Genomic DNA, 114,740 nt, shown 5'->3' with positions numbered 1-114,740 from the left:
GCTGCCCGTCTACCAGCCGATGATCGCCCAGACCGGCGCGTTGCCGCCGGCGGGGGAGCAGGACCGCCGGTCGGCGGAGATGAAATGGGACGGCATGCGCAGTCTGCTCTACATCGAGGACGGCCGCGTGCGGCTGCAGTCCCGCAACGGCGCCGACGTCACCAGCGGGTTCTCCGAGCTGCAGATGCTCGCCGGGCGTTTCTCTGTTCAGCGTCGGCCGAGGCCCAGGTGGCGGGCGATGCGGCTCATCAGCTGGGACATCTTGGACGGGAAGGCGTCGGGTGCGGGGACGCCGATGGGTCGGACCCGGCCGTTGTGGATGGCGCTGATCTTCCAGCCTGTGGGGGTGCGGACCAAGACGATGGTCTGCCGGGACAGGCGGCGCTTGGGCAGCTTGCTGCGCCAGGGCATCAGGACCGAGGCGGTTCCGTAGACGATGGCCACTTCCGGGGTGATGTAGCGGATCGACTCCAGGTCGCCGACCAAGGTTGAGCCGGCCAGGACTCCGCGGAAGAGCAGGTCGTGGTTGTGCTGGTGCTGCCGGCGGCCGCGGGCGATGGTGCCGTCGTAGGAGATGTAGTCGGAGTCGTCGGTGAACAGCGCGCCGAAGGCGTGGGCATCGTTGTCGGTCCAGGCCTGCTTGAATGCCCGGAAGAGGTTCTTGATCTGGGTGTCGTCGGTAGTGAGGGTGGTGGTGTTCATGGGGACTCCTTCGAGGTATCGTTGATTTGACGAACGAAAATTACGATACCAGAAAGATTCGAATGTCGAAAGATTCGCTTCTCCGGGAGATCGCCATGCTCCTGCGGCAGCTGCAGCAAAGCTTCGACGCCTTCGACGAGGCTGCCGCCGCCCGGCTCGGCCTCAACCGCACCGACCTGCGCTGCCTTGACATCGTGCTGGGCGAGGGTCCGCTGCCCGCCGGACAGCTCAGCAGCGCGCTGAGGCTCAGTCCGGCGGCCACCACCACCGTCATCGACCGGCTGGAACGAGCCGGGCTGGTCGCGCGCACCCGTGACCCCGGCAACCGCCGCCTCGTCCTGGTCGCCTCGACCGAAACCGCCCGGGCGGCAGAGGAACAACTCTTCGCCCCGCTCGGCCAGGCCGGCGCTCAGGCGCTGAGCTTTTACACCCACGACCAGCTCACCGTCATCCAGGACTTCCTCCAGACCGTCCTGCGCGTCCAGGAAGAACAGACCACCCGGGTCGCAGCACTGCCCTGACAGGCTCTGGACGCCCGTGAACAACCGATCACGCGTGCGCCAGCCGTGATGCCCACGGGCCAGAATTCCAGGGTTTTGGGCGCTTCCCAGGCGGTCAGTTGCCGCTCAGAGTCGGTTTCCTGCTGGCTCTTGGCGAGGCGCTCCGGGGGACCGAACCCACCCTCGCGATGGCCGAACACGCCCTGGCCTCAGCACTTGCCGCGCACCCGCTCCGCATCGGCATCCTTCGACGACCGCACCTACATCCGACTGGAACGGACGCCCGCATACACGGCTACGACACGCCATGCGGGCCGGGATGACTCACCCGCACCATCTCCCCGTCGTTGAGCAGTTCCCCGAGCAGGGTCGTCGTGTGGCTGACCTTCGGCGTCGAGGATCTCGACATCCAGCGCATCGGCCTTGCATGCGATCGTGTCAACGCAGCGGTCGGCCCCCACGTCCGCCCGTACACCTCGGCGATGGCCCAGGTGTTCGTCGCGACGAGGGCGCTCGCGGTCATCTCACCCGGCCGGGCCGGGTCGCGCGTAGGGTGATGGAGTGATCTACTCGGCCGGAGGCGCGCTCAAGCGGTAGCGGGAGTGCTGCTCGTAGCCGCCGCCGGCTGCTCGGCTCCCGCAGCGGAGCACCGCAAGGCACCGGCCTCGCGGGCGTCGCTGTCCTTACCCGCGATGGCACCCGCGACGCCCTCCCCGGTGCCGCATGTCTCCTCCTGGCAGCCTCCGCCCGTCGATCCCTCCGACGGGCGCTCCGCCGTACTGACCGTGGGGTTCGCGCGGATGCGTGGGCAGCGGGTCGCGGTGATCGGGGGAAGGGACGGGCAGGTGCGGCTGTGGTCGGTGCCGAGCCTGGAGCCGGTGGGTGAGCCCTTCGACGGGGTCGAGTCAGTGGTGGTCGAGCGGAACGGGCGTTCGGCGCTCTTCGTCATCGGCAAGGATGTCGGGCGGCTGTGGGATCTCGACACCAGGCGGGAACTGCTCCGGATCAAGGGGCCGGTCAGTGCGGTGACGGCCGATCGGGAGCGGATGTACGTCGGGGATCGGGCGGGCCGGGTGACGATCTGGGATCTCGTCGGCCTGCGTGAGCTCGGGCGGCTGACGGGTGATCCGGGGCGGCCGGTCACCGCGCTGACGGTGGCCGAGGAAGTGCTGAGCGTCGGGGTCGGCAACTTCGGTGACGAACCCGGAGGAGTCGACCTGTGGGATGTCGCCGCTCGTCGCAAGATCGGAGAGTTCGGGGCGCGCGAGGAGGCGGAGAGTTTCAATCCGCTTCAGGCTGCTGTGGTGAGCGGTCGCGCGGTGCTGTTCGGAAGCTCGATGTACGGCCTGCGCAGTTGGGATCTCCACACGCGACGTGAGCGCTCCGAGCCGCTGAAGAACCTGGGCAAGGCGATCGCCGGCCTGGGGGTTCCCGTCCTTCACGGTGGCAGGTGACGTGCTGGTGACCGGGCAGTCCATCGGTTCGCCGATCGAACTGCGTGACCCGGCGACCGGCCTGGTCACCGCGACGCTGACCGGTGCGACCTCGTCGACGGTCACCGCGCTCGCCGCGCGGGGGTGGCTGCTGTTGAGCGGCGAGCGGGACGGCACGGTTCGGCTCTGGGATCTCTTCGAACGTCGCGAGCTGGCCGGTTCCTAGCGTCACGGGTGCCGAGGATCGATCCGTGCAAGGCGCGGGCCCGACGGCTATGCGCTGGAGCACCTCGCACCACCGATCGGCTGATCGACTGCCGGCTCTGTCCAGCCGTCGCCGTTCACGGGGCCGGCATCAGGGTGAGGACGACACCACCGCGGCCACCTCCCCGACCGCATGGCGATCTACACGAACACCGCGCCGGATCTGCGTCTCGGCGAACGTGATGCCCACCACCGCCACGTCCACCAGAACCTGGCCCGGCCCGGCCACCGGGACCGGCGCCTCACCCGGCTCCAGCACCTCCGGGCCACCGAACCGCGTCACTCTGGCCACTCGCATGGTTCTTCTCCTCTGATCAGCAAGCAATGCGGCCATCCTGCAACCTCAGGTCGCCTTGAGGGAGGTCAAACGTCAGCCGAAGCGGCGGCCTCGCGCGGCCAGGTGGAGCACCAGCGCACCCGCATTCCAGGCGTCATCGACCCCCCGATGCTCGGTGCCCTCGAAGGAAAGGCCGGCCAGCCGGAACGCCTCAGGACGATCAGGTCCGTGCGAGAGCCCGTAGGCCTCGGCGAAGCTCTGCTTGGCGTTGGTGTGGCAAGCCCCGAAGGGATACGGGACGCCGGTGGCGGAGCACTGCTCGGTGAACTGCCGGCGATCGAAGTCACCCCAGCTCGCCCACGGTCTGGCCCCCGCGTCGTGGACATCGGCCAGAAGAGCGCACGCCTCGGCGAAGGACAACCCTTGGTCCACCTCGGGCTGTGTGAGACCGGTCAACTCGGTGCAGTAGCCGCTGACCGTCGACCGCTCCGGCCGGACGAGGATCCGGTGCCGAGCCGCCCGCGCCCGAGCAGCGAGGTCCACCACGCACAGCCCGACCTCGATGATCTCTGTGCACTGCCCGGGCGGAACGACGCGCCCAGGCCAGCAGGTCGCTTCGACATCAACGACATTCAGCAACATCAGCCCTCCAAAGCGCCACGACCTCCGGCAGATAGAAGACCAAGCGCTCCTTGGAACTCAGTTGCGGATGGCAGCCTTCAAGCTGGTACGGCAGACGTCGGCGACCCCTCCGTGCCCCGGGAAATCCTTGAGCGCCCAGTCGGCGCCTGCCTGGGATTGCCCGCACGCGTCGTACCGTGATCATCGGTGACACCCAACGCCCGCTCGGTGGCGGCCCGGCCGAATCCAGGTAGTCCAGCCACGCGGCACGGGCCGGATGGGTCCCGGTCGCAGGCGAGGAGGAAGACGGGCTCAAGGTCGAACCCTGTGCCATTCACGGGCGTCTACAAGAACATGACGCACGCGACGTGCGCCTTCTGCTGGGCGGGCGCGGACGAGGTGCGGGAAGCCGCCACGAAGGCTTTCGCGGTCCAGGTTCTCGATGCGATGGCCAGAGGTCTCGCGTCTGCCGTACGTCAGCGTGACGGGCGCGGCTGGTTCCGGAGGAGCGCAGCGGTGCGTAGGTGGTGTGCGCTGGCCGGGCTTCTGCTGGTCGCGGGGTGTGCGGTGCGAGCGCCGTTATGCGGGCCCTGCGTCGCCGCGAATGAGGTGAGGATCACCGCGTCCGCCGAGGTCATGGAGCGTGGGCGGTTGTTCGAGGTCTGTGTCGATATCCACCCCTGCCAGACGCAGGCGGATGCCCGGGAGATCTATCTGCCGCATTCCGGTACTTACGCGGAACACGCGAAGTGGACGGGGACCGGGGCACGAGTCAGGGTGTTGGGGGCTGGCGGGGTCGTTGTGGGGATGGGGCGGGGCGTATTCGAGTTGGTCGAGTCGTCGCCCGGCTCGTGTGAGTGTCCCCGGAACGTGGCGCGGGTCCAGGTGGTCAGTAGGTGAAGGTCCAGCCGGGCTGTCACTCGAAGGGGGCCTTCACAGCGTCCTTCAAGGGGAGGCCACCAGGGAGCTGATGGAAGCCTCAGCGGTTGGCTGAGTGGGCGACGACCCTAGACCCGCTCGCCGGTGAGGCGGGCCGGAGCCGAAGTAGCGGACGATCACGCACTCGAACGGCACGGCCAGGTCCTCGATGCGCGTGCCGGCCTCGAGATATTCCGCCAGCGGTCGTTTTAAGCCGTGCTTGCGAGGCGAGCGCGGAGCGCAGCCGTACGTTGCTGGGTCAGGATGTCCAGAGCTCCCGCTTTCAGACGCGCGCCGCATCGTGTCGCGTCAGAAACGGGCCAGGAGGTCCACGGCCTGAGGCCCAGATCCAGTGCGCCATGGCCTGCCTCCCGGTTGTGCCACCCGCTGTTGACTCTGTCGAAGCCGTGCCAGATGGCCAGGAGTGTTCAGCACATTCGCCGGACGTCTCGTTCCAGGAGAAGGGGGCGGCCGGGGCAGAGAACCGGGAGGTGCCCCACCCGATCCCCTGCCTCGGCCGGGTCATCGCCCGGGCGGCTCATGGCGGCGGGACGTCGGCCGCCAGCACAGCGGGGTCAGCGCTGGTCTTCCAGGCTGGGTAGACGCTGGTCGGGGCAGGCGGTGCCGAGGTCGGTGAGTGCCTGCTGTTCGGCGGGGTCGATGGTGAGCTCCCAGCGGATCTTGATCGCGGTCCACTCAGCGGCATACCGGCAGCGTGCCGTCTCATGTGGGGGCTGCCAGGTGGCGGGGTCCTGGTCGGCCTTGGAGCGGTTGCTCCTGGCTGTCACGGCGACCAGGTGCCAGGAGTCGTCCAGGTCGTTGGCGTACTCCTCGCGTCGTGCTGGGGTCCATGCGTGGGCGCCGGAGTCGTAGGCTTCGGCCAAGGGCACGAGATGGTCGGCGTCCAATCCGGCGGCGTCGTAGACGGTCGTGTCGTCGTAGTAGCTGTACCAGCTCCCGCCGATCAGGCGGCACCGGTCGATCACCGTCGGCGCGACGACGGCTTCCTCCAGGAGCACTCGTAGCGGGTGTTGCAGCCGTCGCGGTCGGCATCGGTCCAGTGCTTGAACGAGGTGCGCTGGTAGCCCTCGCGCCGCTCGGCCGCCACCGGCAGCGTGGCGACGGCCTCGGCCAGCAGGAGACTCTCGGCGGCGTGGGCGGCCGGGTCCGGGGAGGTCGTCGCGGCGGCGGGGAACGTGGCTGCGACGACGAGGGTGGTGGTCAGGAGGGCCGTGGTGGCCAGGGCGGTACGGCTGCGGGACATCTGCGCTCCACTCGAACGACTACGAAGAGAGATGGTCAGTCACTCACCGTATTCACTCTGGCTCTTCTGCGCCTCTCACGCCACAGCGACAACATCGCCCCCACCAGCGACAAGTCGGCGCAGGTCACGAGGGGTGACCGAAGTCGATCTGCGACCGTGCCCGGGAGCTGACGAGCGCCCCGCAGGAGAAGACCGCGCTGGCGGAGATGCTGGACGCCTGCTGACCACCGACCGCTGACCTCCCCAGGCCGCCCGTCTCCCTTCCTGCAGCGGGAACAGCACCGCTCTCGGCTTTCTTGACCTGTTGCGGGCTTTACCGGCTCGGCACGCGGGGGATCGCCGGGCCATGCCGCTGCCCGTCTACCAGCCGATGATCGCCCAGACCGGCGCGTTGCCGCCGGTAGGTGAGCAGGATCGCTGGTCGGCGGAGATGAAAGGGGACGGCATGCGCAGTCTGCTCTACATCGAGGACGGCCGCGTGCGGCTGCAGTCCCGCAACGGCGCCGACGTCACCAGCGGGTTCCCCGAGCTGCAGATGCTCGCCGGCGCCGTCGGCGAGCACGCCCTGGTCCTGGACGGCGAACTGGTGGCCTTCGACGAGCAGGAGCGCGTCTCGTTCGGCGCACTGCAGCCGCGCATGCACCTGCGGCGACCGGCGCGCGTGGCCGAGCTGGTCCGCACCGTCCCGGTCACCGTCATGCTCTTCGACGTCCTGCACGTCAACGCGGCCAGCACCATCCGCCTGCCGTACACCGAGCGGCGCGCCCTGCTGGAGAGCATCGTGCCGCCCGGCCCTCGCCGGCAGGTGCCGGTCTACTTCGAAGACCACGCCGAACACGCCTTGGACCTCAGCAGCCGGCTCGGCCTGGAGGGCGTGGTGGGCAAGCGGCTCGACTCGGCCTATCTGCCGGGGCGCCGCTCCAGCCTGTGGCGCAAGATCAAGCACTTCCAGGCCCGGGAGGTGGTGATCGTCGGGTGGCGGCCCGGCGGCGGCCGCCGCTCCGGCCGCGTCGGCTCCCTGCTGCTCGGCGCACCGGACGAGCGCGGGCGCCTGGTGTACGTGGGGCACGTCGGCACGGGCTTCACCGACGCCATGCTGCGCGACCTGACCCAGCGACTGAAGCCGCTGGAGCAGCCCGAGCCCGCGTTCACCGGCGCGGTGCCGCGCGAACACGCCCGCGACGCGCACTGGGTGAGCCCGCACCTCGTCGGCGAGGTGCGCTTCGCCGAATGGACCGGCGACCGGCGGCTGCGTCACCCTTCGTGGCGAGGCCTCCGGCCCGACAAGGCGGTGGCGGACATCGCCCCGCTGAGACGCGAGCAGGCCAGCTGACAGTCCGAGGCGCCCCTGCCAGCTGATGATCGTGGTCGTGAACGGCGTGCCTTCTGCGTTGCGTCGTCGAGGGCATGCGTACCGGACAGGGCCCAGGGCTTGGGGGTATTCTCAGTCTTCAGCAGGCTTGTGTGGGAGGGGGTGGACGTGGTGCACAGCTCAGCAGCCGCTTCCGACAGGCAGCCGTCGCTTCCCCAGGTGATCCTGTCCCGGCTGACGGATCCCGCGCAGCGCAGCGCCTTCCTCGGCGACTACGAGGGCGCGCTCAAGCTGGCCGTCGACCCGAGCCGTTACGCACTCCTGGAGCAGGTCCTGCACGAGTGGGACCTGCGTTCGCGCGCCTACCAGCGGCCGGGGTACTGGCAGGCCGTGGCCGACGCCGGCCGGGCAGAGCAGCCGCAGACGTCGCTGGATGATCTCGTGCCAGGCTGGCGCGACGCCGCCGGCCGCCGGTAGAGGGCGCCTGCTTCGTGAACGTCACGCTCGCCGAGCGCGCCATGGCCCAGTTCCACGAACTCCCTGCCGCCGTGCAGGCTGTGTTCGTGGAACGCATCGTCGACTTCCTCGAACGCCCCTGGGACGCCGCCTACGCTCCGCACCACGGTGCGGAGTATCGGCACCTGTTCTTCGGCGAGGCCGGGATGGCCACCGTCCGCGTGCAGGAGGCCGAGAAGAGCCTCACCGTCGTCGACATCCTCTGGGCCGGGTAACTGCCGCGAAAGCGACGGCGACCGTCCGGATGCCGGCCGGCCAGAACCTATTTCGTCAGGCCGCACCACGTCAGCGTGCTGCGCAAGCTCTGGCCGCCGCTGAGGCCGGACTCCTCCCGCGGCTGCGAGAGGTAGGCGGACAAACGGCTCCACGCGGGAGGTGTAGCTCGCAAACTCGCGATCAGGGTGGACCGCTCGCGGTGCGGAGAAGCTCAGGCGTACGCCTTCACCACGCCGTTGATGAAGTCGGTCAGCGAGGCCATGCCGAGAACGGTCCGCCAGCGCTACGCCGCCCCCTCGGTGGTTACACTGTGTGACTGAGTTGACGGGTGGCGAGTCGACGAGGGGCATCGCCACCGGCGCGCTCTCGCGGGCCTCGACCCCTCCCAAGTCCAGGGAACCGAGGCCCGCTTCGCGGGTGACAGCCAGCCGTCCTGGGGCAGATGGCACCGAGCGGACGTGGCAGCGGACGCCGATCATGGGTCGAAGGACTGCCCGCCGTCCGCGGTCCGCTGTTTCGGCCCGTCAGGCTCGTGGACGTGCTCGGAGGTGCCTGGGAGCGGCGCCCGGCCTGTATCGGGCGCTGACGCCGCCCACCGACCAGCGACGGCGCTATCTCGCAATCTTCGCCCGGCTGTGCAAGCAGGAATCCACTCCATGCAACCATCATCGCCTTCGCCTCGCCGATGAGTAGGTCGATCGTGGTTCTCACTGGCGGAAGTACTTGAGCCAGTGGGCGGACTTCGGGTGCACGGCCACGCCGGATGATGTCCATGGACGCGCCGACCTCGTCATATTGCTGGATCTTGCCCCTGATGCCCCGAGGCTGTGGTTGGTTATGGGGCAATGGCGCGTCGGAGGAGTTGGAGGCACCGATCGGCTTGATCGCTGTCGCTGCTGGCCACAGCAATGCCGTTGGCCAGTGTGAGCAGGTCGGAGACATCGAGATCGGCATCCACGGTGCCGCGGCTTTGGGCGTGTGTCAGCAACGTGGATGCGGTCGTGTGCATCGCCTTGTGCCAGTGATCAAACAGTGCCGAGCGCTGCCCACCCTGATCGTTGGGGATGGCCAACGCCAGCTCGCGTTTTGCGGCCACGTGCGCGATGAAGGCTCGCAGCCAGTCGAAGAGCGCGGCAGCGGGCGATTCATTTTTGAGTAGTGTCTCGCCCTGGCTGCAGAGCGCAGTCACCTCGTCGGCGTAGACGGCGATGATCAGCTCTCGGCGCGTCGGGAAATGCCGATACATCGTGGCGTTGCCGATCCCGGCCCGGCGGGCGATGTCATCGAGAGGCGCGTCGGCGCCACGCTCGCGGAAGACCTCCCTGGCGGTGGCCAGCAGCCGCTCGTAGTTGCGCTGAGCGTCGGCCCGGCGAGGTCGCTGTGGCAGCCCTTGGTCTGGCGCGGGGCTGTCAGCGGCCGATGGCATAGCTCTCCTTGCTAATCGGGGACATCCTCGGTTACGGTACCGGAAATGTAAGCGGGGAGGTCCCCGGTTATGAGCGCGGCGTGATGAAGGAGGCATCGCATGTCAGAGCGGACGAACGCTGCTACGTCGGTCGCCAATGCGGCTGAGGTCCACCGGCGGGTTGGCGAGTTGTTCAGCGTGGGCCGGCGTGAGGAGGCGCTGGCGCTCATCGATCCGGACGTCATCGACCACCGCGGAGGCGCGTCGGGTGATCACAAGGGGGTGGCGGCCTGGAAACAACGGTGGGAAGACACGGATGACAGCATCCAGGCGACGGTGGAGCACAACGTTGCTTCCGGCGAATTCTCCGTCAACCGCTACACCGTTCGTGGCACTCACCCGGCGTCGGGGCGACGTTATGAGGTCACCTGTATCGACATGGTCCGCGTGCGGGACGGCAAGATCGTTGAACACTGGGCTCTGCTCGACTCGGCCGCTATGCAGCACCAGTTGGGCCTTGGTGAGGACGCCTGATAGCAACCGTTTCTCAGCGGAGACATCCCGTCAGTGCTCTGGCGCCCATCCCAGGCGGGTACGCATCTACACGCTGAACTTACACCTGCTGGAACTCGATCCAGTTCGCGAACTCGCACGCGAGGTGCCAGCGGTGGCCTGACACCATGCGGTTGGCCACGTTCTTCGGGAACTCCACCGTGTTCCAGGTCTCGAAGCCGCCTTCCGGCAGGTTCCGGAACTGGTGGCGCACACCGCCGATCGGGAGTCCGGCCTCGGTGCGCGCCACGCCGGCGATCTGGATCGGGTAGTCGACGGAGGCGGGCGTCACCAGCGAGGAGAGGTCCTTGTAGTCGATGAAGAACTCGCTGGGCAGCGGCGAGCCGCCGGTGGTCTCGACGACCTTCTGACGGCCTCGATCGTCTTCGCCGATGAAGTAGTGATCAGGGCAAGCTGCCAGCATCGCGTCCGAATCGACGAGAGCGGACTCGGCGTTGAACCACTCGGCGAACTCCTCGGCGCTGCCACGGGGAACCCGTACCTTGATTGAGCTCTGGACGCGGGCCCCCTTGGCGGCACGGGCGGCGAGCGAGCCGACCAGATTGCCGAGACGGACCTTGCCCGCCACTCGCCGCTGGACCTCCACAGGTCCGAGTGATCGCTTGAGGTCGAACAGGCGGGTGCGCAGCGTATCGACGTCGCCCTCACGCTCGGAAGGTGCGACGCCGAGGAACTTGAGCACCTTCTTGGCCCGGCCGAGCTCCCACGCGAGCACCTGCTCGCGCGAGACGTCACGCCCATCAATCGTGGTGATCAGGGTCAGATGCTGGGCCATGTCTCGTCCTCTCGCCGTATACCACTCACACTAACGCAGGTTTTCCTGCATTAACAGCGATAGGATCGCCCCATGACTGGGCTCAAAGATCCGCCGCGAGGCACCCGTCCCGGCGGCCGGAGCGCACGCATCCGCGAGGCCGTCCTCGGTACGACTCTGCGGATGCTGGAGACCAGGCCGTTACCGGAACTCACCGTCAAAGAGATCGCCACGGCCGCAGGGGTCGCCGACACCACGATCTACCGCCGGTGGGGCACGCTGTCAGGTTTGATCTCCGCCGCGGTATCCGAGTTCGCCCTCGCGGAGAACCCCATCCCGGACACGGGCTCACTCGAAGACGACCTCACCCAGCTCCTGGTGAACGTGGCCGGGCTCATCGAACGCCCCTCGGTGCGACGCATCTTCCGTGTCACCATGGCGCTGGACAATGAGGACGCCGCCGACGCCCGCCGGCACTTCTGGGAGACCCGCTTCGCCGCGGGTGCCACCATCATCGATCGTGCGATCGAGCGGGGCGAGATCCTTCCCCTGACGGATCCGATCGAGGTGATCGAGGCACTCGTCGGCACCGCCTACGTCCGGGCGTTCCTCTTGGAGCGACCCATGACCGATGCCGTCGTTCGCGAATCGGTTCAGACGGCACTACGCATCGCTCGCCGCGCGCTCTGACCGCCGGTGCCGCTCAGCCGCCCCACCAGACGAAACGTCACGGTAGGACGGTCGATCTACTCCGCTGTCGGGATTTTCGTTCCGATGCTCGTCATTCCCCAAAGCGCAAAGAAGAGCCGATAGCACCACACCCTCTTGGTCTCGGACTCCCGAAGCTACGGCAGCCCGAGGCCTTCTTACTGCCACCCCATCGTCAGCGGTCGTGCGGTGCCCGCTGATCTGCGTTCGTTGCGGGCGGTGAGGGTGAGCAGCTCGCTGATGCGGCAGCCGGTGTCGAGCAGCGTCGCGATGGTCGCCTGCGTCCTCGGGACGCCACAACGGTTCCATCTGGATTTCCGCGCCGACGACCTCGATGCGTTGGAGGAGCTGGCGCTGGAACAAGCCGGACCATCAGCCCGGCGGGGGACGCTGGCGGGTACTCCTGAATCCGGCTGGCCACCCCTTCTGCCTGACGTCTTCTTGGCATCACCGGCGTAACAAGCCCCCGGTCAGACACAGTAGCGCTCATGGCGTGGTCGGGCGGTTCGTCAGCTGCTGGCCTCCTCGGAGGAGGCCTGGCGTCGGATGTGCTGGTCACAGCCACTCGTTGTTTGCCGCTACGAGGACGGTTGCCTCGGAGCGGACCGCGAGTTCGTCGTACCTCGTGGCCACAGCCCGATGCCTCTTGAGGCGGTTGATGCCGCACTCGACCGCATGCCGAGCCTTGGAGCCCTGCGGGTCGAACTTCGGCGACGGTCGCCGAGGGAGCCGCGCTTCTTGCGGTTGCGGGCCTGGTCGGTCTTGACCGGACAACGGTGGCTGAGTACCGCGCCGGATGCCTGCCGCACGATCGCCCGGATGGCAGCCTGCGCGTCGTCGCAGAAGTGCGGTCGGTCACCCAGAAGACCGTTGCCGGACGGAGCCGCGAGAGCCTGTGCAGGCGTGGCCTCATGGGCGAGGGCCGGAGGCCGCCCGACTAATCGCTCGGGCAACGGCGATCACGGCAGGGCGTACGGCGGTGGAGTCAGTGCTGTGTGACGGCGCGACCACGGCCAGAGCGGCGCCAACCTTGCCCCTCGCCGTGTAGATCGGCGCTGCAACCGCCGTCATGGGTTCCGGGTGCGGGCGAGAGACGATTGCGATTCCCTCCCGGCGGATGGCGGCCAGGCGTACCCGTAGGTCGGCCGCTGAAAGGAGTATCTGTTCAGGCTCCAAAAGCAGCTCTTCTTGGAGTATCCGCTGCTGAACCTCGGCCGGGGCATGCGCGAGCAGCACCAGTCCGACTCCGGTGGCGTGAAGCGGAAGACGACCCCCGACGCGGTACATGACCCGCCCGGCCAGGCGGGCCGAGAGCCGCTCCACCAAGACCGCCTCCCGCTCGTCGCGGACAGCCAAAAGCACATGCTGACGGGTGGCGTGATGCAGGTCCTCCATGTAAGGCAGCGCGACGGCGCGCAGGCCGTGCCCGCGGGGCGCCAGCGAGGCGAGCTCCAACAGACGCAGCCCCACGACGAACTCGCCCCGTTCAGTGCGCTCCAGCGCCCCCAGTTCCACAAGTTTGCGCGCCAGTCGCAACGCGCTCGACTTGGGCAAGCCTGCCCGCGTGCTGAGCGCGGCGAGCGAGAGGGAGCGCTCAGCGGCGTCGAACGCGCCGAGCAAGCGGAAGGCGCGATCCAGTACAGGCTCCCCGCGTCCTGGGGGCATGGCAGCTCCGGCTCGTCAGCACTGTCCACCCAACGTGCCATTGAATGGCATCAGCACTGTAGCCCCGTGGACGCCGGACGCACCATGGCGGGCATGACCAGAGCGGTAGTGGTCGCCGGCGGTGGTCCTTCGGGACTGGCCGCCGCGGCCGAACTCGCATTACACGGAATCGACTGCGTGGTCATCGAGCCACGCATCGACATCTCCCATACAAGGCCCCGCGCCAAGACGACCAATGTCCGGACGATGGAGCACCTGCGCCGGTGGGGGGCAGCGGAGGCGTTGCGCGCCGCTGCCCCGCTGCCGGTGGCATGGTCGCAACGAGTCACGTTCTGTCACTCGCTGGCGGGGCCACGGGTGACCGACTTCGACGGTGCCTTCGGCCTGACCGTCGGGCGCGACGACCGCTTCGCCGAGGCCGGGCAGCAGGTGCCACAGCCGGTGATCGAGCAGGTCCTGCGCGACCATGTCGACAAGCAGCCCAGCGTGGAGCTCCGGCTGGGTCACCGGGTCACCGGACTGCGGCGGCGGGCGAACGCCGTCACCGTGTACGCGGTGGACGACACGGGCTCGCCGTACGAGCTGGAGGCCCGATACCTGCTCGGCTGCGACGGCGCGTGGAGCGTGGTCCGTGAGCGGATCGGGGTGCAATACACGGGCCGGTCTGACTCACGGCCCAACTTCAACGTCGTCTTCCGCGCTCCCACCCTGGACACCTCGTTGGGCCCGGCCGTTCAGTACTGGGCGGTCGGCGGTAAACACCCGGGTGTGATCGGTCGCCTCGACCTGGCCGGTACCTGGTGGGCGATCTTTCCCGGGGTGGACCCGGCCTACGGCGAGGGGCACGCCGCCGAGCTGATCGCCGACATCGTTGGCGGACCGGTGGAGCATGAACTGCTCGCCTCGGATCCGTGGACGGCGCGCATGCTGGTGGCCGAGCGCTTCCGGGACGGGCGCGTCTTCCTGGTAGGTGAAAGCGCCCACCTCAACCCGCCGTGGGGTGGTCACGGCTACAACACCTGCGTGGGCGACGCGGTCAACATCGCCTGGAAGATCGCCGCCGTGGAACAGGGCTGGGCCGGCTCGGACCTGCTGGCCAGCTACGAGCCCGAGCGGCGCGCAGTGGTCGAGCAAACCGTGGCCACCGCCGAGTCCAACATGCGGCATCTCGCCGGCGATCTGGCCGCAGATCCGGATGCGATCCAGGAGGCCAAGCGCGCTGAGTTCCACAGTCTTGGGCTGGTGTTGGGCTACACCTACGCAGGCTCGCCTGTCATTCAGCAGACGGCTGGCGAGGTGAAGGCAGGAGATGTGAGTACCTATCTTCCCTCTGATCAGCCGGGCTCACGGCTGCCGCATGCATGGCTCGCGGACGGATCCTCGCTGTATGACCGGCTCGGGAAGGGGTTCACGCTGATCGGGCCGCGACACAGCGAGGACCTCGCCGAGCGTGCGCGCCGGCTGGGCATGCCGCTGCAGGTGCTCCAGCAGGAGCGAGAAGACTTCCTGCTGGTACGGCCCGACCAGCACATCGCTTGGCGTGCCGACGACCCGGCCGAGATCGATCTCGCCCTCACCATAGGAAGGACTGACCGTTGAAAATCGCGAACCTCTCCGGGCGGCTGGTGCTGGTGCATCAGGGCCGGGCGGTGGATGTGGCCGAGGCCAGCGCTGGCCGTTTCGGCCCTGATCCGCAGTCCGTCTACGCGCGCTGGGCCGAGTTCCGGTCCTGGGCCGCGACCGTCGACCTGCCAGGGAAGTCGTTCGACCCCAGGGATCTGGGGGCGCCGGCGCCGGCTCCAAGGCAGGTCTTCGCCATCGGCCTCAACTATCGTGAGCACGCCGCCGAATCCGGCTATCAGGTGCCCGACACGTTGCCGCCGGTCTTCGCCAAGTTCTCCAGCGCCCTCACCGGCCCGATCAGCACGGTGGAGCTGCCGCCGGGCGGCCACACCGACTGGGAGGTGGAGCTGGTCGTGGTGATGGGCAGCCGCGCCCACCATGCCGTGCCCTCGTGGGAGCACGTCGCCGGCCTCACCGCCGGGCAGGACCTGTCCGAGCGGATCACGCAGATGAGCGGCCCGGCCCCGCAGTTCGGGCTTGGCAAGTCCTTCCCCGGCTTCGCCCCGACCGGGCCGTGGCTGGTGACGCCCGACGAGTTCAACGATCCGGACGATCTGGAGCTGAGCTGCTCGGTCAACGGCGAGCAGCTTCAGAAGGGCCGTACGCGCGATCTGATCTTCTCGGTTCCGGTCCTGGTGGCCAAGCTGTCGGCCATCGTGCCGCTGCTGCCCGGCGATCTGATCTTCACCGGCACGCCGGCGGGCGTGGGCGTCGGCCGCACCCCGCAGCGGTTCCTCGCACCCGGCGACGAGCTGGTTTCGTGGATCGAGGGAATCGGGGAACTGCGCCAGACCTTCGTCCAAGGAGGCGCATGATGGCGCTACATCGGCTCAGCTCCCTGGTCATAGGCGTGCCCAACGTCGAGGAGACGCGCGCCTACTACGCGGAGTTCGGGCTGCGGCCCGAGCCGGACGGGTGGTTCGCCACCACCGACGGCGGACGGCAGTTGCGCATCGTGCACTCGCCCTGGCGCAGGTTGGTCGAGATGCGGGTCGCAGTGGATTCTCCGGACGATCTGGCCGCCGCGGCGGCACGGCTGAAGGTCGCCGTCCAGGGGCAGGAACTGCGCGTGGTGGAGCCGGTCACCGGCACGCGGGCCGTGCTGGCCGTCGAACCCCGCATCCAGCAGCCGGAAAGGACGGCGACCCAGTACAACGGGCCGGGCAGGTACGAGCGGGTGGGTGCGCGAGCACCCGGGATCCTGCGGGATCAGCCCGTGACGCCGCGCAAGCTGGGGCACGTAGTCCTCGGCACGACCGACCTGGCCGTGACGATGGGGTTCTTCCGTGATGGCCTGGGCTTCAAGGTGAGCGACCACATCAAAGACGCGGGCGCGTTCCTGCGCTGCTCAATCGACCATCACAACCTGCTCGTCCTCAAGGCTCCGGTGAGCTTCCTGCACCACACCTCGTGGCAGGTGGATGACATCGACGAGGTGGGCAGGGGCGCGATGCGCATGTTGGAGGATCACCCTGAGCGTCATGTCTGGGGCTTGGGTCGCCATCATGCGGGATCCAACTTCTTCTGGTACCTCAAGGACCCGGCGGGCAACTTCAGCGAGTACTACTCCGACCTGGACTGCATCCCGGAGGAGCAGGTGTGGACTCCGGAGACGCTGGAGGGGGCAAAGGGCCTGTTCAACTGGGGCCCGCCGCCCCCGCCCAGCTTCCTGAGCCCGGAGGACCTGGGCGCGCTCATGACAGGCGCGCACGCCCCACGGCAATAGCACTCACGGCAGCAGGACGATCTTGCCCACGAAGCGCCCGGCGTCGAGCGCTTCGTGGGCCTTGACCGCCTCGCTGAGCGGGAATCGCGCCGCCACCACCGGCGTGATCTTTCCCTCGGCAACGAATCGCAGGCACATCTGCTGCTCGCGGCGGGTGGCGGCCCGGGTGCCGAGGATGTCCAGATGCTTGCGGAAGATCTCGCCGATCTCCAGCTCCGCTGTCCGCCCGCCCATCACCGCAGCCAGCACGATGCGCCCGCCCATCCGGGCCGCCTTCACCGCGAGCGGGACCATGGGGCCGCCGACGTTGTCCAGCACCACGTCGACGCCGCCGGGGACCAGCTCGTGGATCTGCTCAGCCACCGCCGGGTCGCGGTAGTTGAGCACCAGGTCGGCACCGGCCGCCAGCACCGCGTCGTACTTGTCCTCGGAGCCGGTCAGCCCGATGATCGGCCCGGCGCCGGCCAGGCGGGCCAGCTGCAGCGACGCCGTACCCATGCCGCCGGAGGCGCCGGTCACCAGTACCGAGTCTCCGGGTTGTACCCGTGCGCGGGCGTTGACCATGTGCAAGACGGTTCCGTAGGACCACAGCGAGCAGGCGAGGATGTCGAAGTCGACGTGCGAAGGGGCGTGCAGCACGCCATGGGCCGGGGCCACGACATACTCGGCGTAGCCGCCGAACTTCTGGTGGCCGGGCAGTTGGGTGTCCAGGCAAAGGTTGTCCTCGCCGCGCAGGCACGCCGCACACCGGCCGCAGGCCGGACAGGTCATGACCACGACCCTGTCGCCTTCGGCGAAGGCGGTCACGCCGGGGCCCACCGCGGCCACCTCACCGGAGGCCTCCCGGCCGAGCTGGAACGGCATGAGCAGCTGTGGCGTGCCGGGGCGTGGACGGATGATGCCCTTGCGGTAGCCGGCGTCGAACCAGTTCACGGAGGTCGCTCGGACGCGGATCAGGACTTCGCCGGGCCCGGGCTCGGGTACGGGCACCTGCTCGACGCTCAGTACGTCGGGGCCGCCGTGCTCATGGATGCGGACTGCGGTCATCGTCTGTTGCATTCCGGAAGGACACCACAGCCAGTCCTGAAATTCAATACGATGTTCTGTATGACGGGACGATATCGTGATCGAAACTCCACCGCAGACCGAGCGCTGGACATCCTGGCGCTCTTCAGCGATGACCGCCTGGTGCTTGGCGGCCAGGAGGTCGCTGAGCAGCTGGGGGTGGCCCGCTCGACCGCCTATCGCTACCTGCAGAGCCTGGCGGCCTCCGGGTTTGTGGAGGAGGCCAGGCCCGCCGGCTACCGGCTCGGACCGCAGGTCTTCGAACTGGCCAGACTCGCCCGCAAGGGTCTGGGGTTGTCGGAGGTGGCCCGGCCGGTGATGGAGGAGTTGTGCGCGAGCGTTGGTGAGACGGTGCTGCTGACCCGGCGAGCAGGCAGCGCGGTGATCTGCCTGGAGCGAGAGGAGAGCGATCACCCGGTCCGGCTGTCCTACGAACGCGGGCATGTGCTGCCGATCAACGCCGGCGCAGCGGCCTTGGCCTTGCTGGCGTGGTTGCCCGAGGCCGAGATCGACGATCTCGCGACGCACAGCGGGCTGCCGCGCTTCACCGGCGCCACCGTCACCGAGCCGCTCGCCTTGCGTGAGCGACTGGCCGCGATCCGGGCCGCCGGCGTCGCGGTGACCCGCGGGGAACTGGATCCGGACGTGCTCGGTGTGGCCGCGCCCGTCCGGAACGAGCGCGCAGAAGTGATCGCCGCGGTGAGCATCGCGGCCCTGTCGCACCGGGTGCCAGATGAGCGGCTGCCAGGCATCACGGAGGCGGTCTGCGATGCGGCCGAACGGATCAGCCGCAACCTCATCGTGGTCACCGCCTGACCCTTGTGAGTTCTATTTTTCGGGACTACAGTCCCGCAAAATAGGAGGCTCACATGAAGAAGATCGTTCTAGTCGTGATGGTGGCTCTCGCAACAGCCGGCTGCTCGGGCCCCGAGCAGCGTGGAGATCCAGCCGCCGCTCAGGCGGCCCAACAGCGCCTGGCCACCCACCCCACCCTGAAGACTCTGGTCGAGGGCGCGAAAAGGGAGGGCGCGCTCAACCTGAACTGGGGCCTGCACGCCCGCCCCAACAGCGACTACCTCTTCGATGCCTTCAAGCAGGCTTACGGCCTGAACGACTTGAAGATCACCGTCACGCCGGTACAGAACTTCAACGCCAACGCCGCCAAGCTCCTTCAGGAAACCAAGGCGGGCGCGCCGGCCAGCAGTGACGCACTGCTGGCCTCCTCCGAGGTCATGTACCGCACCGGCGCGGGCAGCGACGCCCTGGCCGCGGTCGACTGGGAGCAGATCGCCCCCTGGGCGAAGGGCGCGGTCACCTCCGATCGCAAGGCGGTGGCGCTGCTCACCCAGTTCGGCGAGTTCACCTACCACACCAATCTCATCAAGCCGGAAGAGCTGCCCAAGACACCGCAGGACCTGCTCAAGCTCGGCAAACCCATCGCCAGCACCCCGTTCGCCTCCGGCTTCGCCCAGCTCGGCGGCCTGGACAAGGCGGGCATCCGCACCTACCTCGGCCAGTTCAAGCCCGCCGGACTCATCGGCTGCGCGGAGCTCAACCGGGTGGCCTCCGGCGAGTTCGCCGGACTGTGGATGTCGTGCGGCAAGCATCTGGCCGACGTCTTCAAGGACACCGGCGCCCCGCTGGAGACCACGGTCCTGTCCAACCCGACCTCCGCCTCGTTCTACTACATGGGCCTTCCCAAGAACGCCGCGCACCCCAACGCCGCCAAGCTCTGGATCACCTGGCTCGTCACGCCCGAGGCGCAGAAGCTGCTGTTCGAGCACGAGAAGGCCGACAACGCCCGTCTCCCCGGCAGTGGCACCGCCAAGCAGATCGCCGAGTACGAGGCCAAGGGCATCACATTCACCCACGCCACCTATGACTACGTCGGCCAGAACCCCGCGCTCTACGACACCGCGTTCAAGGACGAGCTGGTCAAGCTCCTGACCGCCCGATGAGGAAGCTGGCCGCAGGCATCGCCTTGCCGGCACTGGCCGTGCTCGGACTGCTGGCCCTGGTGGTGTTCCTGTCCTTCCGGGTGCACGGCGCGCCGTACGAGGAGGCCACGCTTGTGAACTACACCGCGCTGCTGGCCGACCCCGCGGTCGGCGGCGTGATCGTCAACACGCTGGTCTACCTGGCCATCACCCTCGTCGTCGCGCTGGTGCTCGGGACGGCGCTCGCGCTGCTGGTCGAGCGCACCGACTTCGGCCACTCCCGCCTGATCAACACCGCGATGATGGTGCGCGTCCTGATCCCCGGCTTCTTCACCGCGATGGGCTGGATCTTCCTGCTGCACCCCAGGATCGGCGCGCTCAACCAGCTGCTCGGCACCTCGGCGGACATCACCTCGCTGGCCGGTATGGGGCTGGTGGAGGGCCTGGGGCTGTCCGCGCTGGTCTTCATCATGGTCTCGGGCGGCCTGCGCGCGCTGGACGGCTCGCTGGAGGAGGCGGCCCGAGCCTCCGGCGCCGGCCCCTGGACGGTCCTGCGCCGGGTGACCCTGCCCCTGATCCGGCCAGGCCTGATGGGCGCCGCGTTGTTCACCGCGACGATCGCGCTGTCGGCGCTGGACATCCCGCTCATCATGGGGCTGTCGAATCGGATCTACGTCTTCAGCTCCTACCTGTACGTGGCCGCCAACCCCACTGACAACGTCGTCGAGCACGGCATCCCGGCGGCGTTCAGCGTGATCATGATCTTGGTGGCCGTGGGGTTGAGCGCCTGGTACACCCGCACGCTCAAGGCGGGCCGCAAGTACCAGGTCGTGACCGGCAAGGGCTACCGCCCGCAGAAGATCAAACTGGGCCGGTGGCGATGGGCGGCCTGGCTGCTCGTCGCCGGGTATTTCCTGTGGTCGGCCATCCTGCCGATGCTGATGGTGATCTGGGTGTCGCTCATGCCGTACGTGCAGGTGCCGTCCGCCGCGGCGTTGCAGCAGATCTCGCTCGCCAACTACACCAACCTCGACTGGGACCTGGTGCTGCGTGGCCTGCGTACCTCTCTGCTGCTCGTGGCGCTGGTGCCGACGCTGGCCGTACTGCTCAGCCTGGCCTTCTCCTTCGTCGTGGTCCGCTCCCGGCTGCGGTGGCGGCACGCCTTCGACTTCGTGGCGTTCCTGCCTCAGGCCGTACCGCACACGATCTTCGCGTTCGCCGCCGTGGTCGCCAGTCTCTACCTGGCCCAGGACCTGTATGGCACGCTCTCCCTGCTGGTCGTGGTGATGGCGTTGATGCACGTGTCGTTCGGCACCCGCATGTTCAACGCCGGGCTGCTGCAGATCCACACCGAGCTGGAGGAGGCGGCCGCCATGTCCGGCGCCGCCACCTGGGAAGCGGTACGCCGGGTGACGCTGCCGCTGCTCAAACCGGTCGTCACCTACACGTGGCTGTGGCTGGCGCTGCTGAGCCTGCGTGACCTGACCGTGCCGAGCCTGGTGGGCGGGCAGGACACGGTGACGCTCTCGGTCGCCTCCTGGACGCTGTATAACACCGCCCAGGTCGGCGCCTCCTCCGCGCTGACGCTGCTGACGATTGTCTTCATGGTGCCGCTGGTCGGGCTCTTCCTGGCCTTCAACAAGCGAGAGGTGACGCTATGACACCGCTGGCCGTGTCGGGCCTGCGCAAGGCCTACGGCGATTTCCAGGCCGTCGACGGGGTGGGCTTCGAGGTCCGGGAGGGTGAGCTGTACACCCTGCTTGGGCCCTCGGGCTGCGGCAAGACCACCACCTTGCGTGCCGTGGCGGGGCTGGAGGAGCCTGACTCCGGGAAGATCTTCATCGACGGGACCGACGTGACCACCGTGCCGCCCAACAAGCGGGATATTGGGATGGTGTTCCAGAGCTACGGCATCTGGCCGCACATGAGCGTCTTCGACAACGCGGCCTTCCCATTGCAGGTGGCGCGCCTGCCCAAGCGGGAGATCGCCGAGCGGGTGGAGCGGGTGCTGGCCGCCGTCCACCTCACCGGCACCGAGGGCAGGATGGGCACCCAGCTGTCCGGCGGTCAGCAGCAGCGGCTGGCGCTGGCCCGTGCTCTGGTACGCCGGCCCAAGCTGCTCCTGCTCGACGAGCCGCTGTCCAATCTTGACGCCAAGCTACGTCAGGCCATGCGAGCCGAGTTGTCGATGCTGCAGAAGGAACTGGGCATCACTGCGCTCTACGTGACGCACGACCAAGCCGAGGCGTTGAGCCTGTCGAGCCGCATCGCCGTCATGTCGGGCGGACGCATCGTGCAGGAGGGCCCGCCGCGCGAGATCTATCAGCGGCCCGCCTCGCGTTTCGTTGCCGACTTCGTCGGCACCACGAACCTGCTGCCTGGCATGGTCGTCGCCGGCGCGCGGGTGCGCACCGGGGCGGGTGAGCTGACGGCCACCTCGTGCGAGATCCCGGCGGGCCGGCAGGTGCTGGTGGTCATCCGCCCCGAGTCGGTGCTGCTGCGCCTGGAGGCGACGGCGGGTCTGATCGAGGGCGAGCTGGAGCGGGTCATGTTCGTCGGCGAGTGCGTGGAGTGCCACGTGCGGGTCGGCGACGCCTCGTGGATCGTCCGGCAGTCGCCTGACCTGGCGGCGTCGCCCGGGGACAAGGTCTGGCTGGAGGTCCCGCCGGCCGCTGTCTCGGTGCTCGACGCCGCCTGATCTGCTACTGGACCGGCTGATAGGCCGGTCCCTCGTCGGCCAGCAACCGCTCGGCCTCGGCGTAGATCTCCTCAGGAGACTGGTCGAGGTTGAGCGACTTGCGGAACGGCTGGCGTACCTCCCGCTCGATGCGCAGGTACACCTCGTTGCGGTTGCCCTCGGGATCGAAGAAGTAGATCCCGAAGGCGTTGCCGTGCGTCACCTCCTGCTGCACGTCGATGCCCTCCGCACGGAACCGGTGGTGGAAGGCGACGAGGTCGTCCAGCGACGCCACCCGCCAGGAGATCTGGTGCTGCTGCTTGTCGCCGATGGCCGCAGTGCGGCCCACCTGCAGCACGAACTCGTGGTGCTCCTCCTCCGGCCGCGCGCTGAAGAAGACGATGCCCAGCTCGTCGTCGGAGTCGGTGACGGTCAGGCCCAGCAGTCGCTCGTAGAAGTCGCGCATCGTCGGCAGGTCGTAGACCCACAGCCCTGTGTGACCCAGCCCAGTGATCGCCATCAAGTTACCCTTCTGTTCTATCTTTCAGGATATGCCTCCTGTATTTTGAGACTATGTCATTCGGTTTCACTCCAGGCAAGGTGCTCTGTGTCGGGCTCAACTACCGCGAGCACGTCGACGAGACGGGACGCGAGTTGCCGGCGTATCCGGTCTGGTTCACCAAGTTCCCCTCCGCGCTGATCGGCCACGAAGAGGACATCCTGCTGCCGCCCGAATCGCGGCAGGTGGACTACGAGGCCGAACTGGCCGTGGTCATCGGCGAGCCCGGCCGGCGCATCTCCCGGGCCGACGCCCTCGGCCACGTGCTCGGCTACACCGTCGCCAACGACGTCACGATGCGCGACTACCAGTACAAGACCCACCAATGGCTGCAGGGCAAGGCGTGGGATCGCTCGACGCCCCTCGGCCCCGAACTGGTGACCGGCGTCGACCCCCACACGCTGGACATCTCCCTGCGGCTCAACGGCGAGACCATGCAGGCGTCGAACACCTCGATGCTCATCTTCGACATCCCCACACTGATCAGCCTGGCCTCGGAGTTCACCCGGCTGGAGCCCGGCGACGTCATCCTCACCGGCACCCCTGGCGGCGTCGGTTTCCGCCGCGACCCGCAGGTCTTCCTCGCCGACGGTGACGTGGTGGAAGTCGAGGTAGAGGGTGTGGGTATCCTCCGCAACACCGTGCGGAAGGAGACCCCGTGAAGATCCTCAGCCCCGGTGGCAACTGGATGACCGTGGCCGGCGAGCTGGCCCTGGGCCTGGCCGAGCTGCTGCCCCCGGGCGCCACGGTCGCCACCGTCACCGGGCACGCGCCGGCCGGCCTCGCCTGGCAGGGGCCCCGCCTGGTCGCCGAGGGCCGCTACGAGCTGGCCATCACCACCCCCGCCTGGCATCTGACGCTGCAGGACCTCCCGCTGGCCTGCCTGGCCGCCTTCCCCCATGACGACCAGCTCGCCTTCGCCGTGCGCAAGGAGCTGGGGATCGATAGCCTCAGCCAGGTCAAGGGCCTGAAGGTGTCCATGCCAGGTCCTGGACACCCCACCCACTGGGCGGTCGAGCGTGTCCTGTCCCAGTACGGTGTCGCCATCGACGATCTCGAGCTGCTGCGCGATCGGCCCGCCTCGCTGCACGCATCCGACCTGCCGCCGGTCGACCCCGGGTTCGACGCGGTCTTCGACGAGGCGCTGATGACGATGCGTTGGAAGAACCTCACGCAGCAGTACGACCTCACGTTCCTGCCGCTGGATGCCGACGTGCTCGACACCTGCCGCGACATGGGCATGACGCCCGGGGTGCTGCGCGCCGGCCGGCTGCGGGGAGTCGAGCGGGACGTACCCACTGTCGACTTCTCCGGCTGGTACCTCTACTGCGCCCGCGACCTGCCCGACGAGCTCGCCTACGCCGCAGTTCGTGCCCTCGACGAGCGCAAGGAGGCGATCAGCGCGCGCTTCCCGATGCCGCTCCCGCCGCTGACCGGCCCCATCGACCTGCCCGGTGACACGCCGCTCCCGCTCCACCCCGGCGCGCGGGCCTACTACGCAGAAAAGGGTTACCTGTGATCGAGGAACACATCCACACCTTCCCCTTCGACCGGCCGCCGCGAGTGCTGCACCGGCAGGAGGAACTGCTGCTCGCTGACCCGCTGCCCAGACCGGGCCGTACCTTCGACTTCCCGCTCATCGAGGCGGTCCACTTCGACCCGGTCTACCTGCCCGGCCCGTTCGGCCCGCCGCGCGGCGTCTACGAAAGCGACTTCATCCGCGTCGAGTGGCAGACCATGAACAACCGGCAGGGCTTCTACCACCGCAACTGCGACGTGGACGAGATGTCCTATCAGGTATGCGGCGAGCGCACGTTGATCACCGAGCTGGGCAGCGTCGAGCACAGGGCGGGCGACTTCTCCCGCATCCCGGTCAGCGTCGCCCACGACAACTACGGGCGGGAGGACATCCACCTGCTCTTCTACATCCCCGCTCCCGTCGAGGAACTGGGCGAGAAGGTTCGCCGCTCCCAGGCGCTGTTCCCGCCTTTCCCCGGCTGGGAGCCGGTGATCACCAATGAGCTGACCACCGAGTGCCTCGGCGGCCGGGTCGAGCACCACATCGTCATGGCGCCCACCGACGAGAAGGTGCTGCTCGAACAGGTGCACCGCGACAGTGACCGCATCCGCGTCCAGCGAGCCGAGCAGACCTCCTGGCTCTACCGCTCCAAGGAGACCCTGCTGGGCAAGGCGGTTGTGGAGTCCTCCGACGGGCTCGTCTACACCCGCAACCGCGACGCCGACGAGATCCACTACCAGATCAGCGGACACCGCACCCTGGTCACCCAGCGCGGCGTACTGGAGCTGGAACCGGGCGACTTCGTCCGCATCCCCGTCGGCGTCGCCTTCACCAGCATCCACGACGACCGCAACGAGTACCTCCGGCTGGCCTCCTCCCGGGCCATCCCGCAGGTGGCCAAGTCCACCAAACAGGGGGTCAAGGGATTCAGCCGGTGATCGCGCAGGTCGTGGCGGCGAGCCGGGCCCTGGCCGCCGCCGGCCAGGGCGACATGGTCTGGGGTCACGTCGCCGTCCGCGATCCTGACGGTCGGGGTGTATGGATCAAGGCGCCGGGCTGGGGGCTGGAAGAGGTCACCGAGGATCGCGTGCAACTCGTCTCCTACGACGGGCAGGCAGCCACGTCGGCCAAACCGCACGTCGAGGTGCACATCCACCTGGAGATCATGCGGGCCAGGCCCGACGTCGCCTGCTCGGTGCACACCCACGCCGAGTCGGCGGTCGCGTTCGCCGCGCTCGGAACCCCGCTGCTACCCCTCTCGCACGACGGTGCGCTCTTCGGCGGCCTCGACGTCCCGCGCTTCGAGCGGACCGGCGGGCTCGTCAAGACGCCGGAGCTGGGTGCCGCGCTGTCCACGACTCTCGGTGACGCGCCGGCCGCGCTGATGCCCCGGCACGGGCTGGTGGCGGCGGGAGAAAGCATCGCCGCCGCGGTCATGCACGCCGTCCTACTGGAGCGAGCCTGCCGGGCCCAGCTCGCGGCGATGGCCGCCGGCCAGGTGCGTGACCACTCCGACGCCGGTGAAGCGCGCGCCAAGCAGGCCGAATGCTGGCCCGAAGCTCAGCTGGAGGCCGGCTATCAATACTTGCTCAGAAAGGCACAACGATCATGACATGGACTGAAGCGCCAACCGGCATGCGCCTCTACACGGCCGAGCCGTCCGCCCCCGCGACTCGGGCGGTCATCGTGCTACAGGAGGCCTTCGGCGTCAACGACCACATCCAGGACATCGCCCGGCGCTTCGCGGCCCGTGGCTTCCTGGCCCTGGCGCCGGACCTGTTCCACCGCAGCGGCGTCCGGGAACTGGCCTACGACCAGCACGCCGAGGCCATGCCGCTGATCGGCGCAATCGGGCCGGACCAGATCGTGGACGACGTGCACGCGACGCTGGACGTGCTGCGAAAGCGCGGGATACCGGCGCAGCGCGTCGCGGTGGTGGGGTTCTGCTTCGGCGGGCGAGCCGCGTTCACGGCGGCCACGGCCACTGCCGATCTGGGCGCGGCGGTGGTCTTCTACGGCCCCGGCATCGCGGCCGGGCCGCACGCCGTCCTGGACCGGGCAGGCTCGATCGCTGCGCCGCTGCTGCTGCACGTCGGCGCGGACGACCCCACCATCCCCGCCGACCAGGTCGAGGCCATCGAGTCCGCGCTCATCGAGGTGGGCGCTGACTTCGAGCAGCACGTCTATTTCGAGGCAGGGCACGCCTTCGCCTGTGACGCGCGGCCCCACATGTACCGCGCCGGGCCCGCGGCCTCCGCATGGGAGCGCACCTGGGCCTTTCTCGACAAGCACCTGCCGGCATGACGGCTCAGCCTCCCGTCCTGGTGGTCGGTGCGGGACCAGTCGGGCTGACCATGGCCCACCTTCTGGCCGCGCGAGGCGTGGCGGTCCTGCTGGTCGAGCAGAACGCCACGACCAGCGCCGAGGCCAAAGCCATCAGCCTGGACGACGAGTCGCTGCGTACCATGCAGATGGCCGGCCTGGACCAGGCGGTGCTGGAGATCGTCGTACCCGGCACCGGGACCCGCTACTTCGGGCGGAAGGGCCAGATGCTGTTCCACGCGCGGGGCCCGCAGCCTTACCGGCTGGGCTTTCCGTTCAAGAACCAGTTCGCCCAGCCGGAGCTCGAACGGGTCCTGCTGCAGGCGCTGAAGAACCGGCCTGAGGTAGAGGTGCGTTTCGGCACCGCGCTCGTCGGCCTGCGCGAAGGCGAGACGACGATAGCCGAGCTCGACTCCGGCGAGGTGGAGGTGAGTTGGGTGCTCGGCTGCGACGGTGGACGCAGCACGGTTCGTGAACTCAAGAAGATCGACATGACCGGGACCAGCCATCGCGAGGTCTGGCTGGTGGCCGACACCACCGGAGACCACCACAGCGAGCGGTACGGCATGCACCTCGGCATGCCGGACCGGCCCACGGTGATCGTGCCAGGGCGCGATGGGCGGTGCCGCTACGAGTTCCGGCTGCGGGAGGGAGAGGCGGCGGCTGGCGAACGGCCGGAGTTCGGCCTGATCCAGCAGCTGATCGCGCCCTATCGCGACATCACCGCCGCAGAGGTTGAACGGGCGGTCACGTATACCTTCAACGCGGTCATCGCCGACCGTTGGCGGGACGGGCGGTGCCTGCTGCTCGGGGACGCGGCCCACATGATGCCACCCTTCGCCGGTCAAGGGCTCAATTCGGGCGTCAGGGACGCCGCGAACCTCGCCTGGAAACTCGCCGAGGTCTGGCATGGCCGCTGCGAGGAGCGACTGCTGGACACCTACGAGGCCGAGCGCCGTCCGCACGCCACAGCGATCGTTGCCTTCTCCGAACGGCTCGGGCGCGTGGTCATGACCAGCAGCAGGCTGCGGGCCATGACCAGAGACCTTCTCGTCCGAGTCGCGCGCCTGACCGGGCCAGGGCGCCGCTACCTGGAAGAGATGCGCTTTAGGCCGCGGACCGTCCACCGCGAGGGGGTCGTGCTCGGGCAGGGGGGACTCGTGGGAACCCAGCTGCCGCAACCGCTCGTCCTGGTACCTCCCGGGCTGCGGCCGGTCCTGCTGGATGAGGCGCTGGGAGAGGGATTCGCGCTGCTCGGCGTGGACGTGGATGCCGTCGACTGGGCACGTACGACGGAGCTGGCGCGGGTCCGACGCATCGACGTGGTGCTCGGCGATCGGCTTCCTCGGCCCCTTTCCGAGCGGCAGGCGATCGCCGACGCCGACGGCCGGCTCGAGGCGGCACTCGGCGCGGCGCGTGGCCGCTTCGTCCTGGTCAAACCGGACCGCTACGTCGCCGCGGTGTTCACCGCAGCCGACGCTGGGTCAGCGGCCCAACTCCTGCGCGCCTTCATCAGGCCGACTCCAGCCGTGTGACCCTCGCTGATAGCTCCTCGGCCGCCTTGCCGACGCGTTGTGCCAGGCCGGAGACCTCGGAGTCCGGAACCCGATGGGACAGCGCGGCTATGCTGATCGCCGCCACCGGTGCCGGCCCGGTGCCGAACACCGGGGCGGCGATGCCCAGCACGTCCGGATCCAGTTCTCCCCGCGAGGCGGCGTAGCCTTGCGCGCGGATGGCCGACAGCCGAGCCCGAAGATCCTCAGGATCGGCGACGGTCGCCTCAGTGAAGCGGCTGAGGGGTTGGCTCAAGACTTGTTCGATCACGTCAGAGGGGGCCCAGGCGAGCAGGGCGAGCGCCGCAGCGCCCGCATTGACGGGCAGGATCTGGCCGCGTTCGTAGGACAAGCGGAGCACCTGGTTGGCATCCTGCCGCTCCAAGCAGGAGACCGCCGTGCCGGTGAGGCGGGTCAGCAGAACCGGGTAGCCGCTTGCCTGTGCCAGCTCGCGCATGATCGGGCGGGCCAGCTCTGACAGCCCCATGCCCTTGCGGGCCAGCCGGGCGAGATCCAGGACGCGGGGGCCCAGCCGGAAGCCGGATCCGCCTTCGTTCTCCTCCAGGAAGCCCATCCCAGTCAGGCTCTGCAGGTAGCGGTAGGCGGTGGACCGGGAGACGCCGAGATGCTCGGCCACCCGCGCGGCGGGCAGCACCAGCGTGTCGTCGTCGAAGAGGAGCAGGATGTCCAGCGCCCGGTCGGCGGTGGAGTTGCGGCTGCGGTATCCCGAGGCGGTGTCCGGCACGATGCGAGCCTACCGATCATTGACTTGTACCGTGGTGCGGCATATCTTGCTCGCATCAGGCTAGAAGCGTATCGTTTTTTGGCTCCCTGATCCTGCCATTCAGGACCTCTAGCGTGCTTTCGTTCGCTGTGGCTGCCCGCAACCCCAAGGACTGTGATGAAGGAAATCGGAATCGGGATGGTGGGATACGCCTTCATGGGGCGTGTGCACTCCCAGGCGTGGCGCAACGTCAGCGCCTTCTTCGACCTGCCGCTCACCCCCGCGATGCGGGCGATCTGCGGCCGCGACGTCGAGGCGACGGGAGCTGCGGCACAGCGCCTGGGATGGGCGTCGGCCGAGACCGACTGGCGCCGCCTGATCGAGCGCGACGACATCGATGTCATCGACATCTGCGCACCCGGTGATCTGCACGCAGAGGTCGCCATCGCCGCCCTGGCAGCAGGCAAGCACGTGCTCTGCGAAAAGCCTCTGGCCAACACAGTGGAAGAGGCCGAGGCCATGGCAGCGGCGGCCGCCAAGTCCACGGCGAAGAGCATGGTCGCTTTCAACTACAGACGTGTCCCCGCGGTGGCGCTGGCCCGAGCGGTGATCGCCGAGGGCAGGCTGGGGCAGATCCGCCACGTACGCGCCCAATACCTGCAGGACTGGATCGTCGACCCGGACTTCCCCCTGGTCTGGCGACTGCAGAAGGACAAGGCCGGCTCCGGCGCGCTCGGCGACATCGGAGCGCACATCATCGACACCGCACAATTCCTCATCGGTCAAGACGTTGTCGGTGTGACAGGGCTGACCGAGACGTTCATCAAGGAACGCCCACGCCCGGACGGTCAGGCCATGGAGCCGGTGACCGTCGATGACGCCGCGCTCTTCGTCGGACGCTTCGAGGGCGGTGCTCTGGGTTCGTTCGAAGCCACCCGGATGGCCACCGGCCGCAAGAACTCGCTGCGCATCGAGGTCAACGGATCTCAGGGCAGCCTGTACTTCGACTTCGAGGCGATGAACGAACTGTGGTGCACAGCTGAGCGGGGTGGATTCGAGCGAGTCCTGGTGACCGAACCGCATCACCCCTATGTCGGCGCGTGGTGGCCTCCCGGCCATGGCCTCGGCTACGAGCACACCTTCGTTCACGAGGTCAAGGACTTCCTGGAGGCGATCGCCACCGGCGCCGACCCGCAGCCGTCCTTCGAGGACGGCCTGCGCGTGCAACGGGTCCTGGCGGCAGTCGAACAGAGCCACGGCCACTACGTGGGGATCTGAGAGGCGATCGGTGCCTCCCGCCAGCAACTGCCGCCCTGTCGGCGTCGGGATTGTCGGTTCGGGCCCAGGGGCCGCCGCCGTACACCTACCCACCCTCGCCCGGCTGGGCGAGGTGGCCCGCATCGTCCACATCGCTGATCGCAGCGGAGAGGGAAGCCGAGCCCTTGCCCAGCGTGTCGGTGCCCGCTCTTCGACCGGCCTGTCAGGGGTACTCGCCGATCCCGAGGCAGAGGTCGTGGTCCTGTGCACCCCGCCAGCGCAGCATGCCGCACAGATCCGCCGCTGCGTGACCGCGGGCAAGCGAGCAATCCTTTGCGAGAAGCCCCTGGCCGAGACGACCGCGGACGCCGTACACGCGGTCACGGCATGCCGTGAGGCTGGTGTCGCCCTGGTCGTCGGCACCCATCACGCGTTCGACCCATCGTGGAGCAGGGTGCGTGATCGACTGGCCGGCCACCGGCTCCGATCGGTCGTCGTCACAGCGAGCCTGCCACCCAATGATCGCTACCACGACGTGGTGACGGAAGGGGTCGCACTCCCAGACCGTGGTCGACCCCGAAGCAGTGAAGATCGTGCCGGTCAGGCGGCGGCGCTCAGGCGCCTGGTGCTGGGGCTAGGTATTCATGACGTGCCGCTGCTGCGGGCCTTGGCTCCCGGCCGCCTGCGGGTGGAGTACGCGCGTCTGCTCAGCCCGCTCGGGTACGCCCTCGGCTACCGGGCCGGCGACGTCTTGGTGGCGTTGACCGTCGTGATGACGACCGGCGGTGCGGATGCGTTGTGGCACCTGCGGGCGGTCGCCGGACATGAGCGGGTGGACCTGATGTTTCCACCCGCCTTCGTCAGTGCGGGGGCCGCGGTGGCGCGCATCAGGACGCCGGAGAGCGAGTACCGATTGCCCCGTTCCCCGGTCGACGGTTACCTGGCTGAGTGGCAGGCGCTCCTGGCCCGCCTGGATGGCGACGAGGTGACGGACTACGATTCGATCCTCCATGACGCGCGCTACGGCATCGAGCTCGCTGACGCGGCTGCGGCCCACCTTCTGGGCACGATCCCACGATGAGCAGGATTGCGATCTTCAGCGAAGTTTCGGCCTACACGGCGAGCCAGCTGCCGCAGACCACCGTCGCTGCGGTCGAGCAGCGGGACGCGGTCGCCGTCATTTGCGGGCAGAGCGGATGGGTCAAACGCGCGGCAGACGCCCTCACCGCGGGCGCATGTGCGCTGGTGGTCGCGGCACCGCAGTACGCCCCGCCACAGGAGGTGGCGCGCCTGATCGAGACGGCCGGAAAGCGGCCTGTCGTGCTGGACCGCCCCCGTCTCCCGGCAGATGTCGCCGACGCTGCTCGCCCGCCCACTCCCCACGCGGTCGTCATCGATGCCGGTGGCCCGGCCGCAACGCTGTCGTCCGTCGCCGCCGATGCCGCCGGCTGGGGGCGCACTCTCGCCGGAGAGCTGGTGATGAGGCAGACCTCGATGAGCCTCCACGCTCTCGTCGCCCTGTGCGAGTCGCGCACCGGCGTCGCGGTGACGCTCGCGGTGTCCGCGATGGAGGGCCCGGTCTTCCTTGACGGGCACGCGCTGCACGCGACTCGGACCCGCGTCACGGCCGACGAACTGGACGATACGGTCGTGTTGCGTTGGGAGGACCGTCACGGTGTGCGGGAGCAACCGCGGGTGTTCGAGACGGCTGCCCGGCGCTCCCTGCGGCGGGTCGTCGACGCCCTACGTTCGGCTGTCGAGGTCCACGATCTGCCGGAACTCCTGCACGATGTGCTGCTCGCGGACGCACTCCTGTCGGGAACGCCCGCGAGCCGGTGATGGGTCAGCGCTCGGCGGAGATGGTGGAGGCCACGATCGCCTCCGCGGTGAGAACAGCCAGAGCTGCTCCGGTCAGCGTGGGGTTGCAGGCCGTCGCGGTGGGGATAACGCCATTGCCGCAGACGTAGACGTTCTCAGTGCCCCAGACCCGGCCCTGCGGGTCGCAGACCGACGTACCGTCGTCGTGCTGTCCCATCCTGACGGTGCCCTGATAGTGAAGAGAACTGCCGGCCGGCATCAGCTGCGGGTCGCGCGTGCGCGTGCCGAGATGATCGGCGAGGGCTCCGACCTCAGCCTTCGCACGGGCGACGTTCTCCCAATCGCGCGCCGACAGGCCGTAGTCGATGCGGATGGTGGGCAGCCCATGGGTGTCCGGCGCCGCCTCGTCGAACCACACTCGGTCCTCGCGGCGGATGTCCTTAGGCAGGAACCAGCCGAGTCCGACCATCGGGCGCGGATCATGGTCGTCGTTGACGTGGAAGCGGATCGGGGAGGTGTCCAGCTGCATCACCTGGCCGTGGAAGGGATGATGGTCGTCGTCGAAGGGCACCCAGCACACGCCGGTGAGCGCGTCGCGAATGTCGCTCGCGCTCAGCCCTGACTCGGTAAGCGTGGGCAGGGTCACCCGCGCGCCGACGGTGACCTGAGGCTGATCGTTGAGGTACCGCCCAAGCGCCGAGGGACGAATGCCGGAGGCCCACAACAGCTGCGGAGAACGCAGCGCGTCACCGGCGACGACGACGTTCCCGCCTTCCACCAGGTGACGGCTTCCCGTGGTGGTGTCGACGACCTCGACCCCTGTCGCCCGCTGGCCGTCGAGCAGAATGCGGACGGCGAGGCAGTTCGGCCGGACCTCGACCGCAGCCGCCGCCGCGAGAATCGTGTCGGCTCCCGTCCAGCGCGGCATCGTCTGGGTAGGGGTGCACGCGAGCGGCATGGGCCCGACCCGACGTGTGAGAGCCGGGTATCGAGCTGACAGCGCGTCTAGGATGGTCTTGCTCGCGACAGACTCGGCGAAAGCCGCTGTCGTGGCACTCAGGTACCGTTCGGCGACGGAGAACGCGGTCTCCAGCGCCTGCCAGGGAAGGAACGGGATCACCTCCGATCCGCCCGGGCGCGGGACAGCGCACGTCCAGTGCGCTCCCATGCCGCCGACGTTGCTTGACAGGGCCGCGGCGGGCATCCCCTGCTGCCCGTCACTGGTGCCGTCGTCCTCGTGCAGAAGTACCGTGCCCGGGCGTGCATGGATCGGGCGAGATCCGAAAGGACGGAAGCCGTCCGGCTGCGGACCGCTCACCGCGGCCTGCAGGGCCATGCGCTCCTCGACCGGCAGGTTGCGGATGTTATGCCCGGGGGCTGTCGGCGTGAGATCGGGGCCGGCCTCAAGCACAACGACGCGCACAGAAGGGTCCAGTTCGACGATCCGCCTCGCGACGCTGGCTCCTGCCGGGCCGCTGCCCACGACAATCACATCGATGTCAACCGGCATGCTTCACCGCCTCCCGCTCCTCGCGCAGCTGGGCGAAGATCTTTTCGCTGAGGCGGTGCTGGGCCGCGACCATGTCAAACGGGTCGTCGGTGGTGTTCCAGTGCCAGCCCTCCCACTCGGTGGAGATATAGCCGGAGTAGCCGGCCTCCACCAGATCGCGCAACAGCAGGTTGTGCGGCACGGAGGGCTCATTCCCGTGCTCGTCGATGCCGTAGAACTTGCCGTGCACGTGCACGACCCAGGGCATGATGAGCCGCCAGTCCTCTGGGCGCTGGTGCCCGAACAGGCCGACGCTGTTGGTGCCGATCCGCACGGAGATGTCGTCACCGCCGAAGGCCTCGTTGAGCTCGCGCATCTTGCGGAACTGCGCGCCCTGCTCGGCGTCGGTGCGAATGACCGGCTGGCGATGGAACTCGTCCCATTGGTCGCGGTAGGCGTCCAGGAGTTCCTGAGAGACGCCCCACTCGCGGTAGGTCTGCAATGCGCTCGGCGGCAGCTGGGTGAGAGAGGCGCCCCAGTCCGGGATGAACCCGAGGTAGGGAGACTGCTCCTTCTCATACAGCTTGATGAGAGCCTGCACCTTCGGGTGGTGCACGCTGTGGGGGCTGTGGATCTCCATGCCCATCTTGATCTCGAGCTGTTCAGCGAGAGGGAGGAGCCGCGCCATGAGCTGCGGCGTTACCGAGTGCTGCACGCGCGCGACAGGGAAGCCCAGCTCGTGCGCGGCTCGCAGTTGCAAGCTCATGTACTCGACCAGCTCGTCCTCGGTCAGCAGCCGATCGTGGCGCAGACCTGCGTCGGCGTTGGCCCCCAGGCAGGACAGCTCCAGCCCGGTCTCCTCAACGAGGGTGCGAAACCATCGGGCGAAGCCGTCGGGAAGCGCGGGGAAGTCGCGGATGCTCTGGAATCCGACGATCTCCAGGCCAGGCCCGAGCCCGCGTTCGGCGGCGATGCGCACCAGGTCTTCGAAGGTGTACTGGCGCGCGTGGAAGTACGGCGTGAAGCTGTACAGCGTGACGCCCAGCTTGGGAACAACGAGATCGGTCACGGGACCAGCTCCTCGACGGGTAGCGGCGTCGCGGGCATCGTCTTGACGTCTCGTTCGGAGACCACAAGCGCTCGCCCGGACACAGGCAGATAGGGGATGCGGACGGCGAGCGTGACCTCGCAACGATGCTCTGAGGCAGGGTTCAGGTACAGGCCGCTGAGCTCGACGGTGGCATCGTCGAGGACATACCACACCTCGTCCCAGCGCTGCCGCGCCTCGGCGATGCCCCAGCAACCACCGTTCACGCGGATGCGCAACGCCTGCTCATCGACGCGGACGTCGTCGATGACGACCTCCAGCGTTTCGATGACGCTCAGCGGCAGCGCGCGGTACCAGGGCAGCCGCACCCGCAGCTCGGCCCCCGCAGGCGTATGGACGAGCGAGTCGTCGACGATGATCCTCTCGCGAAACAAGTCGCAGCTCCTTTGCGTGCGCTCGCAACGCGCCGGATGGACGGCACTGTGCGAGCGGATGACCGGTACGATCAGTTGGACCGGATGACGAGTATGTTGTGTCGCGTGACGAGATAAGTCAAGGCCAGCGAACCCGAAGGTGACCGATGCACCCCCGAACGGCACATGGCGACGGCACCGCTGTGACGCGGATGTTCCCCTCCACCGAAGAGATCGACGCCACTCTTCTCGCCCACGTGCGACTGGGCGGCCTGAGGACGATCGGCGAGTTGTGCACAGCTGTGGGGCTCGGCCGCACCGTGGTCTCCCAGCGTGTCAAACACCTCATCGACCGCGGCCTGCTGGCTCATTCCGGCACCGGCCGCTCCACCGGGGGACGGGCCCCCCGCGAGCTCCGCTTCCGCTCCGAGGCGGCCTGCGTGCTTGGCGTGGAGGTCGGCGTGACCCATCTGCGCGTCGGCTTGACCGACCTGGCCGGCGAGGTGCTGTCCATTCACCAGGAGCCGTGGCGCGTGACCGAGGGGGCCGAAAAGACCCTCCAGCGCGCGGAAGCGGTACTGGCCGGGCTGTTGTCCACCGGCCCGGACGAGGCGCCCGTCGTCGGCATCGGGGTCGGAATTCCCTCCCCGGTGGAGTTCGCCACGGGGCGCCCTGTAGCACCTCCCATTCTGTCGGGCTGGCACGACTTCCCCCTGCGCGAACGCCTGGAGGAACGCTTCGGCCTACCCGTGTGGATCGACAACGAAGTCAACATGATGGCCTTGGGAGAACTCAGAGCAGGCCAGGCCAGACACGTCGACGACTTTCTCTATGTGAAGCTGGGTACCGGCATAGGCTGCGGCGTCGTCTCGGGCGGCCGGCTGCATCGCGGCGCCAAAGGCTCAGCCGGGGACATCGCACACTTCTGCGTGGATCCGGCCTCGGAACGTAAATGCCGATGCGGCAAGGTCGGCTGCCTGCAGGAGTACGCGGGCGGATCGGCGCTGGCCAGAATGGCCTGGCGGCTCGCCCACAGCGGCGAGAGCAGCGAGCTGGCGCGCATCGCCGAAGAACGAGGCGACATCGAGCGCCTGACGGCGGAAGACGTTAACCGAGCCGCGGCTCACGGCGACCACCTCAGCCGCGACCTGTTGGTACAGGCAGGCACCAGCGTCGGACGGGTCCTGGCCGACCTGGTGAACTTCTTCGGTCCCTCCCTGATCGTCATCGGCGGCGGCGTTTCCCACGCCGACGACTTCATCCTGCCCTCCCTCCGCAAGGTGGTCTTCGAGCGGGCACTGCCCCTGGCCACCAAGGACCTGGACGTGCGCCTGTCGGCGCACTCAAGCAACGCGGGCGTGATCGGGGCCGCAGTCTCCGTCGTAGACCAGGTCCTCTCCTCCCCGCTTCTGGATTCTTGGCCGCAGTTCGCCGTGCACGGGGCAGCCTCACACGACAACTAACACCTCCCCCGCGACCGATGAAGCGGGTGTTACACGTCGTTGACTTATGACGTGTCGCGGCATAACATCGCCGCACGCCGGAAGATCCGGTGTGGACGGCGACCGACTCCGACGATCCCGTGAGGATCGGAAGACCGGGAGGAACCATGCCCGCGCAGCCCGCTGAGTGGATCGAGATCGAGCCCCGCGTCGTCGACGAGGTGGTCATCGGCCGCGACGGCACCCACATTCCTATCCGCCGCTATGGCGTTCGAGAACGTGTCAGTCTGATCTGGTTGCACGGAGGCGGGTTCGTGGACGGCAGTCTGGACATGCCCGAGTCCGACTGGGTTTGCCGCCAGCTCGCCTCTCGCGGGATCGGCGTCGTAGCCGTCGACTATCGTCTCGCTCCCGTTCCACCGCTTGACGAACCGCGATGGCAGCGAATTCCGCAGCAGGTGCGCGAGCGTTGGATGCGACGCAGCGGGGGGCAACGCTATCCCGCCGCCGTGCATGACGTGCAGGACGTGCTGGCCTGGTTGGGTGGCAATCCCGTGCTCGGCGGCGCGAGCGCGGGAGGCGCACTCGCCGCCAGCGTATGCAGCACCGCGCACGCGCAGGGATCTGCCCTGCCCAGCGCACTCGCGCTCGTCTACTCGCAGGCGCACTCCCGCCTCCCTGAACCGGCCGAAGAACTGCTCACCAAGCTCGCCACGCTTGATGCGGGCGAGTGGATCCAGTTCCACAGCATCGAAGGCCTCACGCTCAACTACCTGGGCGATGCCGAACTGCTCGACGATCCGCGTGCCTTCCCCGGTGGTCATGAACTGGGCTTCATGCCGCCGGCCTTGATCGTCGACGCGGAGCTCGACAGCCTGCGCGCCTCCGGGCAGCTCTTCGCCACCGAGCTACGCCAACAGGGACGCACCGTCGAGTACGTGTGCGAGCCCGGAGCGCGGCACGGCTTCCTGAACGAGCCGGATGAGGCCGCACGGCACACCGTCGCGCGCCTCGCCGACTGGGTGCTACGGCACGCCGGCTCCGTGCACGCGCTCTGACCACCCCCCACCGCACGTTGGCAGTGACCTGCCGACCGCAGAAAGAAGAGAGCACATGACGAGACGATGGAGGGGACTGGCGGCAATCGCCGCAGCCGCACTCGCCCTCACCGGCTGCTCGGCAAAGCCGGGCGGGTCCGCGGCGACCAACAGCTCAGGCCCGGCCGGTACTCTGCAGCTCGGTATGCTCGCCGCCCCCTCAACGCTGGCCGCCATCGACGCCTACTGGTCCAACGAGGCGCCCTACCTTCAAGCGGTGTACGACTCGTTGCTGCACATGAAACCCGACGGGAGTCATGCGCCGAACCTCGCGAGCGAGTGGTCCTACAACCCCGAGCAGACCGTGCTCACCCTGAAGCTTCGCTCCGGCATCACCTTCTCCGACGGCCAGCCCTTCAACGCCGACGCCGCCGCCAAGAACCTGCTGCGCTTCCGCGACGGCACTTCCCCGAGCGCCAACTTGTTCCGCAGCGTCGCGGATGTCGCCGCCGTCGACGACAAGACGGTGGAGATCCGCCTCAGCGAACGCAACCCGGCCCTGCTGAACCTGCTCAGCCAGAACGGCGGCCTCATGCAGAGCCCGGCCACGTTCGACAACCCCGACAGTAAGAACAACCCGGTGGGCACCGGGCCGTACACGCTCAACACCGCCGAGACGGTCATCGGCACCAGCTACACCTTCGACGCCAAAGCGAACTACTGGAATCCCGACAACGTCCACTACAAGAAGATCGTGATGAAGGTCTTCGAGGACCCGACCGCTTTGCTGAACGCCATCAAGGGCAAGCAGGTGAACGCGGCCAACCTGACCAGCAACCAGATCCTCGAGGAAGTCCAGGCGGCTGGCTTCGGCACAGTGACCGGCTCGGTCAACTTCCTCGGCCTGCTGCTATGGGACCGCGCCGGCAAGCTAACCCCTGCGCTCGGCGACAAGCGCGTCCGGCAGGCGATCAACTACGCGATCGACGCCGACGCCATGTTCAAGGCGATGACGCAGGGCGTCGGCGAGCGGACCGGCCAGATCTTCCCGCCCACGTCCCCCGGCTACGACGCCAAGCTTGACACCTACTACACCTACAACCCCGACAAGGCCCGGCAACTGATGGCCGAAGCCGGCTACAAGGACGGGTTCACCCTGAAGGTGCAAAACCGGCTGTTCCCCGAATCTGCGCATGCGCTCTATGCCCAGCAACTAGGAGCCATCGGCATCAAGGTCGAGTTCACCGACCCCGGCGCGAACATCTTCGCCGACATGATGGGCGGTAAGTTCTCCGCCTCGGTGTTCATGCAGGGACAAGACATCGTGGACTGGCAGTTGTCGCAGTTCCTGCTGACGAAGAACGCGCCGTGGAATCCGTTCAAGTACGAGGACTCCACGGTGGAGAAGCTCACCACGGTCCTGCGCGACGGAGACAAGAAGGAGGCGGACGAGGCAGCCAAGGAGCTGAACCGCTACATCGTCGAGCAGGCGTGGTTCAACCCCTGGTACCGGCCGCAAGCCACCTTCGTGGTCGACGCCACCACCACAGCGACGTTCCAGACAGGTCAGGTCCACCCCAACCTGTGGACGATCCAACCTCGCTGATCCGACATGGTTCCGAAGGCGCGCACTCGGGGGCGCGCCGACCGGAGCCAGCGCACACCCCTTCGGGAACATCCATGATCGTCTTCATTCTGCGCAGGCTGCTGTCCGGCGTGATCTTGATTTTTGCCATCTCCGTCATCGCGTTCACGCTTCTCTACGTCGGCTCCGGAGATATCGCCCGCCGGATCGTCGGGGTCACCGCGAGCGAGGAGATCGTCGCACGCAAAACGCTGGAGCTCGGCCTGAACCGTCCCTTGGCCGACCAGTACCTCAACTGGCTCGCCCACGCCGTGACCGGTGACCTCGGCCGATCCTGGTTCACCAGCCAGCCGGTGACGGACGCGCTCGCCATCCGGCTGGGCGTGACGCTGTCCATCGTGCTCGGAGCAACCGTCCTGAGCGCAATCCTGGCCGTCGCGCTCGGCGTGTGGTCCGCCGTGCGCGGCGGCCCGGTGGACCGAGCGGTGCAAATGACCTCGTTCATCGGCCGCGCCATCCCCGGCTTCCTCATCGCGCTCGCGCTCGTCTGGCTCTTCGCGCACACGCTGCTGTGGTTCAGCCCGACCGGGTACGTCCGGATCACCGACTCCTTCACCGGCTGGCTGTCGACGGTGACCCTGCCGATCCTCGCGCTCGCCGTTGGCGGCGTCGCCACCATCGCCCAGCAGGTGCGCGGCTCTGTCCTCGACGTTCTGCGCCAGGACTACGTACGCACCCTGCGCAGCCGCGGCCTGTCAGCACGGCGCACCATGTACCGTCACGTGCTGCGCAACGCCGCGGGGCCGGCGCTAGTGGTGACCTCGCTGCAGTTCATCGGGCTTCTCGGCGGAGCGGTGATCGTGGAGCAGGTCTTCGCGATCCCGGGCCTGGGCCAGGTGGCCTTCATGTCCTCACTGCGCGGCGACATCCCACTGGTCATGGGACTCGTGATCATTACCGCGATCCTCGTGCTGACCGTCAACCTCGTCATCGACCTCGTACAGGGATGGCTGAACCCGAAAGTGAGGCTGTCGTGAGCGATTCGGTGACCGTCCCAGTCTCAACCGCCCTGCCACCACGCGCACGTGCATCCCTGGCCAAGCGGGTGTTCCTGCTCAACCCCACCGGGGTGATCTCCTCCGCGGTCCTGTTGCTGCTCATCCTCGGCGCCTGCTTCGCACCTTGGCTGTCGGCACATGACCCGTTCACGACCTCCTTCGAGCGCATCTTCGCGCCGCCCGGCGGCGACCTGCTTCTCGGCGGTGACAGCGCCGGCCGCGACGTCTGGGCCCGGCTGCTGCACGGGGCCCGCTTCAGCCTGGCCGGGGCCGCAGTCGCGATCGTGGTGGCCGCCACCATCGGCATCCTGTTCGGCCTTGTCGCCGGCTACTACGGCGGCTGGTTCGACGCGGTGACATCCTGGATCAACGGCCTGATCATGGCACTGCCCGGAGTGATCGTGCTGATCGCCGCGATAGCGGTGATCGGGCCCACCATGTGGGCCACGATGGCGATCCTCGGTGTACTGATGGCACCCGCCTTCTACCGCCTGGTCTACGTCTCGGTCCGGGGTGTGCGCGGAGAACTGTACGTCGATGCCGCCCGCGTCGCCGGTCTGACCGACGCCAGGATCATCGGGCGCCACATCTTCGCGATGGTTCGCGGGCCGGCGCTACTGCAAGGCGCGATGATGGGAGCGCTCGCGATCACCATCCAGTCGGGCCTGGAGTTCCTGGGCCTCGGCGATGCGGACATCCCGACGTGGGGCATGATGCTCAACGACGCCTTCACCAACATGTACACCGCGCCGTCGCTGCTGATCTGGCCCAGCCTCGCCATCACGATCACATCGGTCGCGCTCACCCTTCTGGCCAACGTCGTCCGTGACGAGCTGGAGCGCACAGGAACCTCCGCCCGCCGTCGCCGCCGGGAAGCCGCCGCCCGCGCCGCGGAGCCCGACCCCGACCCCGACCCCGTGATCGTCCATGAGAGCACCCCGAACCCCAAAACGACGAGCCCGCTGCTGGTCATCGGCGGACTCAGCGTCGCCTACGACCAGCCCGAGGCGGCGCCCGTCGAAGTGGTCAGCTCCGTATCATTGTCAGTAGAACGCGGCCAGATCCACGGCCTGATCGGGGAGTCCGGATCGGGCAAGACTCAGACGGCCTGGTCGATCCTCGGACTGCTGCCGCCCGGCGGGCGGATCAGCGCGGGGAGCATCACGTTCGACGGCGTCGAGCTGACCTGCGCCAGGCAACCGGAGCTGGACCAGATCAGGGGAAAACGTATCGGCTACATCCCGCAAGAGCCGATGTCGAACCTCGACCCGTCCTTCCGGATCGGCAGCCAGCTGGTGGAGCCCATGCAGGTGCGCGCAGGGATGAGCAAACGTGCCGCGACCGCTCACGCTCTTGAGTTGCTGGCGCGCGTCGGCATCCCCGACCCGCGCCGCACGTTCGACGCCTACCCGCATCAGGTGTCCGGCGGCATGGCCCAACGCATCTTGATCGCCGGGGCGATCGCGTGCTCACCCGACCTGCTCATCGCTGACGAGCCCACGACGGCGCTGGACGTCACCGTGCAGGCAGAGGTGCTGGACCTGCTGCGCGGCCTGCAGCAGGAGCTCGGCATGGGGATGATCCTGGTGACGCACAACTTCGGCGTCGTCGCCGACCTGTGCGATTACGTATCGGTGATGCGCCACGGTCGTATCGTGGAGACCGGGCCGGTCCGCGCCCTGTTCGCGGACCCGCGCCACCCCTACACCAAGGCGTTGTTCAACGCGATCCTTCAACCCACGCTGGACACCGATGCCCGGGCGACCGGAGAGGCCGAGGCATGAGTGAGGCACTGCTGGAGATCAGCAACCTGGTGGTCGACTACCCGGGAAGAGGGTTTCGCGCCCGCCCATTCCGCGCCCTGAAGGGGGTGAGCATCGATGTACGGGCCGGGGAAACGGTCGGGCTCGTCGGCGAGTCGGGATCGGGCAAGTCCACGCTGGGCCGTGCGGTGCTCGGACTGGCTCCTGTCACCGAGGGGAGCGTCCGCTATTGCAGCGAGGAGATCGGGCATGCCACTCGCGGACGACGCCGGCAGCTCGCGAGCGAGATCCAAGTTGTGTTCCAGGACCCCTACACCTCGATGAATCCGTCAATGACGATCCGTCGGATTCTGCTCGAGCCGCTGATCGCCCGGGGCGTCAGATCGCGCCAAGCCGAGGGCCGCGCCATCGAGTTGCTCGACCAGGTCGCGCTCCCGGCTCACGCTCTGGACCGGCTCCCACGCGAGTTCAGCGGAGGTCAGCGCCAGCGCATCGCGATAGCCCGGGCCCTCGCGCTCGACCCCAAGCTCGTCGTCTGCGACGAACCGGTATCCGCGCTTGACCTGTCGACCCAAGCCCGGGTGCTCGAGCTTCTCTGCGACATCCAGGAGCAGACCGGCGTGGCCTACCTGTTCATCTCCCACGACCTGGCGGTGGTGCAGCACGTCAGCCGGCGTGTCGCCGTCATGTTGAGCGGTGAGATCGTGGAACAGGGCGAGGCGTGGCAAGTCACCACCGTTCCCTCCCACCCCTACACTCAGCGACTTCTGCTTGCCGCACCTGTCGCCGACCCAGACGCACAGGCGCTGCGTCGGGCGGAACGCCAGCGCCTGCTGTCCGCTGCTGCTTTCGACCGAGCGCCGACCTTCGACCACGGAACGGTTCATTGAGGGGTGTTCACGAGTGCGTCCGGCCTTAGACGAGGTACCGGGCCGGAAGACCGCTTTCCCAGGACAATGGTGATCGGTTTCCCGGCTGGAGGTCGTCACACCGACGATGGGAGCAGGAGCGCGCAGTCGACGCCGTGCACGACCGCCGTGATCGCTCGGCGGTCCGGTCACATGCTGCTCGTCCCCCGAGCGCGGCAGTCGAGGTTGACCAGCCGTCAGGCGGCCCCGCGGCTTAGCGCTCATCCCCGTCAGCGGCCGTGCGCTGGTCGGCGTTCGCGCGGGCGGCGGCCATGCGCCGGTCGGCGTGCCGCGCCGGATCGCGGTGCAGGCCGTCGTCGTGGGTGTAGCGCTGGGTGGTGCGCGGGTCGGCATGCCCGAGACGCCGCTGCACGACCTCCAGCGGCAGGTGCTCGGCCAGGTCGGTGGCCACGCTGTGCCGGATCGAGTGCAGCCCCAGCGTCTGCGGCTCTTCGATCCCGGCCGCGCCGGCCACCCGCTGCACCAGCTCCAGCACGTACGAGCGGCGCAAGGGCAGCCCGCTGCGGGAGACGAAGAGCGGCCCCGCGCCGGCGCCGCGCTCTTGCACATAGGTGTCCAGCAGGTCGGCGGTGCGGCGGCCGATCACGACCTGGTGCACCCGGTCGCCCTTGGCCCGCAGGTTCAGCACCCGCTCGCCGGCGTTGTAGCCGAAGTCGGCGACGGTGAGGGTGAGCAGTTCGCTAATGCGGCAGCCGGTGTCGAGCAGCGTCGCGATGATCGCCTGCGTGCGCACGCTCTCGAACGCCAGCGCGTGGCTGAGCATCGCCTGCAGCTGGCCGCCGGTCAGATGCCGGGTGACCTTCGAGCGGACCTTGGGCAGCTCCATCCCGTCGAACGGGTTGCGCTGCGCGGCCTCGGCGCGCATCAGGTAGCCGTACCAGCTGCGCACCGCCGACAACCGGCGCGCCCGGGTGGCGCTGGCCCAGTCGGCGTGCCGCATCGCCGCGGCGTACAGGTCGGTCTCCAGGAAGTCGACGTCGGCGATGATCAGGCCGCGGGCCTGCACCCACCACAGCCACCAGGACACGTCCTGGATGTAGGCCTGCTGCGTGGCCGGCGAGGCGCGCCGCTCCGACATCAGCCAGCCGCCCGTCGCCTGCAGCAGCCGCTCGCCCGCGCCGGCGGTGCGCAGCAGCGCGGCGAGCTCGGGGGCGGTGCGCGCCGGGGGAGAGGTGCCCTTGGGCGGCAGCTTGACCGGGAGCGCGCCCAGCGGGATGAGCTCGCCCCACGCCGCCTCCTCACCGTCGCGGGCCTCGTCGTCAGCCTCGTCGCCGGACGCGGGGGCGCCGCGCCTCGGCGGGCTCGAGACGACGACGGCGCCGCCGGTCAGCGCGGTCAGATCCATCACCCCGGCGGAGGAGGCGGGTGTAGCGGCGGCGGACGGGTCCAGCGGCCGCGCCTCCGCACCGTCGACCGGATCCGGGGGAGCTGTGCCTGCCGGGGTGCTCATCCCGCATGCCCTTCCCGCGCGGCGACCTCGTCGGCCCGGTCGTCCCCGTCGAGTTCGGCGAGCGCGGCGAGCTGGGCCTCGCGGCGCTGCAGGAGCTCCTTGAGGTCGTCGACCAGGTCGGGCCAGGCGCTGGTGTCGGGGTAGAGGGCCTCGGGCGGCAACTGCCCGCACAGCACACTTATCCGGGCCCGAGCGTGATGTGGGCCGACCACCGCCAGCCAGCCCGCGCACAGCCGCATCGCGTGCGCGGTGCCGGGCTGATCCAGATGACACGCCATGCGGCGGCCCTCGAACATGCGCTCGGCGACCTCGGCGGTGAACGCACCACCGCGGGTGTCGCCCTCGCTGGCCGTGATCAGGCGGCGCATGTCCTCGTCGGAGAAAGCCGTCAGGTCCGCATCCCGCCGCCAAGGGCACACCCGGCCCGCGCCCGCGCACGGCCGACTCCGGAACTCCAGCCGGCCCGTTCCCTCAGCACCATCCATGCCCCGACCCTACACCCTCAATATGGCGATAAAGGTCGTTATCGCCATGTGGATCCAAGGAGATCAAAAGCTGATCAACGTCCGGGAAGGGGATGGCTTCGCTACCGTCGGGTCATGGGTCTACCTAGCGAGTCACCCGTGGTGTACCTGGTCGAAGATCAAACCGCCGCAGAGCCGAAGGCGCATATCCACTACTGGGCACACGTCTATGTGAGCGTGCAGCGCGCCAGGGCCGGCGTGGAGCACTTCGCGGAGCGTGGCGGTCATGGGCCGCTGCGGTGGAAATGCCACTCTTCGGTGTCCTACGCCTATTCAGTCGCCGATGGCCGGGAACTGTACCGGGTGGTCCCGTTGCACGTGCGGTTGGACAAACACCCTGAGCCCTGAGACCCCAGGTGGGGAGTGGCCGCGAGAGGGACCCGACTGATCGCTGACGCCCTGAACCCAGGAGGACGAGCAGCGCCAGGCTGCTCTTACCCGCGATCAACTGGGCTGATGATCAGACGCACTCCAAGCCCCACGGCAGAAAGAGCTGGCGGGGTGCGCCCAGGCCCGCTCGCAGCAAGCGGTCGTGCCCAGGTCCATGCGCCGGATCCCGGGGGAGTGCGCGACGGTTGGCATCGGCGATGCCTCGGCCCTGGCTCGACGGCAGGTCGGTGATCAGGGACGGCCTCAGCTCTGAGGGCGCTGCGCGTCGCGCTCGATTCCTGGTCCGCTGGGCGCACGCGCGCCACATGACTACGGCTCTGTTCGCAGAACGCCTCTGAACCTTGATCAAGTGCTTGAGGCGTCCATGAGAGCCGGGCGTGCGGCGCCATGCCGAAGTTCGCCGATGACCAGCACGAACGGGCGGCGGTTTGAGATCTTCTGCTTGCCTCCCGCCCGCAGATGACCAGCCATGACGCTGGCCGGGACACGGGGGCAGAAGGAGCCGCTCATGCGCCCGGCGCACCTCGCCCTCTCCACCGCCGCCGTGCTCGTCGTCCCGCTCGGCGCGGGCCCGGCCGCTGCAGCAGCCGGGCCGCCGGGGATCCCGACCGTGGTCGCGGCCAGCGCGCAGCTCGCCGGCCTGACCGTGGCGCCGGAAAGCAACGCCGGCTCCTACGACCGGGACCTGTTCCCGCACTGGGCGGCCGTGGCCGGCACCTGCAACGTGCGCGAGACCGTGCTGCGGCGCGACGGCCAGGACGTCGTCACCAACGCCTCCTGCGCCGCAACCTCTGGCACGTGGCGCAGCCCCTACGACGGCGCCGTCTGGCACCAGGCCGGCGACATCGACATCGATCACATGGTGCCGCTGGCCGAAGCCTGGCGATCGGGGGCCTCGCGGTGGACGCCGGCCAAACGCCGCCAGTTCGCCAACTCCCTGGCCGATTCCCAGCTGTGGGCCGTCACCGACGACGTCAACCAGCACAAAGGCGACCGCGACCCCAGCGCCTGGAAGCCGCCGCTGACCAGCTTCTGGTGCACCTACGCGCTGAGCTGGGTGAGCGTGAAACACAACTGGCAGCTCACCCTCCAGCCCAGCGAGAAGACAGCCCTGCAGGAGATGCTCACCACCTGCTGAACCGGTTGAACCCGGTGAACCGGCTGGGGCCAGGTCACTGTTTGACGAACAGGCCTGCCCGTGCGCCCGCTCCGCGCCGATGATGGCGCTATGCCGGTCACAGGCGGTTCGAGCGAGAGCTGACAGTGGCGCTGGTGCTCAGCGGCCCTGCAACGTCGACATATCGATCATCCCTGCTTGAGGCACTGCCTGTATGTCTCTACCCACGTCTCCCCGGTGTGAGGGCGAACACGGACCTCCCTACCCGCCGAGTTCACGACCTTCCGGTGGCCCAGCAGGGTGTTCAGCGTGATCGAGCTCGCGAGGTCGGCGCCGAACCCGGCAACGAGTTCACCCGTATCCCGGCAGACGGGGCGAAGGGTCATCATGACCGTGACTGTGGTAGCCGACTCGGCCACTGCGCTTCGCTCGATCTTGGCGCAGGTGGTGTTCCCGTATCCACTTTCCGGCGCCGCTCAGAGTGAGCGAGGACAGGCCGGGTGCCCCTTCGACGACCTCTACGGGCGCATCGAAGGGTTCACCTGGCTCCTGCGCGCAGGCGGAGGCAGAGACGACGAGAGTCAAGACCGGAACACACCACCGCGCGCAGGAGATGATCACTGGAGTAGGGCGTCGAACGTGCCGTCGGCCGCCCAGCGCCGGTAGGCGCTCGTAGACGCTCTTCCAGTTGCCGTACCGTTCGGGCAGATCCCGCCACGGGGCACCGGTGGCGAGCTTCCACAAGATCCCGTTCAAGACCGTCCGGTGATCCAGCCACCGCCTGCCCTAGACCGGCTCGACAGGCAGCAGCGGCTCGATCCGCGCCCACGCGGCATCGGTCAGTTCATGACGACGGACCATGCCACCATCACAACCCGACCAGGTGATCGACCTCAGCCGAACGCCAAGATCTAACGGACACGCCCTAGTCCTGTCCCGCTGGGGCCCGGCCGAGGCCGTTCGGCGGCAACAGCGAACAGCGCCGAACCCCGCAAGAGCCGGCCGTGCTCTGCGCCGAGTTGTACCGCTTTCAGCTTGCCCAAGGGACGCGCGAGCAGATACCCGGTAGTCCGGGTTAGTACGTATCCGATGCCGAACCCCTGCCCTTCGCGATGCCATGAAGGTCCACTGGCCTGCGATAAGTACCGGCCAGCTAGCCCGAAAGGCGCTCTCATGGACGTGATCCCCGCCCTCCTGCCTCTCGTGGCGGCCGCCCTCAACCTGGCAGCCGCCCTGATCAACTCTCGAAAGACCGCCTCGAAAGGACGTCCTCGCGGCAGGCGACCCCGCCGCTGAGGAGCTTGGCATCGGATACGTACCGACCCGGACAACTGGCAGACCCGCCGGTCAGGGTCAGGCAGGCTGATGTGCACGGCAGAGTCCGAGCTCGTTGATGACCGAATCAGGATGGGTCCGTCAGGAGACCTTGTGGAGGGGAACGTGAAGAACTGATGGGCCTCTCGCTACCTGAACCCGGTGAGATCCATACGCTTGCTGGGTTCAAGGCCGCACTTGAACTGCTGCGCGCAGGTCGGTCGTTCAAGGACCTAGACAACGCCGTCAGTGGGCGTCTGCCCAAGACAACGCTATCTGACCTGTTCAACTCCAGGAAGGGATTGCCTAGCGAGGCCACGCTTGAGGTGTTCCTGTGCGCCTGCTCCGTGCCGCAGGAGCAGCAGTCGACCTGGCTGGCGGCTCGCCGTCGTGTCCGCGACAGCAGCGACCCGCGGGCGGACGGGCTTATTCGAGTATCCCAGGCCGACCCCCGCCGTCTGGGAGTGCACGCCGCTATCGAAGTTCCAGGTGCCATGGGTGACTTGCCCACTTACGTCGAGAGGGATACTGACACCTCAGCAAGTGGGGTACGTGCATTGATTAGCCGAGCAGCCGAAAAGCAACACGGTGGGCTAATACTCCTCGTCGGCGGTTCGTCGGTCGGTAAGACGCGCAGCGCTTTCGAAGCAGTCAGGGTGCTACTCGGCGACTGGTGGCTGCTACATCCCGCGAATGTCGCGCAAATTCGTTCAGTTGCCCAGGACCCGCCTACTCGTTTAGTGGTCTGGCTGGACGAGCTTCAGCGATACATTGACTGCGACGACCCCCTAGAGGCCGGGATCATCCATGATCTACTCAATAAGGGAGCGATACTAGTCGCAACGATCTGGCCCGGGCGACGTGAAATTTATGCAGCGCTGCCGCAAGCTGGCCAGGCTGATCCGCATGCGGCCGCGCGAGAGCTGCTCCGTCTAGCCGACACGGTAGACATCGATGACAGTTTTTCCCTGGCCGAACGAAAACGTGCCATGAATGCGGCTATGCAGGGGGACGTCCGGATCCAGCTGGCTCTGCAGACGAGCGATTACGGGTTAACTCAAACCATCGCTGCGGCCCCGGAATTGATGCGCCGCTGGCGGCAGGCAAGCCCGTATGCCGTCGCTATTCTCACCGCGGCTATTGACAGTACCCGCTTGGGCGTCTCCCCTCCGATCATGACCGCACTTCTGCGCCAGGCTGCCCCGGGCTATTGTGATCTCCGCCAGCGGGCCAAAGCCCCGCACAACTGGTTCGAGAACGCCATGGAATACCTCACTGAGGAGTTGCATGGCGCCGCCGCTGCCCTCACGCCAATTGCTCACCCTACTGGGGGGATGGGTCAGGTCGCCGGCTATGAGGTGGCCGATTACGTGCAACAACAGGTTGCCCAACAGCGCCACCTGAGCAAGGTGCCCGAAGAATGCTGGCAAGCAATAGCTGATCACGTAACAGAGCCTGCAGACCAAGTGCGCGTTGGGCAGGCCGCTGCGCTACGCACCCTGCACGGCTACGCGGAGCTGCTGTACCGCAAGGCCGCGCAGGCCGGAAGTGGAGAAGCTGCCGGTCGGTTGGCCCATTTGCTGACCGATCAAGGGCGGGACGATGAGGCGGTGCAAACCTTGAGCGGGCGCGTCGACGCCGGGGACCAGAGCGCGGCTGCCCAATTGGATGAATTGTTGTACACGTTGGGTAGAGAAGACGAGGCCGTGCTCATTTGGCGTAAGCATGCGGTTGCCGGAGATCCTCATGCTCACGGTCGACTGATTGAGATGCTGTACAGGCTAGAGCGGGTAGAAGAATTGCGTGAGCATGCCAACGCTAAGGATGCGCAAGCTGCCGACCGTCTGGCCGAACTGTTGTCCAGGAAGGGGGACGAGGACGAGTTGCGTGAACGTGCTGACGCTGGGGACCGGCCTGCTGCTATCAGATTGGCCGAGTTGCTGACCAAGCGGGGGAGGGAGGCGGAAACGCTCTCATATTGGCGTTCGCGTGCCGACGCCGGAGATCAGTACGCAGTCAGTAGGACGGCCGAATTGCTCACCAAGATGACGCGGGATATAGAGGCTCTCGAGTACTGGCGTGAGCGTGCTGACGCTGGCGACCGAGGTGCTGCAGATCGCCTAAGTGAGCTCCTGGCAGGGCTGCGCCGTACGGAGGAATTACGTAAGCGCGCCGACGCAGGAGACAGGCACGCAGCCATGCACCTGGCCGTGCTGCTATCCAATCTGGGAAACATAGAGGAGCTGCGCAACCGTGCGAATATAGGAGACCCGTACGCCGCAAGTCAGCTGAGTGAAATGCTGACTAAGCTCGGGCTGCGGGGGGAGCTGCGTGAGCGCGCCGACGACGGAGACAGGCACGCTGCCCGGCGATTGGTTGAACTGTTGGCCGAAGAAGGGCACGAAAAGGAGCTACGTGAGCGCGCTGGTGTCGGGGACCGATACTCCGCCGACATGTTGGCTGAGCTGATGCTCAATATGGGGCGGGATGCTGAAGCTCTCGCGTATTTGCGAGAACGTGCTGCCGGGGGAGATTGGCGTGCTGCTGGCCGGGCTACCAAGCTGCTGACTAATCTAGGCTGGGAAGGGGAAACTCTTTCGTACTGGCGCGAATGCGCCCAAGCGGGGGACCGGCATGCAGGCGTTCGACTAACGGAGCTGCTGTCGTGGCGAAAGAACGAGAAAGAACTGCGCGTCCGCGCTCGGGCTGGGGAGCAGCACGCCGCTGTCCAACTCGCCGAACTGCTGGCCAACCTGGGACGAGTAAAGGCTCTGCGTGAGCGTGCTGACACCGGGGATTCGGCTGCAGTGGAGAGGCTCGCTGCGCTGCTGTTCAGGCTGGGGATAGAAGACGAGTTGCGCCGACGTGCCGATGCCGGAGACTGGCATGCCTCCGGCCGACTGGCGGAGCTCTTGGCGGGGGCTGGACGGCTGGAGGAGCTGCGCGAGCGGGCCGAGGCCGGCGATCGGCGAGCTGGCGAGCTGCTGCTCACGGTGAATCGGAAGCGCGTCCGAAGCTGATAAGTGACATCCTCGCCGACCACACCTGTCCCGCCACTAGCGGTCGGTCAACCGCACGCACGTGTCCGTGCCGTCAGGGAATGCGCCGTGGTCATGCTCAAGACTTGGAAGAGCCTTTCCCGGATGCGCTGGTGTCCGCAGCGCGCTACCGCAATCGTGCTAGCCATCGCCGTCCTCCAGGCTGCTGAGACGGTCGCCGATCAAAGTGGCTAGTGTGCTTCGCCTGAAATTCGTCGGCAATATTTCGCGAGGGATTCGAGGATCTCCTCGGCGGTCTTGGTTCATACGAAGGGCTTGGGATCAGCATTCCAGCGGTCCATCCAGGCGCGGATGTCGCCCTCCAGGGCCTGGACGCTTTTGTGTACTCCGCGGCGGATGAGCTGGTCGGTCAGGTAACCGAACCAGCGCTCGACCTGGTTGATCCAGGAGGAGCCGGTCGGAGTGAAGTGCATGTGGAAGCGGGGATGGCGCGCTAACCATCCCTTGATCGCCAGCGTCTTGTGCGTGCCGTAGTTGTCGCAGATCAGGTGGACATCGAGCTCGGCCGGCACCGTCTTGTCGATGGTGACGAGGAACTTCTTGAATTCGGTCGCGCGGTGCTGGCGGTGCAATTCGCCGATGACGCTCCCGCCGGCGATGTCGAAGGCGGCGAACAGGCTGGTGATGCCGTGGCGGACGTAGTCATGGGTGCGCCGCTCAGGCATGCCCGGCATCATCGGCAGCACCGGCTGTGACCGATCCAGAGCCTGGATCTGGGACCTCACATCGACGCACAGCACCACCGCGCGTTCCGGCGGATCGTGATAGAGCCCAACCACGTCGACAACCTTCTCCACGAACAGCGGATCGGTCGACAGCTTGAACGTGCTCGTGCGGTGCGGCTTGAGGTCGAAGGCCCGCCAGATCCGGCCGATACTCGACTGCGAAAGCCCGCTACGGCGCGCCATCGAGGCGCGGGTCCAGTGTGCGGCACCGCTCGGTGTCTCCTCCAGCGTGGCCACCACGACCTGCTCGACCTGTTCCAGACTGATCGACGGTGGGCGGCCCGGGCGTGCCTCATCAATCAGCCCGTCCAGCCGCAGGCGCAGGAAGCGGTGGCGCCACTTGGACACCGTGTCCGGGTGTACCCGTAGCTGCTCGGCGATCTGCTTGTTGTCGGTGCCGTCTGCGCAGGCCAGCACGATCTTCGCGCGCATCGCCAGGACCTGCGCGGATTTGGCCCGCCGCGCCCATCGCTGCAGCACCGCCCGCTCAGCATCGGACACCGTCAACTCAGCCTTGGGCCGGCCCGTGCGCGCTTCGTCGACCAGCGCCTGAAACCCGCCACGGGCGAAAGCCGCACGCCACTTACGCACCGTACTCTCGGCAAGATCCAGCTCCCGCGCCACCTGCGGGGTGCTGACCCGCGGGCACTCACACGCCAGCACGATCTTCACCCTGACCGCCAGCCTCGACGATTCCACCGACATGCCGATCAGCCGAGCCCGTTCACTGTCCGACAAACGGATCTCCACCGCAGCTGGTCCGGGAGGCGTCATAGCCATCACCATACGAACTTATCTAGCGAATTTCAGGCGAAGCACACTAGGCACACTCAACCTAGACGAGCAGATCATCTTGTGAGTGCCAGCAGCGCGATGGCCTTGCGACGGGCGGCGCGTGACTTTCGGTGTCCAGTTTGTGACTGATGCACTAAGTGTCACATTAAGTCAAGATCTGGCTCTCTGTGGCCTCAATGTGTATATCTAAGACGATCTTTTGGTGGCGCGTCGTGCAGCGCCGGGCGGGCCGCTCTGGCGACCCAGTTATTGGGAGTGTGGCGTGGCCGTGCGGCGTGGGCAGCTCAGCGTGACCCAAAATGGTGTTAGCCGGGTAGATCCTATTCCCCGCAGGCGGTCGCGGTGGAGGTCGCGAGCGATCGTGCCCACCTTGCTTGCGCTCCTGCCAGGCCTGCTCTATCTGCCGGCTGCTTACGCGTCCTCCCCTCCCCGAGTTCCGTTGCATGCAGCGGTTGGGGACCCGGGCATCGATGGCGGGAGCTATCAGGCGCCGATCCAGCCGTCAACTCCGGTTGGCAAGCTACCGCACTTGGTTGGAGCGGAGGTTACACAACCTAGTGTGAGGCCCGCCACGGCCGATCAAACTAGCACGCGTCCCAAGAATGCCCTGCCACTCGAGGAGCCGAGCCAAATCGTGGACGGTCCTCCTCACCAAGGTCTAGAGTCACCACCTCCATTGGTGTGGGAGGCGGCGCCTTCTGATGCGCAACCCGACGTGCAGCGTGACGAACGTCCCGGTCCGGCGAGGACCCAGACCCACGGCCTTTCAAGAATCTCCACCACAACGGCCAGCCCACAACCTAAGCGCGAGGTCGAAAATCGAGTAAGTAGCTCGGCCAAAGTTGCAGTCACACAGTCAGGTGAGATGGCCTCAGCCGATTCCCTGCCGACGGTAGCGGAGATTGGTTCGTCGGGTCAGTTGTCGTCGGGGTTGTGGACGTATTCGTCGTTGACGCCGACGTTTTCGGGGCAGGTGAGCGATTCGGCGGGTCGGTATGTGGCGTTGGGTGTTCAGGTTGAGCATGATCCGTCGGCTGCGGGTCAGGGTAGTGGGCTGATCTGGTCGGGTGAGTCGGATTCTCCTGGTACGGGGGCGAACTGGGATGTCACTTCTCCTGCGGTTTCTTCTGGGAAGTTGCAGGATGGGTGGTTGATTCGCTGGCGGGTTCGGGCTCTTGCTTCGAATTTCTCCGACATGCGTTCGCCTGTTGTTGGCGGGGCGTGGTCTGAATGGCAGGCGGGTCGGATCGATACGACGAAGCCGACGGTGTCGTTGGTGAGTTCGTCGGGTCAGTTGTCGTCGGGGTTGTGGACGTTTTCGTCGTTGACGCCGACGTTTTCGGGGCAGGTGAGCGATTCGGCGGGTCGGTATGTGGCGTTGGGTGTTCAGGTTGAGCATGATCCGTCGGCTGCGGGTCAGGGCAGTGGGCTGATCTGGTCGGGTGAGTCGGATTCTCCTGGTACGGGGGCGAACTGGGATGTCACTTCTCCTGCGGTTTCTTCTGGGAAGTTGCAGGATGGGTGGTTGATTCGCTGGCGGGTTCGGGCTCTTGCTTCGAATTTCTCCGACATGCGTTCGCCTGTTGTTGGCGGGGCGTGGTCTGAATGGCAGGCGGGTCGGATCGATACGACGAAGCCGACGGTGTCGTTGGTGAGTTCGTCGGGTCAGTTGTCGTCGGGGTTGTGGACGTTTTCGTCGTTGACGCCGACGTTCTCGGGTCGGGTGAGTGATCCGGCGGGTCGGTATGTGGCGTTGGGTGTTCAGGTTGAGCATGATCCGTCGGCTGCGGGTCAGGGCAGTGGGCTGATCTGGTCGGGTGAGTCGGATTCTCCTGGTACGGGGGCGAACTGGGATGTCACTTCTCCTGCGGTTTCTTCTGGGAAGTTGCAGGATGGGTGGTTGATTCGCTGGCGGGTTCGGGCTCTTGCTTCGAATTTCTCCGACATGCGTTCGCCTGTTGTTGGCGGGGCGTGGTCTGAATGGCGCACCGGAAAAATCGAGATCAACAAACCCGCCGGATCGGGCCTGGGGGCGCTCCCAGCGACCCAAAGCGCTGGTCAGTGGGTCTTGTCGTCGTTGCGTCCTCAATTCTTCATGAAGGTCACAGCTGCGAATGGTGCGGCATCCTTTCTGGAAGCCGCCATTGAATACGACCCGGTCGCCGGCCAAGGGACGGGGGCCATTTGGTCCGGTAAGGGAACCATCTCCTACGCGTCAGGAGCGAACGCCTGGCTGACCGTTCCCGCGGGTGTCCTCGCAGACGGTTACCAGATCCGATGGCGGCTGCGAGGCGTCACCACCGGCGGGGTGGCAGGGACTTGGTCGGATTGGCAGCTATCTCGTATCGACTTGAAAAAGCCCGCAGTGGCGGTGCCAGGACTTACCCCTGGAACGGCTGCATCCGAGTCCTGGACTGTGTCGTCCATCACGCCTTGGGTGTATGCGCAAGTCACGGATCCTGAAAACCGACCCTCTCTTCTGTCCGTCGAAATCCAGCACGATCCCGCCAACCCCGCGCAAGGTACCGGCCTCATCTACAGCGGTACGGGAACGCAGTCCGTTAACGCCGGAGCGACCGCATGGGCGCGGGTGCCGTCTGGAAAGCTCCAGGATGGTTGGCACATTCTTTGGCGGGTGCAGGGCAAGACCGGCTCTGGCGTCGCTGGACCGTGGACGAACTGGCGAGCCGCACGTATCGACCTGACCAAGCCGTCTGTCGAGGGGCTTGGCATGGACCCGGCTGCTCGTGGAACCGCCTCGTGGACCGCTACAGCACTGACGCCATGGCTTTATGCCAAGGTTAGCGACCCCGAGAACCGCCAGATGAAGCTGGAAGCGCAGGTCGAACATGACCCGGTGATGGCCGAGCAGGGCACTGGCCCGATCTGGACTGGCGTTTCATCTTCAGCGTATGCGTCCGGAACAAACGCCTGGCTCGTCGTTCCTTCTGGAAGGTTGTCTGACGGGTGGTTGGTGCGCTGGCGAGTCCGGCCCGTCACTACATCCGGTGTAAGCGGTGCATGGTCGGATTGGGTCTCCGCGAAAATAAGCGCACTGCCTTTCCAGACCTTCGCGCCAGCCAATAACGGCCAAGTAGGCACGCTCACCCCCGTACTGTCCGCAAATGCCAGGCCTGCAACAGAGGCGGCAGTGAAGTACTGGTTCCAGGTGTGTGAAGGCACGTCCCCCAACTGGACCTGGTGCGCAAGTTCCCCCGACTGGACTGCGGCCGGCGCCTGGCAGGTGCCAGCGAACAAACTGACCTGGGGCAAGACGTACTCGTGGATGGCCAAGGCCGCCACCACCTACACCACCGTGACCTCAGCCTGGCGGACGTTCACCCCGACACCGGACCAGGGTGGGATCAACGCGCTCGCCGGTGGTGCACAGGGGAAGGAGTTCAACCAGGTCTCCGGTAACTACGCGCACACCGCGACCGACGCGAGCGTAACGGTCGCCGGGCCTCCGCTGTCGGTCACGCGCACGTACAACAGCCTCGATTCCCGCACCGACGGCCTGTTCGGCGCAGGCTGGAGCACCCGTTGGGACATGCGCATCGAGCCTGAGCCCGGCGGCAACGTGCTCATCACCTACCCCAACGGCCAGCAACTGCGCTTCGCGGCCAAGAGCGATGGCTCGTTCGCGGCACCGTCCGGGATCTTCGCCACCCTGGCCGCCGAGCCCGCCGGCGGATGGCGGCTGATGGACAAGTCCGCCACCTCCTACTGGTTCAACGCCGCAGGCGCCCTCGTCAAGATCGCCGACCGGCGTGGACGGGCCCAGGAGATGGTTCGCGGGAGCGACGGCCGACTGGCCAAGGTGACAGCCGTAGGCGGTCGATCCCTCACCTTCACCTGGACCGGCAACCACATCACCAGCGTGTCCACCGACCCCGTCAACGGCGCCCCGATGACGTGGACCTACACCTACGACGGCGACCAACTGGCCAAGGTCTGCCCGCCAGAGTCGGCCACGGCGTGCACGACATACGCCTACACCGCGGCATCCCGCTACAAGAGCGCCGTCATCAACTCCGCACCCGGCTTCTACTACCGCCTGAACGAGTCCAGCACGCAGACCGGCACGATCGTCTCCTCGTCCGCGGGCTGGAACATCACCGAGGAGCAGGCCAAGCTCACCGGAACCACGCCGGCCGACCTCGGCACAGGTGTCCAGGGCGCGCTCGGCGGTTCACCGGATACCGCGATGCGTTTCAAGGGCGCCGCGACATCCACGTTCGTCCAGCTTCCCCGCTCGACGATCAGCGGCCAGGGCGGCCAGCTCGCGGTGGAGGCATGGTTCAAGACGACCGCGTCCGGCACCGTCATCGGCATGCAGAACTCCGCCGACAACACACCATCGGCGTTCACACCGGTGGTGTACGTCGGTACGGACGGCAAACTGCGTGCCCAGTTCTACACCGGCGCCCATGCCCCGATCACCTCGCCTGCCGTGGTCAATGACGGCACCTGGCACCACGTCGTCCTGTCCGCTGTGTCCTCCAAGGCTCCCACCTCCACCACCCCAGGGGAGAGCACTCAGACCCTCTACCTCGACGGTGTAGCCCTCGGGACTCTGGCGGGGGAGATCAAGCACGGCGACCAGTGGGAAACCCGCATCGGCTCCGGCTACGCCAGCACCGCCTGGCCGGCCAGCACCACCACGACCAAGGCGTTCCCCTTCAACGGCGACATCGACGAAGTCGCCGTGTACGGCAAGCCGCTGTCAGCGCAGGTCGTCCAGCAGCACTTCGCGGCCCGTGTCGCTCAGCCACAGCTGACGAAGATCACGCTTCCATCCGGGCGAACCCAGGCCGCGAACACCTACGCCGCTGACGGCGGACGCCTGGCCACCTACACCGATGCCAACGGCGGCACATGGAAGCTGTCCGATGTCGCCTACGCCAAGCAGACGACCATCTCGACGTTCGCCACGATTACCGTCACCGACCCCGGCGCGGGCACCATCACCTACGTCACCGACGCCTCCCGCGGATATCGCGAGGTGTCCACGACGGATCAGCTTGGCCAGCAGACCAAGTACGCCTACGACATCGGCGGCTCTGCGGCCAAGGTCTACGACGCCAACAACAACGTCGTCGAAATGGCCTACGACGCCCGCGGCAACCTCTTGGCCAAGAAGTCCTGCCGGACCGCCACCAGCTGCTCGAGCGACTACTTCTCCTATTACGTCAACGCCGATGATCCCTTCGATCCCCGTAACGACGTGACCATCGGTCACCGCGATGGCCGATCAAGTTCAGCCACCGACGAGACCTACCTGACCGCTTGGGCCTACAACTCGTTCGGCGAGCAAACCAAGGAAACCACTCCCGCCACCTCGGACTTCCCGAACGGCCGATCAACGTCCACGACCTACACCGACGGTACGGAAGCCGCTGTCGGCGGCGGGCTCGTCCCTGCGGGCCTGCTGAAGAGCAAGACCGACCAACTTGGCAACACGTGGACTTATGAGCACAACGCGGCCGGCGATCTGGTCCAGCAGACCAGCCCGACCGGAGTCATCACAAAGATTGAATACGACACGCTCGGCCGGACCACCCGGACCACCTTGATTTCTGATGCGTATCCCGACGGGGTGAGTACCACCTCGACGTATGACACGGCTGGCCGGCTAGCTACGCAAACAGGGCAGGGTGTCAAGAACGAGATCAGCGGCGTGACCCATACGTCTCGCGTCGAGTACACGTATGACGCCGACGGTCGCAAGCTCACGGAGACGTTCAGCGACACCACTGGCGGAGACCCGTCGCGGACCACCACGACGACCTACGATGCCGCAGGACGAGTGGAGACGGTGACTGGCCCTGCTGGTGGAGTACTCCGGCAGCAGTGGAACACCCTTGGCCAGCTCGTACGGGTGACCGACGAGCGCGGGACCGTCATCGAGAACGCGTACAGCACGCGCGGCGACCTGGTCACCAGGACGCTGAAGGGTTGGACCGGTAGCCCGGTCAACCCGCAACCCGCCGCCGATGTGGTTTTGGAGGCCCGTTCCTACGACCCGGTAGGCCGACTGGCCACCCAGGTCGACGCAATGGGACGTAAAACCTCCTACACCTACTTCGCCGACAACATGGTGGCCACCAAGATCGCCGATGACGTCCGGCTGAACGGCTCGACCACTGCTCGTGATGTGGTGCTCGAGAGCTACACCTATGACGCGGCACGTAACCCGACAAAGGTGGTCACTGGCGGAGGCCGTCTGGGTGCGGTGTTCACCTACGACGCCGCTTCCCGCATTGTGTCGCAAACGGTGGATCCCGATGGGTTGAAGCGCACCACGACGGTCTCCTACAACGCTGCTGGAAGTCCGCTGAAGGTTACACTTTCGGGCGGCGGATCAAGCCGTATCGAGACCCGCGAATACCGCTACACCGCCACCGGTGAACTGGAGCGCGAGATCGCCAACACCGGGGACGATGACCTGATCACGTCCATGACATACGACGATCGTGGGCTAACGGCAAGCGTGACCGACCCCCGTGGCAACCTCCCGGGAGCCAATGCCGCGGCATACACCACGACGATGCGGTACGACGGCGCAAGCAGGCTCGTCGAGATCACTCAGCCTCCCGTCCAAGTGGACAAAGTCGAATACAGCACAATGGCTAGGCCGATCACCCGCCGGGGATACGACTCGGCAGGTCGACAGACGCACGAGACCAACGCTGAGGGCCAGACCACCATCTCGACCTTCGACAAGGCTGGCCGTCTCACCGGTGTAGTGCTGCCCTCCTACACTCCGCCAGGCGGAACGCCGATCACACCGACGGCCACCAGCACCTATGATGTTGCCGGTCAACTCGTTCGCAGCACCGACCCCAGGGGCTTCAGCCGCGCCTTCGAATACGATGGACTCGGCCGCTTGGTGCGTACCACTGACCCCGCTGCCACTGGCCAAGCTGCCGGGCAATGGATCAAGGAGTATGACCTTCTCGGCGAACAACTCGCCGCAGTCGACCCGCTCGGCGCCCGGGTCGAAGCCACCTACGACGACCTCGGCCGACCCATCACTCAGACAGTGATCGAGCGTCACCCTTCCACGGCGGCATTCACCACCCGCATGGAGTACAACGACGCCGGGCAAGTGGTGAAAACCGTCCAGCCGGACGGCAAGGTCACCACGCTTGACGTTAACGCTATCGGCGAAGTCGTGTCCGTGACTGATCCGCTGTCCAACAAGACGACCACGGACTACGACCAGGCCGGGCGGGTCGTGAAATCCGTTGACCCGCTCGGCAACGCCCAAATCAGCGAGTACGACCTGGCCGGACGTAAGATCGTGGTCAAGGACACTGACAAGACGGGCACAGTGCTTCGTACAGCTTCAGTCGGCTACGACGCAGTCGGCAACCCGATCGCCGCAATCTCTCCCGAGGGATACATCACCAAGCAAACCTACGACGCCCTCAACCGACCTATGTCTCTCATCGAACCCATCACAGCTGACACTTCAATTACCACCACCTTCGGATACGACGCCACAGGAGCACGAACCCGACTCACCGACGGGCGCGGCAATACCACCTGGACCACTTACAACAGCCTCGGCCTTGCCGAAAGCCTGATCGAACCGGCGACAACCGCCCATCCCAGCCTTGCTGACCGCACCTGGACCGCGACCTACGACGCTGGCGGACTTCCGGTGGTTAGTCAGCAACCAGGCGGTGTGCGGATCGAACGAGTCTTTGACCATCTTGGTAGACTCACCAAAGAGAACGGCGCAGGCGGAACTGCCACGTCCGCCGGGCGCACCTTTAGTTACGACCTAGCTGGCAGACCGACGTCGCTCGGCGATCTGGCTGCTTCATACAACGACCGGGGCCTCCTCACCCAGGTGGCACGTGACGCTGCGGCACAGAGCATTTTCGCCTACGACAGCCTAGGACGGCTAACCCAGCGGACCGACAAGGCAGGATCCGCCAGCTTCACCTACGACGATGCCAGCCGCCTAAAGACCGCCACCGACCCCATCACCGGACGAACCCTCAGCTACGACTACGACGAGGCATCCCGCCTCACCAGCCTGATCGGCAAGAATTCCAGCGGTGCTACCGCAGATAGCCAGACGTTCGAGTATGACGGGCTGGGCCGGTTGACCAGCCAGACCATGAAGAACGCCGCTGGCGCGCTGATGGCGTCGATTACCTACGAGTGGGACAAAAACAACCAGCTCCGCAACAAAACCACTGTCGGAGTCGCAGGGGCGGGAGCTAACAGCTACACCTACGACCTCGCTGGACGACTCGCCTCCTGGACCGCTCCGAGTGGCGCTGTCACGACCTATAAGTGGGACAACGCTGGCAACCGCACGAAGGCAGGCGATCAGGAGTTCGTTTACGATGAGCGCAACCACCTAATTAGAAGCAATTCAAGCGGCACTCAGACCGGGACGACGTACAGCTACACCGCCCGTGGCACTCTGGCCAGCCAGATTACCGAGGGTAAGGTCACCACAGCGACCTTTGATGCCTTCGACCGCTTAGTGGCGGACAGCGACAGCCTCTATACTTATGATGCCTTGGATCGAGTTTCCACCAGGATCACGGGGCCGGCAAAACAATTGTTCGCTTACACCGGGATTAGCAACGATCTTGCTGCGATCACGGTCGCCGACGCGACTAGCCCTTCCGCCCGTTACGGACGTGGCCCTACCGGCACTCTCCTTGGACTTCAAGAAGGCACGGAACCCGCTGTCGGCTCTCTCAGCGATCTACACGGGGACCTAGTCGCGACCTTTAATTCTACAGGCTTCGTTTCCTCGACCGGGTTTGGACCATTTGGCGAGGTCCTCGCTCAGAGCGGCAACAAGAACAGCCTGGGATACCAAGGGCAATACACCGACCCTGACACGGGCAAGGTCAACATGCACGCCCGATGGTACCAGCCAGAGATAGGGACCTTCGCGAGTCGGGACAGCGCCACGCTAGAGCCGAACCCGAGCGTTCAGGCCAACCGATTCACCTATGCCAACGCCAGCCCCATGACAGGGATCGATCCCACGGGCCACAACACGGTTGCCTGCTACGGAAACTGTGACAGTGGTGGAAGCTTGACGTGGATCCCCAGCGGAGGCACGGGATACGCAACGTCATCGGCCTCGGCGAGTGCGCCCTACAACGACTGCAACTACGCCGTCTGTATCGGGGGATCAGGGTCATCTGATGGCAGCCGTCCCGTCGGTTGCAATGTCTGCGGAGATTATCTCTTGGTCCTAACCAAGGCCGAGATGAAGATGCTAGATCAGCTGCCAAACGGAATGCATCCGCCCGCCTCTTTTTGGACGCTTAGCGCCAAGGCGCAAGATGGGATCATCGAAAAAATTTACAAGGGAGTTCTGAGCGAAGACGACATTATTGCCCTCATTACGTTTGCTCACTATCTCCAACAGAAAAAGAAAATGGAGGATTTTAAGAAGGGGCTAAATTATAAACTGTCCGGGCCGGTGGATGAGAAGTTGACTGCGTGCCAAAAGAAGCTCGGCATGAAAGAGTGTGCCAAAATGCTTGAGGCCACCGCAAAAATGATTGAAGCAAAAACCTACTTCGAAGATTGCGCAGGGGGGACCAATAGCTTCCGCAGGTTCCTCGACGTGGCGGGCAACTGGGTCAGCGGTGATTGTCAGAAGTTGTTCAAGAGCTTGGGTCTATCGGTGGTTGATGCAGGCAAGCTGGAAGTAGAACGATTCTTGTCTGACGTGAGATCGTGGATCACGGGCTATGTTAACGGCGTCGTATCGGATCTTGCTCGCTGCGGATTTGACGATATGGGGTCGTGTCTGCTTTTCGGGTCGAACTTCTTCGCTGGTAGCCGACTTATGCGAGGGCTAGATGACATTGCGGGAAGCATGCCAAAGCTAAAAGACGCGATCATAGCAGCGAAAGTGGTATGCGATAACAGCTTCGTTGCCGGTACGCAAGTGCTCATGGCAGATGGGACCCGTAAAGAAATCGAAAATATCGAGCCGGGCGACGTGGTGTCAGCGGCAGATCCCGTAGTCGACAAGGCTGGCGCCAAAGTCGTGACCAGCGCAAGGATGGCTAAGGGAAGAGCGGCTCTTGTCTACATTAAAGTGCGCAGTGCAGATAATCCTCGTAGCTCTGCGACGATAGTAGCCACAGAGGGTCATCCCTTCTGGGTGGAAGATACCAGAAGTTGGATTCCGGCCGGTGCACTCCTTCCTGGGTACGACCTAACCACCGACGACGGTCCATACTTGACTGTAACATCAGTGAAGAAGCGTGCAGCAAGCGATAAGTTCGTCTACAACTTCTCGGTTGATGACTATAATTCGTATCACGTTGCGACGGAAATTGGCGCCGTCCTCGTTCATAATTCAGCACCGTGTATTCGAGTATCGGTCGCTTTTCAGGATTGGGCAACCAAAGGTGCTCACGTTCATGTAGGGAAATATGAGGTACGTGTTTTTCCAAATGAAAAGGGTGGTGTCGGGGTTAAGGGGGTACGCATCAAAACGGGGATGCCTGGGAGAGCTGAGCTTGACTTTGTGCTAAAGTCGCTCCAGCGAGATTCGGCTTTGCGAGAGAACTTGATCCGCAACGCCAGGGATGCAATGGATAGAATGAATAGCGGCAAGCTAGGTATGGCTAAAAACCGAGCGCTAGAAATGCATTTCTTGATCAAAGCCTTGGAGAAGATGAATGGATGAGCTTGATTTCTATGTGACCGCTATATCTGCGCAGCGAGTACTTGGCTTGGGCATGGGGTCTTCACTCGAAGAAGTTACGCACTCATTTGGAAAGGATTTTGTTGAGGATGTACACGGGCCCCTACTTCGCCGCGACTATGGATTGCTCGAGTTTACATTTCATAGGTATGATCGCTGGAAATGTTGTCTTATTGGAGTTCAGGTTCACAGGATTCTCTGGGGCGATAACGAGGTAATCCCTGATGCAGTTTCCGCTAAGTATGGGTCATTCTCCCCTCATCTGGCAGCCGCCACACTATCGCGCGCGCTGGAAGCCCGGGGCGTTGACCTCGATGGCGCGGCTAGGCAGACATTCTCGGATTCGATCAAAATGTCACTCGTGGAACTCGGGGTTGAGATCATCGTGCTTAAGGGACAAGATGATGAGCGGCTGCAGGGAGATGTGTGGTCTATTCATCTATCGGAACCTAAACGTCCACAGCTGACGTAATTCAACGAACGGTGAGGCCTCTTCATGGAGTGCTCTCGGTAAGTGATCTCGTCAGGGAGGCGCTGCAGAGCGCAAGCGCCTCTATGTGTCTGCCGAGATGGGTGTACTGCTTCAAACTCATGCACATGGTTTGAGCTGGTGTTTCTTCGGATTGGTCAGACGGCTCGGTGGTACTCGTTGATGGTTCCGCTGGGCAGGTTTTGCCCGCTGGCTCGGGCCTTCCAGCGGCACCACGACATCCTTGTCTCGATCAGGTGTGCGCTGTTGGTGGGACTGGTGCGGGCGCTACGCGTTGTAGTGCACGACGCACTCGTTCAGGACCGATTCGAGATGGCGTTCATCGTAGATCGGCGTCCGGTCGGTGGATTCGGCTCGGACGGTTCGAACCGCAGCGTTCGGCGTAGCAGTTGGTTCGGGGCGTGCGTGGCAGTGTCTTCACCACCGTGACGCCATGGCTGGTGAAGATCTCGTCGAAGGTGGCGGTGAACTTAGCGTCCTGATCACCGATGAGGAATTGGGACGAGTCGATCTTCTGCCCCAGATCCATGAGCGGGTTACGGGCCTGCTGAGCCGTCCACGCGCCGGTTGAATGGGCAATTACGCCCAGGACGTGCGCGCGCCATGTTTCCACCTCCATCAGGAACAACCCGCACAAACGCTTCAGGAAGATCGTGTCGACGTGGAAGAAGCCGGACGTGCCGGCGCGAAGGCAGGATCCGTCTCGCGGTCGCTTCCCTGACATGCGGGCCTACGCGACCCAGCAGCTCATCGTGTACCCGCCGATACCCCCACCTCGATTCTTGAGTGCCAGACGGAGGACCAGATCCCGACCTCCATGGTTGTTCGAGGACGGCCAGCACGGTGGGATGAGTTCACGCATGGTTGATCAAACGGCGATGCGAAGCCAGCAAGGTACTGGGGGTGACCAGCCGATAAGCTCGTAGCGCCGTCGGTAGGAAGCGGGGCTAAGAGCACCTAACAGAATGATCTCCGGTGTGCTTTGATCTCTCGCTGTAGCCGAGCAAGCGGAGCACGGATGGCCAAGCTGAAGCCGTGGGAGGTCAGCGACGAGCTGTGGGCGGTGATCGAGCCGTTGCTGCCCCAGCGTCAGCGGCGGTTCCGGCATCCGGGACGTAAGCGGCTCGATGATCGGCTGGCGTTGCAGGGCATCCTGTTCGTGCTGCACACCGGGATCGCCTGGGAGCACCTGCCGCAAGAACTGGGCTACGGCTCGGGCATGACCTGCTGGCGGCGGCTGGCCGAGTGGAACAAGGCCGGGGTGTGGCAGCGGCTGCACGAGGTGCTACTCGATCGGCTGCGGGCCGCCGACGCGCTCGACTTCTCCCGCGCCGTGGTGGACTCCTCGCAGATCAGAGCGTTAAAAGGGGGCCGCAGACCGGCCCGTCCCCGGTCGATCGAGGACGGCCCGGCAGCAAGCACCACCTGATCACCGACGCCACCGGCATCCCCCTGGCCACCATCTTGACCGGTGCCAACCGCAACGACGTCACCCAGCTGCGCCCGCTGCTGGATGCCATCCCGAAGGTGCGCGGCAAGCGCGGCCGGCCCCGCCAGCGCCCCGACGCGGTACTCGCCGACCGCGGCTACGACCACGACAAGTACCGCCACCTGGTCCGCGAGCTGCGGGTCCGCCCGCTGATCGCCCGCCGCGGCACCGGACACGGCTCCGGCCTCGGCAAACAACGCTGGGTCGTCGAGCAGACCTTCGCCCTGCTGCACGCCTTCCGCCGCCTGCGCATCCGCTGGGAGATCCGCGCCGACATCCACGAGGCCTTCCTCAAGCTGGCCTGCGCGCTCATCTGCTGGCGACGCCTCACTTCATTGCGTTAGGCGCTCTAAGGCCGCCAGGATCGCCCGATCGGCCCAGTCCGGCTTCGGCCGGCCGGCAGGCCTGATGCTTCAACATCGCCACCTCGTGGCGGAGCCCCATGATCTCGATGCCTCTGGACAGCTGACCACCACCCAGCAACACCAGCTGGCCGAACACACTAATCAAGGTTAAATGCAGCAGACGAACCGACACGGATCGCGATCTTGCCTGCATGGAGCCTGGAGTGCGGATGGGTGGCGAAGACCGGGTGCCGTGCACGGTGCCCAATCGGTGCTCGGTTCGTGCTCGGGCGTCCCGGGCATGGCACGTCATCATTGGTCACCTGCGGTCACGCAAACTGACGCATCGTCGTACAGGCCGGCATGAGCAGGCACGTCTAACTATCAAAGAATCTTGCTTCTAATCCGACGGTCGCAGGTTCGAATCCTGCAGGGCGCGCATCTCTCACCAGGGCAGACGTCCGCATGATGATCGGGCTCGGACTGGTGACAGGACGATTGACAGGGGAGAGCGTTCAGGCGCTCTCCTCTTTCCTGTCAGGCGTGCTCTTCCGCCTGCGGTCCAGCAGTTCGCGGCGGCAGGTCTGGATCCAGCGCTCCATGATGGAGTTCATGCGCGGGATGCGGATACCTGTGGTGACGACCTGTATCGCGGGGTCGGTCAGTACGGCATCGAAGGCATCGGTGGACTTGGCGTCGCGTTCGCGGATGAGGAACCTGGCGCAGATGCCCGCCTCGTTCAGGTCCGTGAGGAGGTTGCGGCCGACTTGGGTGACCCACTGACCGGTGGGGTGGGCGCTGGCGCCAAGGATGCGGATGCGGCGGGTGGCATGCTCGGACGGCGAGGACGTGGAGTCGTGCCCGGTCAAGGTGCGGACCTAGAAGAAGTCACACGCCAAGAGTGCGTCGGCTTGGTCGCGCAGGAAGTCGGCCCGGCCGGTGTGGGAGCGTTGCGGGGACGGAGCGACACCGTGCTCTTTCAAGATCCCCCACACCGTGGCGGCGATCCTGATACCGAGTGCGGCCGGTTCGCCGTGGATGCGCCGGTAGCCCCAGGAGGGGTTCTCCCGTGCGAGCCGCAACACCAGAGCCCGAATGGATCGGACGGTACGCGGGCGCCCCGGCCCCCGAGCTGCAGTGGCCGCCGCGCGCCGGCGCCTGAGGAGGTCGCAATGCCAGCGCATGAGTGTGTCCGGGCGGACCAGCAGCACCAGCTGCCGCAGCTTGTCCATCGGCAGGAGCCGTATGAATGAGAAGGTGTTCGTGACGGCGAGGTAGGCCAGGGGCAGCAGCGCGACAGATCAGCATGGCGTTTCGGTACAGCTCACGCGACCCCCTCGATTTGCCAGGTATGAGCGCCCATCGAGCCTGCGACCTGCACGGATGGTTTTCGGCACCCGCAGGATGACGACCTGATCACCTATGGTCTATTCGGGCAGCTCACGCCTGACACCCTCATCCTCGATCACGGCCTGGCGGTCCCCGGCATACTGAGCCCGTTTGTCCGGATGTGCGGCCATCCCGCGAGCACCCGGCGATCTTTGATGATCGCGGTGCTCGTACGCCTACTTCGACCGGGCCTGAGCCCTCAACCGCGCGGGGGCTTCGGCAGAGCGAGTACGGCAGGCACCGCGGCGGCCACGACTCCGGCGCAGGCCCAGAACGCCGTGCCGTACCCCGAGGATGGTTCACCTCCGCCGGCCGCCAGGGCGGTCAGCGCGGCGAGGCCGAGTGAGCCGCCGGCCTGGCGGGAGGTGTTGAGCACACCGGAGACCAGCCCCGCCTCGCCAGGGGCGGCTCCGGCTGTGGCGGTCATGGCGATCGGGGCCGAGGTGAGGCCCATCCCGCCGGTGATGAGCACGCCGGGCAGGACGAGACCGGTGAGCAGGCCGCTGCCCGGCGTGATCGTGGCCTGCCAGGCGAATCCGGCCGCCGCGACGAGCGTCCCCGTGACGAGCAGAGTGCGCAGGCCGACCCGGTCGAGCAGCCACGGCGTGCTCTTGGTGGCCACGATGATGGCCAGGGTGTGCGGCAGGAATGCCAGGCCCGCCTGCAGGGCGCTGTAGTGCAGGACCTGCTGCATGTAGAGGGAGAGGAAGTACCAGACCGCGAAGCCCGCCATGCCCAGCAGGAACTGCACCAGGAGCGCACCTGAGACCGCGCGGGAGCGGAAGACCCGCAGCGGCATCAGCGGCGCCCGCGCGAACCTGGCTTGGACCAGCACGAACACGGCCAGCGCCAGCACGCCTGCTCCCATCGGGACCCACGTGCGCGGCGAGCTCCAGCCGTACGCGGGGGTTTGCAGCATCCCGAACTCCAGCGCCGACAGCCCCAGCGTCACCATGATCGCCCCTGCCAAGTCGAGCCCGCCGCTGCCGGCGTCACGGCTCTCGGCGAGCCGGCGCAGCGCCGCGATGATCGCGACCGCTCCGAGTGGCGTGTTGATGAGCAGGATCCAGCGCCACGACAGGTAGTCGGTGAGCAGACCGCCGGCGAGCGAGCCCATGGCCCCGCCCGCCGCCCCGACCGCGCCCCAGGTGGCGATGGCCCTGACCCGCGCCGGACCGGCGGGAATCACGGTGGTGAGGATCGTCAGCGTGGCCGGGGCGATCACCGCCGCGCCGAGTCCCTGGATCGCCCGCGCGGCGATCAGCACCTCGGGGGTGGTGGCGAGGCCGCCGGCCAGGCTGGCGAGGGTGAACACCGCCAGGCCCGCGAGGAAGGTGCGCCTGCGTCCGAACAGGTCGGCCGCCCGCCCGCCCAGCAGCAGGAACCCGGCGAAGGTGAGGATGTAGCCGTTGACCACCCACTGCAGGCCCTCGGGGCCCAGATGGAGGGCCCCGTCCATGGCGGGCAGCGCGACGTTCACGATCGACACGTCGAGAACCACCATGAACTGCGCCAGGCAGACCAGGCCGACGATCGGCCAGAGGGGTGCGGTGCTCCGCCCGGACGGTGGGGCACCGGCGATGTTGGTCATGATCCGAAATCTCGCGAGCTGCGGCTCAGACGACCGCGACCGCGTCCATCTCGACGAGGAAGCCCGGGCCGAGACCGGCCACGACGTGGACGGTGATCGCGGGGGGCGGGTCGTTACGGTTCCACACCTCCTGGAAGGCGGCCACGCCCTCGTCGAAGCTGTGACCGTCGACCACGGCGATGCGCCAGTGCACGATGTTCGCCAGGGTCGCGCCCTCGCTCTCCAGGATCACCGCAAGGTTGCGGAAGATCTGCCTGGCCTGCTCGCCGACCGTGCGGCCGACGACCTTGCCGTCGGCGCCGACGCCGTTCTGGCCGCCGATGTAGATCGTCTTTGATGGCTGCTCGACCACGACCGCCTGGCTGAAGGCGGGGCTGCGATGAAGACCCTCGGGGTTGATGTGGCGGATGCTCATGCGCTTACTCCTTGAAACCAGTTATAGGGGTTTCGCTTCTGAAACCAGTTATAGTGGTGTCATGCGCATGAACGCAACTGGACGGGTGCTGCACGACCCCAAGGGCGGTTCGTTCCGGTTCGATGCCGGAGCCGTCTGTCTGGACTTCGCCCACACGGGCGGTGAGGGGAAGTACGAAGTGTTCGAGAGCCTTCGCCAGCCCTCCGACCTCGCGGCATGGCTGGCCCAGCCCCCGCTGGCAGTGGTGATGACGGACGCCGTGACCCCCGGCGACCTGGCGGCGGCCAAGTCTCTGCGCCAGGCGATCTGGGACGCGGCCCACGCTCGGGCGGACGGCCGCCCGCTTTCCTCCGAGGCGGTCGCGATCCTCAACAGGGCCGCGGCCGAGGCGCCGTTGGTCCCCGAACTCGCCGCCGACGGCACCACCGCAGGATGGGCGCCTCCGGTGCGGGCCACGCAGGCGCTGTCGAGCCTGGCGCGGGAGATGATCGAGCTGCTGTCGGGGCCGTTCGCCGGACGCATCCGCGAGTGCGCCAGCGACAACTGCCCCCTCGTCTTCGTCGACACCTCCCGGCCGGGTGCCCGTCGCTGGTGCGCGATGGAACGCTGCGGCAACCGCCACAAGCTCCGCGCCCTGCGGGCTCGCCAGGCTCAGTGAGCTGCGCCGTACGAACTGATCAGAGGCCGCCGTTGATGAGGATGTGCAGGCCGAGGGCGATCAGCACGACGGGCACAGCCGGAGGCCGGCACGATCGTGGGCTTCGGGCGTGCGCCGTACAGACTGGAGCCCTCCTGTTGCGAGCCGAGCGTTGGCTTGTGATCCCGGCCTCTGAGACCTGTCCGACCTGTCGTTAACGAAGCTGTCAGCAAGTACATTCGAGCGGATCTTTCGCGGTTTCCCGGACGTATCTGATCACGTGCGGTAAGTATTGGTACGTGTCGGCGGATGATTTCTCGGCGGCGCCCTCACGCTCTGCCGACCGGCTCATCCTCGTGCCCCTGCCGTAGGACGCCCGCGCGCGGCAGCGAGCGTGACGTGCACCGCCTGGTCGGCGGTCGTCTCGTCGACCGGTTCCGCGGTGATGAGCAGGCGCAGGTAGCTCGGCGCGGCCAGGGCCGAGCTCATCAACGCCGGGGTGTCCATCGAGGCAGTTCGCCGCCGCCTCGGTCACGCCTCCACCGAGACCACGCAGTTGTATGCGTTGCTCGACGACCAAGTCACCGACACCGAGATCCGCGCCGTCCGCCGACGCCGCAACCGAGCGGCGCATTGATCGCGCAGTTGGCCCTCTCCCGGTTCAGGCTGCTCTGAGAAGGGATGACGAAATCGCGTGTATCTGGTGACAGCTTCGTTTACGACAGGCCGCGTTGCAGGCCGGGTTTGCCGTACAAGCTCGCAGGTGCCGGCGGGGGCGCTGGCGATCATTAAGGCCAGACTGGCCAGACGACGGGCCAAGGCCTCCACTGTGGACTCTCAGGCGGAGTGCTCGGTGAGGCCCTCGGACGATCAGGGATCGCCTGAGCGGCGTTCTCGGGGTCGCCTGGTCGGCCAGGCGGCCGCGATGCCAAGCGACCTGCGCCTCGGCCTCACTGGCGCGGCGCCGCACACTTGGCATGCCGTGGTGGTCGTGGCGGCAGCCTGGCCGGGCCGGGTGGTTGTGGTGGGCATCGGTCACCGTCCTTCGAGGTCGTTGAGAGGGGTAGTCATGGCCTGCTGCAGCTAGGCGCGTTCGATGAGCGCCTGCCTGTCGTTGCCAGCGGGGGCGAGGGGCTCCAGGACCTTGTGCTGGAAGTCGTTGTCCCGGTGGAAGGAACGCGGGGAAGTTCTCGGCCGGCCATCGATGCTTGACGATGGCGCGGAGCATGGTCCTGACCCTCGGGGCTGCCCCACGCTTGTCAACATTCGATGCGAACGGCATCAACGGCTGGAGGCTGGGATCTCGGCCCCCCTGTTCATGGCCTGACCAGGCCGCTCTGGAAGGCGAAAGCCACCGCCTGGGCACGGCTGGTCAGATTGAGCTTGGTCATGGCGCGGTGCAGATGGGACTTGACCGTGCCCTCGGCCAGGTGAAGGCGTTCGGCGATGTCGCCGTTGTCCAGGCCGTGCCCAACCAGGCGCAGGACGTCCTGCTCCCGAGGCGTGAGCGCGGTGTCGCTGCCGGCCCGCAGCACGAGCGGTTGCTGCTGGATGTAGTGGCGGATGAGCGTGCGCGTGATGCTGGATGTGAACGGGAGGTCCCCGGCAGCTACCGCATCGATCGCGGCGAACAGCCGTTCGGCGGGCGTGGTCTTCAGCAGGAAGCCGCTCGCGCCGGCGAGCAGCGCGGCGTGGACGTACTCGTCCAGGTCGAACGTGGTCAAGATCAGGATGCGTGGCATGGGGTTGCAAGCGCCGGACAGGATCCGGCTGGTTGCCGCGATGCCATCCATATCGGGCATCTGGATGTCCATGAGGATCACGTCGGGCCGGTGCGTCGCGGCGGTGGTGACGGCCTGCTCTCCGCTCGCAGCCTCATATACCGCCTCGACGGAAGGCGCGGCTCGCAGCAACGCGGCGAGCCCGGCCCGGACGAGGTCCTGGTCGTCCACCACGAGTACCCTCATCATGAGACGGCCAGACTGAGCGGCGTACCCTCGGTCAGGGGCAAGGGCAGGGTCAGCTGTACCTGAAACCCGCCGTCCGGGCGTGGTCCGGCCATCAGAGTCCCCTCGTAGATCTTCGCCCGCTCCGCCATGCCCAGCAGGCCGTGGCCATGCCCTGCGGTTCCCTCGGCGGCCTTGCCGGAATCGGTGATCAGCACGTCCAGGCAGGCGGGCCGGTAGTCGATGCGCACTGTCGCGGTGGCCTCTCTCGCGTGTTTGACCACGTTGGTGAGCGACTCTTGGATCACGCGGTAGGCACACAGATCCAACCCCTGGGGCAGCGCGCGGGGAGTGCCGATGACGATCACGCGGACCGGTACGCCGGCGGCCTCAACACGGGCGGCCAGCTCCGATACCCCGCTCAGGCCGGGTGGTGGATGAGGACCGGCTTCGGGCACGCCGGGCACGCCGGGCTCGGGGCGAAGCGCCGACAGAAGGTGATACATCTCCGACAGCGCCACACGTCCGGTTCCGGCCACGGTTACCAGTGATCGCCGGGCAGTCTCCGGGTCACTTGTGAACACGTATCCGGCCAGCTCCGCCTGAACGGCCATCACCGCCACGTGGTGCGCGACGATGTCGTGCAGTTCGCGCGCGATCCGGACGCGTTCTTCAAGTAGTGCGCGGGAGGCACGCTCGCGGTGCTCCTGGTCCAGCAAGGCGGTGAGGTGAGCCAGGCGTTCGTTTCGGGCGGCGAGCTGGCGGTTTTGCTCTCCCAGGCGCCGGACGCCGTCGCCGAACGCCCACAGGACCGCGATCCAGATCAGCGTCATGACGACGACGTCGAATGCGGCATTGGGCCAGGTGTTCAGGTTGCTGTAGATCATGATCGGAGCGAGCACGACCGAACCGAGCAGTACCAGCGGGCGCGGGCGGAGCGCGGCCAGCGTCGCGAACGCGAACTGCGGCGGCAACTGACCAAGCGCCGGCCAATATCCGGCCACCTCGCTCAGGCCGGTAGTCGCGCAGGCGATCAGCAACACGCTGAAGGGAGCGATCCGGCGAAATGCGATCGAAAGGCTGCCGATGAGCAGAAGCAAGAGCCCGCCGAGATCGAACGGGCGCGGTCCGGCAGGGTAATGGTCATGCACAACGCGTAAGGAGAACAGAAGGCACAGTGCTGCCAGGAGTCCGTCGAGCAGTCGCGGGTCGGTTCGCGCCAGCCAGTGGATCCATCGCCGCACGGCGTCACGGTATGTCTTGGGAGTCCCCACGTCCTCCGCCTTCGAGTTGAACCTTTGACAACCTCTGTTGTTTTCTTTCCTAAACGTGAGTCACAGTATGATCTTTTGCAACCCCGAGATCAACTGTGGCCAACCACAGCAGGCGTCCGAAGTTCAGCCTGCGGCTAGAGGCCGACAAACCCCGCTCCATGCTCTTCTTGGTGCGAAATCGGTGAATGCCCGAAGGGAATGGGATGAAGCGACTTCGCAGGACCAGAAGCGGGGCGGGATTAGCCGTACTCGCGTTGGTTGCGGCCTTATTTCTGCCAGCGTTCCTGACAGGGGCGCCCGCCGCAGCCGCGGCCGATCCGTGGGTGGACCCGAGCCTCAAGACAAAGATCGGGAACGGGCACACCGTACGCGTGAACGTCGTGACGGCGACACGCGCCGACCTTCCGGCGGCGGCCGGCTCGGTAGCGGCCGGGCGGGTGCTGCAGACACTGGCCAAGCTGCCCATCGTGACGCTGCGCGTGGACAGCGCAGGGTTGGCCCGGTTGGCCGGCCAGCCGGGCGTGGTCAGCGTGACAGAAGACAAGCCGAGCCGCCCGGTGCTGGCCGACAGCATCCCGCTGATCGGCGCCCACCGTACGCGGGCGGCCGGGCTGACCGGGAAGGGTACGGCGGTAGCCGTACTCGACACGGGGGTCGCGACGCGCCACCCCTTCTTCAGAGGACGCGTCGTCGCCGAAGCTTGCTTCTCGCCCGCCGACCCGGATTACGGAGCCACCAGCCTGTGCCCCGACGGCACCCCGCAGCAGCAGGGTCCCGGATCGGCCGACTCCGAGACCGGCCCATGCGCCACCCTCGACTGCGCTCACGGCACCCATGTGGCCGGGATCGTCGCGGGGAACGCCGAGGGGTTGGCAGGGGCGCCCGGCAGCGGCGTCGCCCCAGCTGCGAACATCGTGGCCGTTCAGGTCTTCAGCAGGTTCGAGTCCGAGGACTTCTGCGGGGTGGACGAGGCTCCGTGCGTTCTGAGCTTCACCAGCGCTCAACTCGCCGGTCTGGAGAAGGTGCTGACGCTACGCGAGTCCGGCACCCCGCTGGTCGCGGCCAACCTGAGCCTGGGCAACGGCCTCTTCACGGCGCCGTGCGACAGCGACCCGCGAAAGGGCGCTATCGACAAGCTGCTGGCGGCCGGGGTGGCCACCGTCATCGCAGCGGGCAACAGGGGCTACCCGGACGCGGTCAGCGCGCCCGCCTGCGTGTCGTCCGCCGTCGCCGTCGGCAGCACCACCAAGGACGACGGGGTCTCCGACTTCAGTAATCGCGGCCCGCTGCTCGACCTCTTCGCGCCCGGATCCGACATCGTCTCCGCCATCCCCGGCAACCAGTGGGCGCCGATGAGCGGCACCTCCATGGCCGCCCCCCATGTCGCCGGTGCCTTCGCCGTACTCCGGCAGAAGTTTCCGCAGGCCCCGGTCGCCGATCTGCTGGGAAAGCTCCAAGACACAGGCAAGCCGATCGAGGGAACGGCCCGGATCCAGCTCGATGACGCCGCCCTTGGTGTGATCCCGCGACCCGGACCCGGCCAGTACTTCTACCAGCGTGCCCGGATCCTCGACAACGTCCAGGTCAGTGCGAACTCCACGATGACCGTCCCCGTCGCGGGAGTGGCGGGCCTGCCGGCCACCGGGCTCGCCTCCGTCGCCCTCAACATCAGCGCACGCGGGGCATGGTTCAACACGGGGTCGATCGCGGTCTACCCCAGCGGTGACACGGCGCCGGAGGGGAACGCGGTCAACTACGACTCCACCCATGTCGCCTCCAACCTCGTGTTCGCCAAGGTCGGATCGGACGGAAAGATCCAGGTGGCCAACCGGAGCGGCCAGCCGGTCACCCTCTATCTCGACGTGCACGGCTACACGCTCGACCACGCGGTCGCCACGATCGGCGGAACCTACGTGGCGCTGCCTCCCACGCGCGTCGCGAACCGGATCTCCGTTCCCGCCTGGGGCAACTACGAGCTCGTCGCCACCGGCCTTCCTGCTACCGGCGTGAACGAGATCGCGCTCGCGGTGCGCGTGAAGGGCACCGCGGGGGGAACCATCCGCGTCTACCCCTCCGGTGAGGTCTATCCCGCCGAGGCCAACGCCGACTACGTGGCCAATACCCCGACCCAGTTCTTCACCATCGCGAAACCCGGCTCGGGCAAGAAGATCAATATTCACAACCTGGGTGGATCCCCGGTTGAGGTCACGGTCGACCTGACCGGCTACTACACCGCGGCGCAACGCGGGTGGATCGTCAACGCCGTCCGCCCGGCCCCCGTCGCGCGCGACGTGACCATCCCCGCGGGAGGCGCCTACACCTTCCGGCCGCAGAATGGCCCCTCGGCACTCGGTCTCACCGTCACAGCCCGCGGAACCGCCGCGGGTGCGGTCGAACTTGTCCCCAACGTGAACGGTCCTGCGGTCAACGTGGTCGCGTACCGGGCGGATGGTCTGGATCATGCCGGGTTTGTGCTGGCTCCGGTACGGCCTGACGGCACAATCGTCCTCAAGAACAACGGGACGAGCCCGGTCAAGGTCGGCCTCGACCTGTACGCGTCCCTGACCACCCGCTGAAATCAGATGACGGCCGGGCCGCGGGCGTCCAGGACTCCCGCGGCCGGCATTATGGGCTGGTCGCCAGGCTCATCACGAAAGGCACGGCACCTGACCTCGGTGTGAACGTCACGAAGCGTTGGTTCAGACCGTCGTGCCAGGCCCCGGTCGCACCTTGGAACGTGAGGTCCAGGTCCACATCGAGGACGAGGTCGCCGGCCGTCGGCGAGGCGCTTCTCACCTTGGCGACCCGGGCGGCCTTGAGCACAAGTGCGTCCGCTCCACCCGCGACCTGCTGGTCGGCGACGAGATAGCTGCGGCTCGCGATGGCAAGGCCGTCGGTGCGCCAGCTGTCGAGGAACGCCTGCAATTCCCTGACCGCTGCCGAACGCGAGATGCCTTGCCCGGTTTCCGGCGTCGTGTCCCCGGCCGTCGAAGGCATCGGCGACGGGATGGGCTCAACAGCCGATCCCGAGCAACCAACACTGATACCTACGGCGACACTTACGATGGACGTCCGCAGAAACCGGGCAGGCGTTCGCATCACGGCACCAGGATCGTGTTCTTGAACCGGTCGTGATAATACGTGGTACGGCTTCCGCCGAAGTCCCAGCGAGTGCGATAACGGTTGGCGTTGTGTGCGTCGATCAACGTGCTGTTGTCGCCGGCATAGCCCACGGCGATCGCGACATGGTCGATTTCGCCGTTGGAAGTCCAGTCGTAGAAGATTACATCTCCGATGAACATGCTGCGGATATTGTAACTGCGCGTGTACGACCTGGATCCCTTTTTACCGAGGGATGCGAAGTTGTACGCCGATCCGCGCGGGTGGTTGGTGAAGAACCTGTGCTGTGCGGGCGTGTAGCGCCATGCCGTCGCGGTGGCACCGCAGGTGGTCAGCCTCCCCGGGTGCCAGTATCTCTGGCTGGGGAAGTTCGCCGCCCAGGGGTCCCAGAGCGCTTGGGAGACGAAGTTCGCGCAGTCCCCACCGACCGGATTGCAGTTGGGATAGGACCTGTTGTAGCGGCGCGCGTACTTGTCGGCGTAGTCCGCCGCCTTACCTCGGTTGTAGCTGAAGCGATACGCCGTGGGCGCCGCCGCGTCGACCTTGGCCACCAGGTCGGGAGCCGGGGTCCCCGCAGTGGCGGCGTCGGCAGGACCGGAGACGTCGATGTCATCGGACGCGCCCGGGGCCGACCGCGGAGTCACGTGGTCGGCGGCCAATTCCTCGTTGAAGGGATCCACGTAGAGGTCGGAGACGATCTTCCAGCCCCGGCTGGTCTGGACCATCGTGATCTGATGCTCCGAGGCCACTTCGCTGGTCACCGTCTCGCCCGGAGAGAACGCGCGTCCCGCCGCACGCGCCGCCGCGACGTCCGCCTCCTTCTCCGGCGGGAGTGTCTCCGTGAGTGCGGAGGTGCTCCAGAGCATGGTCGTCACGACTTCGCCGGTGACGGTGGCGCGGCTCCCGGAGACGGTGACCGCCCCCACCGTCAGCGTCGAGTCGACCGATGTATAGGTGTCGCTATGCGATGCGGCCCAGTCACGGAACTGGGCCGACTTCCCCAGTTCGTAGGCGACGGCCGCCTGCGACGCGCTCGTGTCCGACGAGGAGCTCTCGCCGGCGTCAAGGGCGTAGGCGGAGATCGCGGTCTGCGTCTCCGGGCTGGACACAAGTTGGCCGTCCACCGCTTGCAGGTATCCCTGCGCGGCGGCGACCGCGTCTGCCTGGCTCGCGTGGGCCGGAGTACTGACGACGCTGATCGGTCCGCCGACGGTGAGAATCAGTAACGGGATTAGTGCATTCCTCTTAGGAACCTTCATTGCACGCTTCACTCCTAGTATGGAGGGAGCCCAAAGGTGCATCGTGGGTAGAGATCGTGACCTGCCCGCCTTCCCGCTAGCGTGTTCCGTGATCTCGATTCCGACGATGGACCAGCTTTATGCCGGGCAGGTTGAACGCTATTTTGTTCATGATCAGCTGTCTTCTGTCGTCAGTTAGCATTTTGACTGAACCGGGGGTTGCGGAGCCGAGGGCCAATTGACTGCAAATCCGGCCGGTTCAATCCGGTTCTGATGGGCGACTCAACTTCGGTCAGCGGACCATGGTGGGGGTGTCGGGCAAAAAGGTGGCGCGTGGGCCGATTCAGAGGTGCACGGCCGACGCGTCCTCCCTCAGCTCCAGCGTGTCTTCGACCTGCTCGACGACGCGGGCGGCTCGACCAAGCTGTCTCCCGCGCTGGGCCGTCAGTTCGGTGCCGACATCGAGCTCACCATCGTCGATGAGAACCGCTTTTACGTGACCTCGCCGCAGGGTCGGGAGATCGTCGAGCTGCTGGTGGACATTGCATCGAGGAGATCCTGAACGCTTTCGGTGAGGCGGACCGGACGCACACCGGCGAGTGGGGCGAGCACCTGGCCCGGGCTGGTCGGCCGCCCGGATCGCGCAGGTGCCGGAGCAAGAGATCGGCGCATGCACCGACACGGGACCGGCGCTGGAACGCCTGCTGGACGTCGTGCCCGATCCGATCGGCCTGTCCCTGACCCATGCCCGGCTGGCGGACGTCACGGACGATCTGCGTTATGCCGATTTTCTCGCCAACGCGCTTACTGGGGCCTTCCCAGCCTCGGAGAAGATACGAGACACGGTCACGGCCGTCGCGAAGGCTCTGGACCTGGCATCATCCGAAGAGACCAAGTCGATGCCTGAGCTGGTGCTTCTGGTCGCGATCGCGGTCGGGCGGACCTTCAAGACCGTCACCTCACTGGCCGACGACCGCGATGCCGTGATCGCCCGGCTGCTGCTGAACGTGCTCGCCCGAGCCCTGGCGAAGGCCGGCGACCTGTCGGTCGACCTGGCGGAAGCCGTACCGAGCCCCGATCAAGCCGACTTCACGGACCCCGGAGGGGCGTACTGGCTGTTCGGGTTGCACCGTCTGTAGGGCGGCCGAGAGGAGAGGCCGGTCGTGTCGGCGAATATTCACGGCGGTGGTCCGCTCGGAGTGCGTGGGTTGGTCCTGTGCGGCTCAATATCGGTGGATCTTGCACCCCATGATGGCGATGCCAAGTATGAGGAAGGCGGCACAGGCGGCGGCGACAGTGGGGTTGTTCGGCGTGGACAGATTTCTCCGAGGTGAGCGGACGGCCGTAGCCGTCGTCTTCCCTGGGCGGCGCTGACAGGTATGGCACGGGCCGGACGAATTCGCAGGCGAGGTGAGCACAACGACACCCTTCTCGCACGAGCAGCCTCGCAGATCAGGAGAAGCCGGGCGGCGCGGTCCACGCAGGGAGGCTGGGTCCTGACGTCAACGAGGTGGGCCGTGAACCTCTGGTTGAACACACGGGCCCTGAGCGTTGTGAGTTGCGCTCACTTATCCATAGGTTTCAGCCACGCGCGCCCTACCGCACCCCAGCCGACCTATGACTCCTACCTGTCGGCCACGCTGCTGCCTTGCGGTTCAGATGCGACAGTCAAATTCGCCCGAATGGGTGACGGGTTTTCGGGCGGTCGTCGCAGCAGTTTTCGGCTGGTGTGCTGCAAGGACCATTTGGGAGATTGCAAGATCATTTGATCGTGCAGACGCATGGACAGGGGCCCGGAGCAGGGCGAGCGTGGCTGGATGGGTGGCTAAAATCCTCAAATGGCGCACCAGCCGCTTTATTGGCAGACATCGGTCTATATCTGGACGTTGCACCGGCGCAAAATATCGTTTGATGGCGACCAAATGAGCTAGAAGACACATTTGGTTGCCCTGCCGGAAGGTGCTCTTCATAATGGGTGACGCTCAACCCCACAAGCTCCGGGGGAGGCCGTTGCGCTTGTTTTCCACGCCTTTCGTCCTGCCTACCAGAACCGACTACTCCTTTCTGGATCTCGGCCCGGAGGCCACTGCCGACGAGATCCGGGACGCCTCGAGCAGGCTCGACCAAAGACTGCGGCGGGAGAAGGCCTCCGAAGAGGAACTCGCCCGCGCCCACGCGATCCGCCTGGAGAGTGGTGACGACCGGGACGAGTACGACGCCGCTCACCCGCCACTCTCCCTGCTCAAACTGCTCCCCACCTGGGATCCCATCTTCGACGACCACTCTGCCGCGATCTTCGTGCTCCGCCGTTCGATCGAGGATCACCTCACCGGCCGCAACGAGGCGGTCTACCGGCCGTCCGACCTGACTCGCACGGACTTCACAGCCGACCACGCCCCCAATCCGCTGCTCGACGGAGAAATCCGCTGACGGGAGACGCCATGCCGGGCTCGCTCCACCGTGTAATCGGAATCGACTTGGGAACCACCTACTCGGCCGTCGCGTCCTATGACCCCGACGAGTACTTCCCTGAAATCATCGCCGACCCGGGCGTGGCCGGCGGAGCGGGCTTCGCCACCCCGTCCGTCGTCCGATACGTCCCCGACACTGGCCTGGCCATCGTCGGCCACAACGCCAAGAATGCGATCACGGGCTCCGCCGACGACGCCCAGACGATCATCGAGATCAAGCGAGAGATGGGATCGACCTTCACCGAACGCTCCCTCGCCCAGTTCGGCGCGGCCAAGCGCTTCAAGGTCGACGACCCCGTCCGGGTTCCGATGGGGAAGGAGTGGCTGCGCCCGCAGGAAGTCAGCGCGCTCATCCTGATGAAGATGAAGCTGATCGCGGAAGCCGAGCTCGGGGGGACCATCAACGACGCGGTGGTGACCGTACCCGCTTACTTCACCGAGCGGCAGAAGAAGGCGACGGAGGAGGCGGCACTGCTCGCGGGCCTCTACCCGCGGCAGCTGATTCCCGAGCCGACCGCGGCGGCCATCGCTTACGGCGTGGATCGCGCCGACACCGAACAGCAGATCTATCTCGTCTTCGACCTCGGGGGTGGCACCTTCGACGTGTCGATCATCGAGACCCGCGAGAACGCCATCGACGTCCTCGCGACGGCGGGCGACCAGCGCCTGGGCGGTGGTGACTTCGACGACGCCCTGGTGGAGATGCTGCTCGGCGGCAAGACCGGCCTGTCCGAGGACGACCGGCTCAAGACCAAGATGGCCGCGGAGACGGCGAAACGCGCTCTGTCCCTCGACACCTCCACCACTGTGGAGTTGCCCGGCGGCGAGACGCGGGAGCTGACGCGCGCCGAGTTCGAGAAGGTCATCGAACCGGTCCTGGACCGGTCGCTCCTCCAGGTCGAGGAGGCGCTGCGGTTCGCCTCCGACAGCAAGGGCGTCGGCCGGGAGCAGATCGATGCGATTTTGCTGGTTGGAGGCTCGACCCGGATCCCGCGGGTCAAGCAGATGCTGCTGGACCACTTCGAGAAGGGCGACGACTTCGTCCGTAGCGACGCCGACCCCGACACCCTCGTCGCCCGCGGCGCGGCGATCGTCGCACATGGCTTCGCGCCGTCAGAGAGCTTCGACCTGAGCGCGCGCCCGCCGTCGAGCCTGGTCAACGACGATCTCGACGACGAGCTGAGCGTCAGCCTCATCACCGAGCACACGCTGGGCCTCGCGGTCCAGGGCGACCGCTCCGATCCGTTGATCCAGCGCGGTACGCGAATCCCGGCGAGCCAGCAAAAGATCTACACCAACCCCGATCACGCCCAGCAGATCAGCGTCGTCGTCTACCAGGGCGAAGGTACCTACACCTACGAGAACACCCTGGTGGGAACGATCTATCTCGATGACGTCGAGCCGCGCCCGGAGGGCTACCACCGCTTCGAGGTCGAGTACACGCTCACCATCAACGGCCTGCTCGAGGTACGGGTGAAGCACCTCAACACCAACCGGGAGTTCGAGGCCCAGTTCGAGCGGAGCACCGAGATCGGCCGGCACGACGAGCTGGCGGAGCGGGCCGAACTGCTCCGCGGACTGTTCTCGGCGGAGGTCCAGGAGCAGGCGGCTCCGCCCGTCGAGATCAAGCCCCAGTCGACGCAGTTCGACGAGCTGACCATCCCGCCGCCGTTCACGGCGGGAGAGGGCGGCGCTTCGCATGACGGCCGCTGAGACCGACGAACCGGTCCCCCTCGGCCAGGCGATGTGGGGGCGGCTCCTCAGTGCTCCGTACCGCCGTAGGTGTGACCGTCTGATCCCGGCCGAGCATCTCACCGGCGACCACCGGGCGGCGCTCGCCGCCCGGCGGGAGCGGGCCCGGTTCCCCGGGATTGCGCCGCTGTTGGCTGCCGAAGGCACCGAGGTGGTACGGGACGACGACGGCCGCTTCAACGACATCGTCAGGTACGAGGTGTCCATCGACGGGACGCTGGGCCAGGCCATCGACGGCGCACGTCCGGCCGACCGGTTGGCCGCCGTCGCGATGGCGCTGCGCGCCCTGCCCGGTTGGTGGCAGCGGGTCGAGGGGATGCTGCCCGGAGAGGCCGACATCGTCTTCTCGCACGGGAACGTGTTCCTTCTGGAGTTGCCCGCGTGGGGGGCACCGCCACTCGCCGCGTTGATGGAGGTGCGCGAACGGATCCCCTACCTCGCGCCCGAGATCGTTCGTGGCGACGGCGGCCCGGACCGGGCATCGGACCTGTACGCACTGGTCGTCATGGCGTTGCGGTGCTTCGTCGAGCTGCCCAGTGCGGAGCCGGGCCGGATGCTGCACTGGGCGGCCTCGGGGAGTCTCGACGAGTTGCCGAGCCGGCTGCCGCTGTGGGCCAGGGACGTGTCGGCGGTCAGAGACACCCTCTCCTACCTGCGGGGCGTGCTCGCCCTGGGACGGGAGGAGCGGGCCGTCCTCGATCCGGCCGAGGTCGCCGACCGGCTCGACCGGTGCCGCGAGGCGATGAACCCGCTGGTCGCCGTCCGGCAGATCAGGGAGACGGGTAACCCGGAGGGTGCGCTGCACCTGGCGTACACGATCCGGCTGACCGAACCGTCCTACGAACTGCTGGTGCTGGCGGGAGAGCTGGCCTACCGGCACCTGCACACGCCCCAGCCGATGGAGGCGTGGGACCTGCTCGAGCAGGCCGTCCAGCTGGAGCCGGGGCGCAGGGAGGCGTATCTGGCGCAGTTCGACCTGGTCAACCGGTTCGCCCGGCGGCTCGCCAAACAGCTCTCGGAGGCGATCGATCCATCGTTCGCGGAGCGGATGGACGCCACGATCCTCCGGGCGTTCGAGCACCTGCCACCGGAGGGCAAGGACGAACGCACGCACGAGCTGGTCGTCTATCTGTTGTCGCGGGGCAGGGCGAACCTGGCCAACGAGGTCATCTACGGACGGCTCATGCGCGACGACCGGCTCCACTGGTGGCTGTTTGACCTGATGGTCGACTATGCGCGGTCGTTCATGGCCCTCGGCCGCCACAGGGACGCCGCCCAGATCGCCGAGACGGCCCGGCTCGGCCTGATCAAAGTCCGGGAGAACCGCTCGATGAGCGATGAGAAGATCCACGGGTACGGCCGGAAACTCTCCGAACTCCAGCGCGATCTTCATGATCACCGGCAGGCCCGGGCGGAGGACGACGCGTGAGCGCCCAGACGGTGACGATCGTGATCCTCGCGACGGTGATTGTCGCGGGTGCCTACTACTTCTTGGTCGCGCTGCCGGGCCGGTGGCGCCGGCCGCTGGAGTCGGCGACAGGGTTGCTGTACAGCGGTGAGCGCGCCGACTTCGAGACCGCCGACCGGCTCGTGGGCGAGGCGTTGAACGCCGGTCCGAGGGGCCGCGCGCTCGCCGACGCGCGGTTCGTCCAGGCGCTGGTCCGGGCAAGGCTCGGCGAGTATGAGCCCGAGCAGTACGCGGCCGCGTCGACGGCGGTCGCGGCGCTGGTCGAGTCGTCGGGCTACACCGAGGAGACCGCCTTTCTCGACCTGTGGCTGCGCTCCAAGCAGGAGCAGCACGCGAAGGTCTGCGACCTGTTCGAGAAGCAGGAACGGCTGCTGCGGCACCGCCAGGACGCCCGGGTCATCGCCTCGGTCTCGTTCCTGCGGCAGGGCGTCGCGAGCTGGCGGCGTCGCGAGCCGCAGGGCGCCCTCCACTACTTCGGGAAGGTCCGGGAACTGGGCGAGCTCGCGAACGAGGTGCCTGAGCACGTGAACGACCTGGAGCTGGTCGAAGGCATCCAGGCCGTGTTCGACGAACGACCTGCGGATGCCGAGCGGTGCTTCACCAACGCCCGGGACCGATCGGAGCGCGAGGGGGCATCGAGCGCGCAGGCCGAACTGGGCCTGCTGGTCTGCCGCTGGAGAGCGGGCGACAGAGAGGGCGTCGACGCACGGCTCGGCCACGTCCTGAACGCGCTGGACGCGGACCGCGCCGACGACCAGGCCCTGACGAAGCTGTTCGCGCACACGGCGCTGTTCCACGCGGTCACCCTGCTGTACGAGCTGCGCCGGCCGGAGCGGGAGGGCACCGGGGTCGAACCGTCGCTGGCGGACCTCCTCGACAGCCGCGCCCGGCAGGCCACCATGGCCGATCCTGATTACGGTGACGCGTTCCTCGTCGCCGGTGTCTTCCGGTACTTCGTTCATGGGGCCGACCCCGAGCAGCGGGAGAGGGCGGTCAGTCTGCTGGAACAGGGGTTGGAGACCGGGCGGCCGATCCTGCTGCGGGAGGTACGAGAGATCGTCGAGTTCGAGCGGGCGCTCGGCTCGGAGGAGACGGGCCTGGCCCGCTACCTGCAGCTGATCTCCGAGCTGGTCGCCGACCCCGGCCTGGACGAGGCCCGCAGGGCGGAGCTGCGGGCGCTGGAAGCCGATCCTCGGCTGTCGCCGTACCTCCTCGCCGAGCAGGTTGACATGGACCGCCCGGTGATGGCCGAGCCCACGCTGCGGGCTCTGCGGGAACGGCGCGACCTGACCAGGACTCGGATGCGCGGGATCGTCGGGCCGAAGTACCGCAACAACCCAGAACAGCCCGGGATGGACGGGCTGAAGGAGCAGATCGAGCAGGTCGAGGAGGCGGCGCGTCACTTTGAAGGCGCCGTCGAAAGCCTGCAGGAGGCCGAACAGGGACTGATGCTCCACGCTGCGGAGTACCTGCTGAGAGAGGAGGGACCCGCGTGAACCCGATTCCCCTGAGACGACGCGTCCGGCCTGACCGGGCGCTGCTGATCGAGGGCCTCGAACGCGTCGAGTACGTGGAGGACGCCGAGGACCGGCGGCTGTTCGAGCAGGCGGACTTCGGCCGGGTGCTGCCGCTGCTGCTCAGGCTTGACCAGGAAGCGCTGTACGGCCTCTGCAGGGACACCGCGCGGCACCTGCTGGGACGTGACCCCGACCAGGCCGACCTTCCATTCTGAGGAGTCCCCGTGCCCGAACCGCAGAACCTGGTGCCGTTCAGCCATGGACACACGCTGCGCACGCCCCGGCTGGCGCCGCCCGCGCGCGCCGCCGAGGTTGACCTGACCGAGGAGCTGAACCGGATCCGCCGCGAGCTGCACGACGCGGGCAAGGATGAGATCCCCGTGCTGCGCGAGCTGGGCGAGGGGGATGTCCCGCTCACCCTGGAGTACTCCTCGTACGAGGACGGCCTGATCGAGGATGCCAAGGCCAATCTCGCGGCGGGGAACGTCGAGCTGGCGCGTGCTCAGGTCGACGAGGTGCTGGAGCTGGTGCCGGGGCACCACGAGGCCCGCCATCTGCTGATCCATTGCCTGATGCGGCAGGGGGACGCGTTGGGCGCGTTGGAGGAGCTGGAGTCACTCCGCCTCGACGGCCCCGAGCCGGAGCTGGCGGAACAGCTCGTCGAGCTGCGGGGGGCGCTGCGACGGCGGCTGACGGCGGAACTGCTCGCCGAGCCGGACGAGCGGCGGCTGGTGACGTTCCTCTCGTACGTCCCGGAGGAGGGCGCGTGTTGGCTGGAACTGGCGGTGCACAGAGCGCTCGCCGGTGAGCTGCGGGCGGCGCTGGAGGCCGCGGAGACGGGGGCGCGGGCCGCCGACGACCGGGAGCGCCGGTGGTCGCTGACGAATCTGGCCTGGCAGGTCAGGATGGCGATGCTGCGGGAGATGATGCCCCAGCTGATGCCCTTGCTCCACGCTCGGGAGTTCGACCGGGCGCTGCGCGCGCTGGCGGGGTTGGGCCCGGACTGGAACGCGTTCGAACCTGTCCAGGACCTGGCCGCGCACATCGTACGGCTCGGCCGTGGAGAGGTGTCGCCGCCTCCGTTGTCTAGCGAGCGCACCGATGTCCTCTACCTGCTGCTCGCCGACGACGATCTCGCGCAGGCCTACGAGCGCTTCGAGGAGGATCGGTGGCTGGAGGCGCTGACGATCGTGGAGCGGACGATCCTGCTCGTCCCGGTCGATCCGCAGACCAACCTCATGCTCGGGTTCTGCCTGGTGCTGACGGAGGGCGATCTCGACCGGGCCGAGCGCGCCGCCAGGACGGCGGCCGGCGCGGAGTCGCCCCAGCCCGCGCAGGCCCTCTTGGCGATGATCACGATGGCGCGGCTTTCGCGGGAGAACAAACGGATCTTCGACGGCATCGGCGACGCGCTGACCTGTCCGATCTCGCGGCTGAACGCGGCGGCCGAGCAGATGCGCGCGCTGGAGGACCGGGCCGGCCGGTTGATCCGCGAGGTCCCGCGCGAGGACCGTGCGCCTGTGGAGGAGCTACGGACGGCGCTACGGGAGAACGCCGTCCAGTTGGAGCTGGCGGCCCTGTCGCGGCTGCTCCAAGAGTTGACGGCAGGCGGTCGGCCTCGGGGGCGTAGGCGGGACTTCGACGAGGTCATCCGGACCTGCTCCCGGCTGAGCAGGGAGACCGCGAACCGGGATGTGAGGCAGACCCTGGGCCAGATCGATCAGGTCGCGAGAAGGTTCAGGGAGCACGCGTGATCGGTTGGGACGTGTTCATCAGCCATGCGGGGGCCGACTCCATCGCCGCTGGGCGGCTGCGCGACGAGCTCCTCACCTGCAGCACGCTGGACGGGCGCAGGCCGACGGTGTTCCTCGACACGTCCCCGGACGGCGTCCTGCCCGGCGAGAACTGGGTCACCAAGCTCGAGGAGGTACTGCGCAGCACCCGGTTCTTCGTGCCGCTCTACTCCGAGTCGTACTTCGAGCGGCAGATGTGTGAATGGGAACTCCAGTCGGCGTTCACGCTGACTCATAGCGGCCAGATCAAGATTGTCCCAGTGCTGATCAACAGCAGCGCGATTCCGTCGGTGCCGATGTCGGTCTCCAGGATCCAGTGGCAGGACGCCCGCGACCCCATCTGGTTCGACCGCGTCCGAGATGCGCTCGATCTCCTGCCCGGGCGTCCGTTCGTGCGGCTGCGCTTCGCGAGTGCGGAGCCGCCGGCGCAGACGGTCAACCTCACCCTGCCGGAGATCCTCGTCGAGGTGATGGGCGAGAACATCCCGGAGGTGGAGGTCGTCGCCGAGACCCCGAGCGGCAGGACACGGCTCGTGGGGACCACGGTGCGGCCGGTGCGCGGCCGGCGAGCGTCCTTTCCCGATCTGTCGTTCCCTGACGTTCACGAGCGCGTCCAGATCGTCGCACAAGCCCCGGGGTGCGAGAGCACGACCAGCGACTGGTTCCGCGTCGACCCCGTCAAGGGGCTGCCGAAGAAGGCGGAGAAACTGCCGACTCTGGCAATGGCGGGCAGGCCGTTCTTCCTGCCGGATGGGGAGCGGGTTGCCGTGGTCGGCCCCGCGGGGTCGGCCCTGTTCGAGCCCGATGGGTCCCTGATCGTCGGCATGGGCCACGCGGCCGACCTTCCGAAGGTCTCAGCGGTGGGCGACGGTCGGTTCGCGACGGTCGCCTGGTCGGGCCAGGTGGTCATGCTGACGGCCGAGGGCAGGTCGGTGGACCTGAGGCTGCCTGGGCGCGGCACGCTGAACATCCCGTGCGCCGCCGAGTTCGACGGCCCTGACCTGATCGTCGGCATGTGGAACGGGACGATCTGGAAGATCCCCGGTGACGGCGGGGACCCGATGGCTATTGCGCACCGGCCGGAGGGCGCTCAGGGGTTCACCTGGTCGCACGGTTCGCTGTTGATCGTCGGGATGGACGGGACGGTCCGGCTGGCGGGCTCGGAGGAGCTGGAGCGCCGCTTCGAGCGGGTGGTTCTCGGATTCGGCACGCTGCAGAACGGCCATCTGCTGGCGGTGGGGGAGAAGCGGCTGCACCGGCTGAACCCGCTCACCCGGACGACCGTCGAGCTGAAGCCGCTGCGAGGCGCGCACGTGGACCACCGTTTCACCTCCGATGGCGTGGCCGTCCTGGATGAGTACGGCTCAGGGGTGCTGGTGAGCTCGGAGCTGTCCGTACGGCGGGGCTTCCAGGCAGCGGCGGGCGCTCGATTCCTCGGATCGGACCACGACGGCGAGGTGATGGTCTTCACCTACCCTGGCGGCTCCTCGGCGTTGATGGTGTCCGGCCGGGTGGTCTTCATGTCGGCGGACTCGCCCATGGCGGTCTCCCCTGACGGTTCGAAGATCGCCCTCGCGGACGACGCCGGAGTCCGGATCATTCCCAGAGAGGGGCTCGGCCGGTGACCGAGAACGATCCGAGCAGGCTGAGGTTCATGGCGGAACACCTGTGGGAGCTCCGCTCGGGAGGGGAATCCCTCACTCCCATGCAGTACGAGGCCCTGGTCGAGGCGATGTTCCGGATCGCGGTGCACCCTTCGACACCGGTTCGCGCGGCGATCGACCTGCTGTTCCGCTGCCAGTCCCTGGATCCCGGCAACCCCAAGTTCCCCTACCACCTCGGGCTGATCGAGTTACGGCACGGACGGCTGATGGAGGCGAGCGAGTTCCTCCTCCTCGCGGCGGAGCGATCACCGACGAGTCACCGGATCTGGGCACACGTCGCCTACGCACAGCGCCGTCTCCACGAGGAGCACGTGGGACGTCCGGGGTACGCGGGCGCGTTCCGCAAGCGGGCCGAAGCGATCTACGCGGCGATCATGGAGGGGGCCGACGTCCCGGACCCGGGGCCCGATCCCGGTGGCCCGGAGCCGGTCCCGCATGTGCGGACCGCGGTCCCCCGGATTTCCGCTGCGGGGGAGTGCCGGTGGAGCGGCGTGTACGACCTCGACTTCGAGGATCGGTTACAGGCCACCCCCAATGAGCGGTCCAGGGATCGGTTGGCCGGGTCGCTGGAGGAGGTCGTCCGACGGTCCCTGGGACGCCCGGACGGGGCGGCGCGCGCTGCGGTTCTCGGCGTGGCCTGGCTGCTGCGTGGCTACCCGCCCGAGACGCTGCGGCGCGTGGTGGAACCGCTGCGGTTGCCGAGCGCGGCGTTCCAGTTGCTGAGCGATGTCATCGACGTGTACGGGCTGCCCGAGGCCGAGATCCCCGAGAGGCTGGCGTGTCTGCTGAAGGCAGGACGACTGCCAGGGCTTCTGGCAACGCTGCTGTACCGGCATCTCCTCCTGCGCAGTCCGCTGGAGTTCCCCGATCTGAACACTCACCGCGTGGCCAGGGAACTTCTCGCGGCGGCGCGCGATCCACATCCGGCCGAGGCCGCACAGTGCGTGTCCGGACTGCTGGCCGCAGTGCGTGCCCTGGCGCCTGCGCCGGTGCGCGCGATGCCAGAGGACACGCCGAAAGGTGAGACGGGGACGGCCGCAGAGCGCCTGATCGCCCTCGAGGACGAGCTGCGGCGATTCTGGAAGCTCCACGGCGAGCTCCTGGCGCTGGCGAAAGAGGCGGCGAAGTCTCCGAACCCGAAAGACAGCCAGGAGCGCGCCCGGCTCGCCGGTGACGTCGCCGCGCTGACCAGCGCAGTCGACCTGCTTGCGGACGGAGCGGTACGGATGATGGCCGAGACGGACGAGCTGGAGAAGGCCGACCGTGGCGGCTTGTCGCCGGAGGAGTTCCGGGAGCGGCGCGCCGCCCTCAAGAGCAGCCTGCAGAGTCCCGACAAGAACAAGCCGAACGCCCAGTTGAAGCGGGCCAGGGGCAGGCTGGACAAGACGTCGACGCTGGCCGGGGGAGAGCCGACGCCGACCGACGAGACGCGCAAGCTGCTGACGGCGGTGCGGGAGTGCTTCGCGGAGCCGCCTTCGGCGAGGAGCCCGGAACCGGTTGAGCGGGTCGTCGCCGTGGATTCCGGCCTCCCGCCGCGCGAGCAGGTCGCGGCCGCGCTGGCGCTGGCTGACGAGGTGATGGCGGAGGTGTTCACCCGGGCGCGCGCCGCCGTCGGCGATGCGGTGGAACTGGAGCCCCTGCGTCGCTACATCGCGGGTCGCGAGGCCGAGACGCTGCACCGGACCGGCCAGCGGGTGCAGGCACGGCGGGCCTGGAGCGTGATGCTCCGCCGCCGGCCGTTCGACCAGGCCGTTCTGCACGATCTGGCGGTGGCGCAGACCGTCGGTGGTGATCCGGCGTCCGCAGCTGCGGCGTGGGGCGCGTGCTTGGAGGCGCTCTACCTGAAGGCGCTCATCGCCGATGATCCGCGTGAGCATGCGCGGGAGCGCGCTGAGATCCACGCGACGCTGGCGGGGGCGTTCGGCACGGCGTCGCTGCTGGCCTCCCGCGACACCGGCGAGGAGGGCTACAGGGAGATCACGACAGCGCTCTCCGGGACGGGCCGGGTCGGCGCCCACAACGCGCATCTGCGTCTGGAACTGCTCAACCGGCGCCTGCTGGGTCGGGGCGACCGGTTGAGATTCGGGATCAGCCGCCCGGATGCCGACGGGGAGCTGCCGCAGGAGACGAAGGCCCGGTTGGAGGAGGAGATCCGGATCGCCTGTGCGTCCTTGCGCGGCGGGACGGGTGAGAGGTTCGCCGAGCTGTGCGTACGCTCCCTGTCGGAACCGTCGGTCCCGTTGAGCTCCCAGGCCAAGGAAGCGGAGGACGAGGCGCACGCCGGCATCGTCGAGTCGTTGTTCCGTAGCAAGCACAGGATTCGGAACGCCCTGGTGAGTGACCGCACCTGGTGCGTGTCGGTCTACTCAGGCGACGTCGTAGCCAGCCTGCGGGAGATCGACCGGATCGCGCTCGATCCTGACGACGCTGCGACGCTGGCGGTCGTGCAGCGCATCGACTCGGGGCGCGACCCGGCCGACAACGTCAGGGAGATCAACGATCTCGCCGAGCTCGCCACCAGAGTGGCGCTGTCGACGATGCGCACGGAGGCTCAGGAGGACGATCCGCTGTTCCCGCGCCGCTACCGGGGGACGGGGGAGTCCTGGGTCAGGGTCGGTCTGCCGGAGAAATACATCAAGGTCATGGACGACCCGGACATGGCGCACACGCCGGCGGTCGTTCAGGCATTCACGGCCGCGAACACCCACCGGCAGAACAGGGACGGCCCCGACGACCTCGACCGCCAGACCAGGACCCTCCTCGGCCACGCGATCACGGCACTCACCCGCTGGACCGCCCGGCTGGAGGGCGCCTCCGGCCCGCCCGTCATGAAGTCGACCCTGCTCAGCATGCTCGGCGACCACAAGGCGGCCTACGCGACCCTCGACACGGCGCGGGAACTCGCCTTCTCGCCCACAGGACGGACCAGGATCGCGCGCAGCCTCGTCGAGGTCGACCTCGACGCCAAAAACTTCGTCTCCGCGTGTGGCCGACTGCGCGACCTGCTCGCCGAGGCGGAGACCGAGGACCTGAAGCGCCTGCTGGCCGTCGCCTACAACTACTGGATCGGCGAGGGACCCCCGGGGCCCGACCCGGCGGACATCACCAGGGACTTCGGCTCCTGGACGGATCACAGATCGGTGCGGGACCGCCGCACTCTGGTCACCGCCGCCACGCTCAACCGGCTCGAGAACGCCGAGGGCATCATGATCGCCAACGCGATGGAGCGGCTGCTGGCGGCCGATCCGGACAACCGTGAGGCCGAGTTCCATCTGCTGGCCAGCGGCCGGGTCAAGCAACTGCAGGAAGCCCGCCTACGGGAACGTGACGCGGTAGGGCTGGAGCGCCGACGGCACTACGACGCGCGCCGCCTGATCATCGAGCAGTGCACGGCAGGTTGTACGGCCTACCTGGCCAAGGAGGACGATCCTGAGGACCCCGGCGCCGCCCGGCGCAGAAGGGCCCTGACGGACTTGCTCACCAAACTGCGCAGATAGCCCCGGAACGGCTTCGCGTGGGCCGCTGACCTTTGCTGCCTGCTCAGGTGGGCAGGCTCTGGGTGACGGCGTATCCGGCAGCGCGCTCAAGCTGGTATTTCGTCGAGTCGACCAGGCAGCTCCGCGGTATTCGTCGATTGCCCGCCGACTACTGCGGAAGGAGACGGAGTGCCGAACGTGACCAGGTGGTGAGTGCGCAGGACGGATGGTGATAACCGTGCCGGCGCCGCCTGGTCGGCCAGTCCGGTCTCGGCCGGAATACGGCTCTCTTGAAGCGGTCCAGGTTGCTCGCTGAGTCAGACTCTCGGGCTGGCGACGCCACGTCGCCATGGGTGTCCCAGCGGCCACTGAAACAACAGTGCGCGCACTGGAGGGGTGGCAGCTACGAAGACAACCGATCATTGACAGTTGGCCGGATCCTGGCCTTGGCGGTCGAACTCTTCCCGAGTGATCGCAGCGTCGTCCCACGCGGGCGGTGACCGTCTCTCGTTGTACCGCTGGACCAGCACCCATCCCGGCTTGAGCTTTGCCACGCTCTCGGCGGAGAAGCTGACCTGGTTGGTGTTGACTTGGGTGGAGCCTCGCCCTTGGTAGCCGAACGCGTGATAAAGCACCCCCGGGCGCAGCACGAACGGTTTCGGCTCCACCGCCCAGCCATCATCTGGAGCGTCCAGGCGGACGGACGCGCTCTGCCCGCGCAGAGCCGGTGCGATGAAGTCCACGTCGTCCACGACTGTCGCTGCTGACGAAGGCCCGGGCATGGTGCTCCGCGAGCCCGCGGCGTCCTCGTGGTGGGAGATGTCGACCCCTTCCGGAGCCGCGCCACCGCACCATGCCAGGACGATGATCGGATGCCCGTGGACCGTGATCAGATTGCTTCGCAACCGTAGCAAGGGCTGGCAATTGGGGGCCACCTTGGATGTCGCCGGAACGGACGACTACGCACTTGGGCCGTGAGTCTGGCGACCGGCGACGCGAACACGTGCTCTGATCCCTCGATGTAGCCGCTGCCTTGTTGCCGAAGCGTCGGCGCCGTTTCCGTCATCCGAGGCGCAGGCGGCTGGATGACCGGCTGGCGTTGCTGGGCGTCTTGTTCGTGCTGCCTGCACCAGGTCGTGCTCGATTGGCTGCGCGCAGCCGACGCGCTCGACTTCTCTCGGGTCGCGGTGGATTCCTCGCCGATCAGAGCCTTCCGAAGGAGGCAGAGATTGGTTCGTCTTCGGTCGGCCGAGGACGGACCGGCAGCTTACGCACCTGGGACAACTGTGGGTCCTGCTCGGGTGGACTTCGCGCGTACGGTGCGTGGTGAGGTGCCGTGCCAGCGCTGGGTGGCGCGGCGCAGGGATCGGGCGTCGCTGTAGCCGACTCGGTCGGCGATGGCGTCGACGGTGAGGTCGGTGTTCTGCAGCAGGCGGACCGCTCTGCTCTGCCGTACTGTCTCGAGTTCGGTCCGCCAGGTGGTGCCTTGCTCGGTCAGGCGGCGCTGCAGTGTGCGGGGGCTGAGGGACAGGCGGGTGGCGACCGTACGCAAGGAGCAGTCGCCGTCGCGGAGCGCGGCGGTGACGGCGGCGCGGAATTTGTCGTGCCAGGTTGAGGCTGGGCGTACGGCACGCAGGACGAGGTTGGCGTGCTGACGCAGCACCGTGGCCAGGCCGGGTCTGACGTATGGCAGAGGCGTGGTGAGGTCGGCGGTGAGGAAGGTCAAGGTGTTGGATTCGGCGGCGAAGGCGAGGTTTCCGCTGCCGAACAGGTTGACGAGGTCGTCGTGATGCCGGGGGGCGGCATGGGCGAACCCGGCGTGCACGGGCGTGACGGTTCTGGCGGCGGCGCGGCGTAGCTGTTCGAGGACTACGCCGAGGCCGAACTCGATCCGGGTGGCGGCCACTGCCGGAGGCAGGCGGGTGGTGGAGCTGTGGCGTACGGTGGTCAGCTCGCCGTTGTCGATCACCTCGATCGACTCGGTGGCCGGGTCCGCGAGGAGGGGGAGGTAGCGGGCGGCGTCTCGCAGGCCGTCCAGGAGGGTCTCGCCGCCGCTGAACAGTTGGCTCCACAGGCCGACGCCCTGATCGGGCAGGGCGCGGACGAGTTGAGCGGCGGTGACACCGGTCAGTTCCTGCCAGAGCGAGTCGGTGAGGGACGCGGGCACTCGCACCAGGTCGTCGTGGAGTTCGCCGGCGAAGGGCGCCACTGCGGCGTTCGCGCCTGCGGCGCCGGCCAGTAGCCGGGTTAACTGGGTCGACACGGTGCCCTCGATCACAACGACGAGCTTATGTGGATGGCGTCTTTCGTCCGCTTTGTGGCGCGTTCGGGCCGCATCCTCCTGGCAAGGGCCCGCTAGCGTGGGTGGCAGCAGAATGCGTGGCGAAGGAGTTCGAGCGTGCGTGAGGTGAAGGCGGCCGACGGCCGTACCCTGGCCGTCGAGGAGTGGGGGGAGCCCGGCGGCAGGCCCGTCGTGTACACCCACGGCACGCCTATGAGCCGTCTGGCGCGCTACCCGCACCCTGAGCTGTTCACCGAGCTGGGCATTCGGCTGATCACCTATGACCGGCCCGGTTTCGGGCGGTCCACGCCGCACGGCGGACGCCGGGTGGTGGATGCCGCCGACGACATCCGCGCGATCGCCGACGCCCTCGGACTCGACCGCTTCCCCGTGTTCGGGGTCTCCGGAGGTGGTCCGCACGCGCTCGCCTTCGCCGCTCGCCATCCGGACCGCGTCACGCGCGCCGCGTCACTGGCTAGCTTGGCGCCGTGTGACGCGCAGGGGTTGGACTGGACGGGCGGCATGATGGAGAGCAACCGTCGCTCCTCCGAGGCTGCGCTGGTCGGCAGGGACGCTCTGGTCAAGCTGTTCGCCGAGGACGAGGAGAGCGACAGCCCCGCTGCGTTGCTGCCGCCCGCCGAGCAGGCGGTTCTGGCCCAGCCCGAGGTTCAGGCCATGCTCGGTGCGGCTTTCGCGGAAGCCGTACGGCCCGGCAAGGAGGGGTGGATCGATGACGAGTTCGCCCTGTACGGCCTGCCGTGGGGGTTCGATCCGGCGGTGATCGGTGTGCCGGTGCGGATCTGGCACGGGTCTTTGGACACGGTCGTCCCGGTGACGCACGGGCGGTGGCTGGCGGGCCGTATCCCGTCCGCGACGCTCATCGAGGCGGACGACGCGGGTCACGCCGGTCATTTCGCTGCCACGCCTGCCATGCTGCGGTGGCTCCTGGACGGCGTCTGAGGCGTCGGGCCGGCGGCGGTTCGTGAGGGTCGCTAGGCGGAGGTTCTCAGGGGTTCGAGGGCGGCCAGGACGAGGTCGAGGCCGAAGGTGAACTCCTCCCTGGGGTCGTAGCCGGCGGCGACGAGCGCCGCGGCGGACTCGTTGAGGTAAGGGAACTCGTCCGGAGGAAGCTGGGGCAGGAAGACGTCCTCGGTCAGGCCTGCGAGCTCATCGGCGGTGTCGAACGGCAGGCTGGCCTCCTGCAGGGCGAAGCCGTAGACGTAGCTGTCGAGCAGCCAGTTGGCGTGTGTCGCCATCAGGATCGGGAAGCCGGCTCTCCGCAGGCAGGCGGTGACGGCTTCGCGGTGGCGGAGGTTCGCGGGGCCCGGCGTGGTCCGTGACTCCATGAGGCCGATCGCCCACGGGTGGCGGGCGAGGACCTCTCGGGCGGACACCGCCCGCCGGCGCATCGCCGTCTGCCAGTCGGCCTCCTCGGGCGGGAGCTCGATCTCCTCGAAGACGGCGTCGATCATGGCGTCCAGCAGCTCCGTCTTGCTCGCCACGTAGTGGTAGAGCGACATCGCGCCCGCGCCGAGCGCGCCGGCCAGGCGGCGCATGCTCAGGCCGTCGACCCCCTCGCTGTCGGCGAGCCGGACCGCTTCGGTCACCACCCGCTGCTTGCTCAGCACCGTGTCTGATGCGACCTGGCGGTGTTCCCTCGCGGGCACGGGTCTCCTCGCTCTCGACGGCTTGACAATAGTACAACGTACGATAATAGTACAGCGTACGACGTACAGCGTACGAACGCGGCGAGGGGGCTTCTGTGGGAGAACACGAAGCGAATGCCGGAGCACGCCTGGGGCCGGGGATGATGCGGGCCGCCGTCCACCACCGTTACGGCCCGCCCTCGGTGCTCCGATCGTCCGAGGTGCCCCGACCGGTGCCCGGTCGGGGCGAGGTGCTCGTCCAGGTGGGCGCGGCCTCGGTGCATCCCGGCGACTACTTCGTCCTGACTGGCGAGCCGTACGTGGTGCGCCTGGCGTTCGGGCTCCGCCGGCCGCGCCACGGGATCCCGGGCAGGGACCTCGCCGGCGTGGTGGCAGCGGTCGGAGAGGAGGTCACCGCGCTCCGCCCCGGCGACGAGGTGTTCGGCTGGAGCACCGCCGGAACGCTCGCGGAGTACGCCTGCGTCCCGGCGGACCACCTCGTGCCCGTGCCCGCCGACCTGCCGGTCGTGGAGGCGGCGGCGGTACCCACGTCGGCCACGACGGCGTTGCAGGCCTTACGCGACGTCGCGAACGTGCGACCGGGCCAGGCGGTGCTGGTCACGGGCGCGTCGGGCGGCGTGGGCGGCTTCGCCGTACAGATCGCCAAGGCGTTCGGCGCCGAGGTGACGGGCGTGTGCAGCACGCGCAACGTCGACCTGGTCCGGTCGCTCGGGGCCGACCACGTCGTCGACTACACGCAGGCCGACTTCACCCGCACGGGGAAGCGCTACGACGTCATCCTCGACAACGTGGAGGCCCAGCCGCTGGCGGCTGTCCGCCGGGCGCTGGCGCCCACCGGCACCCTCATCCCCAACAGCGGACGCGGCGGGCGCTGGTTCGGTCCCCTCGGCCGAATCGTCAGGGCGCACGTGCTGTCCGGGTTCACCCGGCAGCGGCTGAAGCCCTTCCTGTCGGTCGAGAAGCGCCAGGACCTGCTCACCCTGGCCGAGCTGCTCGCGACCGGGCAGGTCAGGCCGGTCATCGACCGCACCTACCGCCTCGACGAAGCGGCCGACGCCCTCCGGCACGTCGCGGCCGGCCACACCCGAGGGAAGGTCGTCGTCACCGTCTGACGACCGGACCGACGTCAGAGCGACCGAATTCGGTGCGTCTCCTTCCGATACGAAAGTGCGTCTCCTCCCGATACGAAAGAAGGACCGATGACCGTCCGGACGAAGACCCCGACCCTGCTCGCCAACCCGCCGATCCCCGTGCAGGCCAAGCTCGCCGCCGCGTGGACCAGCTTCATGTTCCTCTACATCTACGTCGACTACTTCCACCTCTACAAGCCCGGCACCCTCGCCGACATCCAGGCCGGGGTGGTCTTCGGGTTCACCATCAGCCCGGCGTTGCTGACCATGTTCGTCGCGTCCGTGGGGATCCCTAGCCTGATGGTGATGCTCTCCATGACGCTTCCAGCCCGGGTGAACCGCACCGTGAACCTGGTCGTGGCAGCGCTCTACATCCCCTACTCGGTGATCAACGCGCTGGGGGAGTCCTGGGAGTGGGCCTCCTACGGCCTCTCCATCGGCATCGAGGTGCTGCTCCTGGCCTTCGTCCTGCGCTCCGCGTGGACCTGGCCCCGGACCCCCGCCGTTTCCGCCGATCCGGCGACGACCGGCCTCCGGCGGTAGGGACCCGAGCAACACGCGCTGCCGGCTCAGTGCTTCCGCTCGCCCAGGATGCAGAACTCGTTGCCCTCCGGGTCGAGGAGGGTCACCCAGTGCTGCTCGTCCTGCACGGTGTCGGCGCGCCGGGCGCCGAGGGAGAGCAGCCGGGCGACCTCGGCCTCCTGGTCGTCGGGGCGGAAGTCGGGGTGGAGCCGGTTCTTCGACGTCTTGCCCTCGGGGACCGGCACGAAGAGCAGTCCCGGCAGCCGATCCGGCTCGGGCCGGATCTCGATGATCTCGTCCGTCTCGTCGACCACGACCCAGCCGAGAGCCTCCGCCCACCAGCGTCCGAGAGCGACGGGGTCGGCGGAGTCGACGATGATCTGTTCCCATTCCAGTGCCATGGGCTTGAGCTTAGACAGGACCGGTGGCCCGGCCCTGGAAGGGGTCCAGGAAGTACGGCAGGCAGCGGGCCCGGCCAGCCCGCGCCGGCCCGCCGGAACGACGACGGTTAACCCTTATGCCGTGGGCAGGACGTTCAGCCGCTGCAGCAGCTCCCGCGCCAGCGTGGCGCGCTTGGCGGCGTCGCCGTCCTTCGCGATGTCGATGTTCAAGGCGAAGGTGTACGTGCGACCGGCGCGCTCCACCCACCCGGTCCACCAGCCCGTGCCGGGCCCGGGCGCGTTCTGCCACCCTGACTTGGCGTACAGCGCATATCCGTCCTTGCTCTCCTGCAGGATCAAGTCCCGGACGGTCCGCTGGTGCTCGCGGCCGGCCGGTAGGCGCTCGGCGGCCAGGCGGGCCATGAACCGGCTCTGCTCGACCGCCGAGATCTTCAGCGGCCCGTCCAGCCAGAACCGGTCCACCACCGTCCCGGTCTCGCGGTTGCCGTAGCCCAGCCGGTGCAACCACTGCCGCTCGCGCTGGAGGCCGATCCGCCGGGCGATCACCTGGAAGGCAGCGGCGTTGGAGACGCGGACGGCCTCGCGCATGCTCATGTCCTGCTCCCACTCGGGGAACGGCTGCGGCGTGCCGTCCCACGGGATCACTTCGTCGGGGCTCTTGACCACGCCGGTCTCCAGCGCGACCAGCGCGTGCGGGACCTTGAAACTGGAGGCGGGGACCAGCGGCGTCTCGGCTCGCTTGCGGTTCACCACGGTGGTCGTCCTGGCCGAGACGTTCAGCAGCGCGAACGTGCCTCGGACCCCGGCCTTGTCGAACACCGCGCGCAGGTCGTCGCGCACCGTCGTGTCCGGCCGGACCGTGGCGATGACGGGGACGTCGGCGTGGGCGATGCCCCCGGGCACGGGAGCGCCGAGGAGGGTGAGCGAGATGAGGGCGATGACGCCCAGCCCGGAGCGGAGGGCTTGGGGGAGTGCCTTCTTCATGCGCAGAAGATCATCACACGATAGAGATGCTGTCCAATATCGATATCAAAAGACGGCCGATATCGGATCTCGCATAGATGCTGGTAGAAGCCCCGTGGACCTAGGTGTCCGTCGCCGGGGCGCCGGTGAGGTATTCGTAGGTGCCGCTGATGTCCAGCAGCCGCTCCAGCACCAGGGGGCGCTTCTCCAGGTGCAGCCGCGTCCCGGCCGCGCCCGCGTGCTGGTGGATCCGCAGCAGGGTGGCCAGCCCGCTGGAGTCGCAGAACCCCATGCCGCCGCAGTCGAGGTACAGATCGCTCAGCTCGGCGCCGTCGAGGGCGGTGAGGGCGGCGGCCATGAGCTCGTCCGCGGTGTTGTAGTCGAGGTCGCCGTCGATGGTCAGGCGTGCCGTACCGGGTCGGGGAGAGGTCAGGACGAGGCTGAGCGGATCAGGGGCGGAGGTGGTCATGTGCTCTTTCCACGGACGGGGACGGTGCTGATCTCGGGGGAGGCCGCTCGTACGGTGTCCCGCCCGTGAACGATCAGGGCCGAGGCTCGCGGGAAGTCCTCCAGCCGCCCGCCCAGGATCTCGAGGGCGGGCAGCAACGAGACGGCGGGGACGCCCCTGGCGCTCAGGACGCCGGCCGTCCAGGCGAGGAAGCGGCCGAACAACTCGGGATCGTTCACGTACAGCGCGGCGGTCAGGAAGTCGACGATGTGCGCGACGTCCTCCGCGGTGTGCCTACGCTGCCGCGGGGTGTAGTCGGCCATCGCGGGGATGCGGGCCTCCAGACCGGCCATGACCTCCCTGACCAGGGACCGGGCCGAGCGGCTGACCAGGGTGTACTCCTGGTCCTCCAGATGCGGCAGGTCGTCCACGGCCAGGCGGGCGGCGGGCGGGCGGGGCAGCGGGCCGGCCGCGAGCCGGTCCGCGGCGGCGCGACCGTGCGGGGCCCAGGCGTCCGCGCCGAGCAGGCGGGCGTAGCGGCCGTCCGGCCCGAACGCGGCGCCGCCGACCATCACCGGCGTGCCGGTCGCCTGGCAGGCGGTGATCGCGGCGTGTGCCGTGGGCAGCCGCGTCGGGATGGAACTGGACAACGCCACCACGTCACAGGCCGTGCGGTGCAGATGGGAGATGAGCTGCGGGGTCGGCATCTGGGCGCCGAGGTAGTCGACCCGCCAGCCGCGCAGCCGCAGCACCTCCGACAGGATCCGGGCCGGCATGGCGTGCCACTCGCCGTCGATGCAGGCGACGGCGATCCGTCCCGCGGTGGGGCCGCTCGCGGCGGCGCGGGCCGACGGGTGGCGGGCGAGCGCGGCCAGCACCCGTTCGTTGACGGCGGTCGCCGTGTGCTCCTGGGCGACCGTGATCCGGTTGCTCTCCCACTCCCGGCCCACCCTGGCCTGTACAGGGGCGACGACCTCCAGCAGCAGACTCTCCAGGGAGAGGTCCTGGTCGAGCGCGGCCAGCGCGGCGTCGGTGGCGGCGTGCTCGTCGCCGGACACGGCGGCGCTCCAGAGCTTCTCGCGCCAGGCGGAGAACCTGTCCGCGTCCGTCATCCTCGTCCCCCCTCGCGCTCAGTGGGCTCCGCGCGGTGCTGTGATGGCGATGACGGCCATGTCATCGTGATCGCCGCCCCCTACCCACTGAGAGGACAACATCTCCACCCGTTCGGTGATCGCCTCGGGTGGCATGTCGGCGCACTGCCGCAGTTCCTCCATCAGCCGCTCGTCACCGAACATCTCGTCGCCGAGCGGGCCGCCCTTGGCCTCGGTGATGCCGTCGGTGTAGAGCAGGCAGGTCTCGCCGGGTTCGAGCACCACGGTGTCGGTGACGCTGCTGATCCGGTCGATCATGCCGATGAGGGTGCCCTTGGTGTCGGCCACGTCCACGCGTCCGTCCTTGCGGATGATGAGCGGCGGGGCGTGTCCCGCGCTGGTGACCCGCAGGCGGACGCGGTCGCCCGTGCGCTGGATGGACGCCAGGACGAGCGTGACGAACCGGGTGCTGGTGCCGCCCTTGAGCAGTACGCCGTTGAGCAGTTCGAGCACCCGCTGGTGGTCGCCGGCCAGCGGTAGCAGGGCTTGCAGGGTGTGCCGGATCTTGCTGGTGAGCACAGCGGCCTCCAGGCCCTTGCCGGCCACGTCGCCGAGTACGGCAAGCGTCTCCTGGCCGGGTTCCGCCGCCGGATGGACGTCATAGAAGTCACCCCCGACCAGCGCGGCGTCCTCGGCGGGCCGGTAGCGGGCGGCGAACTCGACGCCCTGCAGGTGCCCCACGCGGGGCGGCAGCAGCTCGCGCATCAGGGTCTCGGTGATGCGGGTCTGCTCGGCGTACAGGCGGGCGGCCGACATGGCGGCTCCCGCGCGGGCCGCGAACAGCCGGGCGAAGACCTCCTCGCCCTCGGAGAAGCAGGCGTGCTCGCTGGTACGCAGCAGCACGAGCGCGCCCGCGGGGACTCCGTGGCCGGGCAGCGCGCTCACCACCATCGAACCCACCTCGTGGAGCCCGTCGCGGGTCAGCCAGCCGGGAGCGGCGGCGGGGTCGATCCAGCGGGACGGCAGGGGAGGGTAGCCCTGCAGAGCCTCGGCCAGGCCGGGTACGGTCGCCGGGTCGACGAGCGCCTCGTCGCGGACGACGACGCCGTCCGGGCCGCAGTAGGCCAGCGGGTACCGGTGCCGATGCGGCGGCAGGATGACCATGGCGGCGTCGGCCAGATGGCGGGCGGCCAGCCGGGCGGTCACCTCCATGCACCGGTCGAGGTTCAGCGAGGACAGCAGCTCGCTCGACGCCTGGTCGAGGAAGGCCGTCCGCTCGCGTTCGACGCGGAGCGCCTGGGTGGTGTGGTCGAGGCCGGTGACGTCTACGAGCCACCAGACGGTGAGGTCGCCTTCGCGCACCGGGCGAGCCTCGAACAGGGTCTGCCCGATGAGCCCGCGCGCCCACGCTCCCTCAGCCCGGCCGTCGGACAGCCAGGCGGCGCCCGTATCGGCCGGCGCCGTACCCGGAAGAGCGTCGGGCAGCAGCCCCAGCGCCGCGTCGTTGGCCTGGACGATGACGCCTGCGGCGTCCGTCACCAGGACGGGGAAGGGGGCGCGGTGCCACACGGTCTCAAGGACGTGTCGTCCCGTGTCGCTACTCAGACTCGTCACAACAGCAAGCCCTCAGCCAGGGGCTCTGCCTCCCATAGAACGGATATAGACGCTTTTGTATGGCTTAGCCCCACTATACGCGGGACCAGCCGACCGCATCCGCATGATCCGCGCCCCTCGACCGGTGGCGAGCGTGGGTTCCCTGGTCGGGTCCGGCCGGACCGGTTCCCGGGTTTCCGTACGGCCCTGGCCCGGTAGGTTCGCGCGGTCAGGTGGGAGTTAGGCGGGGGTCAGGCGGCCGTTAACCGGCGCTTTAAGAGCACCGAGTCCCCACGCGGTCGGGCGCGTCCCGTAGGCCGCGGGAATGGCGTGCACCGGGCGGCTTACATAGGTGGGTTTGCCGCGCGCATTGGACACCACCTCATCTATTTATTTCGGCTTTACGCCAGCCCTGTCTAGCGGCCGGAAACGCTGACCAGAACGACCTTCCGCCCAGCGAGAGCAGGGCACGCGATCGCATGCCACAGCGCCCGATTCACGTTTCCGGGCCGTTTATGGAACACACCGCCCAGAGCCCCGACCTCAAACCTCTGCCCAAATACTCCCACAAAGCGCGATATCGCCCCGAGCGACTGTTAGCGTCCTGTTTGTCGGCAAACGTCGCACCTTCGTGTGGGTGCACGCTCAAAGGAGGGGAATCATGGCTCCTGTCAGTTTCCCTACGCATCACTGGGATGACTGGGGATGGGGCGGCTGGGGCCGCCGGCGGAGACGCTGTCGTCGCCGTCGCTACTTCTGCGGATGCAGGCGACGGAGGTGGTGGTGGTAGCCACCACTGGGGAGGGTCGGCGGATTTCCCGTCGGCTCTCCCTCTCTGCTCGGCCGGGGACGCGATCGGCGTCGCACGGTCCGGAACTGGCGCCCGCGGTCCTGATCCGCAGGGCCTTCGCCGAGTTCTGGCCCGACACGCGAGGCGTTCGCCGGCTGTTCGTCCTCGGCGGCGTCCTGGCCATCGTGGCCGCGTTGTGCGAGGTCGCGGCCATCGGCCTGTTCGCCGTCATCACCGACGAGGTGCTCGCCCGGCAGGACCTGGGCGCCTTCTGGACCCCGGCGCTCACCTGGCTCGGCCTCGCCGTACTGGCGGGACTGGCCGCCTTCGGCGGCGCCTACGTCACGGCGCTGGCGGCCGAGCGCTTCCTGCTGAGACTGCGCGACCGGGTGTTCGCGCACGTCCAGACGCTCACGCCGGACTTCTTCAACAACCGGCGGCTGGGCGACCTGATGGCCAGGCTCACCGACGACATCGAGGCCATCGAGACGCTGGTCGGCTCCGGTCTGATCAAGGCGTTCACGACGGTCGTCAGCGTGATCGTCTTCGCCACGGCCGCGTTCATCGTGCGCTGGGACCTCGCGCTGATCACGTTCGCGCTCGTCCCCGGCTTCATCATCATCTCCAAGCTGTTCGCCGCCAAGTTCCGGGTCGCGGCGGCGCGCGAGCGGCAGAGCAACGGCATGATGAACAGCGTCATCGAGGAGAGCCTGTCCAACCAGACCCTGGTCCAGGCCTACAACCGGCAGGACGCCGAGGCGAGCCACCTGCACCGGCAGGGCGAGTCCTGGCTGCGGGCCAACATGTCGCAGGCCTGGCTCTCCGGACTGTACGGCCCCGCCGTACAGGTGCTGGAAACCATCTGCATGATCATCATCCTGGGCTTCGGCGCGTGGGAGATCGCGGCCGGCCGCCTGACGATCGGCGGTCTGCTGGCGTTCGCCGCCTACCTGGCCTTCCTCTACCCTGCCGTCCAGAGCCTGGGCGAGCTGGCGCTCAACGTCTCCGAGGCCGCGGCCGGCTCCGACCGCGTGATGGAGGTGCTCGAGGCCCGCCCCGGCGTGCGCGACACCCCGACGGCCAGGCCGCTGACCGGCCCCGTCGCCGGACGGATCACATTCGAGCACGTCGACTTCACCTACCCTGACCGCACCAGGCCCACGCTGGCCGATCTGTCCTTCACCGTCGAACCCGGCCAGACCATCGTCTTCACCGGCCCGAGCGGCGCCGGCAAGTCGACGGTGGCCAAGCTGCTGCTGCGCTTCTACGAGCCCTCCGGCGGCCGGATCCTGCTGGACGGCACGGACATCCGCGACTTCACCAGCGCCTCGCTCCGCGACCAGATCACCATCCTGCAGCAGGAGAACCTGCTGTTCTCGGGTACGGCACGCGACAACATCGCGTACGGCAAGCCGGGGGCGACCTTCGAGGAGGTCGTGTGGGCCGCCAAGCTGGCGGACGCGCACGACTTCATCAACCGGCTGCCCGACAAGTACGACACACCGCTCGGGCAGCGGGGCCGGCTGCTGTCCGGCGGCCAGCTCCAGCGCATCGCGATCGCCCGGGCGTTGCTGCGGGACTCGCCGGTGCTGGTGCTCGACGAGCCGATGACCGGCCTGGACGCGGCGACGGCGGCCCGGGTGATGGAGCCGATGCGCCGGCTGATGGCCGGGCGGACGACGATCCTGATCACCCATGACCTGCGGCACGTGCCGCAGGACGCGGCGACGATCGTGCTCGAACCGGTACGGGGGCGGGTCAACGGGATCCGGCTCAAGCACATGTCGTCCGCGTTGTCGCGGCTGAGCCGGTGAGCGCTCAGCCGTTGAGCACCTCGCGCAGCTTCCGCGCGAACGCCTCCGGCTGCCCCGCGTAGCCGTACTCGCCGCCGATGAAACCACCGTGGTGGCTCGGGAAGACCGTGGCCTCCTGGCCCAGCAATCCGGCCGTGGCCACCGCGGTGCGGCCGGTGAGCGTCTCCGCGGACTCCTCGCCCACGGCGATGACGACCCGCGTCGGCGCCGCGGCGAGCGCCTCGACGTCGGGCCGGTAGCTGGTGACCGCGGCTGAACGGTCGGACAGCAGCGGGTCGTCGCGCGACCCGTCGTCCTCGACCGGCATCCCGAAAGCGGCCGGATCCGGCGCTGGCTGGGCGAAGTACGCGTCGGTGAACTCGCCCGTCCACTGGGTCATCGCCATGAACGCCGCCATTCCGGCGCCCCAGCCGCTCTTCTGGTACGCCTCACGGACGGCCGCACCCGCTCGCTCGGCCGCCTCGGCGTCCGGCAGCAGCGAGACGAGCGGCGGCTCGTGCGCCACCAGCGTGACGACATCCTGCGGGTACGCGGCGACGAGCGCGAGCGCGGTCACCGCACCTCCGCTGCTGGCGAACATGTCGACCGGCCCCGCGCCGAGCGCCTCGATGACGGCGTGCACGTCCGCCGCCTGGGTGGTGGGCGAGTGGTCGACCCTGCCGTCCCTGCGCGCGCTGCGGCCGAGCCCGCGCGGGTCGTACGTGACCACCGTGCGCTCGGCGGAGTGCTCGGCCAGCGAGGTGAAGCCGGCGGCGTCCATCGGCTGACCGATCATGAACAACGGCGGCCGCCCGTCCGCCGTGGGCAGCGGGCCGCGGACGTCGTAGACGAGGTCGGCCTCTTCGGTCTTGAGCGTGTGCGTGATCATGCCGGTGTAGACCCCTTCCACGTCGGGAACCTTCTCGGACCCTACTCCGGGGGTCCGACAAAACCCGGGAACGCTGCGGGCCGCCGCGGCGCGCTGCCTACCGCGAACTGGTCTAGGTTCGTAGGTGGCTGATGTGGGAGGGGGTGGGCCGGTCCAAGCGGGTTCCCATCGTGCCGCAAGTCCACCCACGCATGATCGCCTCCTACCCTTCGGAAAAGGACGAGACATGCGGGTATGGAGTGTCGTGACGGCGGTGGCCGCGTTGCTGCTGGCCGGGGCGGTTCCGGCTCGGGCCGAGGCCGGGGCTCTGGAGGAGGAGCGTCCGACGGTGTCGGTGGTGGCGGGCGAGGTCCAGCCGCCGTCGTACGCCGGCGTCTGCGCGCCGGGTGTTCCGTTCACCACGACCGCCACGATCACCGCCGGCGGTCCCGGCCTGGTGACCTACCAATGGGCCGACGTCTGGGCGCAGTGGAACCACATCGTCTTCACCGAGGCCGGAACGCATGCCGTCACGGGGATGATCAGACACTACGACGGCTTCGGCCCCCGGACCCGGACGCTCATCGTCAAGGGAGCCAACCAGGCCCAGGCGAGTGTCTCCTACCAGGTCTCGTGCGTCGACCCCGTCCTCAGCCGTCCGCAGATCCAGCCCGCCCCGATCTACGTCGGCCGCTGCGGCACCGATGTCGTGCACACCGTCAGTGCCCAGATCAGCTCGCCGATCGCGCAGACGGTCCGCTACCGCTGGAGCGCCTACGACGACCGGCCCCTGCCGGGCGGCCTGGGGGACGAGCGCGAGATCGTCTTCACCGAGCCCGGCACCAAGACCGTCAGCGCGCCCTTCCAGCGCCAGCCCGTCCCGCAGTACGACGGCGGCAGCTCGATCCAGGTGCAGGTGCTCACCCCCGCCCCGATGACAGGCGCGAACACGCAGGAGTACTACCGGACGGTGTGCGTGAGCGCTGAGTTCACCGAGATGACCCGCACCGCCGGCAACTGCCGCACCGGCACGCCGTACAAGTACGTGATGAGGGGTTACGTCGAGAGCAGCGCCATGCGCACCCTGCCCTACGCCTGGGCCCGCTACGACAGCTTGGAAGGGGTGTGGACGCGAGACGCGTGGACGTCCCTGTCCTTCGCCGGCGCCGGCCGGCAGAACGTCAGCAGGACCTGGCTCTCGGCTGACGGCGGGTCCGGTGTGTGGCGGCTCGAAGTCCTCGGCACCGACGGCACCGTCGTCTCGCAGAGCCGCCCCTACAGCATCCCCTGCGTCTGACCGGCCAGCCCGGCCGCGTCCTTGGCTGGGGGATCTGAGCCGGGAGGAGCAGGCACGGTGCCGAGGCCGCGGCGTCAGGTGCGGGGGCCCAGGAACAGGCCGCCGCTGGCGTCGACGGTCTGGCCGGTGATCCAGCGGGCGGCGTCGGAGGCGAGGAACGCGACCACGTCGGCGACGTCGCCGGCGTCGCCGAGACGGTCGAGCGCGGTCGATCCGGCGATGAAAGCGGCCAAACCCGGCGGTTCGAAGACGGCGGAGTTGGCGGGCGTTCTGGTGGCGCCGGGGGCGACCGCGTTCACGGTGATCCCGCGGACGCCGAGTTCGTTGGCCAAGGTCAGAGTCATGGTCTCGACGGCGCCCTTGGTCATGGCGAAGGACGTCTGGGCGGGGTTGGCCATGCGGGTGGCTACTGACGAGATCGTGATGATGCGTCCGCCGTCGCGCATCAGAGGCAGCGCCCGCTGGATGATGAAGTACGGTGCCCGGACGTTCACCGCGAAGAGGTGGTCGAACTCGGCCCGGGTCGTGGTTCCGAGCGGGCCGGCGGGTGGAGCCGCGGCGTTGTTGACGACGATGTCGAGCGGCCGTCCGGCCAGGCCGGCCTCGACTCCCGCGAAGAGCTGGTCCACGTCGCCGTCCACGCCCAGCTCGGCCTGGACGGCGAGGGCGGTGCTGCCGCCGCGCTCGATCTCGGCGACCGTCGCCTTCGCGCCGTCCTCGTCCGTGCCGAAGTGCACGATCACCGTCGCGCCCCTGGCCGCCAGCCGGGTCGCGATCGCCTGGCCGATGCCGCGAGAGGCTCCGGTCACCAAAGCGGTTCTGCCGTTCAGGTCGTCCATGTGTGCCGCCGCTCCCGTCTGTTAGTCACTACCTGAGTGGTAGTCACTATCGCGGTGGTAGTGTCTATCACATGCCTGAGGAGCCCTCAACCCTGCGAGCGCGACGACGAGTGCAGACGCAGCGCACGATCCAGGCGCATGCGACCCGGTTGTTCAGCGAGCGCGGATATGACGCGACGACCATGAACGATGTCGCCGAGGCGGCCGGTGTGTCGCCCATGACCGTCTACCGGCACTTCCCGACCAAGGAAGACCTCGTGCTGAGCGACCAGTACGGCGAGCTGATCGCGGAGCGGGTGGCCGCCTCGCCCGCCGGTCAGCCCCTGGTTCGCCGCATCGGTGGGGCGCTCGTCGCGGCGGCCGCCGCCCTGACTGGCGACGACGCGGCGGCGGATCGGCGGTTTCTGCTCGTCCGCCTGCAGCTCATGATCGCGACGCCTGCGCTGCGGGCCAGGCATCTGGACAACCAGTACGCCCTCCAGCAGGCCATCATCGGTGCTCTGGAGGATGGCGACGCCGACCCCGACGCGGCGTTCGAGGCGCAGGCGGCGGCCAGTGCGTGCCTGGCCGCTCTGCACACGGCGATGGTGCGCTGGGCCGAGGACGACGGGCGGACCGATCTGCCGGGCCTGGTCGGCAAGGCCCTCGCGGCAGTCTTCGGCGATGATGTGGCCGGCCCCGCACGATGACCAGGAAGCCGGGGCGCGGCTTCCTCCGCTAAGAGCTCAGCGCAGCGTCGGCGTCCAGCGGGAAGATCGGCCGCTGCAGGTTCCGGTACGGCAGGCGCTGCAGGTCCTGGTCCACGCCTCCGGGGGTGAGGGCCAGCATCCAGTCGGCCGCCGCCTCGAAGAGCTCGGGCTCCAGGTAGCCGATCTTGACGGTGACCACGTCCACCTCGGCGACGTCCACGCCCAGCAGCCGGTAGGACTCCAGCAGCCGGTACTGCATGCGGCGCGAGGTGAGGAACACGCTCAGCCCGCCGATGCGGACGCTGACCACACGACCGCCGTCCGGGTCGTCGGCCACGGCCTCCAGGACGCCCTCCAGCAGCAGCGGCCCCGGCGGGCGCGAGTCGATGCGGCCGCCGGCGCGCACGGCGACAGGCGAGCCGATCGGCAGGTGACCGATGCGGGCCACGGCCTCGGGGTCGAACAGCGAGGCGAAGACCGCGCGGACCGATCCGCCGGCGATCTCGGGCCGGGCCAGCATCCGCTCCAGGGCGTAGGTGACGTCGTCGGCGCCGCCCGCACCGGGGTTGTCGCCGGAGTCGCTGATGAAGTACGGCCGGGCCGCGCCGTCCTTGAGCGCGGCGTCCAGGCACTCGTCCATGGTGGCCGCCGGCGCGACGAAGGCGAAGTCGTCGCGGGCGTCCCAGAACGCCTGCCCCAGCTCGCGGGCGGCCTGCTCGGTGGCGGCGGCGTCGGTGCCGGTGGCGACGACCGCGCCGGTGCAGCGCGGCTCGTCGGCCCAGGCGAAGCCGATCCAGATGGCCGCGTCGATGACGCCGGGCCTGGCCTCGATCTCGGGGATGCGCGCGTACAGCCCGCGGGCGGGCTCGACGCGGGTGCTGGTCATCTCGCCGGGCAGCAGGATCGGCACGTGCACCAGGGACTTGTGCGGGCGCCGGCCCAGGCGGAGCGCGTCCACCAGGTTGCGGGCGGCGCGCTCGCGGGTCTCCCACACGTCCACGTGCGGCGCGGTGCGGTAGCAGGTCAGCAGGTCGCAGCCGGCGAACAGGGTGGGGGAGACGTTGCCGTGCAGGTCCATGGCCGCCGACACGAGGGGTTCGGCGCCGATCACCTCGCGGATCGCGGTGATCAGGTCGCCTTCGGCGTCCTGGCGGCCCACGACGCTCATCGCGCCGTGGATGTCCAGCAGCACGCCGTCGAAGCGGCCGTCGGCCAGGCCTTCGACGATCTCGGCCCGCCACGCGTCGTAGGCGGCGGGCTCGACGGCCCCGCCGGGCAGGGCGCGGGCGTGCACGAGCGGCACCCATTCCACGTCGGCGGCCCACGCGTCGCCGCGCCAGCCGTACCGGTCGAGCAGGGCTTGGCCCCGGGTGACGTCGAAGTCGGCCGCGCCGCTCAGGTGCGGGGAGAAGGTGCTGGACTCGATGTGGATGCCGCAGATGGCGATGCGCAAGGACACGGTGCTGCTTTCTGCTTTCTACGAGTTCGCTCGGGGAGGCGCTAGGCCGGGCGGAGGTCGGCCGACTCGCGCAGGAGCCGGCCGAGCCCGATCAGTGCCGCGTCGCGGCCGGCCAGGCTCGCCTCGATGGACAGCGTCTGGGTCAGGGGCGGCAGGCAGCGCTCGTAGAGCATGCCTCGGACCGCCGCCACGTAGACGTCGAGACTCGACAGCGAGCCGCCGATGACGACGCTGTCGGGGTTGAGGAAGTTGACCAGTCCCGACAGCGCGACGCCGAGCAGCCGGCCCGCATGCCGTACCAGAGTGACCACCGCGGGATCGGCGTTGACGGTGGCGGCGATGACGTCGCGCGTGCTGGTCACCGGCAGTCCGCGCCCGGCCAGCTCGCGGGCGAGCGCGGCGCCGCTGGCGGCGGTCTCCAGGCAGCCGCGGCTGCCGCAGGAGCACTCGCGCTCGCCGCTGTCGGCCACCCGCACGTGGGTGACGTCGCCGCTCAGGCCGCGCCCGCCGCGGTAGACCTGGCCGCCGCTGACGAGGCAGCCCCCGATGCCGGTGCCGGCCTTGACGTAGATCATGTCTCCGGCCTCGCGGCGGGCGACGTGCTCGCCGATCGCGGCGGCCTTGGCGTCGTTGTCGACGACCACGGTCGCGTCGAAGCGGTCGCGCAGGTCGGTCTGGGCGTCGTAGCCGCTCCAGCCGGGCATGCGCGCCGGGCCGATGAGCCGGCCGTGCGGGAACTCCACGGGCCCGGGCAGGGCCATGCCGACGGCCAGGAGTCGCTGGCCCGGCGCCTGGGCGCTCCTGAGGCGCTCGAAGATCGCGGTGACCTCGTCGAAGATCGCCTTCGGGCCTGCTCCTATGTCGACGGGGGACTCCTCGGCCGCCAGCAGGACCCCGGCGGGCGAGCAGAGACCGACGCGGGCGTGCCGGGCGCCGAGCTCGGCCACGGCGAACACGCCGCCGGCCTCGCGCAGCCGGAGGATCTTGGGCCGGCGCCCTCCGGTGGAGACGCCGACGCCCTCCTCCAGGATCGTGCCCTCCTCCAGCAGGCGGCGCACCACGCTGGAGACCGTCGATGGAGCCACCTGCAGGGTCTCCACCAAGTCCGCGCGGGAGGTGGCCTTGCCGCTGGCCAACAGGCCCAGCGCCTGCTCCCGCAGATTGGCGGGCTCCGACATACCTCTCCTCCCTGACGGACACGTTGGTGTCCATCATCGAGCACGAAGACGATCACCGAAAGATGTCTCCGCCGCGGACTCTATCCCGAAAAAAGCCGACTGAACAAAGTGGATTTTTCGCATTGACTTAGGACTTGTGCCTCTATACATTCTCCGGCTGAACGGCCCCTGGAGGGCACACCCGCGTCTCGACGAGGAGAACCATGGGGACGAGAACCCGCATCGTGTGCGGCGTGGTGGCGATCGGACTCGGCCTGACCGCCTGCAGCGCGGGCGCCGGCAGCAGTTCGCAACAGGGCGGCGCGCAGGGCAAGGACACCGTGACCGTGGCCTTCCGCACGCCCAACTGGATCCTGCCGATCTCGGCCCCCGGCTTCACGCAGGGCGAGAACGACATCTTCTCCACCGCCCTGTACCGCAAGCTGTACGCCTACAAGCTCGACGGGTCCAGCGCCGACAACGTCGACCCGCAGCGCTCGCTGGCCGAGCCGCCCGCCGTCAGCGACGAGGGCAGGACGCTGACCATCACGCTCAAGGACAACACCTGGTCCGACGGCAAGCCGATCACCACCAAGGACATCCAGTTCTGGTGGGACCTCGTCACCACGAACAAGGACAAGTGGGCCTCCTACCGGCCCGGCGGCTTCCCCGACAACATCGCCGACTTCAAGGTCAAGGACGGCAAAACCTTCTCGCTGACCACCAAGAAGGCCTACAACGCCGCCTGGTTCGTCGGCAACCAGCTCAACCGGATCGTCCCGCTGCCCCAGCACGCCTGGGACAAGGGCGACCCCAAGAAGACCTTCGAGGAGCTGACCGCCGCCGCCAAGGACCCGAAGACCTACGCCACCAACCCGCTGTGGAAGACCACCAGCGGGCCGTGGAAGCTGCAGAGCTACGTGCCCAGCGGCGAGGTCGTCCTGGCCAAGCAGGACACCTACTCCGGTCCTGACAAGCCCAAGCTGAACAAGATCGTGCTGCGCCCGTTCACCGGCGACGACGCCGAGTTCAACGTGCTGCGCGCCGGGCAGATCGACTACGGCTACATCCCGCCGGCCAACCTCTCGCAGCGCCCCTACCTGGAGTCCAAGGGCTACAAGATCGCCCCCTGGTACGGCTGGTCGATCACCTACCTGCAGCTCAACTTCAACAACCCGAAGAACGGCGCGCTGTTCAAGCAGCCGTACCTGCGCCAGGCGCTGCAGATGCTCGTCGACCAGCCCACCATCAGCAAGGTGATCTGGTCCGGCATGGCCTCGCCCACCTGCGGCCCGGTCCCGGCCAAGCCCGGCACGCCCGGCGGCCAGGGCTGCGTCTACCCGTTCGACCCGGCCAAGGCCAAGCAGCTGCTGGAGAGCCACGGCTGGAAGGTGACCCCCGACGGGCAGACCACCTGCGAGGACCCCGCCCTGTGCGGTGAGGGCATCGCCAAGGGCGCCCCGCTGAGCTTCACCGTCACCAGCCAGTCCGGCTTCGCCGCCACCTCGAAGATGTTCGCCGAGATCAAGTCGAGCATGGCCAAGGTCGGCGTCCAGCTTGCCATCAAGGAGGTCCCGGACTCCGTCGCGGTCACCCCGGCCTGCAAGCCGGAGGAGTCCAAGTGCGACTGGGACATGTCGTTCTTCGGCTCCCAGGGCAGCTGGTACTACCCGGCCTTCGCCTCCGGTGAGCGCCTGTTCCAGACCGACGCGCCGGTCAACCTCGGCAGCTACAGCAACCCCGAGGCCGACGCGCTGATCGAGAAGGCGCAGTTCTCCGCGGACGCCGGCGCGCTGCAGGAGTACAACGACTTCCTGGCCAAGGACCTGCCGGTGCTCTGGATGCCGAACCCGGTCTACCAGATCTCGGCCTACAAGTCGGGGCTCCAGGGCGTCGAGCCGCAGGACCCGATGAACCTGATGTACTTCCAAGACTGGTCCTGGAAGAGCTGACCTTGACCCGGTACCTCCTCACCCGCCTGGGCCAGGCGCTGGTCATCGTGATCCTGGTGACGCTGATCACGTTCGTGATCCTGCACCTGCTGCCCGGGGGCGCGGCGCGGGCCATCCTGGGCAAGGAGGCCACGCTGGAGCAGATCGCCGCCTTCAACCACGAGATGGGCTACGACCGGCCGCTGTGGGAACAGTACGCGCTGTACCTGCGGCGGCTGGCCGGCGGCGACCTGGGCTACTCCTTCCAGCTCAACCAGTCGGTGGCCGAGGCGCTCAGCCAGCGCCTGCCCAAGACCATGCTGCTGTCGCTGGCCTCGACCCTGCTGGCGGTCGTGGTGGCCGTCCCGCTGGGCGTGATCCAGGCGGTGCGCCGCAACCGGTGGCCCGACTACACCATCAACGGGCTGTCGCTGCTGGCCTACGCCACGCCGATCTTCTTCATGGGCCTCATGATGATCATCCTGTTCTCGCAGGTGTGGCCGGTGCTGCCGCCCGAGGCGCCGCAGGGCTTCACCATGGCCGAGGTGCTGGCCGACCCGGCGGGGCTGGTCCTGCCGACGCTCACGCTGGCGATCCTCACGGTGGCCGTCTACTCGCGCTACATCCGCTCGTCCATGGTGGACAACCTCAACGAGAACTATGTCCGTACGGCCCGCAGCAAGGGCCTGTCGGAGCGGCGGGTGATCGTCGGGCACACGTTGCGCAACGGCCTGTTCCCGGTCATCACGCTGCTCGGCATGTACCTGCCCGCGCTGTTCAGCGGCGCGCTGGTGGTCGAGCGGCTGTTCAACTACCCGGGCATGGGGCTGCTGTTCTGGCAGGCGGCGCTCAAGCGCGACTATCCCATCCTGCTCGGCGTCACGCTGCTGATCTCGGTGGCCACCGTGGTCGGCGCGCTGGTCGCCGACGTGCTCTACGCCGCGGTCGACCCGCGGGTGCGACTCAAGGCAGGCCGTACATGACCACTGAGCAAGAAGAGGCGCCCGTCGGCGGGATGTGGCGCCAGGGCCTCGAGGTCTTCCGCGAGAACCGGCTGGCCCTCGTGGGCGTGGGCATCTTCGTCCTGCTGGCGGCCTTCTGCTTCCTCGGGCCGCTCTTCTACGCGACCGACCAGGTGCACACCGACCTGACCAAGGTCTTCCTGGCCCCCGGCGTGGACGGTCACCCGCTGGGGACCGACGGCGTCGGCTACGACCAGCTCGGCCGCCTGATGCTGGGCGGCCAGACCTCCATCGTGGTCGGCCTGGCGGCCGGCCTGCTGGCCACCGTGGTCGGGACCGTGTGGGGCGCCATCGCCGGGTTCGCCGGCGGCTGGGTGGACGCGGTCATGATGCGGGTGGTCGACGCGATGATGTCGATCCCGGCGCTGTTCCTGTTCATGCTCATGGCCTCGATCGTCACGCCGACCGTGCCGATGCTCATCGTCATCATCGGCGCGTTCGCCTGGCTCGGCCCGGCGCGGCTGGTGCGCGGCGAGGCGCTGACGCTGAGCACCCGCGAGTACGTCATGGCCATGCGCGGCATGGGCGGCACCGGCGGGCGGGCCGTACGCAAGCACATCATCCCCAACGCCATCGGCACCGTGATCGTCAACGCCACCTTCCAGGTGGCCGACGCGATCCTGTACGTGGCCTACCTGTCGTTCCTCGGCCTGGGCGTGCCCCCGCCCGCGGCCAACTGGGGCGGCATGCTGTCCGACGGCCTGTCGGACACCTTCAGCGGCCACTGGTGGCTGCTGTACCCGCCGGGGATCGCCATCATCCTCATCGTCCTCGCCTTCAACTTCATCGGCGACGGCCTGAGGGACGTCTTCGAGGTCCGCCTCCGGCGGCGTTAGCAGGAGGTTTTCGCACATGGAGGCACCCGACCGGCCGCTGCTGCGGCTGCGCGACCTCAGCACCGACATCGCCCTGCGGCGGGGCACCGTACACGCGCTCGACCAGGTCAGCCTGGAGGTCAGGCAGGGCGAGACGCTCGGCGTGGTGGGCGAGTCCGGCAGCGGCAAGACCATGACCGTGCTGTCGATCATGGGACTGCTGCCGACCGGCGGCCGGGTCGTCGGCGGGGAGATCCTCTTCGACGGCCGCGACCTGCGCGGCCTGGCGGACGCCGAGCTGCGCCGGGTGCGCGGCGTCGAGATGGGCATGGTCTTCCAGGACCCGCTCACCTCGCTCAACCCCACCATGCGCATCGGCGCCCAGGTCGCCGAGCCGCTGCGGGTGTACCAGGGCGTGAGCAAGGCCGAGGCGCGCGAGCGGGCGGTGGAGATCCTGCGGCGCGTGGGCATGCCCCGCCCCGACAAGATCGTCGACGACTACCCGCACCAGCTCTCCGGCGGCATGCGCCAGCGCGTGGTCATCGCCATGGCGCTGATCCGCTCGCCGCGCCTGCTCATCGCGGACGAGCCCACCACCGCCCTGGACGTCACCACCCAGCGCCAGATCCTCGAACTCATCGACGACCTGCGCGAGGAGTTCAAGATGGCGGTGATCCTGGTCACCCACGACCTGGGCGTGATCGCCGGGCGGGCCGACCGGGTCGCCGTCATGTACGCCGGGCGGGTGGTGGAGACCGCCACCACGGCCGAGCTGTTCCGCGCGCCGCGGCACCGCTACACCGAGGCGCTGATGCGGGCCCTGCCCGAGTCGGCCGAGGACGGCCGGCTGTACAGCATCCCCGGCCTGCCGCCGGACCTGTCGCGCCCGCTGACCGGGTGCCGGTTCGCGCCGCGCTGCCGCATGGCCACCGACGAGTGCCGCACCACCGACGTCAGGCTGATCGAGGCGGGGAACGGGCACGACTACGCCTGCCTGCACCCGGTCACCGAGCCCGTCGCGATCACGGCCTCGGCCGGGACGGCCAGGGTCGCGGCCGAGGCCGGGACCGCCGGGCCGATCCTGACCGTGCGGGACCTGGTCAAGGAGTACGAGGCGGGCGGAGCCGGCCTGCGCCGCGCGGCCGGCCGGGTC

General features: G+C 67.8%; 99 protein-coding genes and 3 pseudogenes (2 of these 102 only partly in view). 61 read left to right on the top strand and 41 right to left on the bottom strand.

The window, feature by feature from the left end:
- Nucleotides 1-169: pseudogene (locus ACIBG7_RS26885) on the top strand (hypothetical protein); its annotated part reaches 5 nt to the left of the window's first position; the annotation flags it as partial.
- A gap of 38 nt (nucleotides 170-207) precedes the next feature.
- On the opposite strand, the gene ACIBG7_RS26880 reads toward ACIBG7_RS26885, so the two are convergent.
- Entirely contained in the window at nucleotides 208-702 is a 495-nt protein-coding gene (locus tag ACIBG7_RS26880) for an SgcJ/EcaC family oxidoreductase (RefSeq protein WP_397338007.1), read from the bottom strand.
- Nucleotides 703-797: 95 nt separating this feature from the next.
- Between ACIBG7_RS26880 and ACIBG7_RS26875 the strand changes: the two genes are divergently transcribed.
- From ACIBG7_RS26875 to ACIBG7_RS26860, 4 genes are all read left to right on the top strand, one after another.
- Entirely contained in the window at nucleotides 798-1,223 is a 426-nt protein-coding gene (locus tag ACIBG7_RS26875) for a MarR family transcriptional regulator (protein ID WP_397338006.1), read from the top strand.
- Between the two features lie 353 nt (nucleotides 1,224-1,576).
- On the top strand, nucleotides 1,577-1,759 hold the full coding sequence (locus ACIBG7_RS26870) for a hypothetical protein (protein ID WP_397338005.1): 183 nt from the start codon (nucleotides 1,577-1,579) through the stop codon (nucleotides 1,757-1,759).
- Nucleotides 1,760-1,894: 135 nt separating this feature from the next.
- Complete coding sequence (locus tag ACIBG7_RS26865) at nucleotides 1,895-2,656, top strand: WD40 repeat domain-containing protein (RefSeq protein ID WP_397338004.1); 762 nt, start codon at nucleotides 1,895-1,897, stop codon at nucleotides 2,654-2,656.
- Nucleotides 2,646-2,861, top strand: a complete 216-nt coding sequence (locus tag ACIBG7_RS26860) for a hypothetical protein (protein ID WP_397338003.1) — start codon at nucleotides 2,646-2,648, stop codon at nucleotides 2,859-2,861. Before ACIBG7_RS26865 ends, ACIBG7_RS26860 begins: the two co-directional genes overlap by 11 nt.
- Nucleotides 2,862-2,990: 129 nt before the next feature.
- Here the strand turns inward: ACIBG7_RS26860 and ACIBG7_RS26855 are convergent, their stop codons facing one another.
- The 4 genes from ACIBG7_RS26855 to ACIBG7_RS26840 all read right to left on the bottom strand — a co-directional run bounded on the left by ACIBG7_RS26855 (nucleotide 2,991) and on the right by ACIBG7_RS26840 (nucleotide 5,979).
- Complete coding sequence (locus ACIBG7_RS26855; protein WP_397338002.1) at nucleotides 2,991-3,197, bottom strand: hypothetical protein; 207 nt, start codon at nucleotides 3,195-3,197, stop codon at nucleotides 2,991-2,993.
- A 72-nt stretch (nucleotides 3,198-3,269) separates the two neighbouring features.
- Nucleotides 3,270-3,818, bottom strand: a complete 549-nt coding sequence (locus ACIBG7_RS26850) for an exonuclease domain-containing protein (protein WP_397338001.1) — start codon at nucleotides 3,816-3,818, stop codon at nucleotides 3,270-3,272.
- 1,472 nt (nucleotides 3,819-5,290) lie between these two features.
- Entirely contained in the window at nucleotides 5,291-5,734 is a 444-nt protein-coding gene (locus ACIBG7_RS26845; protein WP_397338000.1) for a DUF1524 domain-containing protein, read from the bottom strand.
- Nucleotides 5,698-5,979 (bottom strand): hypothetical protein, encoded by a 282-nt coding sequence (locus ACIBG7_RS26840; RefSeq protein ID WP_397337999.1) that lies wholly within the window; start codon nucleotides 5,977-5,979, stop codon nucleotides 5,698-5,700. Before ACIBG7_RS26840 ends, ACIBG7_RS26845 begins: the two co-directional genes overlap by 37 nt.
- A gap of 346 nt (nucleotides 5,980-6,325) precedes the next feature.
- Between ACIBG7_RS26840 and ligD the strand changes: the two genes are divergently transcribed.
- The 3 genes from ligD to ACIBG7_RS26825 all read left to right on the top strand — a co-directional run bounded on the left by ligD (nucleotide 6,326) and on the right by ACIBG7_RS26825 (nucleotide 8,022).
- A complete protein-coding gene (gene ligD, locus ACIBG7_RS26835) occupies nucleotides 6,326-7,312 on the top strand; it encodes a non-homologous end-joining DNA ligase (protein ID WP_397337998.1) in 987 nt (328 codons plus the stop codon).
- A 198-nt stretch (nucleotides 7,313-7,510) separates the two neighbouring features.
- Entirely contained in the window at nucleotides 7,511-7,768 is a 258-nt protein-coding gene (locus ACIBG7_RS26830) for a DUF6247 family protein (RefSeq protein ID WP_397337997.1), read from the top strand.
- 14 nt (nucleotides 7,769-7,782) lie between these two features.
- The gene (locus ACIBG7_RS26825) at nucleotides 7,783-8,022 is read left to right on the top strand and encodes a hypothetical protein (protein ID WP_397337996.1); all 240 of its coding nucleotides are present in this window, start codon (nucleotides 7,783-7,785) and stop codon (nucleotides 8,020-8,022) included.
- 836 nt (nucleotides 8,023-8,858) lie between these two features.
- On the opposite strand, the gene ACIBG7_RS26820 is transcribed toward ACIBG7_RS26825, so the two are convergent.
- On the bottom strand, nucleotides 8,859-9,449 hold the full coding sequence (locus tag ACIBG7_RS26820) for a TetR/AcrR family transcriptional regulator (protein WP_397337995.1): 591 nt from the start codon (nucleotides 9,447-9,449) through the stop codon (nucleotides 8,859-8,861).
- A gap of 99 nt (nucleotides 9,450-9,548) precedes the next feature.
- Between ACIBG7_RS26820 and ACIBG7_RS26815 the strand changes: the two genes are divergently transcribed.
- Nucleotides 9,549-9,962: an ester cyclase gene (locus ACIBG7_RS26815; RefSeq protein WP_397337994.1), complete on the top strand. Its 414-nt coding sequence runs from the start codon at nucleotides 9,549-9,551 to the stop codon at nucleotides 9,960-9,962.
- A 79-nt stretch (nucleotides 9,963-10,041) separates the two neighbouring features.
- Here the strand turns inward: ACIBG7_RS26815 and ACIBG7_RS26810 are convergent, their stop codons facing one another.
- Nucleotides 10,042-10,776: a hypothetical protein gene (locus ACIBG7_RS26810; RefSeq protein ID WP_397337993.1), complete on the bottom strand. Its 735-nt coding sequence runs from the start codon at nucleotides 10,774-10,776 to the stop codon at nucleotides 10,042-10,044.
- A gap of 72 nt (nucleotides 10,777-10,848) precedes the next feature.
- Here ACIBG7_RS26810 and ACIBG7_RS26805 point away from each other — a divergent pair, with 72 nt between their 5' ends.
- Entirely contained in the window at nucleotides 10,849-11,445 is a 597-nt protein-coding gene (locus tag ACIBG7_RS26805; RefSeq protein WP_397337992.1) for a TetR/AcrR family transcriptional regulator C-terminal ligand-binding domain-containing protein, read from the top strand.
- Nucleotides 11,446-12,372: 927 nt separating this feature from the next.
- On the opposite strand, the gene ACIBG7_RS26800 is transcribed toward ACIBG7_RS26805, so the two are convergent.
- Entirely contained in the window at nucleotides 12,373-13,128 is a 756-nt protein-coding gene (locus tag ACIBG7_RS26800; RefSeq protein WP_397337991.1) for an IclR family transcriptional regulator, read from the bottom strand.
- A gap of 66 nt (nucleotides 13,129-13,194) precedes the next feature.
- Between ACIBG7_RS26800 and ACIBG7_RS26795 the strand changes: the two genes are divergently transcribed.
- The 3 genes from ACIBG7_RS26795 to ACIBG7_RS26785 are packed head-to-tail and all read left to right on the top strand — an operon-like array spanning nucleotide 13,195 to nucleotide 16,477.
- Nucleotides 13,195-14,727 carry an FAD-dependent monooxygenase gene (locus ACIBG7_RS26795; protein ID WP_397337990.1) on the top strand — a complete coding sequence of 511 codons (1,533 nt, stop codon included), beginning with the start codon at nucleotides 13,195-13,197 and terminating at the stop codon, nucleotides 14,725-14,727.
- Nucleotides 14,724-15,566 carry a fumarylacetoacetate hydrolase family protein gene (locus tag ACIBG7_RS26790; protein ID WP_397337989.1) on the top strand — a complete coding sequence of 281 codons (843 nt, stop codon included), beginning with the start codon at nucleotides 14,724-14,726 and terminating at the stop codon, nucleotides 15,564-15,566. Before ACIBG7_RS26795 ends, ACIBG7_RS26790 begins: the two co-directional genes overlap by 4 nt.
- On the top strand, nucleotides 15,563-16,477 hold the full coding sequence (locus ACIBG7_RS26785; RefSeq protein ID WP_397337988.1) for a VOC family protein: 915 nt from the start codon (nucleotides 15,563-15,565) through the stop codon (nucleotides 16,475-16,477). The genes ACIBG7_RS26790 and ACIBG7_RS26785 overlap by 4 nt, the downstream gene beginning before the upstream one ends.
- Before the next feature lie 3 nt (nucleotides 16,478-16,480).
- Here the strand turns inward: ACIBG7_RS26785 and ACIBG7_RS26780 are convergent, their stop codons facing one another.
- Nucleotides 16,481-17,524: a zinc-binding alcohol dehydrogenase family protein gene (locus ACIBG7_RS26780; RefSeq protein WP_397337987.1), complete on the bottom strand. Its 1,044-nt coding sequence runs from the start codon at nucleotides 17,522-17,524 to the stop codon at nucleotides 16,481-16,483.
- On the opposite strand from ACIBG7_RS26780, the gene ACIBG7_RS26775 reads away from it, so the two are divergent.
- The 4 genes from ACIBG7_RS26775 to ACIBG7_RS26760 are packed head-to-tail and all read left to right on the top strand — an operon-like array spanning nucleotide 17,504 to nucleotide 22,177.
- Entirely contained in the window at nucleotides 17,504-18,358 is an 855-nt protein-coding gene (locus ACIBG7_RS26775) for an IclR family transcriptional regulator (RefSeq protein WP_397338134.1), read from the top strand. The two genes, ACIBG7_RS26780 and ACIBG7_RS26775, sit on opposite strands and share 21 nt — an antisense overlap.
- 53 nt (nucleotides 18,359-18,411) lie before the next feature.
- Nucleotides 18,412-19,500: an ABC transporter substrate-binding protein gene (locus ACIBG7_RS26770; protein ID WP_397337986.1), complete on the top strand. Its 1,089-nt coding sequence runs from the start codon at nucleotides 18,412-18,414 to the stop codon at nucleotides 19,498-19,500.
- Entirely contained in the window at nucleotides 19,497-21,140 is a 1,644-nt protein-coding gene (locus ACIBG7_RS26765; RefSeq protein WP_397337985.1) for an ABC transporter permease, read from the top strand. Before ACIBG7_RS26770 ends, ACIBG7_RS26765 begins: the two co-directional genes overlap by 4 nt.
- Complete coding sequence (locus ACIBG7_RS26760; protein WP_397337984.1) at nucleotides 21,137-22,177, top strand: ABC transporter ATP-binding protein; 1,041 nt, start codon at nucleotides 21,137-21,139, stop codon at nucleotides 22,175-22,177. Before ACIBG7_RS26765 ends, ACIBG7_RS26760 begins: the two co-directional genes overlap by 4 nt.
- A gap of 4 nt (nucleotides 22,178-22,181) precedes the next feature.
- Here ACIBG7_RS26760 and ACIBG7_RS26755 read toward each other — a convergent pair whose 3' ends face one another.
- Nucleotides 22,182-22,676, bottom strand: coding sequence for a VOC family protein (locus tag ACIBG7_RS26755; protein WP_397337983.1), 495 nt, complete (start codon nucleotides 22,674-22,676; stop codon nucleotides 22,182-22,184).
- Between the two features lie 53 nt (nucleotides 22,677-22,729).
- On the opposite strand from ACIBG7_RS26755, the gene ACIBG7_RS26750 reads away from it, so the two are divergent.
- From ACIBG7_RS26750 to ACIBG7_RS26725, 6 genes are read left to right on the top strand one after another with little or no spacing between them, the layout of a single operon-like run.
- Nucleotides 22,730-23,377 (top strand): fumarylacetoacetate hydrolase family protein, encoded by a 648-nt coding sequence (locus ACIBG7_RS26750; protein ID WP_397337982.1) that lies wholly within the window; start codon nucleotides 22,730-22,732, stop codon nucleotides 23,375-23,377.
- Nucleotides 23,374-24,234, top strand: coding sequence for a TAXI family TRAP transporter solute-binding subunit (locus ACIBG7_RS26745; RefSeq protein ID WP_397337981.1), 861 nt, complete (start codon nucleotides 23,374-23,376; stop codon nucleotides 24,232-24,234). The genes ACIBG7_RS26750 and ACIBG7_RS26745 overlap by 4 nt, the downstream gene beginning before the upstream one ends.
- A complete protein-coding gene (locus tag ACIBG7_RS26740; protein WP_397337980.1) occupies nucleotides 24,231-25,172 on the top strand; it encodes a hypothetical protein in 942 nt (313 codons plus the stop codon). The genes ACIBG7_RS26745 and ACIBG7_RS26740 overlap by 4 nt, the downstream gene beginning before the upstream one ends.
- Complete coding sequence (locus ACIBG7_RS26735) at nucleotides 25,169-25,846, top strand: class II aldolase/adducin family protein (protein ID WP_397337979.1); 678 nt, start codon at nucleotides 25,169-25,171, stop codon at nucleotides 25,844-25,846. The genes ACIBG7_RS26740 and ACIBG7_RS26735 overlap by 4 nt, the downstream gene beginning before the upstream one ends.
- 23 nt (nucleotides 25,847-25,869) lie before the next feature.
- A complete protein-coding gene (locus ACIBG7_RS26730) occupies nucleotides 25,870-26,538 on the top strand; it encodes a dienelactone hydrolase family protein (RefSeq protein WP_397337978.1) in 669 nt (222 codons plus the stop codon).
- Nucleotides 26,493-28,091: a bifunctional 3-(3-hydroxy-phenyl)propionate/3-hydroxycinnamic acid hydroxylase gene (locus ACIBG7_RS26725; RefSeq protein ID WP_397337977.1), complete on the top strand. Its 1,599-nt coding sequence runs from the start codon at nucleotides 26,493-26,495 to the stop codon at nucleotides 28,089-28,091. The genes ACIBG7_RS26730 and ACIBG7_RS26725 overlap by 46 nt, the downstream gene beginning before the upstream one ends.
- Here the strand turns inward: ACIBG7_RS26725 and ACIBG7_RS26720 are convergent.
- A complete protein-coding gene (locus ACIBG7_RS26720) occupies nucleotides 28,069-28,854 on the bottom strand; it encodes an IclR family transcriptional regulator (RefSeq protein ID WP_397337976.1) in 786 nt (261 codons plus the stop codon). The genes ACIBG7_RS26725 and ACIBG7_RS26720 overlap by 23 nt on opposite strands.
- 156 nt (nucleotides 28,855-29,010) lie before the next feature.
- On the opposite strand from ACIBG7_RS26720, the gene ACIBG7_RS26715 reads away from it, so the two are divergent.
- The 3 genes from ACIBG7_RS26715 to ACIBG7_RS26705 are packed head-to-tail and all read left to right on the top strand — an operon-like array spanning nucleotide 29,011 to nucleotide 31,929.
- Entirely contained in the window at nucleotides 29,011-30,111 is a 1,101-nt protein-coding gene (locus tag ACIBG7_RS26715) for a Gfo/Idh/MocA family protein (protein WP_397337975.1), read from the top strand.
- 10 nt (nucleotides 30,112-30,121) lie between these two features.
- Nucleotides 30,122-31,171 (top strand): Gfo/Idh/MocA family protein, encoded by a 1,050-nt coding sequence (locus tag ACIBG7_RS26710; protein WP_397337974.1) that lies wholly within the window; start codon nucleotides 30,122-30,124, stop codon nucleotides 31,169-31,171.
- The gene (locus ACIBG7_RS26705; protein ID WP_397337973.1) at nucleotides 31,168-31,929 is read left to right on the top strand and encodes a hypothetical protein; all 762 of its coding nucleotides are present in this window, start codon (nucleotides 31,168-31,170) and stop codon (nucleotides 31,927-31,929) included. Before ACIBG7_RS26710 ends, ACIBG7_RS26705 begins: the two co-directional genes overlap by 4 nt.
- Nucleotides 31,930-31,933: 4 nt before the next feature.
- Here ACIBG7_RS26705 and ACIBG7_RS26700 read toward each other — a convergent pair whose 3' ends face one another.
- From ACIBG7_RS26700 to ACIBG7_RS26690, 3 genes are read right to left on the bottom strand one after another with little or no spacing between them, the layout of a single operon-like run.
- Complete coding sequence (locus ACIBG7_RS26700) at nucleotides 31,934-33,418, bottom strand: GMC oxidoreductase (RefSeq protein ID WP_397337972.1); 1,485 nt, start codon at nucleotides 33,416-33,418, stop codon at nucleotides 31,934-31,936.
- Complete coding sequence (locus ACIBG7_RS26695) at nucleotides 33,408-34,466, bottom strand: sugar phosphate isomerase/epimerase family protein (RefSeq protein ID WP_397337971.1); 1,059 nt, start codon at nucleotides 34,464-34,466, stop codon at nucleotides 33,408-33,410. The genes ACIBG7_RS26700 and ACIBG7_RS26695 overlap by 11 nt, the downstream gene beginning before the upstream one ends.
- A complete protein-coding gene (locus tag ACIBG7_RS26690; RefSeq protein WP_397337970.1) occupies nucleotides 34,463-34,879 on the bottom strand; it encodes a DUF6379 domain-containing protein in 417 nt (138 codons plus the stop codon). The genes ACIBG7_RS26695 and ACIBG7_RS26690 overlap by 4 nt, the downstream gene beginning before the upstream one ends.
- 146 nt (nucleotides 34,880-35,025) lie before the next feature.
- Here ACIBG7_RS26690 and ACIBG7_RS26685 point away from each other — a divergent pair, with 146 nt between their 5' ends.
- From ACIBG7_RS26685 to ACIBG7_RS26660, 6 genes are all read left to right on the top strand, one after another.
- A complete protein-coding gene (locus ACIBG7_RS26685; protein ID WP_397337969.1) occupies nucleotides 35,026-36,321 on the top strand; it encodes an ROK family transcriptional regulator in 1,296 nt (431 codons plus the stop codon).
- 146 nt (nucleotides 36,322-36,467) lie between these two features.
- Complete coding sequence (locus ACIBG7_RS26680) at nucleotides 36,468-37,358, top strand: alpha/beta hydrolase fold domain-containing protein (protein ID WP_397337968.1); 891 nt, start codon at nucleotides 36,468-36,470, stop codon at nucleotides 37,356-37,358.
- 55 nt (nucleotides 37,359-37,413) lie between these two features.
- Nucleotides 37,414-38,943: an ABC transporter substrate-binding protein gene (locus ACIBG7_RS26675; RefSeq protein ID WP_397337967.1), complete on the top strand. Its 1,530-nt coding sequence runs from the start codon at nucleotides 37,414-37,416 to the stop codon at nucleotides 38,941-38,943.
- Between the two features lie 74 nt (nucleotides 38,944-39,017).
- Nucleotides 39,018-39,959 carry an ABC transporter permease gene (locus tag ACIBG7_RS26670; RefSeq protein ID WP_397337966.1) on the top strand — a complete coding sequence of 314 codons (942 nt, stop codon included), beginning with the start codon at nucleotides 39,018-39,020 and terminating at the stop codon, nucleotides 39,957-39,959.
- Complete coding sequence (locus tag ACIBG7_RS26665; protein ID WP_397337965.1) at nucleotides 39,956-41,764, top strand: dipeptide/oligopeptide/nickel ABC transporter permease/ATP-binding protein; 1,809 nt, start codon at nucleotides 39,956-39,958, stop codon at nucleotides 41,762-41,764. The genes ACIBG7_RS26670 and ACIBG7_RS26665 overlap by 4 nt, the downstream gene beginning before the upstream one ends.
- On the top strand, nucleotides 41,761-42,633 hold the full coding sequence (locus tag ACIBG7_RS26660; protein ID WP_397337964.1) for an ATP-binding cassette domain-containing protein: 873 nt from the start codon (nucleotides 41,761-41,763) through the stop codon (nucleotides 42,631-42,633). The genes ACIBG7_RS26665 and ACIBG7_RS26660 overlap by 4 nt, the downstream gene beginning before the upstream one ends.
- A gap of 232 nt (nucleotides 42,634-42,865) precedes the next feature.
- On the opposite strand, the gene ACIBG7_RS26655 is transcribed toward ACIBG7_RS26660, so the two are convergent.
- Complete coding sequence (locus tag ACIBG7_RS26655) at nucleotides 42,866-44,122, bottom strand: tyrosine-type recombinase/integrase (RefSeq protein WP_397337963.1); 1,257 nt, start codon at nucleotides 44,120-44,122, stop codon at nucleotides 42,866-42,868.
- Nucleotides 44,119-44,607: a DUF6283 family protein gene (locus ACIBG7_RS26650; RefSeq protein WP_397337962.1), complete on the bottom strand. Its 489-nt coding sequence runs from the start codon at nucleotides 44,605-44,607 to the stop codon at nucleotides 44,119-44,121. The genes ACIBG7_RS26655 and ACIBG7_RS26650 overlap by 4 nt, the downstream gene beginning before the upstream one ends.
- Nucleotides 44,608-44,745: 138 nt before the next feature.
- Between ACIBG7_RS26650 and ACIBG7_RS26645 the strand changes: the two genes are divergently transcribed.
- Both ACIBG7_RS26645 and ACIBG7_RS26640 read left to right on the top strand, forming a co-directional pair.
- Complete coding sequence (locus tag ACIBG7_RS26645) at nucleotides 44,746-44,994, top strand: hypothetical protein (protein ID WP_397337961.1); 249 nt, start codon at nucleotides 44,746-44,748, stop codon at nucleotides 44,992-44,994.
- Nucleotides 44,995-45,544: 550 nt separating this feature from the next.
- Nucleotides 45,545-46,174 (top strand): DUF1524 domain-containing protein, encoded by a 630-nt coding sequence (locus ACIBG7_RS26640; protein WP_397337960.1) that lies wholly within the window; start codon nucleotides 45,545-45,547, stop codon nucleotides 46,172-46,174.
- Between the two features lie 602 nt (nucleotides 46,175-46,776).
- On the opposite strand, the pseudogene ACIBG7_RS26635 reads toward ACIBG7_RS26640, so the two are convergent.
- Nucleotides 46,777-47,014 (bottom strand): annotated as a pseudogene (locus tag ACIBG7_RS26635) (transposase); the annotation flags it as partial.
- 590 nt (nucleotides 47,015-47,604) lie between these two features.
- On the opposite strand from ACIBG7_RS26635, the gene ACIBG7_RS26630 reads away from it, so the two are divergent.
- Nucleotides 47,605-50,487, top strand: coding sequence for a hypothetical protein (locus ACIBG7_RS26630; protein ID WP_397337959.1), 2,883 nt, complete (start codon nucleotides 47,605-47,607; stop codon nucleotides 50,485-50,487).
- A gap of 284 nt (nucleotides 50,488-50,771) precedes the next feature.
- Here ACIBG7_RS26630 and ACIBG7_RS26625 read toward each other — a convergent pair.
- Nucleotides 50,772-51,956 (bottom strand): annotated as a pseudogene (locus ACIBG7_RS26625) (IS630 family transposase); the annotation flags it as partial.
- A gap of 955 nt (nucleotides 51,957-52,911) precedes the next feature.
- Here ACIBG7_RS26625 and ACIBG7_RS26620 point away from each other — a divergent pair.
- Together ACIBG7_RS26620 and ACIBG7_RS26615 are read left to right on the top strand one after the other, a co-directional pair.
- A complete protein-coding gene (locus tag ACIBG7_RS26620; RefSeq protein ID WP_397337958.1) occupies nucleotides 52,912-62,739 on the top strand; it encodes an RHS repeat-associated core domain-containing protein in 9,828 nt (3,275 codons plus the stop codon).
- A complete protein-coding gene (locus ACIBG7_RS26615; protein ID WP_397337957.1) occupies nucleotides 62,732-63,229 on the top strand; it encodes a hypothetical protein in 498 nt (165 codons plus the stop codon). The genes ACIBG7_RS26620 and ACIBG7_RS26615 overlap by 8 nt, the downstream gene beginning before the upstream one ends.
- A 337-nt stretch (nucleotides 63,230-63,566) precedes the next feature.
- On the opposite strand, the gene ACIBG7_RS26610 is transcribed toward ACIBG7_RS26615, so the two are convergent.
- Nucleotides 63,567-63,971: a hypothetical protein gene (locus ACIBG7_RS26610; protein WP_397337956.1), complete on the bottom strand. Its 405-nt coding sequence runs from the start codon at nucleotides 63,969-63,971 to the stop codon at nucleotides 63,567-63,569.
- Nucleotides 63,972-64,265: 294 nt separating this feature from the next.
- Here ACIBG7_RS26610 and ACIBG7_RS26605 point away from each other — a divergent pair.
- A protein-coding gene (locus tag ACIBG7_RS26605; protein WP_397337955.1) for an IS5 family transposase occupies nucleotides 64,266-65,080 on the top strand; the annotation gives its coding sequence in 2 pieces (ribosomal slippage) (nucleotides 64,266-64,623 and nucleotides 64,623-65,080; 816 coding nt in all).
- Here the strand turns inward: ACIBG7_RS26605 and ACIBG7_RS26600 are convergent.
- The 5 genes from ACIBG7_RS26600 to ACIBG7_RS26580 form a co-directional block, all read right to left on the bottom strand.
- Nucleotides 65,064-65,273, bottom strand: coding sequence for a hypothetical protein (locus tag ACIBG7_RS26600; protein ID WP_397337954.1), 210 nt, complete (start codon nucleotides 65,271-65,273; stop codon nucleotides 65,064-65,066). The two genes, ACIBG7_RS26605 and ACIBG7_RS26600, sit on opposite strands and share 17 nt — an antisense overlap.
- A gap of 322 nt (nucleotides 65,274-65,595) precedes the next feature.
- Nucleotides 65,596-65,949, bottom strand: coding sequence for a hypothetical protein (locus ACIBG7_RS26595; protein WP_397337953.1), 354 nt, complete (start codon nucleotides 65,947-65,949; stop codon nucleotides 65,596-65,598).
- A 9-nt stretch (nucleotides 65,950-65,958) separates the two neighbouring features.
- Nucleotides 65,959-66,312, bottom strand: a complete 354-nt coding sequence (locus ACIBG7_RS26590) for a hypothetical protein (RefSeq protein ID WP_397337952.1) — start codon at nucleotides 66,310-66,312, stop codon at nucleotides 65,959-65,961.
- Nucleotides 66,313-66,668: 356 nt separating this feature from the next.
- Entirely contained in the window at nucleotides 66,669-68,060 is a 1,392-nt protein-coding gene (locus tag ACIBG7_RS26585) for an MFS transporter (protein ID WP_397337951.1), read from the bottom strand.
- 25 nt (nucleotides 68,061-68,085) lie between these two features.
- Nucleotides 68,086-68,475 carry a RidA family protein gene (locus tag ACIBG7_RS26580; protein WP_397337950.1) on the bottom strand — a complete coding sequence of 130 codons (390 nt, stop codon included), beginning with the start codon at nucleotides 68,473-68,475 and terminating at the stop codon, nucleotides 68,086-68,088.
- Between the two features lie 61 nt (nucleotides 68,476-68,536).
- Between ACIBG7_RS26580 and ACIBG7_RS26575 the strand changes: the two genes are divergently transcribed.
- Complete coding sequence (locus tag ACIBG7_RS26575) at nucleotides 68,537-69,133, top strand: CGNR zinc finger domain-containing protein (RefSeq protein ID WP_397337949.1); 597 nt, start codon at nucleotides 68,537-68,539, stop codon at nucleotides 69,131-69,133.
- Between the two features lie 327 nt (nucleotides 69,134-69,460).
- Here the strand turns inward: ACIBG7_RS26575 and ACIBG7_RS26570 are convergent, their stop codons facing one another.
- The gene (locus ACIBG7_RS26570; RefSeq protein WP_397337948.1) at nucleotides 69,461-69,601 is read right to left on the bottom strand and encodes a hypothetical protein; all 141 of its coding nucleotides are present in this window, start codon (nucleotides 69,599-69,601) and stop codon (nucleotides 69,461-69,463) included.
- Between the two features lie 10 nt (nucleotides 69,602-69,611).
- Between ACIBG7_RS26570 and ACIBG7_RS26565 the strand changes: the two genes are divergently transcribed.
- Entirely contained in the window at nucleotides 69,612-69,749 is a 138-nt protein-coding gene (locus ACIBG7_RS26565) for a hypothetical protein (RefSeq protein ID WP_397337947.1), read from the top strand.
- A gap of 679 nt (nucleotides 69,750-70,428) precedes the next feature.
- On the opposite strand, the gene ACIBG7_RS26560 is transcribed toward ACIBG7_RS26565, so the two are convergent.
- Nucleotides 70,429-71,064 carry a response regulator gene (locus ACIBG7_RS26560; protein WP_397337946.1) on the bottom strand — a complete coding sequence of 212 codons (636 nt, stop codon included), beginning with the start codon at nucleotides 71,062-71,064 and terminating at the stop codon, nucleotides 70,429-70,431.
- A 14-nt stretch (nucleotides 71,065-71,078) separates the two neighbouring features.
- Nucleotides 71,079-72,302 (bottom strand): sensor histidine kinase, encoded by a 1,224-nt coding sequence (locus ACIBG7_RS26555; protein ID WP_397337945.1) that lies wholly within the window; start codon nucleotides 72,300-72,302, stop codon nucleotides 71,079-71,081.
- A 401-nt stretch (nucleotides 72,303-72,703) separates the two neighbouring features.
- Between ACIBG7_RS26555 and ACIBG7_RS26550 the strand changes: the two genes are divergently transcribed.
- On the top strand, nucleotides 72,704-74,908 hold the full coding sequence (locus tag ACIBG7_RS26550) for a S8 family peptidase (RefSeq protein ID WP_397337944.1): 2,205 nt from the start codon (nucleotides 72,704-72,706) through the stop codon (nucleotides 74,906-74,908).
- Between the two features lie 49 nt (nucleotides 74,909-74,957).
- Here ACIBG7_RS26550 and ACIBG7_RS26545 read toward each other — a convergent pair whose 3' ends face one another.
- Together ACIBG7_RS26545 and ACIBG7_RS26540 are read right to left on the bottom strand one after the other, a co-directional pair.
- On the bottom strand, nucleotides 74,958-75,329 hold the full coding sequence (locus tag ACIBG7_RS26545) for a hypothetical protein (RefSeq protein ID WP_397337943.1): 372 nt from the start codon (nucleotides 75,327-75,329) through the stop codon (nucleotides 74,958-74,960).
- 101 nt (nucleotides 75,330-75,430) lie between these two features.
- Complete coding sequence (locus tag ACIBG7_RS26540) at nucleotides 75,431-76,711, bottom strand: amidase domain-containing protein (protein ID WP_397337942.1); 1,281 nt, start codon at nucleotides 76,709-76,711, stop codon at nucleotides 75,431-75,433.
- Between the two features lie 328 nt (nucleotides 76,712-77,039).
- Between ACIBG7_RS26540 and ACIBG7_RS26535 the strand changes: the two genes are divergently transcribed.
- The 10 genes from ACIBG7_RS26535 to ACIBG7_RS26490 all read left to right on the top strand — a co-directional run bounded on the left by ACIBG7_RS26535 (nucleotide 77,040) and on the right by ACIBG7_RS26490 (nucleotide 90,852).
- Nucleotides 77,040-77,252, top strand: coding sequence for a hypothetical protein (locus ACIBG7_RS26535; RefSeq protein ID WP_397337941.1), 213 nt, complete (start codon nucleotides 77,040-77,042; stop codon nucleotides 77,250-77,252).
- An 85-nt stretch (nucleotides 77,253-77,337) separates the two neighbouring features.
- On the top strand, nucleotides 77,338-77,829 hold the full coding sequence (locus tag ACIBG7_RS26530) for a hypothetical protein (protein ID WP_397337940.1): 492 nt from the start codon (nucleotides 77,338-77,340) through the stop codon (nucleotides 77,827-77,829).
- 871 nt (nucleotides 77,830-78,700) lie between these two features.
- A complete protein-coding gene (locus ACIBG7_RS26525; RefSeq protein ID WP_357932250.1) occupies nucleotides 78,701-79,120 on the top strand; it encodes a hypothetical protein in 420 nt (139 codons plus the stop codon).
- Between the two features lie 11 nt (nucleotides 79,121-79,131).
- A complete protein-coding gene (locus tag ACIBG7_RS26520) occupies nucleotides 79,132-80,874 on the top strand; it encodes an Hsp70 family protein (RefSeq protein ID WP_357932253.1) in 1,743 nt (580 codons plus the stop codon).
- Nucleotides 80,861-82,342 carry a hypothetical protein gene (locus ACIBG7_RS26515; RefSeq protein ID WP_357932255.1) on the top strand — a complete coding sequence of 494 codons (1,482 nt, stop codon included), beginning with the start codon at nucleotides 80,861-80,863 and terminating at the stop codon, nucleotides 82,340-82,342. Before ACIBG7_RS26520 ends, ACIBG7_RS26515 begins: the two co-directional genes overlap by 14 nt.
- Nucleotides 82,339-83,877 carry a hypothetical protein gene (locus tag ACIBG7_RS26510; RefSeq protein WP_357932257.1) on the top strand — a complete coding sequence of 513 codons (1,539 nt, stop codon included), beginning with the start codon at nucleotides 82,339-82,341 and terminating at the stop codon, nucleotides 83,875-83,877. Before ACIBG7_RS26515 ends, ACIBG7_RS26510 begins: the two co-directional genes overlap by 4 nt.
- Entirely contained in the window at nucleotides 83,874-84,113 is a 240-nt protein-coding gene (locus tag ACIBG7_RS26505) for a hypothetical protein (protein ID WP_357932260.1), read from the top strand. Before ACIBG7_RS26510 ends, ACIBG7_RS26505 begins: the two co-directional genes overlap by 4 nt.
- A gap of 9 nt (nucleotides 84,114-84,122) precedes the next feature.
- Nucleotides 84,123-85,652 (top strand): tetratricopeptide repeat protein, encoded by a 1,530-nt coding sequence (locus ACIBG7_RS26500; protein WP_397337939.1) that lies wholly within the window; start codon nucleotides 84,123-84,125, stop codon nucleotides 85,650-85,652.
- The gene (locus ACIBG7_RS26495; protein WP_397337937.1) at nucleotides 85,649-87,316 is read left to right on the top strand and encodes a toll/interleukin-1 receptor domain-containing protein; all 1,668 of its coding nucleotides are present in this window, start codon (nucleotides 85,649-85,651) and stop codon (nucleotides 87,314-87,316) included. Before ACIBG7_RS26500 ends, ACIBG7_RS26495 begins: the two co-directional genes overlap by 4 nt.
- The gene (locus ACIBG7_RS26490; RefSeq protein WP_397337936.1) at nucleotides 87,313-90,852 is read left to right on the top strand and encodes a hypothetical protein; all 3,540 of its coding nucleotides are present in this window, start codon (nucleotides 87,313-87,315) and stop codon (nucleotides 90,850-90,852) included. The genes ACIBG7_RS26495 and ACIBG7_RS26490 overlap by 4 nt, the downstream gene beginning before the upstream one ends.
- Before the next feature lie 398 nt (nucleotides 90,853-91,250).
- On the opposite strand, the gene ACIBG7_RS26485 is transcribed toward ACIBG7_RS26490, so the two are convergent.
- On the bottom strand, nucleotides 91,251-91,583 hold the full coding sequence (locus ACIBG7_RS26485; RefSeq protein ID WP_397337935.1) for a hypothetical protein: 333 nt from the start codon (nucleotides 91,581-91,583) through the stop codon (nucleotides 91,251-91,253).
- Nucleotides 91,584-92,098: 515 nt separating this feature from the next.
- On the bottom strand, nucleotides 92,099-93,094 hold the full coding sequence (locus ACIBG7_RS26480) for a helix-turn-helix domain-containing protein (RefSeq protein ID WP_397337934.1): 996 nt from the start codon (nucleotides 93,092-93,094) through the stop codon (nucleotides 92,099-92,101).
- A gap of 135 nt (nucleotides 93,095-93,229) precedes the next feature.
- On the opposite strand from ACIBG7_RS26480, the gene ACIBG7_RS26475 reads away from it, so the two are divergent.
- Entirely contained in the window at nucleotides 93,230-94,072 is an 843-nt protein-coding gene (locus ACIBG7_RS26475) for an alpha/beta fold hydrolase (RefSeq protein ID WP_397337933.1), read from the top strand.
- A 32-nt stretch (nucleotides 94,073-94,104) separates the two neighbouring features.
- Here the strand turns inward: ACIBG7_RS26475 and ACIBG7_RS26470 are convergent, their stop codons facing one another.
- Nucleotides 94,105-94,740 (bottom strand): TetR/AcrR family transcriptional regulator, encoded by a 636-nt coding sequence (locus tag ACIBG7_RS26470; protein ID WP_397337932.1) that lies wholly within the window; start codon nucleotides 94,738-94,740, stop codon nucleotides 94,105-94,107.
- 251 nt (nucleotides 94,741-94,991) lie between these two features.
- Between ACIBG7_RS26470 and ACIBG7_RS26465 the strand changes: the two genes are divergently transcribed.
- Together ACIBG7_RS26465 and ACIBG7_RS26460 are read left to right on the top strand one after the other, a co-directional pair.
- On the top strand, nucleotides 94,992-95,891 hold the full coding sequence (locus ACIBG7_RS26465) for an NAD(P)-dependent alcohol dehydrogenase (protein WP_357932283.1): 900 nt from the start codon (nucleotides 94,992-94,994) through the stop codon (nucleotides 95,889-95,891).
- An 87-nt stretch (nucleotides 95,892-95,978) separates the two neighbouring features.
- Nucleotides 95,979-96,452: a DUF6326 family protein gene (locus ACIBG7_RS26460; RefSeq protein ID WP_397337931.1), complete on the top strand. Its 474-nt coding sequence runs from the start codon at nucleotides 95,979-95,981 to the stop codon at nucleotides 96,450-96,452.
- Between the two features lie 26 nt (nucleotides 96,453-96,478).
- Here the strand turns inward: ACIBG7_RS26460 and ACIBG7_RS26455 are convergent, their stop codons facing one another.
- From ACIBG7_RS26455 to ACIBG7_RS26435, 5 genes are all read right to left on the bottom strand, one after another.
- The gene (locus tag ACIBG7_RS26455) at nucleotides 96,479-96,832 is read right to left on the bottom strand and encodes a VOC family protein (protein WP_397337930.1); all 354 of its coding nucleotides are present in this window, start codon (nucleotides 96,830-96,832) and stop codon (nucleotides 96,479-96,481) included.
- Nucleotides 96,833-96,946: 114 nt separating this feature from the next.
- Nucleotides 96,947-97,816: a class D beta-lactamase gene (gene blaOXA, locus ACIBG7_RS26450; RefSeq protein WP_397337929.1), complete on the bottom strand. Its 870-nt coding sequence runs from the start codon at nucleotides 97,814-97,816 to the stop codon at nucleotides 96,947-96,949.
- A gap of 100 nt (nucleotides 97,817-97,916) precedes the next feature.
- A complete protein-coding gene (locus ACIBG7_RS26445; protein WP_397337928.1) occupies nucleotides 97,917-98,264 on the bottom strand; it encodes an STAS domain-containing protein in 348 nt (115 codons plus the stop codon).
- Nucleotides 98,261-99,355 (bottom strand): B12-binding domain-containing protein, encoded by a 1,095-nt coding sequence (locus ACIBG7_RS26440; protein WP_397337927.1) that lies wholly within the window; start codon nucleotides 99,353-99,355, stop codon nucleotides 98,261-98,263. The genes ACIBG7_RS26445 and ACIBG7_RS26440 overlap by 4 nt, the downstream gene beginning before the upstream one ends.
- Before the next feature lie 18 nt (nucleotides 99,356-99,373).
- Nucleotides 99,374-100,903 carry a PP2C family protein-serine/threonine phosphatase gene (locus ACIBG7_RS26435; protein ID WP_397337926.1) on the bottom strand — a complete coding sequence of 510 codons (1,530 nt, stop codon included), beginning with the start codon at nucleotides 100,901-100,903 and terminating at the stop codon, nucleotides 99,374-99,376.
- An 807-nt stretch (nucleotides 100,904-101,710) separates the two neighbouring features.
- Here ACIBG7_RS26435 and ACIBG7_RS26430 point away from each other — a divergent pair.
- Complete coding sequence (locus ACIBG7_RS26430) at nucleotides 101,711-103,531, top strand: ABC transporter ATP-binding protein (RefSeq protein WP_397337925.1); 1,821 nt, start codon at nucleotides 101,711-101,713, stop codon at nucleotides 103,529-103,531.
- 4 nt (nucleotides 103,532-103,535) lie between these two features.
- On the opposite strand, the gene ACIBG7_RS26425 is transcribed toward ACIBG7_RS26430, so the two are convergent.
- Nucleotides 103,536-104,420, bottom strand: coding sequence for an alpha/beta fold hydrolase (locus ACIBG7_RS26425; RefSeq protein WP_397337924.1), 885 nt, complete (start codon nucleotides 104,418-104,420; stop codon nucleotides 103,536-103,538).
- A 205-nt stretch (nucleotides 104,421-104,625) separates the two neighbouring features.
- Between ACIBG7_RS26425 and ACIBG7_RS26420 the strand changes: the two genes are divergently transcribed.
- Nucleotides 104,626-105,675, top strand: coding sequence for a hypothetical protein (locus ACIBG7_RS26420; protein ID WP_397337923.1), 1,050 nt, complete (start codon nucleotides 104,626-104,628; stop codon nucleotides 105,673-105,675).
- Between the two features lie 74 nt (nucleotides 105,676-105,749).
- On the opposite strand, the gene ACIBG7_RS26415 is transcribed toward ACIBG7_RS26420, so the two are convergent.
- Nucleotides 105,750-106,484, bottom strand: coding sequence for an SDR family oxidoreductase (locus tag ACIBG7_RS26415; RefSeq protein WP_397337922.1), 735 nt, complete (start codon nucleotides 106,482-106,484; stop codon nucleotides 105,750-105,752).
- A gap of 101 nt (nucleotides 106,485-106,585) precedes the next feature.
- Here ACIBG7_RS26415 and ACIBG7_RS26410 point away from each other — a divergent pair, with 101 nt between their 5' ends.
- Nucleotides 106,586-107,203 carry a TetR/AcrR family transcriptional regulator gene (locus ACIBG7_RS26410; RefSeq protein ID WP_397337921.1) on the top strand — a complete coding sequence of 206 codons (618 nt, stop codon included), beginning with the start codon at nucleotides 106,586-106,588 and terminating at the stop codon, nucleotides 107,201-107,203.
- 28 nt (nucleotides 107,204-107,231) lie between these two features.
- On the opposite strand, the gene ACIBG7_RS26405 is transcribed toward ACIBG7_RS26410, so the two are convergent.
- Together ACIBG7_RS26405 and ACIBG7_RS26400 are read right to left on the bottom strand one after the other, a co-directional pair.
- Complete coding sequence (locus ACIBG7_RS26405) at nucleotides 107,232-108,662, bottom strand: M81 family metallopeptidase (protein ID WP_397337920.1); 1,431 nt, start codon at nucleotides 108,660-108,662, stop codon at nucleotides 107,232-107,234.
- Between the two features lie 41 nt (nucleotides 108,663-108,703).
- A complete protein-coding gene (locus ACIBG7_RS26400) occupies nucleotides 108,704-109,840 on the bottom strand; it encodes an ROK family protein (RefSeq protein ID WP_397337919.1) in 1,137 nt (378 codons plus the stop codon).
- Nucleotides 109,841-110,043: 203 nt separating this feature from the next.
- Between ACIBG7_RS26400 and ACIBG7_RS26395 the strand changes: the two genes are divergently transcribed.
- The 4 genes in view from ACIBG7_RS26395 to ACIBG7_RS26380 are tightly spaced (at most 16 nt apart) and all read left to right on the top strand, a layout consistent with a single transcriptional unit that may run on beyond the window.
- Nucleotides 110,044-111,771, top strand: coding sequence for a peptide ABC transporter substrate-binding protein (locus ACIBG7_RS26395; RefSeq protein WP_397337918.1), 1,728 nt, complete (start codon nucleotides 110,044-110,046; stop codon nucleotides 111,769-111,771).
- Between the two features lie 2 nt (nucleotides 111,772-111,773).
- Nucleotides 111,774-112,733, top strand: a complete 960-nt coding sequence (locus tag ACIBG7_RS26390) for an ABC transporter permease (RefSeq protein WP_357932323.1) — start codon at nucleotides 111,774-111,776, stop codon at nucleotides 112,731-112,733.
- Nucleotides 112,730-113,608, top strand: a complete 879-nt coding sequence (locus tag ACIBG7_RS26385) for an ABC transporter permease (protein WP_357932326.1) — start codon at nucleotides 112,730-112,732, stop codon at nucleotides 113,606-113,608. Before ACIBG7_RS26390 ends, ACIBG7_RS26385 begins: the two co-directional genes overlap by 4 nt.
- A gap of 16 nt (nucleotides 113,609-113,624) precedes the next feature.
- A protein-coding gene (locus ACIBG7_RS26380) for a dipeptide ABC transporter ATP-binding protein (protein ID WP_397337917.1) crosses the window boundary here: on the top strand, nucleotides 113,625-114,740 show its 5' portion. It continues 894 nt past the right edge of the window; only the first 1,116 of its 2,010 coding nucleotides appear in the window; it begins with the start codon at nucleotides 113,625-113,627; its stop codon lies off the right edge, out of view.

Origin of the sequence: Nonomuraea sp. NPDC050328 (assembly GCF_044459405.1) — a bacterium.
Classification (GTDB): Bacteria; Actinomycetota; Actinomycetes; order Streptosporangiales; family Streptosporangiaceae; genus Nonomuraea.
This window is presented reverse-complemented; position numbering and strand designations above follow the sequence as displayed.

Bases quoted from the DNA above. Each gene is read 5' to 3' on its own strand.
- ACIBG7_RS26880 (WP_397338007.1), bottom strand. From the start codon at position 702: ATGAACACCACCACCCTCACTACCGACGACACCCAGATCAAGAACCTC.
- ACIBG7_RS26585 (WP_397337951.1), bottom strand. From the start codon at position 68,060: ATGACCAACATCGCCGGTGCCCCACCGTCCGGGCGGAGCACCGCACCC.
- ACIBG7_RS26400 (WP_397337919.1), bottom strand. From the start codon at position 109,840: ATGTCGGAGCCCGCCAATCTGCGGGAGCAGGCGCTGGGCCTGTTGGCC.
- ACIBG7_RS26675 (WP_397337967.1), top strand. From the start codon at position 37,414: ATGACGAGACGATGGAGGGGACTGGCGGCAATCGCCGCAGCCGCACTC.
- ACIBG7_RS26575 (WP_397337949.1), top strand. From the start codon at position 68,537: ATGCGCATGAACGCAACTGGACGGGTGCTGCACGACCCCAAGGGCGGT.
- ACIBG7_RS26730 (WP_397337978.1), top strand. From the start codon at position 25,870: ATGCGCCTCTACACGGCCGAGCCGTCCGCCCCCGCGACTCGGGCGGTC.
- ACIBG7_RS26545 (WP_397337943.1), bottom strand. From the start codon at position 75,329: ATGCCTTCGACGGCCGGGGACACGACGCCGGAAACCGGGCAAGGCATC.
- ACIBG7_RS26820 (WP_397337995.1), bottom strand. From the start codon at position 9,449: ATGCCATCGGCCGCTGACAGCCCCGCGCCAGACCAAGGGCTGCCACAG.
- ACIBG7_RS26755 (WP_397337983.1), bottom strand. From the start codon at position 22,676: ATGGCGATCACTGGGCTGGGTCACACAGGGCTGTGGGTCTACGACCTG.
- ACIBG7_RS26660 (WP_397337964.1), top strand. From the start codon at position 41,761: ATGAGTGAGGCACTGCTGGAGATCAGCAACCTGGTGGTCGACTACCCG.
- ACIBG7_RS26765 (WP_397337985.1), top strand. From the start codon at position 19,497: ATGAGGAAGCTGGCCGCAGGCATCGCCTTGCCGGCACTGGCCGTGCTC.
- ACIBG7_RS26520 (WP_357932253.1), top strand. From the start codon at position 79,132: ATGCCGGGCTCGCTCCACCGTGTAATCGGAATCGACTTGGGAACCACC.
- ACIBG7_RS26800 (WP_397337991.1), bottom strand. From the start codon at position 13,128: ATGCCCCCAGGACGCGGGGAGCCTGTACTGGATCGCGCCTTCCGCTTG.
- ACIBG7_RS26775 (WP_397338134.1), top strand. From the start codon at position 17,504: ATGGATGCGGACTGCGGTCATCGTCTGTTGCATTCCGGAAGGACACCA.
- ACIBG7_RS26445 (WP_397337928.1), bottom strand. From the start codon at position 98,264: ATGACCACCTCCGCCCCTGATCCGCTCAGCCTCGTCCTGACCTCTCCC.
- ACIBG7_RS26580 (WP_397337950.1), bottom strand. From the start codon at position 68,475: ATGAGCATCCGCCACATCAACCCCGAGGGTCTTCATCGCAGCCCCGCC.
- ACIBG7_RS26440 (WP_397337927.1), bottom strand. From the start codon at position 99,355: ATGACGGACGCGGACAGGTTCTCCGCCTGGCGCGAGAAGCTCTGGAGC.
- ACIBG7_RS26780 (WP_397337987.1), bottom strand. From the start codon at position 17,524: ATGACCGCAGTCCGCATCCATGAGCACGGCGGCCCCGACGTACTGAGC.
- ACIBG7_RS26700 (WP_397337972.1), bottom strand. From the start codon at position 33,418: ATGCCGGTTGACATCGATGTGATTGTCGTGGGCAGCGGCCCGGCAGGA.
- ACIBG7_RS26840 (WP_397337999.1), bottom strand. From the start codon at position 5,979: ATGTCCCGCAGCCGTACCGCCCTGGCCACCACGGCCCTCCTGACCACC.
- ligD (WP_397337998.1), top strand. From the start codon at position 6,326: ATGCCGCTGCCCGTCTACCAGCCGATGATCGCCCAGACCGGCGCGTTG.
- blaOXA (WP_397337929.1), bottom strand. From the start codon at position 97,816: ATGAAGAAGGCACTCCCCCAAGCCCTCCGCTCCGGGCTGGGCGTCATC.
- ACIBG7_RS26725 (WP_397337977.1), top strand. From the start codon at position 26,493: ATGGGAGCGCACCTGGGCCTTTCTCGACAAGCACCTGCCGGCATGACG.
- ACIBG7_RS26590 (WP_397337952.1), bottom strand. From the start codon at position 66,312: ATGGACAAGCTGCGGCAGCTGGTGCTGCTGGTCCGCCCGGACACACTC.
- ACIBG7_RS26810 (WP_397337993.1), bottom strand. From the start codon at position 10,776: ATGGCCCAGCATCTGACCCTGATCACCACGATTGATGGGCGTGACGTC.
- ACIBG7_RS26630 (WP_397337959.1), top strand. From the start codon at position 47,605: ATGGGCCTCTCGCTACCTGAACCCGGTGAGATCCATACGCTTGCTGGG.
- ACIBG7_RS26760 (WP_397337984.1), top strand. From the start codon at position 21,137: ATGACACCGCTGGCCGTGTCGGGCCTGCGCAAGGCCTACGGCGATTTC.
- ACIBG7_RS26865 (WP_397338004.1), top strand. From the start codon at position 1,895: ATGGCACCCGCGACGCCCTCCCCGGTGCCGCATGTCTCCTCCTGGCAG.
- ACIBG7_RS26385 (WP_357932326.1), top strand. From the start codon at position 112,730: ATGACCACTGAGCAAGAAGAGGCGCCCGTCGGCGGGATGTGGCGCCAG.
- ACIBG7_RS26805 (WP_397337992.1), top strand. From the start codon at position 10,849: ATGACTGGGCTCAAAGATCCGCCGCGAGGCACCCGTCCCGGCGGCCGG.
- ACIBG7_RS26815 (WP_397337994.1), top strand. From the start codon at position 9,549: ATGTCAGAGCGGACGAACGCTGCTACGTCGGTCGCCAATGCGGCTGAG.
- ACIBG7_RS26570 (WP_397337948.1), bottom strand. From the start codon at position 69,601: ATGAGCTCGGCCCTGGCCGCGCCGAGCTACCTGCGCCTGCTCATCACC.
- ACIBG7_RS26610 (WP_397337956.1), bottom strand. From the start codon at position 63,971: ATGTCAGGGAAGCGACCGCGAGACGGATCCTGCCTTCGCGCCGGCACG.
- ACIBG7_RS26685 (WP_397337969.1), top strand. From the start codon at position 35,026: ATGCACCCCCGAACGGCACATGGCGACGGCACCGCTGTGACGCGGATG.
- ACIBG7_RS26875 (WP_397338006.1), top strand. From the start codon at position 798: ATGCTCCTGCGGCAGCTGCAGCAAAGCTTCGACGCCTTCGACGAGGCT.
- ACIBG7_RS26750 (WP_397337982.1), top strand. From the start codon at position 22,730: ATGTCATTCGGTTTCACTCCAGGCAAGGTGCTCTGTGTCGGGCTCAAC.
- ACIBG7_RS26620 (WP_397337958.1), top strand. From the start codon at position 52,912: ATGGCCTCAGCCGATTCCCTGCCGACGGTAGCGGAGATTGGTTCGTCG.
- ACIBG7_RS26395 (WP_397337918.1), top strand. From the start codon at position 110,044: ATGGGGACGAGAACCCGCATCGTGTGCGGCGTGGTGGCGATCGGACTC.
- ACIBG7_RS26655 (WP_397337963.1), bottom strand. From the start codon at position 44,122: ATGAGCACCCCGGCAGGCACAGCTCCCCCGGATCCGGTCGACGGTGCG.
- ACIBG7_RS26515 (WP_357932255.1), top strand. From the start codon at position 80,861: ATGACGGCCGCTGAGACCGACGAACCGGTCCCCCTCGGCCAGGCGATG.
- ACIBG7_RS26455 (WP_397337930.1), bottom strand. From the start codon at position 96,832: ATGGCACTGGAATGGGAACAGATCATCGTCGACTCCGCCGACCCCGTC.
- ACIBG7_RS26640 (WP_397337960.1), top strand. From the start codon at position 45,545: ATGCGCCCGGCGCACCTCGCCCTCTCCACCGCCGCCGTGCTCGTCGTC.
- ACIBG7_RS26460 (WP_397337931.1), top strand. From the start codon at position 95,979: ATGACCGTCCGGACGAAGACCCCGACCCTGCTCGCCAACCCGCCGATC.
- ACIBG7_RS26650 (WP_397337962.1), bottom strand. From the start codon at position 44,607: ATGGATGGTGCTGAGGGAACGGGCCGGCTGGAGTTCCGGAGTCGGCCG.
- ACIBG7_RS26615 (WP_397337957.1), top strand. From the start codon at position 62,732: ATGGATGAGCTTGATTTCTATGTGACCGCTATATCTGCGCAGCGAGTA.
- ACIBG7_RS26680 (WP_397337968.1), top strand. From the start codon at position 36,468: ATGCCCGCGCAGCCCGCTGAGTGGATCGAGATCGAGCCCCGCGTCGTC.
- ACIBG7_RS26670 (WP_397337966.1), top strand. From the start codon at position 39,018: ATGATCGTCTTCATTCTGCGCAGGCTGCTGTCCGGCGTGATCTTGATT.
- ACIBG7_RS26855 (WP_397338002.1), bottom strand. From the start codon at position 3,197: ATGCGAGTGGCCAGAGTGACGCGGTTCGGTGGCCCGGAGGTGCTGGAG.
- ACIBG7_RS26850 (WP_397338001.1), bottom strand. From the start codon at position 3,818: ATGTTGCTGAATGTCGTTGATGTCGAAGCGACCTGCTGGCCTGGGCGC.
- ACIBG7_RS26715 (WP_397337975.1), top strand. From the start codon at position 29,011: ATGAAGGAAATCGGAATCGGGATGGTGGGATACGCCTTCATGGGGCGT.
- ACIBG7_RS26770 (WP_397337986.1), top strand. From the start codon at position 18,412: ATGAAGAAGATCGTTCTAGTCGTGATGGTGGCTCTCGCAACAGCCGGC.
- ACIBG7_RS26410 (WP_397337921.1), top strand. From the start codon at position 106,586: ATGCCTGAGGAGCCCTCAACCCTGCGAGCGCGACGACGAGTGCAGACG.
- ACIBG7_RS26540 (WP_397337942.1), bottom strand. From the start codon at position 76,711: ATGAAGGTTCCTAAGAGGAATGCACTAATCCCGTTACTGATTCTCACC.
- ACIBG7_RS26785 (WP_397337988.1), top strand. From the start codon at position 15,563: ATGATGGCGCTACATCGGCTCAGCTCCCTGGTCATAGGCGTGCCCAAC.
- ACIBG7_RS26420 (WP_397337923.1), top strand. From the start codon at position 104,626: ATGCGGGTATGGAGTGTCGTGACGGCGGTGGCCGCGTTGCTGCTGGCC.
- ACIBG7_RS26705 (WP_397337973.1), top strand. From the start codon at position 31,168: ATGAGCAGGATTGCGATCTTCAGCGAAGTTTCGGCCTACACGGCGAGC.